At 71.7% G+C, this 113624-nt stretch carries 107 protein-coding genes (2 of these 107 cut by a window edge); 57 read left to right on the top strand and 50 right to left on the bottom strand.

The features are described 5' to 3' along the window. The 6 genes from J2S55_RS34570 to J2S55_RS34545 all read right to left on the bottom strand — a co-directional run. Positions 1 to 1321: the 5' portion of an ABC transporter substrate-binding protein gene (locus J2S55_RS34570; protein WP_306869579.1), read on the bottom strand. Its footprint begins 266 nt before the window's first position; only the first 1321 of its 1587 coding nucleotides appear in the window; its start codon is at positions 1319 to 1321; its stop codon lies off the left edge, out of view. 96 nt (positions 1322 to 1417) lie between these two features. Then, positions 1418 to 3001, bottom strand: coding sequence for a PucR family transcriptional regulator (locus J2S55_RS34565; protein WP_306869576.1), 1584 nt, complete (start codon positions 2999 to 3001; stop codon positions 1418 to 1420). A 29-nt stretch (positions 3002 to 3030) separates the two neighbouring features. Next, positions 3031 to 3891, bottom strand: coding sequence for a serine hydrolase (locus J2S55_RS34560; RefSeq protein WP_306875702.1), 861 nt, complete (start codon positions 3889 to 3891; stop codon positions 3031 to 3033). Between the two features lies 1 nt (position 3892). Then, positions 3893 to 5233, bottom strand: coding sequence for a serine hydrolase domain-containing protein (locus J2S55_RS34555; protein WP_306869574.1), 1341 nt, complete (start codon positions 5231 to 5233; stop codon positions 3893 to 3895). A gap of 9 nt (positions 5234 to 5242) precedes the next feature. Further along, positions 5243 to 6556 carry a serine hydrolase gene (locus J2S55_RS34550; RefSeq protein WP_306869572.1) on the bottom strand — a complete coding sequence of 438 codons (1314 nt, stop codon included), beginning with the start codon at positions 6554 to 6556 and terminating at the stop codon, positions 5243 to 5245. Continuing rightward, positions 6517 to 8490, bottom strand: coding sequence for a S9 family peptidase (locus tag J2S55_RS34545; RefSeq protein ID WP_306869570.1), 1974 nt, complete (start codon positions 8488 to 8490; stop codon positions 6517 to 6519). Before J2S55_RS34545 ends, J2S55_RS34550 begins: the two co-directional genes overlap by 40 nt. A gap of 262 nt (positions 8491 to 8752) precedes the next feature. On the opposite strand from J2S55_RS34545, the gene J2S55_RS34540 reads away from it, so the two are divergent. Beyond that, positions 8753 to 9136: a histone-like nucleoid-structuring protein Lsr2 gene (locus J2S55_RS34540; protein WP_306869568.1), complete on the top strand. Its 384-nt coding sequence runs from the start codon at positions 8753 to 8755 to the stop codon at positions 9134 to 9136. A gap of 198 nt (positions 9137 to 9334) precedes the next feature. Here the strand turns inward: J2S55_RS34540 and J2S55_RS34535 are convergent, their stop codons facing one another. The 6 genes from J2S55_RS34535 to J2S55_RS34510 are packed head-to-tail and all read right to left on the bottom strand — an operon-like array spanning position 9335 to position 15818. Further along, complete coding sequence (locus tag J2S55_RS34535; protein ID WP_306869567.1) at positions 9335 to 10909, bottom strand: M20/M25/M40 family metallo-hydrolase; 1575 nt, start codon at positions 10907 to 10909, stop codon at positions 9335 to 9337. After that, a complete protein-coding gene (locus J2S55_RS34530; protein ID WP_306869564.1) occupies positions 10906 to 12312 on the bottom strand; it encodes an MFS transporter in 1407 nt (468 codons plus the stop codon). The genes J2S55_RS34535 and J2S55_RS34530 overlap by 4 nt, the downstream gene beginning before the upstream one ends. Next, the gene (locus J2S55_RS34525) at positions 12309 to 13247 is read right to left on the bottom strand and encodes an ornithine cyclodeaminase family protein (RefSeq protein WP_306869562.1); all 939 of its coding nucleotides are present in this window, start codon (positions 13245 to 13247) and stop codon (positions 12309 to 12311) included. Before J2S55_RS34525 ends, J2S55_RS34530 begins: the two co-directional genes overlap by 4 nt. Further along, complete coding sequence (locus J2S55_RS34520) at positions 13244 to 13756, bottom strand: MaoC family dehydratase (protein WP_306869560.1); 513 nt, start codon at positions 13754 to 13756, stop codon at positions 13244 to 13246. Before J2S55_RS34520 ends, J2S55_RS34525 begins: the two co-directional genes overlap by 4 nt. Further along, on the bottom strand, positions 13753 to 14589 hold the full coding sequence (locus tag J2S55_RS34515; RefSeq protein ID WP_306869558.1) for an HpcH/HpaI aldolase/citrate lyase family protein: 837 nt from the start codon (positions 14587 to 14589) through the stop codon (positions 13753 to 13755). The genes J2S55_RS34520 and J2S55_RS34515 overlap by 4 nt, the downstream gene beginning before the upstream one ends. Next, entirely contained in the window at positions 14589 to 15818 is a 1230-nt protein-coding gene (locus tag J2S55_RS34510; RefSeq protein WP_306869556.1) for an aminotransferase class I/II-fold pyridoxal phosphate-dependent enzyme, read from the bottom strand. Before J2S55_RS34510 ends, J2S55_RS34515 begins: the two co-directional genes overlap by 1 nt. Positions 15819 to 16815: 997 nt before the next feature. Here J2S55_RS34510 and J2S55_RS34505 point away from each other — a divergent pair. Beyond that, a complete protein-coding gene (locus tag J2S55_RS34505; protein WP_306869555.1) occupies positions 16816 to 18138 on the top strand; it encodes a carotenoid oxygenase family protein in 1323 nt (440 codons plus the stop codon). 37 nt (positions 18139 to 18175) lie between these two features. On the opposite strand, the gene J2S55_RS34500 is transcribed toward J2S55_RS34505, so the two are convergent. Together J2S55_RS34500 and J2S55_RS34495 are read right to left on the bottom strand one after the other, a co-directional pair. Beyond that, the gene (locus J2S55_RS34500; protein WP_306869552.1) at positions 18176 to 18721 is read right to left on the bottom strand and encodes a ferritin-like domain-containing protein; all 546 of its coding nucleotides are present in this window, start codon (positions 18719 to 18721) and stop codon (positions 18176 to 18178) included. 31 nt (positions 18722 to 18752) lie between these two features. Beyond that, positions 18753 to 19043 (bottom strand): hypothetical protein, encoded by a 291-nt coding sequence (locus tag J2S55_RS34495; protein ID WP_306869547.1) that lies wholly within the window; start codon positions 19041 to 19043, stop codon positions 18753 to 18755. Positions 19044 to 19192: 149 nt separating this feature from the next. Between J2S55_RS34495 and J2S55_RS34490 the strand changes: the two genes are divergently transcribed. Then, the gene (locus J2S55_RS34490) at positions 19193 to 19540 is read left to right on the top strand and encodes a DoxX family protein (RefSeq protein ID WP_306869543.1); all 348 of its coding nucleotides are present in this window, start codon (positions 19193 to 19195) and stop codon (positions 19538 to 19540) included. A 223-nt stretch (positions 19541 to 19763) separates the two neighbouring features. On the opposite strand, the gene J2S55_RS34485 is transcribed toward J2S55_RS34490, so the two are convergent. Together J2S55_RS34485 and J2S55_RS34480 are read right to left on the bottom strand one after the other, a co-directional pair. Then, the gene (locus J2S55_RS34485; protein WP_306869540.1) at positions 19764 to 20282 is read right to left on the bottom strand and encodes a GNAT family N-acetyltransferase; all 519 of its coding nucleotides are present in this window, start codon (positions 20280 to 20282) and stop codon (positions 19764 to 19766) included. A 320-nt stretch (positions 20283 to 20602) separates the two neighbouring features. Beyond that, positions 20603 to 21463, bottom strand: coding sequence for an NAD(P)H-binding protein (locus J2S55_RS34480; protein WP_306869538.1), 861 nt, complete (start codon positions 21461 to 21463; stop codon positions 20603 to 20605). A 79-nt stretch (positions 21464 to 21542) separates the two neighbouring features. On the opposite strand from J2S55_RS34480, the gene J2S55_RS34475 reads away from it, so the two are divergent. Next, on the top strand, positions 21543 to 22154 hold the full coding sequence (locus J2S55_RS34475) for a TetR/AcrR family transcriptional regulator (RefSeq protein WP_306869536.1): 612 nt from the start codon (positions 21543 to 21545) through the stop codon (positions 22152 to 22154). Positions 22155 to 22319: 165 nt separating this feature from the next. On the opposite strand, the gene J2S55_RS34470 is transcribed toward J2S55_RS34475, so the two are convergent. The 3 genes from J2S55_RS34470 to J2S55_RS34460 all read right to left on the bottom strand — a co-directional run bounded on the left by J2S55_RS34470 (position 22320) and on the right by J2S55_RS34460 (position 24448). Beyond that, on the bottom strand, positions 22320 to 22847 hold the full coding sequence (locus J2S55_RS34470; RefSeq protein ID WP_306869533.1) for a GyrI-like domain-containing protein: 528 nt from the start codon (positions 22845 to 22847) through the stop codon (positions 22320 to 22322). Continuing rightward, the gene (locus J2S55_RS34465; RefSeq protein ID WP_306869531.1) at positions 22844 to 23695 is read right to left on the bottom strand and encodes a MerR family transcriptional regulator; all 852 of its coding nucleotides are present in this window, start codon (positions 23693 to 23695) and stop codon (positions 22844 to 22846) included. The genes J2S55_RS34470 and J2S55_RS34465 overlap by 4 nt, the downstream gene beginning before the upstream one ends. Before the next feature lie 126 nt (positions 23696 to 23821). After that, positions 23822 to 24448 (bottom strand): CGNR zinc finger domain-containing protein, encoded by a 627-nt coding sequence (locus tag J2S55_RS34460; protein ID WP_306869528.1) that lies wholly within the window; start codon positions 24446 to 24448, stop codon positions 23822 to 23824. A gap of 91 nt (positions 24449 to 24539) precedes the next feature. Here J2S55_RS34460 and J2S55_RS34455 point away from each other — a divergent pair, with 91 nt between their 5' ends. Together J2S55_RS34455 and J2S55_RS34450 are read left to right on the top strand one after the other, a co-directional pair. Next, the gene (locus J2S55_RS34455) at positions 24540 to 25349 is read left to right on the top strand and encodes an MBL fold metallo-hydrolase (protein ID WP_306869524.1); all 810 of its coding nucleotides are present in this window, start codon (positions 24540 to 24542) and stop codon (positions 25347 to 25349) included. A 160-nt stretch (positions 25350 to 25509) separates the two neighbouring features. Beyond that, entirely contained in the window at positions 25510 to 25929 is a 420-nt protein-coding gene (locus J2S55_RS34450) for a hypothetical protein (protein ID WP_306869520.1), read from the top strand. Here the strand turns inward: J2S55_RS34450 and J2S55_RS34445 are convergent. Next, positions 25898 to 26650, bottom strand: coding sequence for a DUF998 domain-containing protein (locus J2S55_RS34445; RefSeq protein ID WP_306869516.1), 753 nt, complete (start codon positions 26648 to 26650; stop codon positions 25898 to 25900). The two genes, J2S55_RS34450 and J2S55_RS34445, sit on opposite strands and share 32 nt — an antisense overlap. A gap of 416 nt (positions 26651 to 27066) precedes the next feature. Here J2S55_RS34445 and J2S55_RS34440 point away from each other — a divergent pair, with 416 nt between their 5' ends. The 3 genes from J2S55_RS34440 to J2S55_RS34430 all read left to right on the top strand — a co-directional run bounded on the left by J2S55_RS34440 (position 27067) and on the right by J2S55_RS34430 (position 29245). After that, on the top strand, positions 27067 to 28089 hold the full coding sequence (locus tag J2S55_RS34440) for a YihY/virulence factor BrkB family protein (protein ID WP_306869514.1): 1023 nt from the start codon (positions 27067 to 27069) through the stop codon (positions 28087 to 28089). A gap of 74 nt (positions 28090 to 28163) precedes the next feature. Then, on the top strand, positions 28164 to 28640 hold the full coding sequence (locus J2S55_RS34435) for a low molecular weight protein-tyrosine-phosphatase (RefSeq protein WP_306869511.1): 477 nt from the start codon (positions 28164 to 28166) through the stop codon (positions 28638 to 28640). 146 nt (positions 28641 to 28786) lie between these two features. Further along, a complete protein-coding gene (locus J2S55_RS34430) occupies positions 28787 to 29245 on the top strand; it encodes a hypothetical protein (RefSeq protein ID WP_306869509.1) in 459 nt (152 codons plus the stop codon). Positions 29246 to 29443: 198 nt separating this feature from the next. Here J2S55_RS34430 and J2S55_RS34425 read toward each other — a convergent pair whose 3' ends face one another. From J2S55_RS34425 to J2S55_RS34410, 4 genes are all read right to left on the bottom strand, one after another. Next, positions 29444 to 31732 (bottom strand): xanthine dehydrogenase family protein molybdopterin-binding subunit, encoded by a 2289-nt coding sequence (locus J2S55_RS34425; RefSeq protein ID WP_306869506.1) that lies wholly within the window; start codon positions 31730 to 31732, stop codon positions 29444 to 29446. Between the two features lie 76 nt (positions 31733 to 31808). Next, positions 31809 to 32291 carry an OsmC family protein gene (locus J2S55_RS34420; protein WP_306869504.1) on the bottom strand — a complete coding sequence of 161 codons (483 nt, stop codon included), beginning with the start codon at positions 32289 to 32291 and terminating at the stop codon, positions 31809 to 31811. 61 nt (positions 32292 to 32352) lie between these two features. After that, entirely contained in the window at positions 32353 to 32997 is a 645-nt protein-coding gene (locus tag J2S55_RS34415) for a GntR family transcriptional regulator (protein WP_306869501.1), read from the bottom strand. Positions 32998 to 33100: 103 nt separating this feature from the next. Then, positions 33101 to 34384 (bottom strand): acyl-CoA dehydrogenase family protein, encoded by a 1284-nt coding sequence (locus tag J2S55_RS34410; RefSeq protein ID WP_306869498.1) that lies wholly within the window; start codon positions 34382 to 34384, stop codon positions 33101 to 33103. Positions 34385 to 34474: 90 nt separating this feature from the next. Between J2S55_RS34410 and J2S55_RS34405 the strand changes: the two genes are divergently transcribed. The 7 genes from J2S55_RS34405 to J2S55_RS34375 all read left to right on the top strand — a co-directional run bounded on the left by J2S55_RS34405 (position 34475) and on the right by J2S55_RS34375 (position 41463). After that, on the top strand, positions 34475 to 35239 hold the full coding sequence (locus J2S55_RS34405; protein ID WP_306869496.1) for a TetR/AcrR family transcriptional regulator: 765 nt from the start codon (positions 34475 to 34477) through the stop codon (positions 35237 to 35239). A 459-nt stretch (positions 35240 to 35698) separates the two neighbouring features. After that, a complete protein-coding gene (locus J2S55_RS34400; RefSeq protein WP_306869494.1) occupies positions 35699 to 35983 on the top strand; it encodes a hypothetical protein in 285 nt (94 codons plus the stop codon). A gap of 402 nt (positions 35984 to 36385) precedes the next feature. Then, positions 36386 to 38374 (top strand): hypothetical protein, encoded by a 1989-nt coding sequence (locus J2S55_RS34395; protein ID WP_306869492.1) that lies wholly within the window; start codon positions 36386 to 36388, stop codon positions 38372 to 38374. Positions 38375 to 38977: 603 nt separating this feature from the next. Further along, on the top strand, positions 38978 to 39427 hold the full coding sequence (locus J2S55_RS34390) for a hypothetical protein (protein ID WP_306875923.1): 450 nt from the start codon (positions 38978 to 38980) through the stop codon (positions 39425 to 39427). Positions 39428 to 39624: 197 nt separating this feature from the next. After that, complete coding sequence (gene tsaD, locus J2S55_RS34385) at positions 39625 to 40653, top strand: tRNA (adenosine(37)-N6)-threonylcarbamoyltransferase complex transferase subunit TsaD (RefSeq protein ID WP_306869490.1); 1029 nt, start codon at positions 39625 to 39627, stop codon at positions 40651 to 40653. Between the two features lie 269 nt (positions 40654 to 40922). Next, a complete protein-coding gene (locus J2S55_RS34380; protein ID WP_306869487.1) occupies positions 40923 to 41153 on the top strand; it encodes a hypothetical protein in 231 nt (76 codons plus the stop codon). Between the two features lie 31 nt (positions 41154 to 41184). Beyond that, a complete protein-coding gene (locus J2S55_RS34375; protein WP_306875699.1) occupies positions 41185 to 41463 on the top strand; it encodes a type II toxin-antitoxin system PemK/MazF family toxin in 279 nt (92 codons plus the stop codon). Positions 41464 to 41548: 85 nt separating this feature from the next. Here J2S55_RS34375 and J2S55_RS48415 read toward each other — a convergent pair whose 3' ends face one another. Next, a complete protein-coding gene (locus J2S55_RS48415; RefSeq protein WP_370879804.1) occupies positions 41549 to 41647 on the bottom strand; it encodes a DUF397 domain-containing protein in 99 nt (32 codons plus the stop codon). 275 nt (positions 41648 to 41922) lie between these two features. Between J2S55_RS48415 and J2S55_RS34370 the strand changes: the two genes are divergently transcribed. Continuing rightward, positions 41923 to 42282, top strand: coding sequence for an avidin-fold protein (locus J2S55_RS34370; RefSeq protein WP_306869484.1), 360 nt, complete (start codon positions 41923 to 41925; stop codon positions 42280 to 42282). 98 nt (positions 42283 to 42380) lie between these two features. On the opposite strand, the gene J2S55_RS34365 is transcribed toward J2S55_RS34370, so the two are convergent. Continuing rightward, positions 42381 to 43025 (bottom strand): Lrp/AsnC family transcriptional regulator, encoded by a 645-nt coding sequence (locus tag J2S55_RS34365; RefSeq protein ID WP_306869482.1) that lies wholly within the window; start codon positions 43023 to 43025, stop codon positions 42381 to 42383. Positions 43026 to 43144: 119 nt separating this feature from the next. Between J2S55_RS34365 and J2S55_RS34360 the strand changes: the two genes are divergently transcribed. The 6 genes from J2S55_RS34360 to J2S55_RS34335 are packed head-to-tail and all read left to right on the top strand — an operon-like array spanning position 43145 to position 49315. Then, the gene (locus J2S55_RS34360; protein ID WP_306869481.1) at positions 43145 to 44749 is read left to right on the top strand and encodes an ABC transporter substrate-binding protein; all 1605 of its coding nucleotides are present in this window, start codon (positions 43145 to 43147) and stop codon (positions 44747 to 44749) included. Continuing rightward, positions 44730 to 45827, top strand: a complete 1098-nt coding sequence (locus J2S55_RS34355; protein ID WP_306869479.1) for an ABC transporter permease — start codon at positions 44730 to 44732, stop codon at positions 45825 to 45827. Before J2S55_RS34360 ends, J2S55_RS34355 begins: the two co-directional genes overlap by 20 nt. Then, positions 45824 to 46663 carry an ABC transporter permease gene (locus tag J2S55_RS34350; RefSeq protein ID WP_306869476.1) on the top strand — a complete coding sequence of 280 codons (840 nt, stop codon included), beginning with the start codon at positions 45824 to 45826 and terminating at the stop codon, positions 46661 to 46663. The genes J2S55_RS34355 and J2S55_RS34350 overlap by 4 nt, the downstream gene beginning before the upstream one ends. Next, complete coding sequence (locus J2S55_RS34345; protein ID WP_306869473.1) at positions 46660 to 47433, top strand: ABC transporter ATP-binding protein; 774 nt, start codon at positions 46660 to 46662, stop codon at positions 47431 to 47433. The genes J2S55_RS34350 and J2S55_RS34345 overlap by 4 nt, the downstream gene beginning before the upstream one ends. Continuing rightward, positions 47430 to 48344 carry an ABC transporter ATP-binding protein gene (locus J2S55_RS34340; protein WP_306869470.1) on the top strand — a complete coding sequence of 305 codons (915 nt, stop codon included), beginning with the start codon at positions 47430 to 47432 and terminating at the stop codon, positions 48342 to 48344. The genes J2S55_RS34345 and J2S55_RS34340 overlap by 4 nt, the downstream gene beginning before the upstream one ends. After that, complete coding sequence (locus tag J2S55_RS34335; protein WP_306869467.1) at positions 48320 to 49315, top strand: M24 family metallopeptidase; 996 nt, start codon at positions 48320 to 48322, stop codon at positions 49313 to 49315. The genes J2S55_RS34340 and J2S55_RS34335 overlap by 25 nt, the downstream gene beginning before the upstream one ends. Positions 49316 to 49374: 59 nt before the next feature. Here J2S55_RS34335 and J2S55_RS34330 read toward each other — a convergent pair whose 3' ends face one another. After that, the gene (locus J2S55_RS34330; RefSeq protein WP_306869465.1) at positions 49375 to 52386 is read right to left on the bottom strand and encodes an AfsR/SARP family transcriptional regulator; all 3012 of its coding nucleotides are present in this window, start codon (positions 52384 to 52386) and stop codon (positions 49375 to 49377) included. A 206-nt stretch (positions 52387 to 52592) separates the two neighbouring features. Here J2S55_RS34330 and J2S55_RS34325 point away from each other — a divergent pair, with 206 nt between their 5' ends. Next, positions 52593 to 53552 (top strand): M23 family metallopeptidase, encoded by a 960-nt coding sequence (locus J2S55_RS34325; protein ID WP_306869462.1) that lies wholly within the window; start codon positions 52593 to 52595, stop codon positions 53550 to 53552. Between the two features lie 74 nt (positions 53553 to 53626). Then, positions 53627 to 55063: an N-acetylmuramoyl-L-alanine amidase gene (locus tag J2S55_RS34320; protein ID WP_306869458.1), complete on the top strand. Its 1437-nt coding sequence runs from the start codon at positions 53627 to 53629 to the stop codon at positions 55061 to 55063. Positions 55064 to 55308: 245 nt separating this feature from the next. On the opposite strand, the gene J2S55_RS34315 is transcribed toward J2S55_RS34320, so the two are convergent. Further along, positions 55309 to 55959 carry a TetR/AcrR family transcriptional regulator gene (locus tag J2S55_RS34315; RefSeq protein WP_306869457.1) on the bottom strand — a complete coding sequence of 217 codons (651 nt, stop codon included), beginning with the start codon at positions 55957 to 55959 and terminating at the stop codon, positions 55309 to 55311. Between the two features lie 185 nt (positions 55960 to 56144). Between J2S55_RS34315 and J2S55_RS34310 the strand changes: the two genes are divergently transcribed. After that, entirely contained in the window at positions 56145 to 57605 is a 1461-nt protein-coding gene (locus tag J2S55_RS34310) for an alpha/beta fold hydrolase (protein WP_306869455.1), read from the top strand. A 233-nt stretch (positions 57606 to 57838) separates the two neighbouring features. Here the strand turns inward: J2S55_RS34310 and J2S55_RS34305 are convergent, their stop codons facing one another. The 6 genes from J2S55_RS34305 to J2S55_RS34280 all read right to left on the bottom strand — a co-directional run bounded on the left by J2S55_RS34305 (position 57839) and on the right by J2S55_RS34280 (position 66033). Further along, the gene (locus J2S55_RS34305; protein ID WP_306869453.1) at positions 57839 to 58246 is read right to left on the bottom strand and encodes a cupin domain-containing protein; all 408 of its coding nucleotides are present in this window, start codon (positions 58244 to 58246) and stop codon (positions 57839 to 57841) included. A gap of 16 nt (positions 58247 to 58262) precedes the next feature. Continuing rightward, the gene (locus J2S55_RS34300; RefSeq protein ID WP_306869450.1) at positions 58263 to 59084 is read right to left on the bottom strand and encodes a phosphoenolpyruvate hydrolase family protein; all 822 of its coding nucleotides are present in this window, start codon (positions 59082 to 59084) and stop codon (positions 58263 to 58265) included. Beyond that, positions 59081 to 60301: a Tm-1-like ATP-binding domain-containing protein gene (locus J2S55_RS34295; protein ID WP_306869448.1), complete on the bottom strand. Its 1221-nt coding sequence runs from the start codon at positions 60299 to 60301 to the stop codon at positions 59081 to 59083. Before J2S55_RS34295 ends, J2S55_RS34300 begins: the two co-directional genes overlap by 4 nt. A gap of 314 nt (positions 60302 to 60615) precedes the next feature. Then, complete coding sequence (locus J2S55_RS34290; RefSeq protein ID WP_306869446.1) at positions 60616 to 61521, bottom strand: SDR family oxidoreductase; 906 nt, start codon at positions 61519 to 61521, stop codon at positions 60616 to 60618. A 130-nt stretch (positions 61522 to 61651) separates the two neighbouring features. After that, positions 61652 to 62311 (bottom strand): ThuA domain-containing protein, encoded by a 660-nt coding sequence (locus J2S55_RS34285; protein ID WP_306869444.1) that lies wholly within the window; start codon positions 62309 to 62311, stop codon positions 61652 to 61654. 305 nt (positions 62312 to 62616) lie between these two features. After that, positions 62617 to 66033 (bottom strand): phosphodiester glycosidase family protein, encoded by a 3417-nt coding sequence (locus J2S55_RS34280; RefSeq protein ID WP_306869442.1) that lies wholly within the window; start codon positions 66031 to 66033, stop codon positions 62617 to 62619. A gap of 505 nt (positions 66034 to 66538) precedes the next feature. On the opposite strand from J2S55_RS34280, the gene J2S55_RS34275 reads away from it, so the two are divergent. Genes J2S55_RS34275 through J2S55_RS34265 form a run of 3 tightly spaced genes read left to right on the top strand, consistent with a single transcriptional unit; the run spans position 66539 to position 68036 of the window. Further along, on the top strand, positions 66539 to 66961 hold the full coding sequence (locus J2S55_RS34275) for an ArsR/SmtB family transcription factor (RefSeq protein ID WP_306869439.1): 423 nt from the start codon (positions 66539 to 66541) through the stop codon (positions 66959 to 66961). After that, positions 66958 to 67689 (top strand): cation efflux transmembrane domain-containing protein, encoded by a 732-nt coding sequence (locus J2S55_RS34270; protein WP_306869436.1) that lies wholly within the window; start codon positions 66958 to 66960, stop codon positions 67687 to 67689. Before J2S55_RS34275 ends, J2S55_RS34270 begins: the two co-directional genes overlap by 4 nt. Further along, the gene (locus J2S55_RS34265) at positions 67686 to 68036 is read left to right on the top strand and encodes a DUF3703 domain-containing protein (RefSeq protein WP_306869433.1); all 351 of its coding nucleotides are present in this window, start codon (positions 67686 to 67688) and stop codon (positions 68034 to 68036) included. Before J2S55_RS34270 ends, J2S55_RS34265 begins: the two co-directional genes overlap by 4 nt. Positions 68037 to 68549: 513 nt before the next feature. Here the strand turns inward: J2S55_RS34265 and prfH are convergent. The 3 genes from prfH to J2S55_RS34250 form a co-directional block, all read right to left on the bottom strand. Then, on the bottom strand, positions 68550 to 69209 hold the full coding sequence (gene prfH, locus J2S55_RS34260) for a peptide chain release factor H (RefSeq protein WP_306869430.1): 660 nt from the start codon (positions 69207 to 69209) through the stop codon (positions 68550 to 68552). After that, positions 69206 to 70396, bottom strand: a complete 1191-nt coding sequence (locus J2S55_RS34255; RefSeq protein ID WP_306869428.1) for an RNA ligase RtcB family protein — start codon at positions 70394 to 70396, stop codon at positions 69206 to 69208. The genes prfH and J2S55_RS34255 overlap by 4 nt, the downstream gene beginning before the upstream one ends. Positions 70397 to 71172: 776 nt before the next feature. Beyond that, positions 71173 to 71622 (bottom strand): hypothetical protein, encoded by a 450-nt coding sequence (locus J2S55_RS34250; protein ID WP_306869426.1) that lies wholly within the window; start codon positions 71620 to 71622, stop codon positions 71173 to 71175. A gap of 682 nt (positions 71623 to 72304) precedes the next feature. Here J2S55_RS34250 and J2S55_RS34245 point away from each other — a divergent pair. The 3 genes from J2S55_RS34245 to J2S55_RS34235 all read left to right on the top strand — a co-directional run bounded on the left by J2S55_RS34245 (position 72305) and on the right by J2S55_RS34235 (position 75207). Continuing rightward, complete coding sequence (locus J2S55_RS34245) at positions 72305 to 73120, top strand: hypothetical protein (protein WP_306869423.1); 816 nt, start codon at positions 72305 to 72307, stop codon at positions 73118 to 73120. 529 nt (positions 73121 to 73649) lie between these two features. Next, positions 73650 to 74702 carry a hypothetical protein gene (locus J2S55_RS34240; RefSeq protein WP_306869420.1) on the top strand — a complete coding sequence of 351 codons (1053 nt, stop codon included), beginning with the start codon at positions 73650 to 73652 and terminating at the stop codon, positions 74700 to 74702. Between the two features lie 76 nt (positions 74703 to 74778). Further along, the gene (locus J2S55_RS34235; RefSeq protein ID WP_306869418.1) at positions 74779 to 75207 is read left to right on the top strand and encodes a hypothetical protein; all 429 of its coding nucleotides are present in this window, start codon (positions 74779 to 74781) and stop codon (positions 75205 to 75207) included. A gap of 466 nt (positions 75208 to 75673) precedes the next feature. On the opposite strand, the gene J2S55_RS34230 is transcribed toward J2S55_RS34235, so the two are convergent. From J2S55_RS34230 to J2S55_RS34220, 3 genes are all read right to left on the bottom strand, one after another. Next, entirely contained in the window at positions 75674 to 76591 is a 918-nt protein-coding gene (locus J2S55_RS34230; protein ID WP_306869416.1) for a CHRD domain-containing protein, read from the bottom strand. A 469-nt stretch (positions 76592 to 77060) separates the two neighbouring features. Continuing rightward, positions 77061 to 77357: a helix-turn-helix domain-containing protein gene (locus J2S55_RS48655; protein WP_442480493.1), complete on the bottom strand. Its 297-nt coding sequence runs from the start codon at positions 77355 to 77357 to the stop codon at positions 77061 to 77063. Positions 77358 to 77866: 509 nt separating this feature from the next. Beyond that, entirely contained in the window at positions 77867 to 78703 is an 837-nt protein-coding gene (locus tag J2S55_RS34220) for an NmrA/HSCARG family protein (protein ID WP_306869414.1), read from the bottom strand. An 87-nt stretch (positions 78704 to 78790) separates the two neighbouring features. Here J2S55_RS34220 and J2S55_RS34215 point away from each other — a divergent pair, with 87 nt between their 5' ends. Next, positions 78791 to 79429, top strand: coding sequence for a TetR/AcrR family transcriptional regulator (locus tag J2S55_RS34215; protein WP_306869411.1), 639 nt, complete (start codon positions 78791 to 78793; stop codon positions 79427 to 79429). Between the two features lie 198 nt (positions 79430 to 79627). Here J2S55_RS34215 and J2S55_RS34210 read toward each other — a convergent pair whose 3' ends face one another. Beyond that, positions 79628 to 80242, bottom strand: a complete 615-nt coding sequence (locus J2S55_RS34210; protein ID WP_306869409.1) for a TetR/AcrR family transcriptional regulator — start codon at positions 80240 to 80242, stop codon at positions 79628 to 79630. A gap of 224 nt (positions 80243 to 80466) precedes the next feature. Here J2S55_RS34210 and J2S55_RS34205 point away from each other — a divergent pair, with 224 nt between their 5' ends. The 7 genes from J2S55_RS34205 (at position 80467) to J2S55_RS34175 (ending at position 87935) form a co-directional block, all read left to right on the top strand. Next, a complete protein-coding gene (locus tag J2S55_RS34205; protein WP_306869407.1) occupies positions 80467 to 80814 on the top strand; it encodes a nitroreductase family deazaflavin-dependent oxidoreductase in 348 nt (115 codons plus the stop codon). A gap of 451 nt (positions 80815 to 81265) precedes the next feature. Then, a complete protein-coding gene (locus J2S55_RS34200; protein ID WP_306869404.1) occupies positions 81266 to 81547 on the top strand; it encodes a metal-sensitive transcriptional regulator in 282 nt (93 codons plus the stop codon). 13 nt (positions 81548 to 81560) lie between these two features. Further along, positions 81561 to 81773: a heavy-metal-associated domain-containing protein gene (locus tag J2S55_RS34195; RefSeq protein ID WP_306869401.1), complete on the top strand. Its 213-nt coding sequence runs from the start codon at positions 81561 to 81563 to the stop codon at positions 81771 to 81773. Continuing rightward, complete coding sequence (locus J2S55_RS34190) at positions 81770 to 82774, top strand: DUF8832 domain-containing protein (protein ID WP_306869399.1); 1005 nt, start codon at positions 81770 to 81772, stop codon at positions 82772 to 82774. Before J2S55_RS34195 ends, J2S55_RS34190 begins: the two co-directional genes overlap by 4 nt. Before the next feature lie 37 nt (positions 82775 to 82811). Continuing rightward, the gene (locus J2S55_RS34185) at positions 82812 to 85049 is read left to right on the top strand and encodes a heavy metal translocating P-type ATPase (protein WP_306869398.1); all 2238 of its coding nucleotides are present in this window, start codon (positions 82812 to 82814) and stop codon (positions 85047 to 85049) included. A gap of 26 nt (positions 85050 to 85075) precedes the next feature. After that, a complete protein-coding gene (locus J2S55_RS34180) occupies positions 85076 to 86299 on the top strand; it encodes a serine hydrolase domain-containing protein (protein ID WP_306869397.1) in 1224 nt (407 codons plus the stop codon). Positions 86300 to 86639: 340 nt separating this feature from the next. Beyond that, a complete protein-coding gene (locus tag J2S55_RS34175) occupies positions 86640 to 87935 on the top strand; it encodes a helix-turn-helix domain-containing protein (RefSeq protein ID WP_306869396.1) in 1296 nt (431 codons plus the stop codon). A 181-nt stretch (positions 87936 to 88116) separates the two neighbouring features. Here J2S55_RS34175 and J2S55_RS34170 read toward each other — a convergent pair whose 3' ends face one another. Both J2S55_RS34170 and J2S55_RS34165 read right to left on the bottom strand, forming a co-directional pair. Then, on the bottom strand, positions 88117 to 89001 hold the full coding sequence (locus tag J2S55_RS34170; RefSeq protein WP_306869395.1) for a sigma-70 family RNA polymerase sigma factor: 885 nt from the start codon (positions 88999 to 89001) through the stop codon (positions 88117 to 88119). A 133-nt stretch (positions 89002 to 89134) separates the two neighbouring features. Further along, positions 89135 to 89767 (bottom strand): TetR/AcrR family transcriptional regulator, encoded by a 633-nt coding sequence (locus tag J2S55_RS34165; RefSeq protein ID WP_306869394.1) that lies wholly within the window; start codon positions 89765 to 89767, stop codon positions 89135 to 89137. 60 nt (positions 89768 to 89827) lie between these two features. On the opposite strand from J2S55_RS34165, the gene J2S55_RS34160 reads away from it, so the two are divergent. From J2S55_RS34160 to J2S55_RS34135, 6 genes are all read left to right on the top strand, one after another. After that, complete coding sequence (locus J2S55_RS34160) at positions 89828 to 90118, top strand: antibiotic biosynthesis monooxygenase (protein WP_306869393.1); 291 nt, start codon at positions 89828 to 89830, stop codon at positions 90116 to 90118. A gap of 55 nt (positions 90119 to 90173) precedes the next feature. Then, positions 90174 to 91088 carry an ABC transporter ATP-binding protein gene (locus J2S55_RS34155; protein WP_306869391.1) on the top strand — a complete coding sequence of 305 codons (915 nt, stop codon included), beginning with the start codon at positions 90174 to 90176 and terminating at the stop codon, positions 91086 to 91088. After that, entirely contained in the window at positions 91081 to 91848 is a 768-nt protein-coding gene (locus J2S55_RS34150) for an ABC transporter permease (protein WP_306869389.1), read from the top strand. The genes J2S55_RS34155 and J2S55_RS34150 overlap by 8 nt, the downstream gene beginning before the upstream one ends. Continuing rightward, a complete protein-coding gene (locus tag J2S55_RS34145; protein ID WP_306869388.1) occupies positions 91845 to 92642 on the top strand; it encodes an ABC transporter permease in 798 nt (265 codons plus the stop codon). Before J2S55_RS34150 ends, J2S55_RS34145 begins: the two co-directional genes overlap by 4 nt. A 35-nt stretch (positions 92643 to 92677) precedes the next feature. Further along, complete coding sequence (locus J2S55_RS34140) at positions 92678 to 93049, top strand: DoxX family protein (RefSeq protein ID WP_306869384.1); 372 nt, start codon at positions 92678 to 92680, stop codon at positions 93047 to 93049. A gap of 93 nt (positions 93050 to 93142) precedes the next feature. Then, entirely contained in the window at positions 93143 to 93613 is a 471-nt protein-coding gene (locus J2S55_RS34135) for an SAM-dependent methyltransferase (RefSeq protein WP_306869381.1), read from the top strand. A 118-nt stretch (positions 93614 to 93731) separates the two neighbouring features. Here the strand turns inward: J2S55_RS34135 and J2S55_RS34130 are convergent, their stop codons facing one another. Continuing rightward, complete coding sequence (locus J2S55_RS34130) at positions 93732 to 94745, bottom strand: ArsR/SmtB family transcription factor (RefSeq protein ID WP_306869379.1); 1014 nt, start codon at positions 94743 to 94745, stop codon at positions 93732 to 93734. Positions 94746 to 94791: 46 nt separating this feature from the next. Here J2S55_RS34130 and J2S55_RS34125 point away from each other — a divergent pair, with 46 nt between their 5' ends. Together J2S55_RS34125 and J2S55_RS34120 are read left to right on the top strand one after the other, a co-directional pair. Continuing rightward, complete coding sequence (locus J2S55_RS34125) at positions 94792 to 95700, top strand: aldo/keto reductase (protein ID WP_306869376.1); 909 nt, start codon at positions 94792 to 94794, stop codon at positions 95698 to 95700. Positions 95701 to 95833: 133 nt separating this feature from the next. Then, positions 95834 to 96421, top strand: a complete 588-nt coding sequence (locus tag J2S55_RS34120; protein ID WP_306869372.1) for a TetR/AcrR family transcriptional regulator — start codon at positions 95834 to 95836, stop codon at positions 96419 to 96421. Positions 96422 to 96623: 202 nt separating this feature from the next. Here the strand turns inward: J2S55_RS34120 and J2S55_RS34115 are convergent, their stop codons facing one another. Continuing rightward, positions 96624 to 96998, bottom strand: a complete 375-nt coding sequence (locus J2S55_RS34115; RefSeq protein WP_306869369.1) for a hypothetical protein — start codon at positions 96996 to 96998, stop codon at positions 96624 to 96626. Positions 96999 to 97194: 196 nt separating this feature from the next. Beyond that, positions 97195 to 97806, bottom strand: a complete 612-nt coding sequence (locus J2S55_RS34110) for a helix-turn-helix domain-containing protein (protein WP_306869367.1) — start codon at positions 97804 to 97806, stop codon at positions 97195 to 97197. Positions 97807 to 97885: 79 nt separating this feature from the next. Between J2S55_RS34110 and J2S55_RS34105 the strand changes: the two genes are divergently transcribed. The 8 genes from J2S55_RS34105 to nhaA all read left to right on the top strand — a co-directional run bounded on the left by J2S55_RS34105 (position 97886) and on the right by nhaA (position 110490). Continuing rightward, complete coding sequence (locus tag J2S55_RS34105; RefSeq protein WP_306869364.1) at positions 97886 to 98878, top strand: NAD(P)/FAD-dependent oxidoreductase; 993 nt, start codon at positions 97886 to 97888, stop codon at positions 98876 to 98878. Between the two features lie 89 nt (positions 98879 to 98967). Beyond that, positions 98968 to 99684 carry a hypothetical protein gene (locus J2S55_RS34100; protein ID WP_306869362.1) on the top strand — a complete coding sequence of 239 codons (717 nt, stop codon included), beginning with the start codon at positions 98968 to 98970 and terminating at the stop codon, positions 99682 to 99684. A gap of 209 nt (positions 99685 to 99893) precedes the next feature. Beyond that, complete coding sequence (locus J2S55_RS34095) at positions 99894 to 100340, top strand: MarR family winged helix-turn-helix transcriptional regulator (RefSeq protein ID WP_306869359.1); 447 nt, start codon at positions 99894 to 99896, stop codon at positions 100338 to 100340. A gap of 116 nt (positions 100341 to 100456) precedes the next feature. Beyond that, positions 100457 to 100948 carry a hypothetical protein gene (locus J2S55_RS34090; protein WP_306869356.1) on the top strand — a complete coding sequence of 164 codons (492 nt, stop codon included), beginning with the start codon at positions 100457 to 100459 and terminating at the stop codon, positions 100946 to 100948. Positions 100949 to 101592: 644 nt separating this feature from the next. Next, entirely contained in the window at positions 101593 to 102921 is a 1329-nt protein-coding gene (locus J2S55_RS34085) for a helix-turn-helix domain-containing protein (protein WP_306869353.1), read from the top strand. Between the two features lie 658 nt (positions 102922 to 103579). Then, a complete protein-coding gene (locus tag J2S55_RS34080) occupies positions 103580 to 105763 on the top strand; it encodes a M4 family metallopeptidase (RefSeq protein WP_306869350.1) in 2184 nt (727 codons plus the stop codon). Between the two features lie 441 nt (positions 105764 to 106204). Then, the gene (locus J2S55_RS34075) at positions 106205 to 109048 is read left to right on the top strand and encodes an AfsR/SARP family transcriptional regulator (protein ID WP_306869348.1); all 2844 of its coding nucleotides are present in this window, start codon (positions 106205 to 106207) and stop codon (positions 109046 to 109048) included. A 125-nt stretch (positions 109049 to 109173) separates the two neighbouring features. Next, a complete protein-coding gene (gene nhaA / locus J2S55_RS34070; protein ID WP_306869346.1) occupies positions 109174 to 110490 on the top strand; it encodes a Na+/H+ antiporter NhaA in 1317 nt (438 codons plus the stop codon). 90 nt (positions 110491 to 110580) lie between these two features. Here the strand turns inward: nhaA and J2S55_RS34065 are convergent, their stop codons facing one another. From J2S55_RS34065 to J2S55_RS34050, 4 genes are all read right to left on the bottom strand, one after another. Next, positions 110581 to 111003, bottom strand: coding sequence for a hypothetical protein (locus J2S55_RS34065; RefSeq protein WP_306869343.1), 423 nt, complete (start codon positions 111001 to 111003; stop codon positions 110581 to 110583). Between the two features lie 79 nt (positions 111004 to 111082). Next, on the bottom strand, positions 111083 to 111919 hold the full coding sequence (locus tag J2S55_RS34060) for an alpha/beta fold hydrolase (protein WP_306869341.1): 837 nt from the start codon (positions 111917 to 111919) through the stop codon (positions 111083 to 111085). Further along, on the bottom strand, positions 111886 to 112239 hold the full coding sequence (locus tag J2S55_RS34055; protein ID WP_306869339.1) for a hypothetical protein: 354 nt from the start codon (positions 112237 to 112239) through the stop codon (positions 111886 to 111888). Before J2S55_RS34055 ends, J2S55_RS34060 begins: the two co-directional genes overlap by 34 nt. Further along, entirely contained in the window at positions 112236 to 113351 is a 1116-nt protein-coding gene (locus J2S55_RS34050; RefSeq protein WP_306869337.1) for an RNA polymerase subunit sigma-70, read from the bottom strand. Before J2S55_RS34050 ends, J2S55_RS34055 begins: the two co-directional genes overlap by 4 nt. 224 nt (positions 113352 to 113575) lie before the next feature. Here J2S55_RS34050 and J2S55_RS34045 point away from each other — a divergent pair, with 224 nt between their 5' ends. Then, positions 113576 to 113624 carry the 5' portion of a TetR/AcrR family transcriptional regulator gene (locus tag J2S55_RS34045; RefSeq protein WP_306869335.1) on the top strand. Its footprint extends 500 nt past the window's final position, so 49 of the gene's 549 nt are visible here — the first part of the coding sequence; the start codon lies at positions 113576 to 113578; its stop codon lies off the right edge, out of view.

Below are 113624 nucleotides of genomic sequence, written 5' to 3'. Positions count from 1 at the left end.
AACCGACGAGCTGGCTGGGGAACGGGGCGCCGATGGGCAGCCAGATGACGTCCCAGTCCTGGGTGGCGTTGAGCGTCTCCGAGAGCTTGGCATCGATGATGCCGTTCAGCTTGACGTCGGCACCCGCCTTCTTCCACGCGGCGGCGAGGTATTCGGCCGCGGCCTCCACCCCCGTTCCTTTGGTGGTGGCGTAGACCAGCCGCAGGGTCAACTTCCGGCCGTCCTTGGCGCGGATGCCGTCGGCGCCGGTCTTCCAGCCGGCGGCGTCCAGCGCGGCGGCCGCCGCGGCCTCGTCGAAGGCCGGGACGTGGCCGGTGACGGTGTCGCCCTGGCACGGCCGTGGATCCATCACCAGCCCGGTGGCGGGGCGGCCGGTGCCGCCGGTGGCGATGCCGGCGAGTTCCTTGAGGTTGACCGCCTGGGTGAGGGCTTTACGCACCGCCGGGTCCTTGCCGGGGCGGTCGTCGCCCTGGTGGTAGAAGAACTGCCCGTTGCCCATGCCTTTGATGATCTTGGTGATCCCCGGCGTGGCCTCCAGCCGGGCGCGGTCGGCGCCGAGGACGACCGCGCCGTTGAGGCCGCCGGAGATCAGCAGGTTGGCGGCGGTCTGCTCGTTCGGCACGACCTTCATCACGATCTTGGCGGGCAGGCCGGGCTCTTTCGTGGTGGCGCCGTCCGGCCCCCAGACGTAGTCCTTACGGACCTGGAAGGTGTAGTGGTCGCTGGGCACCGCCTCGGTGAGCGTGTACGGCCCGGAACCCGAGGTGGCGCGGGCCACCACCGAGCGGTCCTTGACCCCCTTGCCGCAGACCACGAACAGCTGCGTGCTGCTCTCCAGGATGAAGCTGAACGGCTTCGGGGTCGAGAGCGTCACCGTTCCCGCCGCGTCGTCCGCCTCGGCCTTCATCCCCGTGGGGACCAGCACGCCGTTGACGGGCGACTTGGTGGCCGGATCGGTGATGTGGTCGACGTTGGCGGCCACGTCGGCGGGGGTGAGCTTGGAACCGTCGGAACAGGTGACGTCCTTGCGGAGGGTGAAGGTCACCGAGTCGGGTTTGACGTCCCACTTCTCGGCCAGTCCTGAAACGATCTTCCCGTCGGGCGTGATCTGGACCAGCGTGTCGTAGGCCAGCGACAGCACCGCGTTGGTGACCGAGAGTATGCCCATGGCCGGGTCGAGCACTCCGGGATCGGCACTGATGGCGAAGGTGAAGGTGCCGCCGGCGGCGGGTCCGCCCGACGGCGGGTCCGCCGCGCCGCCGCACGCGGTCGCGAACAGGCCGAGGGCGCCGAGCACGGCCGCCGCTCCTGTGTTTCTCATCGGGACTCCAGGAAGGTGGGGGTGATGCCCCACACTCGCCCTTTCCCGATGGTGCTGCTTCGTCCGCCGCTACGAAAAAGCGGAGACTCCATCGTTTCATCGCCCGAAGATCCGCATCTGGAGCATCACGGTCAGCCGCGCATCGGGGTCGGCCAGGTCGAGGCCGCTGATCTCGGCGAGCCGCTTCAACCGGTAGCGGAAGGTGTTGGCGTGCACGTGCACCCTGGCCGAGGCCGCGTTGACGTCGCCGAACGCGTCCAGATAGGCCCGCAGGGTGGCGACCAGCTCGCTGCCGTGCTCGGCGTCGTGGGCCATGAGCCGTTCGTAGGGCCCGGTGGGCGCCTGCTCCTCGGCCTTGGCCAGGTCCGACAGTTGCAACAGCAGCGCTTCGAAGTGCACGCCGGTGTAGCCGGCGACCGCGCCGGACACCTCGCGGGCGCGCAGTACCCGCAGCGCCCGGTCGGCGTCGGCCCGTGACCGGGCCACCTCGGTCAGGTTGCCCGCCAGGCGCCCCACGCCGATGTTGGCCGCGTGCCGGGGGCCGACCCGGACGAGGAAGCTCTCGGCGACGCGTACGGCCCGCGCCTCCTCGTCGCCACCGGCGTGCAACGGCAGTACGGCGTAGGCCACCGAGCCGACCAGCGCGGCGGCGGCTTTGGGATGGATGGCCCCGACGTGCAGGGCGAGCGCGTCACAGAACCGCTGCCGGTCGCTCTCCCGGTGCGCGGCGTCGGTGTGGGATCCACCGCTGAGCTGGGCGGCGAGCACGCACAGCCGCTCGCTGGCCACGCCGAGCCTTCCGGCGGCCTCGGCCGCGTCCTTGCCACCTGCCAGCACGGTGGAGAGCAGGTCCGCGCGGAGGCGCCGCCTGGTGTCCGCTCCGGCCCGCTGCCGGAGCAGCTGCAGCGCGACGATCTTGGCGGCGTCGGCGAGCGCGCGCTGCCGCTGGTCGCTCAGCGGCTCCCGCACGGCGGCCCAGATGGAGCCGAGGATCTCGTCACCGGACCGGACGGCCACCGCCGCCCGGTTGATGCTCTCTTCGCTCAGCTCGATGTAGATCGGCTCGCGGCTCTGGTAGAGCTTACGGAAGAATCCGCGCTCCTCCAGCATCCGCCGGTACCGTTCCGGCACCTGGCGGCCGAGCACGGTCTCCACCCTGCCCGGGTCGGCCTCGTCCTGACGCCCGGAGTAGGCCAGCACCCGCGATGACCGGTCCTCGATGGTGACCGGCGCGTCCAGCAGCGCGCACACGGCGTTGGCCAGCGCGAACAGATCGTCCGCCGGGGCCTCGCCCGGCTCGGCGAGGTCGCCCTCCGCCAGCAGGGAGCGCAACAGCGCGGCCACCTGGGCCCAGGAGGCGGCCCGGGTGAGGCCCAGCACCGCCACCCCGGTCTCCAGGACCTTCGCGCGGACGAGTTCGTCGACGTCCACCGGTTGCTTGACGACGACGCCCGCCGCCGGGCCGGCCGCGTCGAGCAGGGCGCAGATCTGCTCGGCGCGGTCGACCCCGACGGCGAGCAGGATGCCCCCCTCGGGGAGCAGCAGTTCGTCGAGGGGGTCGTAGATGTGGACCCCGGTGACCTCGACGTCGAGCTCCCCTGGGGAGGCGGCCACGTCCAGCACGGTGCTACCCAGATCCTCCAGAATCCGTCGCAGGCTGGCTCGTGGCCGATCAATCATCCGCTCACGATAACGGACATAGAGCGACATCACGCCCGTAGGTGATCGATGGCCATACGGGCGGCGCGGCCGATCGCCGCGTCGGCCTTGGGATCCCGGAAGCCGAGCGAGGTGGTCCGGAGGAAGACCGCGGCGGCGTAGCGCCGCCCGTCCGGGTATTCCACGACGCCTGCCTCGTTGCGGATGCCCCAGAGGGTCCCGGTCTTGCCGGAGACCTTCACCTCGTCGCCGAACGCCGAGGAGAGCCGGTGCGGCCAGATCTGGTTGCCCATGATCCTGCGCACCTCCGCGCAGGCCTCCGCGGGGCCGGCCTCGTCCCGCCAGATCAGGCTCAGCAGGGTCGTGGTCTCACGGGGCGTGCTCGAGGTCGTCCGCTCCGGATCGCGGACCGCCAGCGCCCGGATCCGCTCCTCGCTCACCCCGGCGAGCTCCTCCTCGTCGGAGAGCCCGGAGAGGCCGAGCTCGACCACGACGCTCCCGAGCAGCTCGGCGCAGCCGCCGATCAGGTGGGTGCGCTTCAGGCCGAGCTCGCGCAGGGTGGCGTGCAGGTTGTCCAGCCCGACCCGGCGCAGCAGCACGTCGGTCGCCGCGTTGTCGCTCATGGTCATCATGAAGTGGGCCAGGTCGCGCAGGGTGAGCGAGATGTCGTCGGCACAGCCGGAGGTGCCGATGCCGCCGTCCTTGTCGGCCGCGGTGACGGTCAGCCGCTCGGTGCGCTCCAGGGTCCCGGCCGCGGCCTGCCGGGCGTACTCCAGGACGATCGGAATCTTGAACACCGAGGCGAGCACGACCGGCTCGTCGGGGCCGAGGCCGATCTCGGCGTCGCCGTCGACGTCGCGGACGTGGATGAAGCCCTCCACGTCCGCGTCGTCGAACGCCTCCCGCAGCATGTCACGCACGGGGCAGGGCCCTTCCGTTGTGGATGTAGGCGGCGCGGCCGTCCTTCATCACGAAGGTGATCGTCTCGTGCCCGCCGCCCTTCGGCTCCGCCGTGACGAAGGAATGGTCGGAGTGGTGGACGAAGCGGGTGGTGGTGCGCGGGGTGCCCGACTTGGTCATGAACTCGCCAGGGATCAAGGTGACGTCCAGGCCGCCGTCCCCCTCGGTCACCTCGTAGGCGAGCATCGGCCCCTCGTACCTGCCGGTGTACGGCGTGAGGTCCACGGCCTGCGGCGTCTCGGCCGGGACCGGGAAGTCCGGGACCGTGAGCCCGGTGGCCTCGCGTATCACCGGCAGCGCCACGTCGACGAGCAGGCCGAGGAAGTCGCCACCGTTGGTGCTCATCGCGATCGCGAAGTCCGCTCCCGGCACGACCCGCCAGAACGTGCTCTGCCCGATCGTGCCACCGTCGTGACCGTAGACCTCGCCGCCCCAGTCGAACAACTCGAACCCCAGGCCCCAGCGGTCGGCGAGCAGCCCGGAGATCCCCGGCACGTCGGCCTGCCGGGTCCGCATGGCCGTGACCGACTCCTCCGAGAGCAGCCGGGTGCCGTCCTCCGTCAGGCCTCCGGCGACGAACATCCGACCGAAACGGACCAGCTCGCGCGGGGCCAGGCACATGGTCGAGCCCGCGGGGGCGTTGGAGCGCGGCATGCCCCACGTGTGGTGGACGGTGTTTTCGGGGCCGATGTGACCGGCCGCCGCCCGGAACAGGATGGCCTCCTCGGGCAGGAGGGCCGAGTGCGTGGCGCCGAGCGGGTCCAGCAGGCGCTCGCGCATCACCCGCTCCCACGTGGTGCCGCGCATCCGCGCGACCAGGGCGCCGAGCACGCAGTACCCGGCGTTGCAGTAGGAGAACAGGGCTCCCGGGGCGTGTACGTGACCCGCGCCGTGCAGAAATTCCACATACTTGTCCAGGCAGTCGTCGCCGCGCCCGGTGTCCTCGAACAGGTCGCCGTCGAAACCGCCGGTGTGCGTGAGCAGGTGCCTGACCGTGATGGCCTTCTCCGCGCCGTCGGCGACGGCGAACTCCGGCAGGTAGTCCCGGACCGGCCGGTCCAGCTCGACCAGTTTCTCGTCGACGAGCTGCATCACCAGCGCGGCGGTCCAGACCTTGGTGGTGGAGCCGACCTGGAAGACGCTGTCGACCGTCGTCTCCACGCCGGTGTTCCTGTTCACCACTCCGGTGGCGGCCTCGACGAGCTCGCCGTCCGCCCAGACCGCGATGGCGGCGCCGGGCACGCCGTGTTCGGCGGCCACCTCGTCGAGGCGCTTCTGCAGGTCAGTGATCATCGTGACTCCTCAGGAGATCTTGGGCGTGGCGCGCACGCCGAGGTGGACGTACGGCGAGCCGTCGGCGAGTTCGTAGAAGACGGCCGACAGCCACTGGGGCTCCCCTTCCGGGCGGCCGACGAAGGTGGTGTCGTCCACCGGGACGAGCTCGAACTCCATGGGCGGCATCTGATCGGCGAGGCCGCCGGTGGCCTCGCCGTACAGCCAGAGCCGGCCGTCGCGGACCGTCAGCGTCAGCCGGCTGCCCACCCGTTCGTAGACGCCGGCGTACCTGTCGACGTCGGTCTCGAACGGCTCGGCCGGCGGTCCCAGCACGGGCGGCACGGCCAGGCCCAGCAACTCGTCGAAGAGTTCGGTGGCCAGGGCGTGCTGGAAGGCGGCGGTGTGGCCGCCGTTGGCCAGCACGCACACCACCGTGCCCGAATCGGGGACGGCCCAGAGCATGGCCGCCTGGCCGATGGTGTTGCCGCCGTGGGAGATGATCCGGTGGCCCTGCCACTCGTCCAGGATCCAGCCGATCCCCCACTGCTTCCCGAGGGTGTACGGGTTGGGGATGTCCACCTGCGGCTCCCACATCGCCTGCGGGTCGGCGAGCAGCCCCGTGCCCAGATGGGCGCGGGCGAACTCGACGACGTCGGCGGGGCGGGCACAGATCAGCCCGGCCGGGCCGCAGGAGCGCATCAGGCCCCAGACGGGAGCGGGCGCCCCGTCCATGTGGCCCATGGCGCCGCGGAAGCGCAGGACGTCCTCCGGCAGGGTCCAGGTGTGGGTCAGGCCGAGCGGCTCGCTGATCTGCTCGCGCAGCGCGGCGTCCCACACCTTGCCGGTGAGGCGCTCGATGACGCGCCCGGCGATGATGAAGCCGGAGTTGCAGTACGACTGGGTGGCGCCGAGGGGGTGGTTCTGCGCGAGGTCCGCGCAGGCCTCGACATATTTCTCGACGCAGTCGTCACCCCGGCCGGTGTCGAGGAACAGGTCCCCGTCGATGCCGGAGGTGTGCGAGAGCAGGTGCCTGATCGTGACGGTCTTGGTCACCTCCGGGTCGGCGACCCGGAACTCCGGCAGGACCTCGCGGACCGGGGTGTCGAGCGTCAGCTTGCCCTGCTCGACGAGAAGCATGATCTGGGTGGCGGTCCACACCTTGCTGACCGAGCCGATCTGGAAGAGCGAGTCGGTGGTCACCTCCACCCCGGTGGCCACGTTGAGCACGCCCGCGGCGAACTCGTGGACCTCGCCCTCGTGCAGGAAGGCCAAGCTCGCACCGGGAACCTCGTATTCGGCGATCAGCTCGCCGAGGCGGACGTTCCATCGACCGGGATCCACTGCTCCAGCCACTTGATGACCCTTTCGTTGTAGTCCACCCGATGGGACGGGCGGCCGTTGAGAATGAACAGGTGGGAACCACCCGGGTAGCGGACCAGTTGGACCGGAACGCCCTGCTCGCGCAGGGCGGCGAACCACTGCTCGGCCTGGCCGACGGGGCAGCGGTCGTCGCTGTCACCGTGGAGGATCAGGGTCGGCGTGGTCACCTGGGCGACGTGGCTCATCGGTGACTGCTTCTCGACGTCGCCGCCGCATTCGTAGACCTTCAGGAGGTGCCCGGCGTCGGAGGTGCCCGCCATGCTGGCCAGGTCGCTGACGCATCCGCCGGGGATGGCCGCCTTGAAGCGGTCGGTCCGGGTCGGCAGCCAGCAGGACATGTAGCCGCCGTAGCTGTAGCCGGTCACCGCGAGCCGGTCGGGATCGGCGACGCCCTCAGCGACCAACGCGTCGATCGGGTTCAGGAAGTCGTCGGTGTCGGCGATCCCCCAGGCGCCGAGGGCTGCGGTGTAGAAGGCCTCGCCGTACCCGTCGCTGCCGCGCGGGTTGACGGTCAGCACGGTCCAGCCCCGGGCGGCGAGCGCCTGGTGGTAGAGGTGAACCCCGTCGAAGACCGGGGCCCACGCGTTGTGCGGGCCGCCGTGCGCGTCCAGCAGGAGCGGCCCGGGGCCGGTGAGACTCTCGTCCCGCAGCACGAACGCCTCGACCGGCGTCCCGTCGGGGGCGGTGAAGGTACGGCTTCGCGGGGTGAACAGCTCGACGTCGGCGAGCGCGTACGCCGACAGTTTCGTCACGGCCGGGACTCCCCCGGTCACACCGGCCGAGGCCCCGCCGGTTGTATCCGGCGCTATCACACCGGATACAACCGAAATATCCTCTGACGAGGTATCGGTTCGGTCTGCGGTGAAGTCCGCGAGATAAACCTCTCCCGCGCTGTACGGGGTCGCGGCGACATAGGCGATCCTGCTCCCGACGGCGCTGACTCCGGAGATCACCTGATCCCCGCCGATAATCTTCTCACCGGGAGCGCGGTAGAGGTGGGTGAAGCCTCCGTCGCGGGCGCAGAAGATCAGTTCGTCTCCCGCGAGCTGGGGCGCCGCACCGGGATAGCCCGGGGCGCCCGGCATGACATTGCGGTCGAGTCCGGCCCCGATCTCCACCGGCCCGTCCGCCTCGAGGCTGAACAGCCGGGTGTGCCCGACGGGCGCGCCGACGTATCCGGTGATCAGCAGCCGTTCACCCAGCCACCAGACCCCCGTGCAGATCACACCGGCGTCGGTGAGCCGCTCGGGCTCGCCGCCCGACGCGTCCACCGAGTAGGCCGCGCCGCTGACGACCAGGTCGCGGTCGGGTTCCATGCTCGTGGCGAAGGCCAGCCGCCGCCCGTCCGGCGACCAGGACGGCTCACCGGTGTGGAAGTCCCCAGAGGTGATCTGCCGAGTCTCCCCCGTCGCCACCTCCAGCACGAACAGGTGCGTGGTCAGGCCACGCAGCAGGCCCGCGCCGTCGGCCTTGTAGTCCAGGCGGTCGGCCACGACCGGGGCGTGCGGATCGAGGTCGCCGGACGGCGCGGCATAGGCGATCCTGCTGCCGTCGGGAGACCAGACCGCCGCGCCCGCGCCCAGCGACGCCGTGGTGAGGACGCGGGGCTCGCCGCCGTCCATCGGCAGCAGGTGGATCTGCGGCTTCCCGTCCACGGGGCGGAGAAAGGCCAGCTCACGACCTTCGGGCGACCAGCGCGGGCAGGAGTCGTGCGGGCCGCCCGTCAGACGCCGTGGCTCGGCTCCGGGGGCGGCGAGCCAGATTTCGGACCGGTTCTCGTCCGGCTCCCGGTCGGCGGTGGTCACCGTGTAGGCCACGGTGCTCCCGCCGGGGTGCAGCCGGGGGTCTCCCGGCACCGCGATGCGGTAGAGGTCGCTGAGAGAGAGGCGAGGCATGTCCGAACGTTAGACCTGGCCCATTACCGCTTCTTCGGTCTCCACGACGAACCCGGGCTCGATCCGTTGTGCCGTCGTCCAATCGCGGTCACGGAACGGGCCCGCCGAGCGGCCGGGACCGGCCGGCGCGGCGGCCCCGGATCGAGAGCCGGTGAAGCACCCTGCCTTGGCGAAAGGCGGATCAAGAACGTCAGCGTTCCGGTGGATCCTCAGTAGGATGCCACGGTCCAGACAGACGGAGTTTCACCGGAAAGGGCTGCAAGTGGCGCAGAAGGTAATACTGGTCGACGACCTCGACCACTCCGAGGGCGATGACGTGGTGCGGCGGGAGTTCCCGTTGCTGAACCGGACCTTCGCCATCGACCTGTCCGACGCCAATCAGCAGCGGCTCAGCGACGCCCTCACCTTCATCGAGAAGGTCCTGGAGAACGCCCGCGAGGTCAAGCAGGCCACGCGTTCGAGGAAGGCCGCCGACACCGGTCCCCGACTCCAGGGATACACCCACACCGACGTGCGTGAATGGGCGCGCGAGCAGGAGCTGGAGGTTCCCTCTCGAGGGAAGATCCCCGACGAGGTCGTGGAGCTGTTCGTCTCCGCCCATCCCGACGCGCGGCCGGCGGAGCAGGAGACGGCCCTCGACTCCTGAGCCGAGGAAACGCCCCAGGCCGTGCGCGGCTCAGGCCGCGCACGGCCTCCGGGTCCGCGCCGACCGGAGGTGCCGGAACGCCGGCGCCGTACCCGGCGCCCCGGCCCGGGGCCCGGGGCGGTCACCGTCGCGGCCCCGGACCATGCGTCGACGCTCCGCCTGCCGGCCTTGGGGAAGGCGGCACCGGGACGTCACCCGTCAGCCCGTCCGCATCCCGGCCAGCATCCGGTAGACCATGTCGGTGCCGGTGCGCAGCGCCGTCACCCTGACGCGCTCGTCGTCGCCGTGCATCCGGGTCACCGTGTCGCCGTCGACGGCGTAGGGATACAGCCCGTAGACCGGGATCCCCTTGTCACGCCAGGGGCCCGCGCTCGTGTTCGCCTCGAACTGCGACGGGACCACGCCGATGCCGGGATACGTCTCGCGCGCGGCCCGCTTCCACATGTCGTACACGTCGGTGGTGACGGGGGAGGTCGGCCGGGAGAGCGTCTTGCGCACCCGGGCGAGGATCTGCTCCTCCGTCTCGTCGGGGCGGCCGACCACCCGGACCGTCACCGACCACTCGGCCACCAGGCGGCGGATCTCGGCGACCACCCGGGCGGGGTCCTCGCCGTCGGGGACGAAACCCACGCGCACGTCGGCACGGGCCGTGGACGGCACGATGCTGGTGTAGTAACCGGCCTGCTGGCCGAGGAACGACAGCGTGGCCCGCAGCATCGGGGTGTGCACCCACGGGTAGTCGCTGAGCTCGATGACCCTGGCCCCCGCGGCGTCCCGCTCCTGCTGGGTCCCGGCCGCCAGCAGCCGGGTGATCGCCCTGGAGAACTCCTGGTCGCGGGTGCTGCGGGCGAGCACCGTGAAGTACTCCCTGACCAGGTCGCTCAGCCCGATCGCGGGCCGGTGGCGGGCCAGCCGGGCCAGGGCGCCGCCCAGCCGCCCGACGGCGGGCCCGTCGTCCGGGTGCGAGGAGTGCGTCGTGACACCGGTGGCGGTCAGCTCCAGGAGGAGGGAGACCCGGTCCCGGCAGGACAGCGACGCGAGCATGGGGGTCGTGCCGTCCGACTGGTTCAGCACCCAGCCGCCCTCCGTGACGGCCACTCCGGCGGTGACCTTGTCGTAGTGGTTGTCCACCAGCCACTGCGCGCCGTACGGCCCGCCCTCCTCGTCGCAGTCGGACAGGAAGATGATGTCCCGGTCGAACTCCGCGCCCTCCCGGACGTGCCGCAGGAGGGCGGCCATGAACGCGGCGGAGGCGCCCTTCATGTCCACGGCCCCGCGGCCGTAGAGCCAGCCGTCCTCGACGGCGCCGCCGTAGGGATCGCGGCTCCAGCGGCTCCGCTCCACCGTGACCACGTCGGAGTGGGCCATGAAGAGCAGCGGCGGGCGGTCTCCCCTGCCGGTGACCCTGGCGATGAGGTGCACGTTGTCGGCCTTGGGGGTCGGGACGAGCTCGGTCGGCACGCCCGCGGACCGCCACAGGCCCTCCAGCATGCGGGCGTGCGCCAGGGTCACGGCACCGCCGCCGGTGTCCGAGCCGCTGCGCCCGGCGTGCGAGGTGTCGAACTTGATCATCTCGGCGGCGAGGGCGACCGGGTCCGTGCCGCTCACCGTCACCCGGGCCGCCGGGGCGGGCGAGGGCGGCTCCACCGCCGCGTGCGCGCGGGCGGCGGTGGCGTCGGCGGTCCCTCCCACATACCCGCCGACGACGGCGCCACCGGCCTTCAGCATCGCCCGGCGGGAGATGCCCGACGCGGGTTGGCCTGCAGAACTCAAGAGATCTCCTCATGGACGGGGACCGGCCGGGACCGGATGGCGAACGGCACGGCGGCGGCGGCCAGGAACCCGGCCGCTGTGATCATGAAAGCCGCCTGGTAGGCGTGGAGCGTCGGGGACGCGGTGCCCGCGACCGTGTCACCGGCGAGCACCGCGCCGGTCACCGCGCTGCCGGCGGCGGCGCCGATGGTGCGCAGCACGGCGTTCGTGCCGTTGGCCACGGCGGTCTGCCCGGGCGGCACCGCGCTGTTGACGTAGACGGGGATGGCGGCGAAGGCCAGGCCGGTGCCGAGCCCGAACACGCCGCCGGCCAGGTAGAGGTCGACCGCCGAGCCGTGCCGGACGGTCAGGAAGGCCATCGCCGCCGCGCCGAGGAGGCCGCCGAGCACCAGCGGCGTCCGCGGGCCGCGCCGGGCGATCAGCGCGGCGGCGAGCGTGCCGGCGGCCAGGTTGCCGGCCGAGTTCGGCAGCAGCATCAGGCCCGCGATCAGCACGGTGGCCGAGAAGCCGAAGCCGTACTCCTGCGGCACCTGGGCGAAGGACGTCATCACGATGTAGGCGCCGTACATGCCGAAGCCGGTCAGCGTGGCGGCGAGGTTGGTGAGCGCGACCGTCGGCCGGGCCAGCATCCTCAGGTCGATCAGCGGGTGACGCGTCCTGCTCTCGACCCGGAGCCAGAGGGCGCAGACCACCGCGGCCACCGACAGCAGTCCGAGAACCCGGGTGCCGGTCCATCCCCAGCCGTTGCCCTGGCTGACCGCGACCAGCAGCGCGCACAGCCAGACAGCCAGGGTGACGGCCGCCAGCGGGCTCGTCCCGCCCCCCTCCCGGTCGGTCCCCCGGTCGGCCGGGACGGACAGCGCGACCGCCGCCGCCGCCAGCAGTCCGAGCACGAGCAGCAGCCAGAAGACCGCCCGGTAGTCCCACCACTCCATCAGCAGACCGGCGGCCACCACCCCGAGACCGCTGCCGATGCCCATGCTGGTGCTGACCATGGCCATCCCGCGGGCCGCCCGCTCCGGGGGGAGCTCGGCCCGGATGACGCCGAACGCCAGCGGCAGCACGCCCCCGCCGATCCCGTGCAGCGCCCGCGCCACCAGCAGCAGGGCGAAGGAGTGGGTCGAGACCGCCAGCACCGAGCCGGCGACCGTGCCCAGCAGCGACAGCAGCAGCAGGCGTCGGCGGCCGTGCAGGTCGCCGAGCCGGCCGAGGATCGGGGTGAGCACCGCGGCGGCCAGCAGGTTGGCGGTCATCACCCAGCTGACGTCGGAGGCGGACACGGCGAACTCGCCGGCCAGCGACGGCAGGATCGGCACCACCATGGTCTGCGCGATCGGCTGCACGGTCATGGCGCACAGCATCGCGGCCAGCAGGCCGCCGGAGCGGCGCGCGGTGAGGGTCACCGACGCGCACCGCCCAGCCGCTTCAGGATGTGCGCGGTGGTCTCCAGGTCCAGGAACCCGTGGCCCACCGAGCTGAAGACCGTCCGTGCCGCGCGCAGCTCGGGCCCCCGGCGCAGCGCCTCCTCCAGCTCCAGAGCCCGGTGGTGCCGGTGCCCGGCCTCGCGGACCGCGGTCGCGCGGTCCTCCACCAGCAGGACGCTGCTCTCCAGCAGTTCGGCGCTCACCTCCCGGGACTCGGGGGTGTGGGAGCCCATGCAGTTGACGTGCACCGGCGGCGGGAGGTCGAAGCCGGTCAGCAGCGGCTCGCTCGACGTCGTGGCGGTGCAGACGACGTCCTGGCCCTCGACGGCCTCGCGGAGCGAGGAGGTGACGGCCACCTCCACCGCGCCGCCGAGTGAGCGCCGCGCGCGGTCGGCGAACCGGCCGGCCCGGTCCGGGTCGCGGCCGTAGACCGTCACCCGGTCGAGGTCCCTGACCGCGGCGGCCCCGCGCACCTGCTGCAGGGCGAGCGCGCCCGTCCCGACCACGCCGAGGGTCCGGGCGTGCGGCGTCGCGCACAGGTCGGTGACCAGGCCGGTGATCGCCGCGCATTTGACGTCGGTCAGGGCGGCGCCGTCGAGAACGGCCAGCGCCTCGCCGGTGCTGATCGAGAACACCACCACCACCGCGTTGACGGTGGTCCTGCCCGGCGCCGCCCCGCCGCCCGCGTCGACCAGCGCGGCGACCTTGGTCACGAACAGGTCGTGCGGGTCGCTCATCGACGGCATGGCGCCGAAGACCGAGTAGGGGCTGTCGCGGACCTCCATGAACCTGGCCGGGGTGACGGAGTGGCGGCGCACGTCGTCGCGTAGCGAGCTCTCCATGTCCCCGATCAGTTCACGCAGGTCGGCGCCCGCCTCGATCTCGGCGCCGCCGACGACCCTGAGGGCCGTCATGCCGGGTCGATCCCGCCGCCCAGCGGGATCAGCGCCGACCGTGTGAAGACCACCACCAGGGTGCCGTCGTCCTTGAGGCCCTTCGTCTCGAAGGTCACGATGCCGGCGGTCGGCCGCGAGCGGGACGGCCTCATGGCGACGACCTCCGTCTCCGCGTAGAGCGTGTCCCCGACGAAGACGGGGTTGGGCAGCCGGATGCTCTCCCAGCCCAGGTTGGCGATCGCCTTGGCGCTGGTCCCGTTGGTGCTCATCCCGCCGACGATGGAGAGCGTCACCAGGCTCGACACCAGCGGCCGGCCGAACTCGGTGGTGCGCGCGTAGGCGTGGTCGATGTGCAGGGGGTGGTTGTTCAGCGCGAGCAGGGACTGCCAGACGTTGTCGGTCTCGGTGACGGTCCGTCCCGGACGGTGCTCGATGATGTCCCCGACCTCGAACTCGTCGTAGAACACGCCACGGTTCTCGCGGTAGCGGCGCCCGCCGAGGTGCTGGAACGCCTGGACGTCTTTCATTCATCCTCCACAAGCGCCAGAATGCTCCGCGCCTTCTTCAAGAACGGGGGTCCGACCATCAGGCTGCCGACGGTCAGGATGCCTGCGCTTTCGCGCTCGAACGTGGAGACCACCTCCTGCGCCCACTCCACGGCCTGGGCGGTGGGGCTGTAGATCTCGTTGATCACCGGGAGCTGGCGGGGATGGATCGCGATCTTCCCGCTGAATCCCATGTCGGCCGACCTGCGCGACTCCGCGCGCAGGAGCCCGAGGTCGTCGAGGTCGAAGGTGGGCGCGTCGACCGCGTCGATCCCGGCGCCCCGGGCGGCCGTCACCACCTGCGACCGGGCGAAGAGCATGGCCTCCCACTCCATGGAGGCGCCCATCTCGGCCGCGTAGTCGGCGAGCCCGAACGTCAGCGCCACCAACCGGTCGCTGCAGGTGGCGATGCTCATCGCGTCGGAGACGCCCTTGGGAGTCTCCACCAGGGCCCACAGCCGGCTCCTGCGGCCGGCCCGGCCGAGCACGCCGTCGACGTGCTCGATCTGGTGCGGCGACTCCACCTTCGGAACGACGATGATGTCCGGCTCGGTGGGGCTGTCGAGCACCGCGATCAGATCCTCCAGGCCGTCCCTGGTCTGAAGGCTGTTGATCCGCAGGCCCAGCGTGCCGGTCACCTCGGCGCGCTCGAGCCGCAGGAACTCGTTGCGCGCCCTTTCCTTGTCGGCCTGCGGGACCGCGTCCTCCAGGTCGATCAGGTTGATGTCGGCGCCGGCGGTCTGGCCCTTGACGAACCGGTCCATCCGCAGGGCCGAGGTGACCATCAGGCTTCTGCACAGGTATGTGGTGTTCATCAGATCACGTGCGGCAGCACGTCTTTGTCGAGGAGATCGCAGAACCGGGTGAGGTCCTCCCGGTCGATGTCCGCCCGGATCATGATCCGCAGTCCCTCCCTGCCCCGGGAGGTGATCGGGTAGTAGACCGGCGCCGAGTAGAAGCCCTCGCCGAACAGGCCGTTCGACAGTTGGACGGCGAGCGCGGTGTCGCCGACGGCGAGGGCCCGGACGGGCAGCTTGCTGCCCTGGAGCCCGGTGGGCACCCGTCCGTCGAAATAGCTGATGTTGTCCTGCAGCGAGCGCTGGAGCTCGCCCAGTTCGGGGCTGTCGTGGATGCCGACGCACGCCCGGAGGCTCCCGAGGTTGGCCACGCCCATGCTCTGCGACCAGCACATCGGCCCGGCGAAGATGTTGATGAGGCTTTTGACGTTCTGCCGGCCCAGCATGATGATGCCGCCGGCGCACCCGAAGCCCTTCTCCAGCGAGCCCGTGATGAGGGTCAACGGATTCAGCTCACCGAGCTGCGACTTCACATATCCCTCGCCCTTGTCGCCCCAGACGGAGATGGAGTGCGAGTCGTCGAACCACAGGAACAGCCCGTAGCGGTCCTGCAGGGCCAGCAGGTCGGCCAGGTTGGCCACGCCGCCCATCGAGTAGGCCCCGTCGGCGATGTAGGCCACCCTCGGATACTTCTTGCACATGTCCTCGATGAAGTTCATGTCGTTGTGCGGGCTGGTGAAGACGGGGCTCTCGTCGGCGCACACCGGTTTCATCACGTCCATGCAGAAGTGGCTGCGCTTGTCGAAGACCGTGACCCTCGGCTTGCCGTCGATGAGCACACCCGAGGAGACGAGCGGCAGGAGGGCGGCGGTGGCCACCGTGCAGGACAGCGCGACCAGGCACTGGGCGTCGAACAGCTGGGAGAACCCCTCCTGCACCTCGTTCATGAGGGCGGGCTGCATCCGGGTGGGCGTGATGCCCAGCCCGGTGATCCGCTCCTGCTCCAGGGCGTCGATCGCTCCCTGGATGACGGCGGGGTGCCGGTTCAGCCCGAGATAGGAGTAGGAGCTCATGTTGACGAACTCGCGCCCGTCCGAGACGTCGGCCAGGACTCCGTCCGTGCCGTTTCTCACGTAGAGGTCTATCAGCCCCTTGTCCTCGGCGGCCTGCCAGCTGGCCTGGCTGTGGGCGAGCATCTTCTGGGTGTTGCGGAACTTGCGGGGGCCGTACAGCTCTGTGTCACTCATCGTTGCCTTCCTGATCGAGCGGGTCCACCCCGGGGAGGACGGCCGGTCACCGGTAGGGGGCGCGCCGGCCGCTCCCGTACCGTCCCGGGAGGGACGGCGGGACGCGCGCGGGCCGCGCCAGGTCTGTCACGGAGCGCGCACGCGCGGGCTCACGGCCTCCGGCTGGATCCGGTGGCCGTGTCGGTCTCCGGGCCGTGACGGCCCGGGGCGGCGGCGGAGATCACCGCCGGCCGGGAGCGGCCGGCCGGTCCGGCGGGCGGGCGGAGCCGGCGCGCCCCTTCCGGCGCCGGGCCGGCCGGAGCGGCGCACCCGGCCGGCGGCCCGCCTGCGGCGCGCCTTCTTGACGGCGAGGGGACACATCCGGCGCGCGTGGCGGAACTCCCCCGCGCGCGGGGACGGCTCGCACGTGTTCGACCGGGAGCGCGCCGCCGGCCCCCCGGTCGCATGACGACAGTCTTGTTACGTCAATGGATCCCGACTCGGGCGGCGAGGGCGGAATTTCCCGGCCATCACACCGTCCGGCCGGATCGACTTCACCGATATCGCAGCCCTCCGACACGTCCCCGTCTGCGCGGACACAAAAATGAGCAGAGCGGTGTCAGGGAAATGCCAAAATGTCGACGGCGGACCGGCATAACGGTTAACGCCGCATTTCCATCCGTCCACCCCGAGGCTGTGACCAGTAATTACGTCACATCGAACAGAGCACCCCACAGCAGAACGGACAGTGAATTTCCCCATTTCTTTGCTGTCTACCTAAATAGAGGTATCAGCCTCGGACGATCGATGTCAACATCGTTCATTTATGTCTGGCGCCATTAAGTCAAAAACGGTCAACTGGCATGTCGAGGCCGAGTGCCGGAGGAGCCGCTGTCCGTGCCCGGCGGGCGGGCGCGAGGCCCGCGCCGTCAGGTCACGTCTTGCCCGGTCCTTGATGCGCGGGCGGTGGAGACCTCCCGGCACGGCGTGCCATCGTCGAGGAGGAGGGGGGCGATCCATGACTCCGCTGTACTTGCAGGGCTTCCTCGCGCCGGTGCCCGACGAGATCGACGCCTTCGACCTGCCGGTGAGCGGCGCCCTTCCCCCCGCGCTCACCGGCCGCTACTTCCGCAACGGTCCCAACCCGCTGCCCGGCCGCGATCCCGGCCACTGGTTCACCGGGCCAGGGATGGTGCACGGGGTACGGCTGCGCGACGGCCGTGCCGAGTGGTACCGCAACCGCTGGGTACGGACCCGCGAGCTCACCGAGGGCGCGCCCTTCGTCCGGGACGACCTCTCCGTCGACCTCACCGCGGTGCCCGCCAACACCCACGTCGTCCCGCACGGGGACAGGATCTTCGCGCTGGTCGAGAACGGCCTGCCGTACGAGCTCACCGCCGAGCTGGAGACGGTCGGCCCGTGTGACTTCGGCGGCCTGCTGACCACCGCCATGACCGCCCACCCCAAGCGCGACCCGCTCACCGGCGAGCTGCTCTTCTTCGGCTACGGCTTCACCCCGCCCTACCTCACCTACCACCGCCTGTCGGCGGAGGGGAAGCTCGTGGAGAGCCGGGAGGTCGCGGTGCCGGGCCCGACGATGATGCACGACTTCGCCATCACCGCCGGTCACGTCGTCTGGATGGACCTGCCCGTCGTCTTCGACCTGGGGCTCGCCGGGGGCGGGGGCGTACCGTACCGGTGGGACGACCGCTACGGAGCCCGCCTCGGGGTCATGCCGCGTGCCGGCGGCGCCGAGGTGACCTGGTACGACATCGAGCCGTGCTACGTCTTCCACACCGCCAACGCCCATGAGGACGGCTCCGGCCGCGTCGTGCTCGACGCCGTCCGCTACACCCCCGCCGAGTTCGCCGCCGTGTGGGACGACCTCGGCCGCAGTGCCCACCCGGCGGCCAGGGCGGCCGTGCGCGGGACGGCCCACCTGCACCGGTATGTGCTGGCCTCCGGCGAGGACGCCCGTGAGGAGCGGCTCGACGACCTCGGGGTGGAGTTCCCCACGCTGAACGACGGCCGGACCGGTAAGCGCAACCGCTACCTCTACGCGGTCTCCTCCGAGGCGATCGTCAAATACGACCTGCGGAGCGGGGCGAGCACCGTCCACAAGACGGGCCCGGACCGGATGGCCGGCGAGGCGGTCTACGTCCCGGCCGGGGACGCCCGGGGAGAGGACGAGGGCTGGCTGATCTCCATGGTCACCGGCGGGCCGGGCGTCGGGTCGGAGCTGGTGGTCCTCGACGCCGCCGACCTCACCCGCGTGGCCTCGGTACGGCTGCCGCGCCGGGTCCCGGCCGGTTTCCACGGCTCCTGGATCCCGGACGGCTGAGCCGGTGGGGCGCCGCGGCGCCCCATCCCGGGGCGGCTCAGCGCCTGGGCGCGTCGGGGAGCCTTTCCAGCAGCGCCTTGAGATCGTCGGCGTGCTCCTCCTCCTGGGCGAGGAGGTCTTCGAAGATCCGCCTGGTGGTCACGTCCCCGTCACCGAGCCACTGGACGATCTCGGTATAGGAGGCGATGGCGATCCGCTCGGCGACCAGGTCCTCTCTGATCATCTCTATCAGGTCGAGGCTGGCGTCGTACTCCGCGTGCGCGCGGGTGGACAGCGTGTCGGGGTTGAAGTCGGGCTCGCCGCCGAGCTGCACGATGCGCCGGGCGAGCCGGTCGGCGTGCTCCTGCTCCTCGGCCGCGTGTTCCAGGAACTCCGCGGCCACCGGCTCGGCGTAGAGGCCGCTGGCGGTGTAGTAGTGACGCTTGTAACGCAGGACGCAGACCAGCTCGGTGGCCAGCGCCTCGTTGCACACCTGGATCACCCGGGGCAGATCGGCGCCGTAGGCCGAGGTGATCGGCCCCTTGTCGATCTCCTGGCGGGCCCGGGCACGGATTTCCTTGATGTCGGTCAGAAATTCAGCCATGTCTCCTCCCCTACCCCGAATCCCCGATCCATCAAATCTCCGGTCCGTCGGCCCCGAGATCGAGGCAGGGGACGTACGGGGGCGGCGCGAAGTCCATCAGCGGCAGCCGGGGCAGGTCGGCGGCGGCGTTGTGTCCGGCCACCTTCCCCATGGGGATGGCGTGCCGGCAGCGCTGCAGGGCGTAGTGGTCCGGGTCGGCCCGGGCGGCGGCGTCGCCTGCGGCGAATACGTCCCCGAAGGCTCGCAGCCGCCGATCGACCATCAGGCGGCTCAGCCGGTCCCGGTCGCCGGGGACATGCGAGGCGAGCGGACCGGCCTGCACGCCCGCCGTCCACACGACCGCGTCGGCCGCTGAAGAATTTTCCGCCGTCCTGTCACACTCACGCGCCCCACGGGGTCGAGGCAGTGAGGACCTGAAACACACCCGGCCGGTGGATCCCCACCGGCACCCCCTGATGAGGAGCGTTCCTGATGTCCACCGCCTACGTCGTCGTCACTGTTCTGGCCGCCGCATGGGTGGGCTTCTCGGCTCTGTCCATCTTCATGCGGGCCAAGTGGGTCGTGGAGCCCCTGAGCGACTACGGCGTCCCCCGCTCGTGGTGGCCCTGGCTCGGCGCGGCCAAGGCCGCGGGGGCGGCGGGGCTGCTGGCCGGCCTCTCCGTCCCGGTCATCGGCGTCCTGGCCGGGATCGGTCTGGTGCTGTACTTCACCGGAGCCGTCATCACCGTGATCCGGGCACGCTCGTACTCGCACATCCCCTTCCCCCTGCTGTATCTGGTGCCGGTGGTCGCCGCCCTGGCACTGGGATACGCCGCCTGAGCACCCCCACCGTCTCGACGGCCGGGCACCCCACCGACGGGAGCCCGGCCATCGGGCTGACCGGCTGAGGTCGCCGGCCTGTTCTCACGGGACCGAGGCGACCTCGGAGAAGACAGCGATGGAGAGGGTGAGCAGCGGGATGTCAGGCGCTCTGGGGGGGCGGATCCGCCAGGGGAAGGGCCGGGGCCGGCAGCGGGACACCGCTGCCGGCCCCGTGGGGTCACTACTGAGCCGGAGCCGGTGCCGTGGCGCGGTATCGGGCCGTGTTCTCCTCGGCCTCAGTGCTCCAGCGCCGGAAGCCGGCCTTCTCCAGCACCCGGATAGAGGACGGGTTCGACAGCTCCACGGTGGCGTGGACCATGTGGACGCCCGGCGCGGTGAAGGCGAACTCGGTCAGCGCGCGGGTGGCCTCGGGGGCGTAGCCGCGCCCCCGCCGGGAGGCGACGATGCCGTACCCGATCTCGAGGGCGCCCTCGCCAGGCGGCCAGAACAGGCCGATCGAGCCGACGACCAGGCCGCCGGCCCGCTCGATGATCTGACGGTGCCCGTACTCCCCCAGCCATGCGGGGTTGTCGGCGAACAGTCCGACGATGACCTGATCGCCCTCGGCGGGGAAGTCCTCGGCCCAGTGGACCTGCCGGGCGCCGTCCAGGACGGCGGTGACCTCGCCGGGCGTCCACCGCCGCAGGACGAGGCGGTCGGTGACCAGATCGATGTCGGTCATCGGGAAGAAGGAAGACATGTGGAACTCCTGATCGTTGGAACGACCCGGACCGCGCTCAAGCTCGGTCGGACCGGAGGAAGGAACGCTGAAAACGGCTGCCGGCAGCCATATTCATCGACCTCCCTCACCACACGATGACCAGGCGTCTCTCACGCCGCCGCGATGCTAACAACCCCTCCGCACCCCGGGCAAACCACTTTCAGCCGGTCCCGCGGCCGCGGCGTGACCGGCGTGGCGGGGTGGATGCCGGCCCGAAGAGGCCCGGCCAGGGCTGACCGCGCGGCTGCCGGTCCTACCGGAAGGCGGCCCGGCCGGGGCCGACCGCGCCACTGCCGGTCCTACCGGAAGGCGGCGATGTGGCGCCGGGCCCAGTCGGCGAAGGTGCGGGGCGCGCGGCCGAGGACCTGCTCGACGTCCGGGCTGACGCGCTGCTCGGCAGGGACGGGCTCGCCGATGATGGCCAGGGTCGTCTCGGCCACGGGTCCGGGCATGAACCGCAGCATCTCCGCGCGGGCCTCGTCGCGGGTCTGCTCGACGAACCGGACCGGCTCACCGAGCGCGTCGCCGATCGCCTCGGCTCGTTGCCGCGGCGTGGTGAGAGCGGGCCCGGTCAGCTCGTAGACCCGGCCCGCGTGACCGTCCTCGCGCAGGGCCGCAGCGGCGACCTCGGCGATGTCGGCCGGGTCGATGAACGGCAGGCCGACGTCACCGAACGGCGCGGCGACGGTCCGCCGGGCGCGGACCGACTCGGCCCAGGCGTAGGCGTTGGAGTTGAAGCCACCGGGCCGCAGGATCGTCCAGTCCAGACCTGAGTGCCGGACGGCCTCCTCGATCGACCGTCCCGTGCTCCCGTGGGAGGAGGAGTCCGGGCGGGTCACGACTCCCTGGGAGGACAGCAGCACGATCCGTCCGACTCCGCCGGCTTTCGCCTCGCCGAGGATGTCACCGACGACGCCGCTCGGGTTCTCGGCGGCCGACGTGAAGTCGCCGGAGATCAGCAGGAAGAGCGCATCGGCTCCGTCGAGGGCGGGCCGCAGGCTCGCCGGGTCGGCCAGGTCGGCGGCGACGGCCGGCACTCCCCGCGGGACGTCGGCCCCGGTGATCTTCCGCGACACGGCCGTCACCGGCTCGTCCGCCTCGGCCAGCAGCCGCACCAGCGTCCGCCCGACGTTCCCGGTCGCTCCCGTTACCACGATCATGTCGTCTCCAAGTTAGTTAGCTGACTTACTTAGGTGGACGGTAGCACATCCCGACGGGCACGCGTCTACAGTTAGTGGGGTGACTGACTCAACGAAGTCCCGGGAGCGGGGGGCCGACAAGCGACGGCGGCTGACGGCCGCCGCCGCCCGGGTCCTGCACCAGCAGGGCGTGGAGCGCACCACCATCGCCGACATCGCCCACGCCGCCGACGTCCCGGTCGGAAACGTGTACTACTACTTCAAGACCAAGGACGAGCTGGTCCAGGCCGCCCTGGCCGAGCACTCCGGATACCTCGCGGAACTCACCGGCGAGCTCGACAGGCTCCCCGACCCGCTCGGACGCCTCAAGGCCCTGGTCGGCACGTGGGTCGGCCAGCGCGACGTCGCGGCCCGCTATGGCTGTCCCACCGGCACCCTGGCCGTCGAGCTCGACAAACGCGCGGAGGGGGACATGGACCTGGAAGCGGGCAGGCTCATCCGGTCGCTGCTGGACTGGGTGGAACGCCAATTCCGCGAGCTGGGACTGCCCGACCCCGGCGGCCTCGCGATCGCGCTCGTCGGCGCCTACCAGGGCATGTCACTGCTGGCCAATGCCCTGCGCGACCCGGAGATCATGACCCGCGAGGGGAACCGCCTCACCCGCTGGCTCGACGCCCTGCCCGACGGCGCCGCCGGGCACCCGAACCCCTGAGTCCCCGGCCTCCATCCCCCCTTGGCGAACGCGACCAGCGCCCCTGCCTCTGTGAGCTGCCCCCCTGCCACATGAAGTTGACGGCCGGGACAGGTCCTGGTCTGCGGCACGACGCCTTGGCCCCGAAGAACCCGCCCGCCGCGCCGTCAGCCGTTCAGGACCAGCTCATCCCCGCCCCCCCGCGGCGTGCCGTACCGGCTGACGCAGCACGGTCCTCGGCTCCGGGACGTCGAACGCGGTGAGGTAGATCTCGTGGTGCGGGCCGTTGGCGACCAGGCCGTGCTCGGCCATGTGCTCGTCGAGGAGCTTGAGCGAGCGCGCCTCCTCGCTGTAGGGCCCCTCGTGCAGCACCTCCACGCACTCACCCTCGGTGAAGGTGACCACCTGCACCCGGTCGACCGCCGCGCCGGAAGCACGGACCGCCTCACGCGCCCGCTCCAGCGCCCCCGCCTCCGGCACGGCGGGCAGCGGCAACAGTAGGTGCCAGCGCCACTGCTCACGCGGCACCGTCAGCGGCGGCTGGTCGCTCTCCACCCACCAGCGGCCCTCCATCGGAGGCATCGGCACGCCCATCGCGCCTGCGACGGCATACAGAGCCCCAATGGCGCCGGCATGCTCGGCCCCGCCGGGCTCACCCATCCCGGTGACGTTCAGGCAGGTGGTAGGCCCGTAATGAGCGGTGGCGACAGTCATGACTCCTCCAACAGAAGCATCAAGTGAGTGACCAGCTGGTCTGGCGAGGTGACGGCCGGGTCGGACACATACACCTCGCGGATCGGACCCACCGGCTGGTGACCGCGCTCGGCGCACCAGGTCAGCAGGGCATGGGCGGTCAGGTTGATCTGGTCATAGGGACCGACATGGGTGGCGGCCGCCAGCACACCCCCGGGCAGCAGCGCATCGCCGGGCGCGGCCGTGACCAGGGCCGCGCTGACCTCCACCGGATCGGTCACATCCAGCGGGAACAGACCGATCAACTGCGGCGGCCCGCTCGCCCCGCCCGCTGACCGGCCCACCGGCATCCTGGGCCCGCTCACCGGCCCGTCCGGCTCATCGGCCGTCTCGCCCGGCCGGTGAGCGGCCAGCAGCTCGGCGATGGCCTCGCTGGTGGCGCGGGCGATGTCGTCGGGGCCGGCGGCCAGGCGGCGCGTCAGCCGTACCCGCAACGGCTCCTGCCGCACCAGCCGGATCTGCGCCTGGGGCAGGCCGTCGGCCATGACCCTCCGCAAGATCGACAAGGTACGGCGGCGCCGCTCGAGCTCGGCCTGCAGATCCCGCTCCACCTGCCCCAGGGCACTCGCCGTCCCCGACAGCACCTCGGCGATGGCCGCCAACGGCACATCCAGCGACCGGAGCAGCCCGATCGTCAACGCCTGGCGGGCCTGGCCGGCCTGGTAGTAGCGGTAGCCGGTGTCCTGGTCGACGTAGGCGGGCTCCAGCAGGCCGAGCTCGGCGTAGTTGCGCAGCTGTTTGACGCTCAGCCGCGACAGCCGGGCGAAGGCCCCGATCGGCAGCAGGTCCTGCGGGTGTTGCTCGTGCATGGGATCCAGCATGGGCTCTTCCCCGAGGGGAGAGTCCAATCGCTACCCGACCCCCCAGCCGGGGCTTTGACGGCGTCCGGCAGCCTATGCCCGAAAAGTCCCCGCGCCGGCCCCGGACGGCCCGTGTCAGCCGTATTCCGGCGACATCCCCTTCGGCGCGTCCTGGGGTTGGGTGCGGCGGGCGTAGGCGCGGGCGGCGCGGGCGCGGTCGCCGCAGCGGGTGGAGCACCAGTGGCGGCGGCCGTGGCGCAGCAGGTAGCGGTTGCAGGGGGCGGAGCCGCAGGGGGTGAGCCGCTCAGCGTCGGGGCCGGTGAGGAGGTCGGCCGCGTTGGCGGCGAGACTCGCGAGAGCGTGGTCGAGGATCTCGCTGGTGGGGCACGGGGCCGCGCGGTAGGGGCCGTTCTTCTCGTCCCAGTACAGCAGGGCGGCCGTGGGGACCCTGCTCAGCGCGTCGTTGACCGCGGACAGGGCGGCGGGCAGGGCGGGAAGCCCCGCGACCCGGGAGGCGCACAACGACCTGAGGTGTTCGCGCAGCGAGCGCAGCTGCGCCGCGCACATCTCCCGCACCCCGGCGTCGGGCGGAGCGAGGTCGCGTTCCACGAGCCACCGCTGCGCCGCCGCGGGGACGCCGAGGAGGTCGACGAAGTGCCCTCCGGGCAGCGCGATGACGCTGTTGACGAAGTCGAGTGCGAGGTACTGCTCCGCCCCCGGCGCGGGCGGCAGCGCAGACTCGGCGCTCGCGGTGTCCCTCATGCCTCTCATGGTACGGCTTGCATTCATCCGTGATGAACAACTACGGTCACTTCACGGATAGATAAGACTTCATCCGTGAGGGAGTTCCTTCGTGTCTGCTACCGGCACCACCCATGAGCAGTTCCCCGTCCGCGTCTTCGGCGGCCCGACCGCTCTCTTCGACTACGGCGGGTTGAGGTTTCTCACCGACCCGACCTTCGACGCTCCCGGCGACTACTACGCTCCCGGTGACCACCAGAGGTCGGGCCCCCCGATCCTGACCAAGACCGCGCCCTCCTCGGCCGCGCCGGCCGACCTCGGCCGCGTCGACGTGGTCCTGCTCTCCCACGACGAGCACCCCGACAACCTCGACGACTCCGGCCGAGCCCTGCTCGCCGACGTCCCGCTCACCCTCACCACGCCAGGTGGCGGACACCGCCTGGGAGACGGGGCCAAGGGGCTGGCCGACTGGGAGTCGATCGAACTGGACCGCCCCGGCGGCGGCAGGATCACCGTGACGGGCGTGCCCGCCATTCACGGGCCCGGCGCACGCGAGGGGGTCGAACCGGTCACCGGTCAGGTCGTCGGATTCGTCCTGACCGGCGAAGGCCTGCCCACGGTCTACGTCAGCGGCGACAACGCCTCGCTCGACCTGGTCAAGGAGATCGCCGCGCGCTTCGGCCCGGTGGACACCGCCATCCTCTTCGCCGGGGCTCCCCGCTTCCCCGTCCTCTTCGACGGCGCGCTGATCGTCCTCGACAGCGCCCAGGCCGCCGAGGCCGCCAGGATCCTCGGCGCCCGCCGGGTGGTCCCCGTCCACTACGACAGCTGGGCCCACTTCACCGAGGGCCGCGACGAACTGGTGGCCGCCTTCACCGCCGCCGGACTGGCTGACCGCCTGGACCTGGGCGACCTGGGCTGACCCGGACAGGCCGGGCGCGGCGCCGCGTCCTGATCGTCCTGGTCACCGCCCAGGTCCTCAGCGGCGCCGGACTGACCGCCGGTGTAACCGTCGGCGCCCGGTCCGGCGCCGCCTCCGCGGACGGGTGCCGCCCACTCGAGGCAGGGCGCTCAGGCTGGTCATGGCGGCAGCCTTGGGGGCGGGCGCGCTGCCCACCTCGGCGGGGACCGCGCACGCCGCCGCCAATCCGTACACCCCTGAGGAGGTCTGCGGTCCGGGCTGCCATGTGATCGATTCCAGGAACTTGACGCACCTGAACGGCGACTCCGGCGGCAAGGTGTACCTGCTCTACAACAACTCCAACGGCTACAACTGCGCGGTCACGATCAAAAGTGTGTCCGTTGGGGTGGCCACCAAGACCGGCGTGAAGATGATCATCGGTAACACGCCCTACGAGCAGAACGGCACCTTCAAGTACTACGCGGGTCCCATCAGAGGTGCCGGCGCGGGCAAGTGCGTCTGGACGAACGGCTACACCTTCAAGAGCGGGGGCTACACCAGCTACGCCGTCAGTATTCCCGAGGGCCACTGCGGCGGCTGACACTGTGGGCCCGCCGGGCGCGGACGGCCAGCAGGGTGAGCCAGCCCAGACCGACGGTGACCGCGACGCGCTGGAAGAGCCCGCCGAGCTCGACCAGCCCGGCGGCCTGCTCGAACGCGACGGTGGCCAGGATGAACGCGCCCACGAAGGCGACGGCACTGGCGGCCGAGTAGATCGCCCATGCGCGCTCGCGGCGCGCGGCGGAGCGGAGGGCGAACACCACGCAGGCCGCGGCCAGCGCCGCGAAGCCGGGCAGCGCGATCAGGTCGTGGACGGCGGCGTGAGCGCTGCCGTACTCCACGAGCCTGTCCGGGGTCCCCGGCGGATAGCCGCTCACCGGGTCGGTGGTGAAGATCCCGGCGCCGATCAGCTGGACCGCCCACACGCCGATCAGCGCCGGCCCCCAGACCGAGCCCCGGGCCGGCCCCTCGGCGCCCCGGAGCACCCGCCGCAGGCCGGCGGCGAAGGCGAGCGTCAGCAGGCCCGTGACGATGAAGGCGGCGCTCTGGGTCCATCCGGAGTCTCCGAGCGCGAGCGAGCTGACCGGATGGCGCAGCGGGTCGTAGCCGGCGCGGGTCGCGCCCTCGACGAGGAACGCGGCGACGAACAGCGGGCCGGCGACCGCACCGCAGGCGAGCAGCCGTCTCGTCGTCGCATGGGCGTGATCCGGCCGTGACGGGCCGCCGGCGGGCGGCGGGGCGGCCAGTAGGGTGCCTCTCATGAATGTCAATCTAAGTTGACATGATGGCCCTGTCAACCAATGTTGACGGACGGACGGCGCGGCCCATGGATCCTCGGCTCCCACCACCGGAGGAGCCGGACGTCCGGGCGCACAGGCGCGGACGAGTCCCTTTCAACCGCGCACCAAGACAGACGGCGCTCGATGAGGGCGGAGACAGGGCGCCGCCCTCGGCTCGCACTGCGCCTGGGTCGCCGCCGAGGCCATCGCCGGAGGCGGGCCGTACGGGAGGAGTCCGCCCACTCCGTGGCCGCCGAGATGTGGAAGGTCGCCGGGCCGGGCGGTCTCCCGGAGGGCCAGTTAAAGGTCATTATCGGGCAATTGGTTCACAAAGCCGCTGGCCGGGTAGCCGGCTCCCCGATATGGGAACCGCGACGAAAGTGCCGCAGACACGGAGTATGAGCGGCGAGGAGCTCTCCGCCGACCACGCGTGGGTGACCCTGCGCAAGTACGGCCGATGGCACCTCATCCGTGACTCCTTCGCCAGGTTCAGGTACGGCGACGGGATGACCAACTCGCGTGCGCTGGCCCTGCAGGTGTGCCTGTCCATCATCCCCGGCGCCATCGCGCTGGTCGGGCTGAGCTCGGTGCTCAACCAGGAGCAGCTCGGCCAGGTGCTGGAGCTGACCCTGAGCCGGATCGCGCCCGGCGCCGGGGTGGAGGCGGTCAAGGACGTGCTCGCCGACAGCCACCGGCAGGCGGGCCACGCCGGGGGCGCCCTCGCCCTGTGGCTCGGCCTGGTCACCGCGCTGGTCTCGCTGACCAGCGCCATGGCCCAGGTGGAGCGCGGGGCCAACCGGATCTACGGCGTCGAGCGCGACCGCCCGTTCCACCGCAAGTACGGCAGGGCCCTGCTGATGGCCGTCTCCGCCGGCGCCTTCATGACGGTGGGCTTCGTGGTGATGGTCGGCGGCGGGGCGATCGGGCGAGCGCTCGCCCAGGTCTACGGCTGGGGCGAGGACATGCTGGCGGCGTTCACGCTGGTCCGCTGGCCGGTCGGATTCCTGCTGGCCCTGCTGTCCGCCTCGGTGCTGTTCCGTGCCGCCCCCCGGCGCAGGCAGCCGGGCCACACCTGGCTGGCCTTCGGCGCCCTGGTCGCCCTCGTCCTGTGGACGGCGTTCACCCTCCTGCTGGCCCTCTACATCGAGCGCAGCGGCACCTTCGGCGCCACCTACGGCCCGCTCACCGCCGTCATGGCGCTGCTGCTGTGGTCCTTCCTCAGCTCGACGGCGCTCTTTCTCGGGCTGGCCTTCGCCGCGCAGTTGGAGGCGTGCCGCGGCGGAAACCGGGAGCCGGTCGGGCCGGACCCCGGCCCCACCGCCGAGGAGGAGCGGGAACCGCTGGTGGGCGCCGTCGGCACGGCCGCCGCCGAGGCCGCACGGGGGCTGGCGCGGTGGTGGCGCCGGCCCCGGATCCGGTAGAGCCGGCCGGTCACGGGCGGCGTCGCGCGGGTCCGCCGTGCTCACGCGGTGCCCGGCGGCGGCATCCTGTGGGGATGAGTTATCGCATATGTGTCGTGTGCCTGGGAAACATCTGCCGGTCCCCGATGGCCGAGGTGGTGCTGAGGAAGACCCTGGCCGACCACGGGCTGGGCGATGTCGTCTCGGTCGACAGCGCGGGCACGGGCGGCTGGCATCAGGGCTCCCCGATGGACGAGCGGGCCGCGGCGATGCTGGCCGACAACGGCTATGACGGCTCCTCGCACAGTGCCAGGCAGTTCCTGGCCGGCTGGTTCGGTCAGGTGGACCTGGTGCTGGCGATGGACGCCGAGAACCTCCGGGCGCTGCGCCGCCTGGCGCCGGCCGGCTCGGACGTGCGGCTGTTCCGCTCCTTCGACCCGGCCGCGCCGCCGGGGGCCGAGGTGCCCGACCCCTACTACGGCGGCCGCGAGGGCTTCGCCGACGTGCTGGAGATGGTCCGGGCCGCGTCCGAGGGGCTGGCCGAGCACCTGTCACGGACGCTGCCGCGGTGAGGACGCGGGCGGCCTCCCCTGTCCGGGCGCCGTGGCCGCCGTCCCGTCCCGGTCCCCGCGCGAGGGCGCGGGATCTCCGCGCGGGCTGATGTCGGTGGCCGCCGCTACTGTCGGCGATCACTACCACCACCTTGAGGAGGGACCGCATGACCGGACCCGACGCGATCATGACCGAGATCGGCCGGGGCATCGAGCTCAACCAGAGCGGCAGGCGGGAAGAGGCCCGCCGGCTGTTCTCCGGCCTCTGGGAGGAGATCGGCGCCACCGGCGATCCGCTGCACCGCTGCGCGCTCGCCCACTCGATGGCCGACGCCCAGGACGACCCGCACGAGGAGCTGGTCTGGGACTTGCGGGCGCTGGAGGCGGCGGACCTGGTCACCGACGAACGGGCCCGGCAGGCGGGCGCCACCGGCCCCGTGGCCGGCTTCTACCCGTCCCTGCACCTCAACCTCGGGGAGGTCTACCGGAAGCTGGGCGACCTCGAACGCGCGCGGGACCACCTCGATCGCGGACGAGCCTCGGTGAGCGCCCTCGGCGACGACGGGTACGGACAGATGATCAAGGGGGGGCTGGACCGGTTGGCGGACCGGTTGCGGGCCGTCTGAGAGCCGAGCCTGGCCGGTCGGCCGCGCCCCTGCGGCGCCGGGCCGGCCGGGCCGGCGCCGCAGGGGCGTCCCGCCCGGCCCGCTCACCGGCCGGGGACGGCGGGTGAGCAGGGACCAGAGGACCCGCGGGGTCGTCGGGTGAGCGGGGTCGTCGAGTGAGCGGGGTCGTCGGGTGAGGAGGGAAGAGCGTCTGCGGGGTCAGCGGGCGAGCAGGGACCAGAGGACCTGCGGGGTCAGCGGGGTGGCGGTGATCCGGCCGGCGATCTCGGGCAGGGCCGCGGCCACCGCGTTGCCGACGGCCGCGGGCGGGCCGATCGTGCCCGCCTCGCCCGCGCCCTTCATGCCGCCGGGAGTGATGGGGGAAGGGGTCTCCAGCAGGACGATCCCGATCTCCGGGATCTCCCGGACCGTCGGCAGGAGATAGTCCGCCGACGGCTGCCCGTCCGGGGAGTAGACGACCTCCTCCGTCAGCGCCATCCCGATCCCCTGCGCGATCCCGCCCCTCAGCTGGCCTTCGACGATCGCCGGGTTGACCAGCACGCCGGAGTCGCCGACCACCCAGTAGCCCTCGACCTCGACGGCCCCGGTCTCCTCGTCGACCGCCACGGCCGCCGCGTGGGCGCCGTAGGCGTAGGTGTAGGCGCTGGGGTCGTGGGTGACCCGCTCCTCCAGGCCCGGTGACATCCCCGCGGGCAGGTCCCAGCCGCGCCAGGCGGAGGTGGCGATCTCCCGAAGGGTGCGGCGCGCGCCGGGGTCGCCCTTCACCTGTACGGCGCCGTCCGCGATCTCCAGGTCCTCCGGGGCCGCCTCCAGCTGGTGGGCGGCGATGGCCACGATCCTGTCGCGCAGCAGGCCGGCCGCCCGGTTCAGGGCCCCGCCGCCGACCACGAGGGAGCGGCTGGCGATCGAGCCGACGGAGGAGTACGGCGTGGCGGAGGTGTCGCCGAGCACCACGTGGACCCGCTCCAGCGGCACGCCCACCCCGTCGGCGGCGAGCTGGGCGAGGGTGGTCTCGATGCCCTGTCCCATGCCCACCACCCCGGCGTGCACGACGACCGAGGCGTCGAGGTCCATCCGCACGATCGCGGTCTCGAACCCGCCTGCGGCCTGGCCCGCCGCCTTCATCCCCATGGACGGTCCCAGGCCGGTCGCCTCCACGTGGCAGGAGAACCCCACACCGCGCCTGCGCCCGTCGTGTGACGGCCTGGCGCGCGCGATCTCGCGCAGCGTGCGCAGGGCGCGGGGGTAGTCGCCCGAGTCGTAGGACTGCCAGGTGCGGGTGGAGTAGGGCAGCTCCTCGGGGCCGATCATGTTGCGCAGCCGTATCTCGACGGGGTCGAGCCCCAGGCGCCGGGCCGCCTCGTCGATCAGCCGTTCCCTGGTCCAGGTCACCTCGGGCTGGCCGAACCCCCGGTAGGAGCCGGTCGGCGTGGTGGTGGTGACGGCGGCGCGCAGGCGCGCCCCGGCCCTGTCGAACCGGTAGGGCCCGGGCAGCATGATGGCCGACACGGCGAGGGGGGAGATGCCGACGTTCGACGGGTGGGCGCCCAGGTCCCCGAGGATGTCGCAGTGCAGCGCGACGAAGCGGCCGTCCGCCTCCAGCGCCAGCCGGCCCCGGTGCACGGCGTCGCGGGCGGGCAGGGTGGCGACGAGGTGGTCGCTGCGCGACTCGGTCCATGTCACGGGCCGGCCGAGGCGGATCGCGGCCAGGCAGACCAGCGCCTCGTCGGGATAGAGGTGCTCCTTGGCGCCGAACCCTCCGCCGACGTCGCAGCCGATGACACGCACCCGGTGGTGGGAGAGCCCGAGCGCCTCGGCCGCGTGGTCGCGCACGTGGTGGGGGGCCTGGGTGGCGGCCCAGACCGTCAGCGTCTCCTCGGCGTAGGCCGCCACGATCCCGCGCGGCTCGACCGGGCTGGGCGCCGCCCTGCCGAGCCGGAACGTCATGTCCACCACGTGGGCCGCGCCCGCGATCGCCTCCTCGCAGTCGGTGTCGCCGACCGCGAAGTCGGTGACCAGGTTGGTGCCCCAGTCGGGGTACAGCAGTGCGGCGCCGCCGTCGAGCGCCGCCTCCACCCCGATCACGGCGGGCAGCTCGCCGAACTCGAAGTCGACCAGCCCGGCCGCGTCATGGGCGGCCTCCGCGGTCCGCGCCACGACGACGGCGAGCGGCTGCCCGGCGTAGCGGATCGCCTCCTCCAGCGCCGGGTAGGAGATCTCACGCTGTCCCGGCGCCAGGGACACGCACGGCAGCCGGACCGCGGCCGCGTCCTCGGCGGTGATGACGTCCAGCACCCCGTCGGCCGCCAGGGCGGCCTTGACGGCACGTCGCGTGACCCGGCCGTGCGCTATGGGACTCCGGACGACCACCGCGTACGCCATGCCGGGAAGGCGGACGTCGCCGACGAACTTGCCCTGTCCGGTCAGCAGCCGGGAGTCCTCTCGGCGGGGGGCCCGGGTGCCGACATACGGATGACCATCGCTCATGGCCCTGATTGTGAGCGCCGTCAGGGCCCGCGCCAAGACCGCCGTGCCGTACGGCCTCAAGCCGGCCGGGCGCCGCTCACACCGGCAGGGGCTCGCTGACGACGACGGGCTCGTGCCGGACCGGGAAGTTGACGGAGTTGGCGATGAAGCACATCTCGTGGGCGCGTTCGTGCAGCGCCGCGGCGCGCTCGGCGTGCTCCGGGGCGGCGACGGTCACCCGGGGCCGCAGCACGACCTCCTCGAAACGGCCGCTGCCGTCGGGAGCCTCCGCCATGGTGCCGCTCGGGTGGTCGGTGTAGGCGGTGACCACGACGCCGGCGTTGGCGCACAGGCCGAGGTACCAGAGCATGTGGCACTGCGACAGCGAGACGACCAGGAGCTCCTCGGGATTCCACCGGTCCCGCTCGCCACGGAACGACGGGTCGGACGAGCCCGCGATCGGCGCCTTGCCGGTGGCGCCGATCTCGTGCGCCCGCCCGTAGGCGCGGTAGTCGCTGGTGCCCGTGCCGCCGTTGCCGGTCCACGTCACGTCCACCTCGTAGTGGTGAATCTTCGGCATCGCCTTCTCCTTCCCCGGCGGCCTTCCGCCGGCCATCTTGTCGTCGACCGTCGCACCGGCGCTATGACGCCGGGGACGTGCGGGTGCGGGCGGCGCCGGTGGCACGCGCGTGGTCGCCGGCGATCCGGCCGGCGAGCTCGCGCCGGCCGTCCCTGATCGCCGCCAGGAGCCGCCGGTGCTCGTCGGCCACCGCCTCCGGACGCTCCGGGGCGGTCAGGGTCGCCCGGGTGGAGACGATGATCTGGTCCCAGAGACGGTCGAGGGTCTCCAGCGCGATCGGGTTGCCGGCGAGCTCGGCCACCGTCCGGTGGAAGTCGCGGTTCAGCCCGATGGCGCGGTCGAGGTCTCCGGCGGCGGTGACCTGTTCGAGCCGGCGCGCGCTGTCCTCCAGCTCCGCCAGGGCCGCGGGCGGGATCCGCCCGTCCCGCTGCCGGTCGGCGGCCAGCTCGGCGGTGAGCGTCTCCAGGGCCGCCCGCACCGCGTAGGCGTGGTCCAGGGAGTCCGGCGACAGCCCGGTCACCACCACGCCCCGGCCCGTGCTCCGCACCAGGCCGTCGCTCTCCAGCCGGCGCAGCGCCTCGCGGACGGGTGTGCGGCTCACCTCCAGCGCCGCGCTCGCCGACAGCTCGGTGAGCCGCTCGCCCGGCGGGTAGTGCCCCGCCACGATCTGCTCGCGCAGCCGCCGGTAGACGGTGTCGCCGTGCATCGCTCCCCTTCCGCCGCTATGTATGCAATGTATACATAGCGGTTCGGCCCACCTTCAAGCCGGGGCGGGCCGGGGGCGGCGCCGGCCGCCGGAGCGCGGCCCGTCAGCCGTTCTCGGGCAGCCCGTACTTGGCCCGCGCCGCGGCGACCCTGTCGGGGAGGAACTCCGTCGGCCAGGGCCCCTCGGCCGGGGAGTAGCCGCGCAGCACGCGCCGGGAGATGGAGGCCAGGTGCACCTCGGTGGGGCCGTCCATGATGCCCATCAGCGGCGCGCTCTGCCAGAGCCTGGCCAGGGGCGTCTCGTTGGAGACGCCGAGCGCGCCGTGGATGTGCATCGCGCGATAGACGACGTCGTGGAAGACACGGGCGGCGGCGACCTTGCAGGCCGCGATCTGGGTGCGCGCCTCCCTGGTCGAGGACCGGTCGATCAGCCACGCGGTGTGCAGGACCATCAGCCGGAACTGCTGGATCTGGATGTAGGAGTCGGCGATCGCGGCCTGCACCAGCTGCTTGTCGGCCAGCAGCCCGTCGTGCGTCCGCCTGGACAGCACCCGCTCACACATCATGTCGAAGGCCTTCTTCACCGCCGCGACCGTGCGCATCGAGTGGTGGATGCGCCCGCCGCCCAGCCGGGCCTGGGAGACGGCGAAGGCGCCACCCTCCTCACCCAGCAGCGCCTCCGCCGGGACCCGGACGTCGTCGTAGCGGATGTGGGCGTGCGCGCCGTGGCCGGGCCGCTCGCCGATCGTGCCGATGTCGCGCAGGATCTCGACGCCCGGGGTGTCGGCCGGGACGAGGAACATCGACATCCGCCTGTAAGGATGGGCCTCGGGGTCGGTCACCGCCATCACGATCAGGAAGGTCGCCGAGGAGGCGTTGGAGGTGAAGTACTTCTCACCACTGATGACCCAGCCCCCGGAGGCGTCCCGTACGGCACGGCAGCGGAACAGGCGCGGGTCGGCGCCCGCGTGCGGCTCGGTCATCGAATAGGCCGAGAAGCACTCGCCGTCCAGCAGCGGCTGGAGGTAGCGCTCCTTCTGCTCGGCGGTGCCGTACATCGCGATGATCTCCGCGTTGCCGGTGTCGGGCGCCTGGCAGCCGAAGACGACCGGCGCCCAGCCGGACCGGCCGATGAGCTCGTTCATCAGAGCCAGCTTGAGCTGGCCGTATCCCTGGCCGCCCAGTTCGGGGCCCAGGTGGCAGGCCCACAGCCCCCGGTCCTTGACCTGCTGCTTGAGCGGCCCGACGATCTCGCGCAGCCTGTCGTCCATGTCCCGGTAGGCGTGCCCACCGAAGGCCAGGTCGAGCGGCTCGACCTCGTCACGGATGAAGGCGTCCATCCAGTCGAGCTTCTCCTGGAACTCCGGCTCGGTGGAGAAGTCCCACATGGCGCCTCCTCTGACAGGCCGTCCGAATAATGTTCTGTTCGGCGCGAACCTATAATGTGATCGCATTAACGGTCAACGGTGGGAAGCGCGATGACACGGCCGGCTGGGACCCGGGAGCGGTTGATCACCGCGGCGGAGGAGCTGTTCTCCACCCGGGGCATCGGGGCCGTCAGCCTGAACGAGATCGTCCGGACCTCGGGGGCGCGCAACGCGACCGCGCTGCAGTACCACTTCGGAGACCGGGCCGGGCTGCTCCGCGCCGTACTCGGCAAGCACGGCGGCGACGTGGACGCGCGACGGCACGCCATGCTCGACGACTACGAGAGAGGCGGCGGCCCCGGACAGCCGCGGACGCCCTCGCCCACCGACACCGGGACACCAGCCGCCGAGCCCACCGGCGCCGAGCCCACGGACCCGCGGACGCGCCCGCCCTCCGGCCCACCGGCGTATCCCCAGGTGCTCGCGCTGGCCGCCGCCCTCGTCCGCCCGCCGGCCGCCAAACTGGCCGACCCCGACGGCGGCCCGGCCTACCTGCGCATCATGGCCGAGCTCATCGGCCACCCGGGAGCCTCACTGGCCACGGCGGAGCAGGACGACCCCGCCGCCAGCATCCACCGCTGGCGGCGGCTGGCCGCGCCGCTGCTCCAGGAGGACGCGGTCCGGCTGCACCGGCGGCTGGTGGCCATCCGGTTCACCATGGTGGAGCTCGGCCGGCGGGCCCGCTCGGGGCCGCACCCCGACGACCGGCTGTTCGTCAGCCACCTCGTCGACCTGGTCGCCGCGCTGCTGCTCGCGCCGCTGTCGGAGGAGACCCTCCGGCTCGCCGCCGAGCGCGGCGCAGAGACCGCCGGCTGACCGGCGGCCGGGAGCGGACCGCCGGGAACTGGCTGCCGGGAACGGGTCATCGGGAGCAGCCGGAAGCGAAGCCATCGGGAGCGGGTCACCAGGAGCGGCCAGAAGCAGCCGGAAGCGGCCGGGAGCGGGTCACCGGGAGCGGCCGGGAACGGAGCGGCCGCGGCGACCTACCGGGACATTGCGATCCGGTCCCGGCGGCACCCCTTCGGGCCCCGGGCCTCCGGTCAGCGACGATAACCGTGTGTGACCGGACCCCCTCCTGCCGTGCCTGTCCGTCACCGGAGGGTAATCGGAGCCTCCCAAGGCTTTGGACGCACCTGGATGACCCCCGGAGCGCCCGCCGTCTACCGTGGAATTCCGGCTCTCCGCCGCATCGGTGCCGTGTGCGGCACCGGTCCGGCATTCCGCCAGCCCGGGCATCGCCCAGGGCGCAACTGATTAGACATGGGGTGAGCTGTCATGATCAAAGTCAGGAACGCTCTCGTATCCGGGGTGATAGGGGCCTCCGCGCTCATCGTGCCCGCGACGGTGCCGGCTCAGCCCGCCGGCGCCGACACCGTCCCCATGGCCTCCACCGTCTCCACGGCCTCCACCCTCGTCTCGGCGGCGAAGCCCTGCTCGAAGCACAAGAATCCGGCCAGGTGCTACGCCCGGCACGGCAGCGGCGGTGGCGGTGGCGGCGGCGGCGGCATCAGCGACGACAGCGTAACCCGCGGCGGCAGCGGCGGCGGCATCGACAACTGACACGACGGCGCCAGCGCCGGACAGGCCGCCCGGCACCGGGCCCCCACCGCCCGGTGCCGGAAGTCATGCCTGCGCCCGGCCACGGCCAGGACCGGCGGCCCACCACCCGGTGCCGGACAACCGCCGGTGACCGGCCTCCGGCCGTGACCGCCCGCGCGGCGCGGCCCGTCACGGTCCGAGGGCCGCGATCCCCCTGACACGGTGACGATCCGCCAGGACGGTGAGCTGCCCGGGAGCCGGCCCTCCGGAACCGCCGGCCGCCTCTCCGCACCGGAGCATGACCGCACGGCCGGTCCCCGGCCGGCCCGGCCCGGCCGCCGGCCGACCCCCCCGCCCCACCATTCGGGCACGGCTCTCCTCATTCGGCAGGCCGTACCCTCACATGGCTGGATAACGTGCCTCATGCCCCCGAACTCGAATCGTCTCTACCAAGCGGTCCTCCGCGACAAGACCGCCCCCATCTCCCTCCGGCTCCGCCGTACCTTCGGAGACTGGCTCGTGACGAAGGGACTCCCCGCGCCGGAGCAGGGCAGGCCCTCTCAGGAGTTCGAGGCGGACGGCGTCAGGGCCCGCATGGACCGCAAAGTCGACTGCGGCCGGTATGTCCTGGAGGAGACCGGCGGGAGAGGGCCGCTGCGCACGCAGGTCACCTACGCGGAGTCGGTGGCCGGGATGACCGGCTGGGTGGTCGTCCGGGTCGAGGGGGACGGCGAGAGCCACGACGGGCACGCCCCGGACTTCGTCCAGGCGTACCTGCGTACCGCGCGGATCACCGACGGAGCGGTGCACCTGACGGACACCGCGGACGCGGTCGACGAGGACGGCGTCCACCGGCTGGTCCACCTGCTCGCCGAGCGCGACCGCCGGGTCCCGGTGATCGTCGTGTCGGCCGACCCACAGGATCCGCAGGGCGTCCGGGCCAGGGCCGAGCACCTGGCCGGTGCGGTCGCCGGGGCCGGCGTGGTCGTGCGTCTCGCCGACCTACGCGCCCAGGACCGCTTCAACGGGACGATGGGCTCCGAGCTCGGCGTGTTCGGCGCGGGCATCCGCACCTACGTGGCGCCCTTCGATCCGGCCGCCGAGTGCTACCCCTACCGGCACCGTCCGATGGGCGGCCCGATGCTCCGCAGACAGGGCGGTCAGGCCCTCGAACTGGTGGCGGGCGGCGCCATCGGCGAGACCGCCCGCCGTCCCCTCCCCGACGACCTCCAGCGCGCCTACCAGGTGGTCTCCAGGATCCTGGCGGGCAAGGCGCAGCCCGGCGACATCGCCGCGGCGGTGGCGCCGAGACCGGCGCCGGCCGGCTCGGCCCGGGAGGAGTTGCGCCGCCGGATGATGGCGATGACCGTCCGTCCCGGACCCGTCGCCGCGACGGCCGTGCCCGTCGAGGAGCCCGCCGTGGCCGCCGGGGCCGCCGGGGCTGCCGCGGGGCCGGAGGACGCCGCGGCCGCCACGGAGCCGGAGGACGCCGGGACCGGACGGCCCGCCTCCGAGGTGGCCGAGCTCGCCCAGGCGGTCGCCGCCGTCGTGGTCAAGGAGCTGCGGGGAGAGCTCGACGCGGCGCTCGACCTCACGGTCTCGTCGGCGGGGAACGGGACGGACAACAGGGAGATCCTGCGCCAGATGCGCACCCTCGGCGCGCGTGTCGATGGACTGCGCGATCTCATCGCCGTACGGCCGGGCCGCGACCGCCCTCCGGCCGGACCGGAGGGCGGCAACGGCCGTACGGCGGGCGAGATCGACCGGCTCCGCGCCGAGCACGAGATCCTCCAGCAGGAATACGCCGAGGCCGTCGCGGGCGCCCGCAAACTCCAGGAGCGGGTCCACTGGCTGGAGGCCAGGCTGGCCGAGGCCGGCCAGCCCGCCTTCGGCCTGTCCGCCGACAGGCCCGCGTTCGAGCCGACGAGTCTCATGGACGCCCTGAACATGGCCCGGGAGACGCTTGCCCACGTGGAGATCGGCGACACCGACACGGAGGCGGCGAAACTCGACCTCGCCTACCCCACGCTCGCGCGGGTCTGGGCCTCCAAGACCTGGGACGCCCTACGGGCGCTGGACGCGTTCGCGCGGGCCAGGTCGTCGGGCGAGTTCGCCGGCGGGTTCTTCGACTGGTGCAGGAGCGCCGCCCGGCTCACGATCCCGGCGGGGATGGTCGCCATGAGCGAGTCCCGGACCGTGAACACCAACGGCAAATACAGCATGAGGCGGACCTTCGCCGTCCCTCTGGAGGTGCACCCCTCGGGCAAGGTGCTGATGGAGGCACACATCAAGATCCGCAAAGGCGGCTGTCCGGCGCCCCGGATCCACTTCCACGACGACTCGGGCGGCAGCACCGGCAAGATCTGGATCGGCCACGTGGGCGACCATCTCCCCAACCCCCACACCAACTGATCCGCGACCCGAATCATCCGCGCGGCCCGGGCGGATCACGATTGGGGCATGCAGCCACATATGCGCTGGTAGAGAGGGTTTCCTTGGTACCCAGCCCGGATACGCGGCCCGGCAAGGGTGACCCGGGGGATCACCGTCGCGTAGTCAGCATGGGCCGCCGTGGGTTCACCGGTCTTCCTGGAATCACGTGCGGGCTCCGCCGTGCGCCTGCGGACATGGGGCTGGTTCACGGACGGGAGGCGTGACGGCCACGGAGTACGGGACGGAGTACGGGGTCGGTCCGGAGGTCGGCAGGCTCCGGAAGGTGATCGTTCACCGTCCGGGGCTGAGCCCGAAGCGGCTGACACCCTCCGGAAAGACGATCTGCTCTACGACGTGCTGCGGGTCCGCCGGGCGCAGCCTGTACGGCCTCTGCAGCCCGGTCGCGGCCCTCGCGTCCTACGGCAGGTCAGGGTGTCGCAGGCGATCCGACAGACGCCCCGAAGATGGGGCAAGGTCCTCTCGGGAGCCGCGGAGTCTGCAATGCTGAGGGCGGAAAAAACGTACCCCCGCACATACGTCGGGACCAGTATCCGAATACGCCCGGCGGAGAGGACAGCCCCCGTGCCCATCGCCTTCCCATACGCCGACGATGCCGAGCGCGAGCACGCCGAGCGGCTCGCCGCGGCGCGCCAGCAGCTCGCCCACGAGGGGATGCTCCACCCGACGTGGGAGGAGCTGACCGAGCAGGAGCGCGCGGACGCCATGGTGGACGCGGTCTGGTACCTACGGGCTGGGCGTCGAGCCGGACTGTACGGCTTCGACTCGGCCCGGCCGGCCATCACGGTGCGCGACACCAACGGGCAGCCGATCCCCCGCGAAGGCTACGAGGCCTTCCTGCGCACCTGGATCGAGAAGAACGGGACCGGGGACCGGCTCGCGCTGCTGGACGACACGGAGAGGTTCGTCGTGGCCGCGCTGCTGGACGAGCTGTGCGGCGTCTACCCCAAGGAGCAGCTCGGGCAGCTCGCCCGGGAGGTGGCGGTGAAGCTGAACGACCGGCGCGGCGCCTGACCGGCCTGCCAGGAGCGCGGAGCCCGGCGTCCTCCGACCGCAGCCGTACCCGCCTTGACCGCGGGAACTCGCCCGGCTCGGTGGCCGAGCCGGTCCCGGTCCGTGACCGAGCCGGTCCCGGTCCGTGGCCGGACAACGCCGGCACGTCTTGTCGCCTATCATTCGTAGTTGCAAACTACTCGCGATAAGAGGGTGGCATGGCGGTCGTTCTGGGGATCGAGACCTCGTGCGATGAGACCGGTGTCGGAATCGTGGCCGACGGGAGGCTCATCGGCGCCGCGCTGGCCTCCTCGATGGACGAGCACGCGCGCTACGGCGGAGTGGTGCCGGAGATCGCCGCCCGGGCGCACCTGGAGTCGCTGGTCCCGTGCGTGGAGGCCGCGTTCCGGCAGGCCGGGATCGGCCCCGCGGAGCTGGACGCGGTCGCCGTCACCTCGGGACCCGGCCTGGCGACCGCGCTGCAGACCGGCCTGGCCGCCGCGAAGGCCTACGCGCTCGCCTGGGACCGGCCGCTGTACGGCGTGCACCACCTGGCCGGGCACGTGGCCGCCGACACCCTGGAGCACGGTCCGCTGCCCCGGCGGTCCGTCGCGCTGATCGTGTCGGGCGGCCACACCTCGCTGCTGCTCCTCGGCGACCTGGCACGCGATCCGATCGTCCACCTCGGCGACACCCGCGACGACGCCGCGGGAGAGGCGTTCGACAAGATCGCGCGGATTCTCGGGCTCGCCTACCCCGGCGGTCCCGCCGTCGACAGGGCCGCACGGGACGGAGATCCCCGGGCGATCGACTTCCCCCGCGCGATGCTCGGCGCCGGCTACGACTTCTCCTTCTCCGGGCTCAAGAGCGCCGTCGCCCGGCACGTGGAGCGGGACGGTCCTGGGTTCTCGGTGCCGGACGTCGCCGCCTCCTTCCAGGAGGCCGTGGTCGACGTCCTGACCCGCAAGGCCGTCGACGCCTGCCGGGCCCACGGCGTGGACACGCTGGTGATCGTCGGCGGGGTCGCCGCGAACCACAGGCTCCGGCGGGTCGCCGCCGAGCGGTGCGGCGCCGCGGGCGTCACGCTGCGGATCCCGTCCCCGCGGCTGTGCACCGACAACGGCGCGATGATCGCCGCCGTGGGGGGTCTCCTGGTCGCCGCGGGCGCCCCGCCCTCCCCCTTCGACCTGGCCGCCGACCCCTCGGCCCCGCTGACCCGGGCCTCCCTCACCCCGGACCGTCTCTGACCCCGTCCGTGCGGCCCCTTTCCGGCGCTGATTCATCGCGGCCGCAGGGGAGCTCTTCCACGATCACGCGACTGCAGGCCCCTCACTCACCAGCCGTTCAAGAAGGCGGCAGTAGGCACCGCCGACTCGATGGCGTCCTCGAAGACCTTCTCGTGACGCACGGGGGACATGATCACTTTCCTTTCCTCGAGATCTGATTACCCTGAGCATCGACATGATTGCGGAATTCGGTCGAAGCCCTGCGAGAGGCCTGGCCGTACAGTGAAGATATGGGCATGTTGACTGTTGATCTGGACGCCAAGGCCGAGAAGGCGCTGAACGAGCTGACCTCCGACGGCCGTTCCGCAACCGAGGCCGTCCGCGAAGCGCTCGTCATCGCTCAGCGTCTCCACCGCATGGAGCTGGCCCGAGTCGCAGCCGAGAGGCTGGCCAACGATCCCGCCGACAGGGCCGAAGCAGAAGCAATCATGAAGGACACGGAGCACCTGCGTGCGTGGTGACGTGTATCGGCTGCGCGCCCCTCGTGACGCGATGGCCCATGAGCAACGAGGCGAGCGTTTCGCCGTGATCCTCCAGTCAGACTTCCTGACCCATCTCTCCACCGTGCTCATCGCCCCGACCTCGGCCAGTGCGCCTCCCGCGCCTTTCCGCCCCGAAGTCGAACTTCTCGGCAAGCAGACACGCATCATGGTCGAGCAGACCACGGCTGTCGCCCCTCACCGCCTGGGCGACTTCGCGGGACGCCTGGATCCAGTCGAGATCGAAGAGATCGATGACGCCCTGCACACCGTCCTCGGCATGCTCCAGTAGCGAAGACACGGAGCCGGTGAGCCCCCTCCCTTCTGTCATGACCTCACAACAAGCCGAAATCACGACAGAAGGGAGGATGGCAGCCTCAATGGCGGCGATCGAACTCGTCGGCCTTCACGCCGTTGAGGAAGGCGTCCCACTCGGCCGGGGTGAAGAACAGCTTGGGACCATGTCCCGGACTCAGCGGCTTGCAGACCTCGGTGTGGGGCTTCCCCCGGTCGAGCGGCCGATGGACGGCGACGGCTCGAAGTGTCGGCGGAGTGGATGAATGTTCACCCTCATGGACCGATGATCCGTCACCGGCAGACGGGCGCGCTCGGCGCGAACGGGGAAGCCGGATCTCGCCGATCCCCTCCGGACGGACGCCCGGCTGGACGGATCATCGATCTTGCCCCTCCTGCGCGCCGGAATGTCCAGCCTCGGTTGCGGCCGGCCCACGGAACGGCACGATGCGGAGACGTGAACGACAACGACCTTCTCAACCTCAACGACCGCAGGTTCGTCATGGTCAGCTCGACGGCGAGCGCGGTGGACCCGGACGGGCCCACCGAGTTCGCCTACCGGGAGTCCGGCGGGATCATCTGGGGCGACTACACCGGCGACACCGTGGTCCACGGGCGCTTCGTCGGCACCAGGGACGGCGACCGCCTGGAGATCACCTACGTCCACCTGCTCAAGAACGGCGAGCGCGCCGGCGGGCAGAGCGCCAGCCGCGCCGAGCCCCTCCCCGACGGCCGGCTGCGCCTGGTCGAGGAGTTCCAGTTCGCCGGGGACGACACGACGCACGTGAGCGTGTGCACCGAGGTCCTGCCGTCCTGACCGCCTGACGGGGAGCGCGCACCCGGGGCCGCCCCGCTCCGGGACGCGCCCCCACCGGACCGCCTTCCGGCGCTGCCGCCGGGGGGCAGGCCCGCGTGTCAGACGTCCTGCTGGAGTTGGGCGCGGCCCTCGGCCGCGCCCACGAAGCGCATCTTGCCCAGGGGCACCTCTCCCCCGGGGGCCGCGGCGGGGTCGGCGGGACGGCGGGGGGAGCGGCCGGGACCGCGGTCGCTCGGCAGGACGTAGGGGCGCTTGAGCACCTCGTCCAGGATGAAGACGGTCTCGGTGGCCTTGACCGCGGGGATGTTGGCCAGCCGCTCGGTCACCATGGCGTGCACGGCGGCGACGTCGGCCATCCGGACCTGGATCATCGCGTCGTGCTGGCCCGTCGTGATCGCGCAGTACTCCACCTCGGGCATCGCCGCGAGCTGGGCGCGGAACTGGCGCCACATCTGCTGCCGGACGGTCACGAAGATCAACGCGGTGATGCCGAGACCTGTGCGGACGTGGTCGATCTCCGCCGTGAACCGCTTGATCGCGCCGTCGGCGCGCAGCGCCTCGAAGCGCGTGTAGGCGTTGGCCCGGGAGATGCCGACCCGCTCGGCGAGAGCAGCCACGGAGATCCTGCCGTTCTCGCGCAGCACCTCAAGGATCTTCAGGTGTGTCGCGTCGAGCTCCAGGCCGATGCCGATCCGTCCAGGTTGACCGCCTTCCTGGGCCGCGTTCCTTGATATTTCGGTCATCTCCATACCCCTTATGCCAGATTCGTCTCAGCTTAACCCCATGAGCTGGACTTTTTGCCGGACAATCCTGGACGATCGGCGACCAAACGTCTACACGGCCCATTTTCGGAGGACACAGAATGGCGACCCGTTCACGGCGCCCCGGAGCGAAGGCAGCCCTGCTGCCGGTGCTGCTCACCGGCGCCCTCGCCCTTGCCGCCTGCTCCAGCGGCGGCTCGTCCACGACGTCCCAGAGCGGTGGCGGCACCGCCGCCGCCAAGACGCTCGTGATCGACACCTCCTTCGACCTCAAGACGGCCGACCCCGGGCGCACCTACGAGCCGACCGGCCTGATCATCGGTAAGGCGGCCTACGAGACCCTCCTCACCTTCGAGGGCTCCGACGTCACCAAGCCGGTGCCCGCCCTCGCCGAGTCGTTCGAACTGTCCGACGACGGCAAGGAGCTGACCCTCAAGCTCCGCCAGGGCGCCACCTTCGCCGACGGCTCGCCGGTCACCGCCGACGACGTCGTCTTCTCGCTGAACCGCGTGCGCGACATGAAGGGCACCCCGTCGTTCCTGCTCGACGGGGTGGAGGTGGCCAAGACCGGCGCGGACACGATCACGCTGACGTCGAAGAGCGCCAACCCCGCGCTGCCGTACATCCTGCCCAACCCCGCGCTGGGCATCCTCAACTCCAAGGTGGCCAAGGAGCACGGCGCCACCACGGACGCCGGCGACAAGGCCGAGCAGTACCTCAACTCCGCCTCGGCGGGCTCGGGTCCCTACACGATCGAGTCGTTCAACGTCAGCACCCAGGTCGTGCTCAAGGCGAACGCCAAGTACTGGGGCCCGGACAAGCCCGTCTACGACAAGGTCGTGCTCCGCAACGTCGAGGCCGCGACCCAGAAGCTCAACATCTCGCGTGGCGACAGCCAGGTCGCGCTGAACCTCTCCGGGGACCAGGTCGCCGGGATCACCGGTGACCTGACGGTCAAGAAGACGGCCTCGGCCAACGTGATCTTCCTGCTCGCCAACCAGAACCCCGCGGTCAGCAAGGTCACCTCCAACCCCAAGTTCGCCGAGGCCGTGCGGAAGGGCGTCGACTACGCGGGTCTGCTGGAGCTGGCCGGCGAGGGCTCGGTGCAGGCTCCCGGGGTGATCCCCTCGATGCTGCTGGGCGCGCTCCCGCCGGAGCAGGCGGCCAAGCGCGACATCGAGGGCGCCAAGGCGGCTCTCAAGGAGAGCGGCGTGGCCGACCCGACGGTCAAGCTGGAGTACCCCAGCGAGCTGACCGTCAACGGCCTGTCCTTCCAGCCGCTCGCCGAGCGGGTCCAGGCCAACCTCAAGGAGGTCGGCATCACCGTGGAGCTGGCGCCCGCGCCGATCACCACGGCCCTGGACAACTACCGCAACGGCAAGGAGGAGCTGGGCCTGTGGTACTGGGGTCCGGACTACCCCGACCCCAGCGACTACCTGTCCTTCCTACCGGGCAAGCTCGTGGGCCTGCGGGCCGGCTGGAAGGCCGGCGCCGACAAGGAGCTGGAGGCGGCCGGCGAGAAGGCGGCCACCACGATCGGCGACGAGGCCCGGAAGCAGGCCTACGTCGACGTGCAGACCAAGCTCAACGCCTCGGGCCCGTTCGTCCCGCTCATCCAGCCGAGCCAGAACATCGTGACGGCCAAGTCCGTCACCGGCCTGGAGTTCCACCCGGTGTGGACTGTCGATGTCGCCGACCTCAAGTAACGAGGACCTGAAGGAGGGTACGGCCCGGCGCAAGCCGCCGGGCCGTACCGGCCGCCGGAGTCCGCTGGTCCGCTTCCTGGCCCGCCGGGTGCTCACGGCGCTCCTGCTGGCGGTGGGCATCACGCTCGTCACCTTCGTCCTGACCAACATGGTCCCCGGCGACCCCGTCTCGGCCAACCTCGGCCAGCGGGCCCTGGGCGACCCGGCGATCGTCGCGCAGTGGCGGGCCGAGCACGGCCTGGACAAGCCGCTCCCCCAGCAGTACCTGCTGCACCTTCAGGGGGTCCTCCAGGGCGACCTCGGGACGAGCCAGCAGAGCCACCGCCCGGTCCTCGACGACCTGGCGGAGTCCGTGCCGGCCACGCTCGAACTGGCCGGCGCCGCGATCCTGATCTCCCTCGTGGCGGGTGTGGCCTTCGGCGTGATCGCGGCGCTGCGCCGGGACCGGCTCTCCGACCACGTGCTCCGGGTCATCAGCCTGATCGGCATCTCCGTGCCGACCTTCTGGCTGGCGCTGACGGCGTTCTACGTCTTCTTCTACCGGCTGCAGGTCACTCCGGGCAGCGGCCGGATCGATCCGGGCATGAGCCCGCCCCCGCAGGTCACCGGGCTGTACACGGTCGACTCCGCGCTGGCGGGGCAGTGGGACGTGTTCTCCTCGGCGGTCGGCCACCTCATCACCCCCGCGCTGGTGCTGGCCCTCTACACGATCGGCCTGCTGACCCGGTTCACCCGGTCGGCGGTGCTGGAGGTGCTGGGCCAGGACTACGTGCGCGCCGCGCGGGCCAAGGGCCTGCCGCCCCGGGTGATCCTGTTCCGCTACGTGCTGCGCTCGGCGCTGGTGCCGATCATCACGGTCGCGGGCCTGGCCTTCGGCAGCCTGCTGTCGGGAACCGTGCTCGTCGAGGCGATCTTCGCCTGGCCGGGCGTGGGCCAGTACGCCTACAAGAGCGCGACCACCCTCGACCTGCCCGCCGTGATGGGCGTCGGCCTGGTGGTGGGCGGGGTCTACCTCGTCATCAACCTGATCGTCGACGTGCTGTACGGCGTCATCGACCCCAGAGTGAGACTCCAGTGAAACTCCCCCAAGCATGGCGGCAGCCGCTGGCGATCGTCGGCGGGGTGATCGCGCTCGCCTGGATCGTGATCGCGCTGGCCGCCCCGCTGCTGGCGCCGCACGATCCGCTCGCCCAGGACCTGCCGCGGCTGGCCCCGCCCGGCCCGGGCCACTGGTTCGGCACCGACCAGCTCGGCCGCGACATCCTGAGCAGGGTGATGTACGGCGCGCGCCTGTCGATCCCGCTGACGCTGCTGCTGGTCGTGCTCTCGGTGCTGGTCGGCGGCCTGCTGGGCGCCTGCGCCGGATATTTCGGCAAGTGGGTCGACGAGACGATCATGCGGCTCGCCGACCTCGTCTTCGCCTTCCCCACCGTGATCCTGGCCATGGTCGTCGCCGCCGCGCTCGGCGCGAGCCTCACCAACGCCGTGCTCGCCGTACTCGTCGTCGCCTGGCCGGCCTACGCCCGCGTGACCCGCGGCCTGGTGCTGGGCGTGCGCGAGCGCGAGTTCGTGCTGAGCGGGCGACTGCTCGGCTTCTCCGCCTGGCGCTCGCTCCGGGTGGACGTGCTGCCGAACGTCACCGGGCCGATCCTGGTGCTGGCCACCCTCGACATCGGCACCGCGCTGCTGCTGCTGTCCGGCCTGTCCTTCCTCGGGCTCGGCGCCAAGCCCCCGTCCCCCGAGTGGGGCGCGATGGTCGCCTCCGGCGTGGAGGTCTTCGACAGCTGGTGGGTGGCGACCTTCCCCGGTCTGGCCATCCTGACCGTCGTGCTGGCCTTCAACTTCCTGGGCGACACGCTGCGCGACGCCCTCGACCCGCGGACGGCCCGCGCCATCAAGGAGCGTGCGCTGTGACCCTTCTGGCCATCTCCGACCTGAAGGTCTCCATCGGCGGCAGGGAGATCCTGCGCGGCGTCGACCTCGACCTGCGGGCCGGCCGTGTGCACGGTCTGGCCGGCGAGAGCGGCTCGGGCAAGACGATGACGGGCCTGGCCGTGCTGGGGCTGCTCCCGCACGGCGCCCGCACCACCGGCCGGATCGCCCTGGGAGAGCGCGACCTGCTCACGATGGCGCCCAAGGAGCTGAACACGGTGCGCGGCGGTGAGGTCGCCATGGTCTTCCAGGACCCGGCGACCAGCCTGCACCCGATGCTCTCGGTCGGCCGCCAGCTCACCGAGCACATGCGCCACCACCTGGGGCTCGACCGGAAACAGGCGCGGGCCAGGGCCGTCGAGCTGCTGGGCCAGGTGCGCATCCCCGGGCCCGAGGCGGCGATCGACCGCTACCCGCACCAGTTCTCCGGCGGCATGCGCCAGCGCATCGCGATCGCGATCGCCCTGGCCTGCTCGCCGAAGGTGCTCATCGCCGACGAGCCCACGACCGCTCTCGACGTGACCGTCCAGGCCGGCGTGCTGCGACTGCTGCGCGGCCTCTGCGACGACCTGGGCCTGGCCGTACTGCTCGTCACCCACGACCTCGGCGTGATGTCGGCGGTCGCCGACGAGGTGAGCGTGATGAAGGAAGGCCTGGTCGTGGAGACCGGACCGCGCGGCCAGGTGCTGCGCGAGCCGCGCCACCCCTACACCCGTGCCCTGCTGGAGTCGTTGCCCGGGGAGACCTCATGACACTGCTGATCGTGGACGACCTCGTCGTCGAGCATCGCACCCCGGGCCGCCCCCTGGTACGGGCGGTGGCCGGGGCCAGTCTGACCGTCGCGGCGGGCGAGGTCGTCGGGCTCGTCGGCGAGTCCGGATGCGGCAAGTCGACGCTGGCCCGCGCGGTGTGCGGGCTCAACCGGGCCGCCGCCGGGTCGATCACCTTCGAGGGGCGGCCGGTGACCCCGCTCGGCCTGCGCCGCAGGGACCGGGCACTGGCCGGGATCCAGATGGTGTTCCAGGATCCCTACGCCTCGCTGAACCCCCGGCGCCGGGTGGGCGCGCAGATCGCCGACGGGCTGCGTACGGCGGGCGACACCGTGACCGCCCCCGCCGACCTGCTGGAGCGGGTCGGGCTGCCCCGGGAGTTCGCCGCCCGCCACCCGCACGAGTTCTCCGGCGGCCAGCGGCAGCGGATCGCGATCGCCAGGGCGCTCGCCGCCCGGCCGAACCTGCTGATCGGCGACGAGCCGATCTCCGCGCTCGACGCCTCGGCACAGGCCCAGGTGGCCACGCTGATGCGGGACCTCGCGGTCTCCTCGGGCGCCGGCCTGCTGTTCATCAGCCACGACCTGTCGGTGGTACGGCTGATCGCCGACCGGATCGCGGTGATGTACCTCGGGAAGATCGTGGAGATGGGGCGGACCGCCGAGGTGTGGGCCGAGCCCCGTCATCCGTACACCAAGGCGCTGCTGGGCGCGATCCCCGCGCCCGACGGCGCCGGGGTGCTCCCGGCGGAGCTGTCCGGGGACGTGCCGGATCCGGCCGACCCGCCCCGCGGCTGCCGGTTCCACCCGCGCTGCCCGGTGGCGATGGACGTCTGCCGGGAGCGCGAGCCCGACTTCGGTCCCGTCGCGTGCTGGCTGCACGGGCCTGCATGATCGACGAGGTGCGCCGCAGGATGGTCGAGGAGGGGGTCGACGCCCTGGTGCTGCGCCCCTCTCCCGACTTCCGCTACCTGGGGGGCCAGGGCGAGGGGTATCTCGTCCTGGACCTCCACGGCCCGCCGGCGGCGGCGGCCGGACCGCTGGAGGCCGCGGCACTCATCCCCGCCTCCGCCCGCCGCGTCGGGGTGGACTCCGAGATGCGGGCCTGGGAGCTGTTCTCGCTACGGGTGGAGGCCGAGCTCGTGCTGGCCTCGGCCGTGCTCGCCCCGCTCCGGCTGCACCGGGGGACCGCGGAGGTCGCGGCGACGGAACGCGCCGCCTCCGCGGCGGACGCCGTCCTGCTCATGGCCCGCGAGCTGGCCTGGTTCGGCACCACCGAGCGCGCGATGGCGCGGCGGCTGTGGGCCATGATGGTCGAGACCGGGTGCGAGGAGGTGCTGTCGGTGCTCGTGGCGGCCGGCGAGCACAGCGCCGTCCCCCGGCACGTGCCGTGCGACCGCGTGATCAACCCGGGCGACGCGCTCCTGGTCTCGGTGTGCGGCAGATGGGGCGGCCACTGCTCGGAGGTGGCCCGCGTCTTCGCGGTGGCCGAGCCGCCGGAGGACTTCGAGGCGATGTACTCGGTCGTCCTGGCCGCGCAGCGCGCCGCCCTCGACTCGCTGCGGCCCGGCGTGCCGGCGGCGGAGGCCGGGCGGGCCGCCCGGGAGGTGATCGAGGGCAGCGGCTACGGCCACTACGCCGCGGAGCGGCCCGGCCGGGGCGTCGGCCTCGGCCACGACGAGGGCCCCTGGCTCGTCCCGGGCGACACGACGGTGCTCGCCGCCGGGATGACGGTCTGCGTCGAACCGGCGATCTACCTGCCCGAGCTGTTCGGCGCGCGGGTGGCCGACGTCGCGGTGTGCGCCCCCTCGGGGGCGCGCCGGCTCAGCGGCAGCTCGCAGGCCCTGCACGTCATCGACCACTGAGCCGGGCGGCCGGCGGGGGCGGGCGGCGGGCGGGCGCTCCGGATGATCAGTGAAGGGGGTCACCACTCCACGGCGTTCCCGTCAAGTACGAGCCCGAGCGGCGACCGCACCACGTCCGGGCTCCGCCACCCATCGCCGGGGAGGGCCGCGGGACCGGCACTCCCGGCGAGGTCGGCGCCGCCCCGCAGCTCGCGCCGGAGCTCCAGGGCGTGATGCAGGTAGTTCTGTGCCAGCCGGGTACGGCCCGCCGACCGGTGCAGCTCGCCGAGTGTCTGGACCGTGGCCGCCTCCCCGCTCCGGTCGCCGAGCCGCTGGAAGATCAGCAGCGACCGCTCCAGCTTGTCGGAGGCGTGCGACCGGTCGCCGCGGACGACCTGGAGCCCGCCCAGGTTCTGCATCGCGTAGGCCCCGCAGTGGAGATCACCGAGACCTTCGAAGATGTCCAGCGCGCGTCCCTGGAAGCGCATCGCCCGATCGGGCTCGGCCACCAGGGCGTGGAAGCGTCCGAGCTGCATGGACACGCAGCCCTCCCGGTGGGGGTCGCCGAGCCGCCGGGCCAGCCCCAGCGCCTCGCCCAGCCATCTGGACGCCTGGTGCAGGTTGCCGGAGGCCAGGCAGACCCGCCCGATCGCCTGCCGCGCGTAGGCCTCGCCGCTCTGATCGCCCATGGCCAGGAACATGGCCAGAGCCTGCCGGAAGTAGGTCAGCGCCCTGAGATGCTCGCCGCAGAACTGGTTGACCGCCCCGAGCCCGCAGATCGAGGTCGCCTCGCCCCGGGCGTCCCCCAGCTCGTGGAAGATCGTGAGGGCTCTGCGGAACATCTCCGTCGCCTCGGCGTAGCGGTCCTGGTAGAGGCACACCTGGGCGAGGCCGCGGAGCATGGCCGCCTCGCCGTGACGGTCCTGTGCCAGGCGCGCGGCCTCAAGGGCGACCCGGTGGGTGGACTGCCACTCCTCGAAGTGGCAGCGCAGGTCGTAGTAGGGGACGAGGGCCGCGGCGAGCCCCCACGCCGACTCGGCCAGCCCCGCGTCGGCGGCCAGGCGCACCGCCCCCACGAGCGTGTCGTGCTCGGCGTCCAGCCACGACAGCGGGTCGGCGGTCAGGCGCCCGAGGGTGTCGGCGGGCAGGTTCCAGCGGGTGGCCCCGGCCGCGGACAGGCTGAAGAGCGTGGTCGGCAGCCGCGCCGTGGCGCTCTCGGCGGTGGCCATCCAGGCCCCGAGCACCCTGATGAGGGCGTTCCGCTCCAGGAGGCCGCCGGCCTTCTCCCTGGCGTTGCAGCGGACCAGGTCGTGCAGCCGGTAGCGCGGCTGGCCGATCGGGTCGGTGCCGACCAGCCGGAGCAGGTTCACATCGACCAGGACGTCCGTCACGTCGTCGGCCCGGTGCCGGTCCAGCGCGGCGTCGACCACCCAGCCGGGCAGGGACTGCGGGCCCAGCAGGCCCAGCGCCCGCAGGGCCAGGGCCGCGTCGTCGGGCAGCAGCCGGTAGCTCCGGTCGAGGCTGACCCGCACCTCCAGGTCGCCGGCCCGCAGCTCGCCGAGCCGGTTCGACTCGTCGTCCAGCCGCCGCCCCAGCACCTCCAGCGACCAGCCGGGCCGCCCCGCCAGCCGCGCTCCGGCGATCCTGACGGCGAGCGGCAGGTATCCGCAGGAGCGGAGGATCGCCACGGCGGCCTCCCGCTCCCTCTCCAGCCGCTCCGGGCCCACGATCCTGCCCAGGAACTCCTCCGCCTCGCCGGGCGGCAGGACGTCCAGTTCGAGCCGGAGGGCGCCGGGCAGCTCCGTGATCCGCCGCCGGCTCGTCACGAGCACCGCGCAGCCGCTGCCGGGCAGCAGCGGCCGCACCTGGGCGGCGCCGGCGGCGTCGTCGAGGACGACGAGCATCGGGCGTCCGGCCAGCAGGGACCGGTACAGGGCGGAGCGTTCGCGCACGGTGGCCGGCAGGCCGGCCTCGCCGACCCCCAGCGCCCGCAACGCCTCGGCCAGCAGCTCACCCGGGTCGGCCGGGACCGGCTCGGTCCCGCCGAGGTCCAGGTAGAGCTGCCCGCCCGGATATCCGGCCCGTACGGCGTGCGCGCAGTGCACCGCCAGTGCCGACTTGCCCACGCCCGGCGCCCCCATCACCACGACGATCAGGGGCGGCCCGTCCGGCGGGCGCTCCACGGGGGACAGCGCCCGGGTGAGGACGGCGACGGCCTCGGCCCGGCCGGTGAAGTCCGGCACGTCCGGGGGGAGCTGGTGGGGGGTGGAGACGGCCGCCGCGACGGGCGGTGGGGGGTGCGGCACGGCCGCGACGGCGGGCGGGAGGGCGGGCCCGGCCACGGCGGGCGGGGGCTCGCCCGCCAGGACAGCCGCGTGCGCCCGGCGCAGGTCCGCGCCGGGTTCGATCCCGAGCTCGGCGACCAGCTGCCGCCGGACCGTGGTGTAGGCGTGCAGGGCCTCGGCCTGCCGTCCGCTCCAGTGCAGGGCGAGCATCAGCCGCTGCCAGAGGTCCTCCCGGAAGGGATGCTCCTTCAGCAGCCCGCGCAGCTCGCCGATCGCGTCAGTGTACTCGCCCCGGGCCATCCTCAGGGCGATCAGCTCTTCGGCGGCGGCGAGCCGTACCTCCGCCAGCGCCTGCAGCCGCCCGTCCCAGAGCGGGCTGGCCGGCAGGTCGGCCAGCGGGGTGCCGTGCCACAGCGCGAGCGCCCGGCGGAGCCGGTCGAAGGACTCCTCCGTACGGCCGGCCGCGCGCGCCCCGGCGATCAGGTCCTCGAACAGCAGCGCGTCGAGCTGGCCGGTCGACAGCTCGATCACGTAGCCGGGCGGCCGGGCCTGGATCCGGGCACCGGCCGCCTCCAGCACGCCGCGCAGCGAGCTCACGTAGGTGCGGATGTTGGCGTGGGCGGAGCGCGGCCGGTGCCGGGGCCACAGCACCTCGGCGAGCAGGTCCGCGCCGACCACACGGTTGGCGTCGAGCAACAGCGATGCCAGCAGGATTCGGGGTTTCGTGCCGGCGATGCGGAGGGAGCGTCCCGAGGTCCGGACGTCCAAACCACCGAGCACGCTGAATGTGGGCTGATCAACCACCATGACCGCACTTACTCCTCGTATGGAGGCGCTGCAACCATTCATCGGGTTGTGTGCTATGAGCCGGATAGGCCTTTATACAGATTTTGGATGATTTTTGTACCGGCAATCCAGACCCTGGACCCCAGCAAGAGCCTTTCGAGAGATCCAACAGACAGTGCACGGTGCCGGTCAAGGCTTCGCCCCCGGGACCTGTGGAAAGGATCCGCATGAGACTCAGAGGGGTGCTCACGGTGGGGTTCGCCCTGCTGCTCAGCCTCGCGGGCGGCGCCGTCATGGCTCCGGGCGCCGGTGCGGGGGTGCTGGGGGACCCTGTGCCGAACAGCAGCGAGACCGATCCCGCCCCGGACGACGGGGCGACCCTCCTGGCGACGAACTTCCAGCTGCCCTTCCCCTGCGGGCAGAGCTGGACGGGTAACTCCAGCGCGAGCAGCGCGCACCAGTCGTGGGAGATCGACTTCAACCGGGGTAGCACCGCCGACGCCGACCTGGGAGACCCCGTCGTCGCGGCCGCGGCCGGCACGGTGGTCATCTCGGCCCACCAGGGGTCGACCAACGGATACGGGAACCTCGTCAAGATCGACCACGGTGGCGGCTGGTCCACCTACTACGCGCACCTGAACGTGCGCTCGGTGAGCGCGGGCGTCCAGGTCTCCCAGGGCCAGCAGATCGGCACCGTCGGCAACACCAGCAAGCCCGGCAACTACATCTCACCCCACCTGCACTACGAGGTCCGGATGGGCAGCAGCTACCCGTCCAACATCCAGAAGGCCGTCTTCAACGGGACCACGTTCGGCTACCCGGTCCAGACCGTGACCTCCAACAACTGCGGCGGCAGCACCAACCCGCACACCCCGCAGTCGGTCTGCGGCAGCGGCTACGACGTGGTCGACTCCGCCGCCCTGGGCACGGCCGGCACCGTCTACCTGCTCTACAACAACACCAACGGCTACAACTGCGTGACCACCATCAAGCGCTCGTCGATCGGCACGGCGACGGCCACCAGCGCCTATCTGGAGGTCCAGGGCAGCAGCCGGATCACCGACTCCGGCAACTTCGCCTACTACGCCGGTCCGGTGCGCGCCTCCGGTGCCGGCAAGTGCGTCAAATGGGGCGGCAAGGCCGGCGCCTCCAGCTACGACAGCCCCTTCGAACACTGCGGCAGCTGATGCCCGGGGCCGCCTCCGCCCGCACCGGCCGGGGGCGGCCCCTTCAGCGGATCCCCACTCCCTGAGGAGAATCTGTGCAGGCCCGACTCCGCCGTTCAGCCGTGCTGCTGGCCGGTTCGCTCATCCCCCTCTCGCTCCTGGTGGGCCGGCCCGCGAGCGCCGCTCCGGCCGATCCCATGACCGACGCCTTCGCCCGCGCGGCCGCGACCTACGAGATCCCCCGCGACCTGCTCGTCACCCTCGGATACGCCGAGACCCACCTCGACGGACACCACGGCGAGCCCAGCGCCAGCGGCGGCTACGGAGTGATGCATCTGGTCAGCAACCCCACCGCCCACACCCTGGAGCGCGCGGCCGCACTGACCGCACAACCGCTCTCGGCGCTGAAGAGCGACGACGCGGCCAACATCACCGGCGGCGCCGCGGTGCTACGCGCCTACGCCGACGAGCTCGGACTGGACGCCGCCGCCCGCAAGGACGCCGGCAAGTGGTACACGGCGGTGGCCCGGTACGGCAACGCCTCCTCCCCCGAGGTGGCCCGGCTGTACGCCGACACCGTCTACGAGCTGCTCGCCGCCGGCGTGCGCGCCACCACCCCCGGCGGCCAGGCGCTGACCGTGACCGCGCAGGCGGTACAGCCCGACCGCGGCGACTACGCCAAGGCCCCGGACCTGGACAGGACCTTCGCGGCCGCGGCCGTCGACTACCCCTCGGCGCACTGGGTCCCGGCCAGCTCCAGCAACTACGCCGTCTCCAACCGGCCGGCGAGCGACCCGATCGACCGCATCGTCATCCACGTGACCCAGGGCTCCTACGCCGGCACGATCTCCTGGTTCCAGAATCCCGCCGCCCAGGTCTCGGCGCACTACGTCGTCCGCTCCTCCGACGGCGACATCACCCAGATGGTCCGTGAGAAGGACCGCGCCTGGCACGCCCGTGACTACAACAGCCGGTCGGTCGGCATCGAGCACGAGGGCTACGTCGACAACGCCTCCTGGTTCACCGACACGATGTACCGCGCCTCTGCGGCGCTGACCCGCAGCATCGCCGACCGGTACGGCATCCCCAAGGACCGCACCCACATCGTCGGGCACGTCGAGGTCCCGGGCAACGACCACACCGACCCCGGCCCGTACTGGGACTGGACCAAGTACATGCAGTACGTCGGCGGCAGCGGCGGCGGCACCAACCCGCACACTCCCGAGTCGGTCTGCGGCAGCGGCTACACGGTGATCGACTCCGCCGCCCTGGGCACGGCCGGCACCGTCTACCTGCTCTACAACAGCGCCAACGGCTACAACTGCGTCGCCACCGTGAAGAAGACCTCCCTCGGCACGGCGACGGCCACCAGCGCCTACCTGGAGGTCCAGGGCAGCAGCCGGATCACCGACTCCGGCAACTTCGCCTACTACGCCGGCCCGGTGCGCGCCGCCGCGGCCGACAAGTGCGTCAAGTGGGGCGGCAAGGCCGGCGCCTCCAGCTACGACAGCCCCTTCGAGCACTGCGGGTAGCCGGCCGGGCACGCCTCGGACGGCTCACCGTCCGCAGGTGATCGATGACGGGGGCGCGGCCGCGAGGCGGGGGCCGCGGCGGCCGCCCCCGTCCGCCGGGCCGGCATCCGGGCCGGCGGACGCGCACCCCCGTCGGGGATGATCAGCAGGTCGGCACGTCCGGCGATCGGGCCGGGAGCGTGCCGGCCTCGCCGCGTATCGGCCTCACCGCGTGCCGACCTCACCGCGTGCCGGCCTCCCGCCGTCTACTGCTCCGGTGGGGTGGCCCGGCGCACCAGGATCCCGGCCCGGGCCGCGTGCGCGGCCATCGCGGCCACCCGGTCGGCGAGGGCGGAGTCGATCGGCTCCGCGGTGACGAGCATCCGGTAGTAGAACGGGGCGGCCACCATCCGGATCACCTCCTCCGCGTCGGTGTCGGCGGGCACCTCCCCACGGTCGATGGCCCGCCGGACCAGGAGCGAGGTCTCCCGGATCCGGGAGGCCACGACCGCCGACAGGGTTTCGCGGGCGGCCGGGTCGCGGACCGCGGCCGCCACCATGACGTCGAGCCAGACGCGCTGGGCCACGTGCGCGTAGATCGTCAGGAAGGCCCCGGCCAGAGCCCGCAGGTCGGTCTCGAGATCCCCCGAATCGGGGAAGGACTCCCCCCCGTTGGGCACGCCCGCGTCGTCGGCGAACCGGTGCGCCAGATCCTGGATCACCCCCTCCAGGTTGGTCCACCGCCGGTAGACGGTGGAGGTCGCCACCCCCGCCCGCATCGCGATCTTCTCCATGCTCGTCTCGGCGTAGCCGTGCTCGACCAGTTCGGCCAGCGTGGCGTCCAGTACGGCGGCGCGGTTGCGCGCCGTACGGCCGCCCGGCCGCCGCTTGGACTCCAAATGCGAACCGTCTTGCATTAAGTCCCCTCCTCCTGCCATCATCCAGATTAACGCAAACTTGTTCGCATTAGCCGGAAGATTCGAGCGCGGCGTGGCGGCGGCTTCCGGCATGGAGCATGCGACTAACGCTACTTTCACAACTTGACCCATTAGATCCTTGCCCGCTATAACTAATGCATCATCACGGCATGGAGGCATGTGAAATGAACACCCCTCGTGTGGCACACCGGTATGTGGACGTCGACGGAGTCCGTGTCTTCTACCGGCAGACCGGCCCGGCGGACGCGCCCGCGCTCCTCCTCCTGCACGGCTTCCCCTCGGCCTCGCACCAGTTCCGGCGGCTGATGGACGCCCTCGGCGACCGGTACCGGCTGATCGCCCCCGACTACCCGGGTTTCGGGCTCACCGAGGCCCCGGAGGACTTCACCTACTCCTTCGACCGGCTGGCCGACGTCGTCGAGGGCTTCGTGACGGCGCTGGGGCTGGACAGGTTCGTGATGTACACCTTCGACTTCGGCGGCCCCGTCGGTTTCCGGCTGGCCACCAGGCACCCCGAGTGGATCGCCGGGCTGATCGTCCAGAACGCCAACCTCTACGAGGAGGGCCTGTCGGACCTCGCCCGGGGCATGATCGCCAACCGGCCCGGCGTCGAGGGGGCCGAGGCCAACGTCAGGCAGATCCTCGAACTGCCGGTCACCCGGGGCCAGTACGAGGGCGGCACCACCGACGTCGAGCTCGTCGCCCCCGACGGCTGGATCCTCGACCAGCACTTCCTGGACCTTCCGGGCCGGAAGGAGGCCCAGGTCGACCTGGCCCTCGACTACCACTCCAACGTGGCCCGCTACCCCGAGTGGCAGCAGTGGCTGCGCGACCACCGGCCGCCCACTCTCATCGTGTGGGGCCGGGGCGACGCCTTCTTCCCGGAGGCCGGCGCCCGCGCCTACCTCCGGGACCTGCCGGAGGCGGAGCTCCACCTCTTCGACACCGGTCACTTCGCCCTCGAGGAGAACCTCCCCGAGATCGCCCCCCTCATCGCCGACTTCGTCGACGGCCTCCGGAAGGACGCTCCCATGAAGATCGCAGTCATCGGTGCCGCCGGAAACCTCGCCGGCGCCGTCGCCCGGGAGGCCGCCGCCCGGGGTCACCTGATCACCGCGCTGGGCAGGGACACCATGGACGTCACCGACCCCGCCTCGGTCAAGGACGCGGTCGCCGGGCATGACGCCGTGGTGGCCGGGATCAAGGGCCCGGACCGGCTGGTGCCCCGGGGCGCCCAGGCGCTGCTCGAAGGGCTCCCGCTCGCCGGGGTGAACCGCCTGATGTTCATCGGCGGCGGCGGGAGCCTGGAGTACGCCCCCGGGCAGCGCTACGTGGACTCCCCGAACTTCCCGCCGGAGTATCTGGAGACCGCCCGCGACCAGACCGAGGCGCTGGAGATCCTCCGCGGGGCGGAGACCCCGGTCGAGTGGTCCTACGTCAGCCCGCCGCCGATGCACCTGGTACCGGGCGAGAAGACCGGCGTCTACCGGGCCGAGGCCGGCGACACCCCCATCACCGACGAGAACGGGGAGAGCCGCATCTCCGTCGGCGACTACGCCTGCGCGATCGTCGACGCCCTGGAGAAGGGCTCCTTCGTCCGCGAGCGCTTCACCACCGCCTACTGACCGGCGGCGCGCTCGGGGCCCGCGGCCCCTCGCGCGGGCACCGGCGCGAGATGGGATCACCGGCCGTCACGGGCTGCGGACGCGCCGGCCCGGCATCGATCCCGGCGGACCGGCCCTGCCCGGCCCGCCGGGGATCGACATGTGTCAGCCCGCGCCCACGCGGGGGATCGAGATGTGTCAGCCCGCGCCCGCGCGCCCGTCGCGCGAGGCGGCGGCGGGAAGCGGGGCGGCCGTCAGGCCTGGCGCCACCGCGCCACGCTGCCGGCCCCGTGCACGCGCAGGTCCGGCGCGGCCTCCAGCGCCTTCTCCTCGCCGCCGGGGGTGTAGGTGACGATGAGGCGCAGCGGACGCCAGGTCGCGTTGAAGGTCGAGTGGTAGGCGCCGGCCGGGATGTGCACGGTGTCGCCCTCCTTGATCGGGAACGGCTCGCCGTCGTCGACCATCTGCACGGCCTCGCCGGAGATCACGTAGATGATCTCCTCGGCGTCGGGGTGGTTGTGCCGGGCGTGCCCCTGGCCGGGGTTGATTATCACCTCGCCGAACGTGCCGGTCGCCCCCTGGACGGTCGACGGGGTGACGAACCACTTGATCGCCCCCCAGTCGAAGGCCATCGTGGGAACCGCGTCGGGACTCACATGCATGCGATCTCCTGAGATCTCAGAACTTCATCGACTTGAAGGCCCTGACCTGCTCGGTGACGGCGCGCTCGGTCGGCAGCCGCTCGACCGACGACGCGCCGAAGAAGCCCACGACCCCCTCGGTGCGCGACAGCACGCAGGCCGCGTCCTCGGGCTCGGCGATCGGCCCGCCGTGGCAGAGCACGAGAATGTCGGGCCGGACGGCCACCGCGGCGTCGCGCATCGCCTGGACCCGCTCCACGGCCTCGTCCAGGCTCAGGGCGGTCCCCGCGCCGATGCTGCCCTTGGTGGTCAGCCCGACATGCGGGACCAGGACGTCGGCGCCCGCCTCGGCCATGGCGCGCGCCTGGTCCTCGTCGAAGACGTAGGGCGCGCTCAGCAGGTCGCGCTCGCGCGCCAGCCGGACCATCTCGACCTCCAGGTCGTAGCCCATGCCGGTCTCCTCCAGGTTCTGGCGGAAGACCCCGTCGTACAGGCCCACGGTCGGGAAGTTCTGCACGCCGGCGAAGCCCATGGCGGCAAGCTGGTCGAGGAACCTGGGCATCAGCCGGAACGGGTCGGTGCCGCACACCCCGGCCAGGACCGGGGTGTCCCGGACGACGGGGAGCACCTCCGCCGCCATCTCGACGACGATCTGGTTGGCGTCGCCGTAGGGCAGCAGCCCGGCCAGCGAGCCGCGGCCCGCCATCCGGTAACGGCCGGAGTTGTAGATGATGATCATGTCGACGCCGCCGGCCTCGGCGCACTTGGCCGACAGGCCGGTGCCCGCGCCCGCCCCGATGACCGGGCGGCCCTCGGCGACGGTCCGGCGGAGTCGGGCGAGGATGTCTCCGCGGTTCACCGCGTCCCTCCCGAAGTGATCATCTGGTGTAGCCGGTCGGCCGCCGCGCGGCCGAACCCGGGGTCGTTGACGTGCAGGTCGAGCTCCTCTGTTTCGACGGCCGTGCCGCGCAGGCCGTCCGTCAGGGCCTCGAAGCAGGCCTCGTCCGCCTTGGGGTCGTGGAAGGCGCCGCCCGGGGCGTCGAGGGCGGAGACCCCGCCGCGCGGGAGGAACAGCGTCACCGGGCCGGTGGCGCCGCGCAGCTTCCCGGCCACCCGGCGGCCGAGCTCGCCCATCTCCTCGGCGGTGGTCCGCATCAGCGTCACGGTCGGGTTGTGCACGTAGAGCGTGCGCCCCTCGAAGCGCTCGGGCACCGTGTCCCGGGGGCCGAAGTTGACCATGTCCAGCGCGCCGGGGGCGACCACCTGGGGCACGCCCGCCGCACCGGCCGCGGTCAGCCGCTCCGGACCGGCCGACAGCACGCCGCCGACCAGGTCGTCGGCCAGCTCGGTGGTGGTGAGGTCGAGCACGCCCGCCAGCAGCCCGCTCGCGGCGAGCCCTTCCAGCGCCCGCCCGCCGGACCCGGTCGCGTGGAAGACGAGCACCTCGTAGCCGAGCTCCTCCAGGCGCTCCCGGGCCGCGTCCACCGCGGGCGTGGTCACGCCGAACATGGACGCGGCGACGAGCGGGCGGTCGTCGCCGCCGGCCGGGACCTCGGCGCTCGCCATGCCGGCCACGGCGGCGGCCGCGTTACCGAGGACGCGCCTGGAGAGCCGGTTGACGCCGGCGATGTCGACGACGCTGTACATCAGTGTCACGTCCTTGGCGCCCACGTAGGGGGCCACGTCACCGGAGGCCATGGTCGACACGATGACCTTCGGCAGGCCGATCGGCAGATCGCGTACGGCCCGGGCCGCGATCGAGGATCCGCCGCTGCCGCCGACCGCGAGCACGCCGTCGAGCCGGCCCTCGCCGTACAGCTCGGCCAGGATCGCCGCGGCGCCCTCGCCCATCGCGGCGACGGCGGCGCCCCGGTCCCCCGCCGCGCGCAGCGCCCCGGCCTCGGCCCCGGCGGCCCGGGCCACCCGGTCGTTGCCGATGTCGGCGGTCACCTGCGCCCGGCCGACCCCGGCGTCGACCAGGACGACCTCGCAGCCGAGCCCGCGCAGGCGCTCACGGAGCCAGGCGTACTCCTGTCCCTTCGTGTCCAGCGTCCCTACCAGGCAGATCGTCGGCATCTCACGCCACGCCCCTCCGTCCGCAGACCTTCCCCGCCGCCGGTCGCTCCCGGGGCCGGGCACGCCGGCCCCGGTAGACGGTCCCCGCCGGCCGGAGGCCCGTACCGGGCCTGGCGTTGACATGCCCCGCCGGCGGGCGCCGCACTCTCCGGCGCCGGCCTCCCTCCCCCAACCCTCCCCCGGCGCCGGGATCACGGCCCGACGCCCCTGCAGCCCGGAAGCCCGGAAGCCCGGAAGCCCGGAAGCCCGGAAGCCCGGAAGCCCGGAAGCCCGGAAGCCCGGAAGCCATGCGACCCGGAGTCCCGGCGGCCGGGTCAGTCTTGCCGCCCCGGGATCCGGCCGTTCTGCAGGGCGTTGGGCACCGCCCTGGCGACCAGGTCCGGGATCACCGCGCCCAGCTCGGCCGGCTCCCAGCGGGCGCCCTTGTCCACCTCCGGGCCCGCGTGCCAGCCCTCGGCCACGCTGATCACGCCGCCCCGCACGTTGAAGACCCGGCCGGTGATCCCCCGGGCCTCCGCGCAGGCCAGCCAGACCGCCAGCGGCGCCACGTCCTCGGGACGGAGCTCGTCGAAGCGGCCGCCGGCGCTCAGGTTCTCCGTCATGCGGGTCAGGGCGGTAGGGGCCAGCGCGTTGACGGTCACGCCGTAGCGGGCCAGTTCCTGGGCGGCGATGACCGTCAGCGACGCGATGCCCGCCTTGGCGGCCCCGTAGTTGCTCTGCCCTGGATTGCCGTAGATGCCGGACGAGGAGGTGGTGTTGATGATCCGCGCGTCGACCGGGACGCCCGCCTTGGACCGCTCGCGCCAGAAGGTCGCGGCGTGGCGCATCGGCGCGAAGGTGCCGCGCAGGTGGACCCGGACGACGGAGTCCCACTCCTCGATCGTCATGTTGACCAGCATCCGGTCCCGCAGGATGCCGGCGTTGTTGACCAGGACGTGCAGGTCGCCGTAGTGGTCGACGGCCGCCCGCACCAGCCGGCCCGCGCCCTCGAAGTCGGAGATGTCCTCGCCGTTGACGATCGCCTCACCGCCCATCGTGCGGATCTCCTCGACGACCTGTCCGGCCGGCCCGGCCGACGAGCCCGTGCCGTCCACCTCCGCGCCCAGATCGTTGACCACCACCCGGGCCCCGTGGCGCGCGAACTCCAGCGCGTGCCCGCGTCCGATCCCCCGGGCGGCCCCGGTGACGATCACCACCCGCCCCGCCACGATCCCGCTCATCCGGCCTCCCGGTCCCAGAACCCAGCTCCAGGGAGCGTCTCGGAGACCCCGGCCGATGTCAACGACGCGGGCCCGCCGGGTGACGGCGCGGCGGGTCAGCCGTCCGGCGGGTTCCGGCGGGCGGCCTCCCTCACCCCGCGCGGCCTGCCCAGAGCAGACCGCGCAGGGTGAGGGCGCGCACGGTGGGATGTGTCAGATCGGCGAGGTTGTGGCCGATCGCGGAGAAGAAGACCCGGCCCGCGCCCCAGCGGCGGGTCCACACCACGGGCATGGGGACGGGCACGGCGTGCGGGCCGCCGCCGGAGGGGACCAGCGTGGTGGTGGCGAGGACGTCGTTGAGGGAGTCGGTGAGCATCCAGTACTGCTCGGTGCGGACGGTGAAGCCGTCCAGCCCGGCGACGATCGGGTGGTCGGCGCGGGCCGGGTCGATGACGACGTCGTATTCGAGGAAATGCTCGGGGTGGGACAAGAAGAGGCCACCGACCATCCGGTGGTAGTCACGGTCGTCGAAGGCGGCCACCACTCCCCCGTGCCACCCCGCGAACCCGGTGCCCGCCTCGACGGCCGCCAGCAGCCCGGCGGACTGCCGCCCGCTGAGCGTGCCGCCCGTCCAGCACTGCACGATGAGATCGGTGGCGGCCAGCAGGTCGGCGTCGGCGTAGACGTCGAGGTCGCCGGCGACGGTGACCTCGAAACCCGCCTCGGCGAGCCCGGGGATGAACAGGCCGGTCGCCTCGTCGGGGACGTGCCCCTCCCAGCCTCCCCGGACGACGAGCGCGTGTCTGGTCATGCCCTGCTCCCCGGCTGATCCCGGACCCGGTGCGGCTCCGCCACGTGTGGGGTCCGTCTTGGTCGATCTGGCCGCTGCCATCCCAGCGCCACCGCCGGGTCCGCGTCAACCGGGCGACACGGCCAGGCCCCGGCACGGGGCGGTCGGCGGCGTCCTCGGACGTGGGCCTGACGGGCCCGTGTCCACGGACGGGACGGGCCCCGTGCCGCACGGTCAGGGCCGTGCGGCACGGGGCCGGTCGCCGGTCGCCGGTCGCGCCGGCCCGTCAGGCCGGCTCGGACGCGGTCAGGCCGGCTCGGGCACGGTCAGGCCGCGGCCCGCGCCGACAGCGTGACCGTCGCCTGCCGGGTGACGCCGTTCACCGTGACCGCGACGACGACCTGGCCGGAGCGGAGCGCTGTCAGCGTCCCCGTGGCGGGGTCGAGCACCGCGATGTGGCGCGCCTTCGCGCCCGCCCGGGTGCCGACGTGCAGGTTGGGCGAGCCCGACCAGTCCACCGAGACGGGGTAGGCGGCGGGCACCGTGCGGGTGCCCTGCGTCAGCGTCGCCGAGACCTGCCCGGGCTTGCCGGCCTCCACCGACGTGGGCGCCGTGAGGGTCAGCCCATCGACGTGCGGGCGGACCTGCGTGCCGATCCAGGCCGGCGCGTCGGCGAACCAGTTGCGCCGGACGTGTGCCGCCTCCTTCTCGGTCACCGGGTCGACCCCCCACAGGGACCAGCCGGTGAAGCCGCCGTCGTCGGCCGCCGTGGCCGGGTTCTTGCCGGAGTTGCCGTTGATGAAGTACGGCACGGCGTCGACCCGCGAGGCGTGGAAGGTCCCGACGTGAGCGCCGATGTAGGCGGCACCCTTGCCGGTGGTGCGCTGGAAGTCCGCGAGCCAGCCCTCGACCAGCGCGGCCTCCTTGCGGTCGCCGAGCTGGCTGCCCTTGCCGGGCGTCGGGTCGCGCGGCGGCACGTGGAACAGCACCGCGACCGAGCCGATCGACGGGTCCTTCTCCGCCGCGTCGAGACGCTCGCGCAACATGGCCACCTGCTCGAACCCGCCCCCGCGCAGGTTCAGCCGCGAGGTGTCGAGGGTCACGAAACGGGTCCCCTTGTGGTCGAAGCCACCGTAGGTGTCGCCGAAGACCGACCTGAAGTTGTCGATCTTGCCGCCCATCACCTCGTGGTTGCCGGGCACGTAGTGGACGGGCAGTTCGCCGTGGAGCTCCTCGTCCAGGATCCGCTTGGCGAGCGCGAAGTCCTCCGGCGACGCCTCGTCGACGAGGTCGCCGTTGATGAGCAGGAAGTCGGGCCTGGCCGCCTTGATCTCCCGCAGCGTACGGCGGGCGTTGGCGACGATGTCGCTGTCGGGGTCGCGTGCCACGAACTGCGCGTCGGACATGACCGCGAAGCGCCACGGCGCCGCCGCGACCTCGCTCCCCGGACGGATCACCGGGTCGGCCGTCTTCGGGGCCGCCGGCACCGCCACCGTCGGCGGCACCTTGGCGACGAGCCCGTCGATCGTGATCTCACTGCTGTACTTCTGGTCGGCCCTGGTCTCGGCGACGTAGAACCGGCGGAGTTTCAGCGGGTAGTTCACCCCCGGCGGCACCGCGAACTCGACGAACTTCCAGCCCGTCCACGTGAGGTAGGGGCCGCGGAGGATCTGCGACTGCCCCTGGGCGTCGTAGAACTCCAGGCTCGGCCACTCCCCCTTGCCCGCGGAGTTGATCCACAGTCCGAACGCCTGCGGCTGGCCCGGCACGGTGATCTGCTGGGGCGGGCTCGCGTAGGCCGCGCGCGTCGCCGTCGACTGCGTGAAGTCGTAGGCGAGCTTGAGGCCGCCGCCGCTCTGGCCCGGCGCCGCCGACAGCGAGCCCGTCGCGCGGGCCGCGGCGAACGTCCACGACCCCGCGTCCTCGAAGTCGGCGGCCGGGACGTCCTCGTACCCGACGGTCACCGGCACCGCCGTGCTGGACCCGCCGGCCCGCACGGTCACCAGGCCGGAGCCGGTCGCCCGCTTCGCCTTCACCGTGAAGAAGCCGTGCTCGGAGGCGGCGACGTCGAGCAGTTCCCTGTCGTAGTCGAGCCGCACGTCCGAGGGGTCGACGGGGGCGGAGTTGCCGTTGCGGTCGTAGCCGACCACTCCGAACGTGCCCGAGGCGTCGGCGCCCGCCAGGCCGACCCGGTCGGTCGTCGTGCCGAGGCGGGCGAGGGGCTGCAGGACGGTGAGGGCGATCTCGCCCTCCGCACCGCCGCGGGAGGCGGTGACGGTCGTCCGGCCGGGCACGAGGGCGCGGAAGGTGCCGTCGCGGCCGACGAGCCCGTGGACCGCCTGGCCCGACCGCCACGACGGGGTGCCCGCCGCGGGGCCGTACGTCTCGTCGTAGCCGGCCGCCGTGAGCTTGCGGGTGAGGCCGGGGAAGACGCGGTCGGGACGGCCGCCGCTGACCGGGCCGGCGCCCGGCGCCCTGGTCGGGTCGCTGGCCGTCTCCACCCAGAAGCCCTTGAGCTTGCCGCTGCCGGCGGGCGCGTAGAGCGCGAGGCCGTTGGGGACGTGCCGCTCGCCGCCGTCGGAGGGGCTGTTCTCCACCTGCACGCCGGCGGAGCCGGGCTCCCGGGCGAGCATCGTCGAGGAGCCGCCGCCGTCGAGGTTCAGCGCGTTGTGCGCGCCGAGCTCCGCCATCATCGCCCCGAGCTCGGTGAGCGTGACGCCCCTGCTGTCGGCCTGCCGGCCGTCGACCGTCAGCATGTACATCTTGCGGCCGTCGGCGGAGAAACCGACGGCGGTACGCGGATGGGCTGCGTTGTCGGCCGAGGTCTGGGCGACACCGTCCTTGACGAGGATCTGGCTGCCGCCGACGGCCGCCTTGACCGCTCCGCCCTGGGAGGGCTTCGGCTGATACTTGACCTCGACGCGGTCGCCGGGCTTCAGCGCGGCGAGCGCCGTCGCTCCGGCGTCCCGGCCGAGCAGGACGGCCGTGCCCGCCGGGATCGGGCCGCTGCCCGCGGAGGTGCGCACCTCGGTGACGACGCCGCCCTCCAGCACGACCTCGGTGACCGCGGCCGCGCCCTCGACCGCGCGGCCGCGGCCGTAGGAGCCCCACAGCGGGGTGAACAGCCCGACGCCGTTGCCTTGGATGAGCTGGTTGAACTGGGTCAGCGTGATCGGGGCGCCGCCGGCGGGCGTCGCGGTGCCGTCGAAGTTCATCTGCAGCACCCGCCCGACCCCGTCGGGGGTGACGGTGACGGCGTTGTTGTGGCCCGCCATCGGGGACTGGACGAGCTCCCCGTTGTGGATGCCGATGCCCTGCGCCGCGCCGGAGTTGTTGATGTCGAAGAAGTCGCCGTTGACGGCGGCGACGGCCCGGGACCGCTCCGCGGGTCCGGACAGCGGTTCGGTCTTCGACACCTCGCCCGAGTACACGTAGTCGGCGCTCGCGCCGGCCGTGAGGTCCGCGGCGATCGCGTCGGCGCGGAGCCAGCCCGCGCTGTCGTAGCGGTCGAAGGAGGTGAGGGTGATCCCCGGCGCGACCGGCCGGGTCTTCTTGGCCGTCTCCAGCTGCCGCGCCCCGGGGGCGACGAGCAGCGTGGACGGGGCCTGGTCGGACGACGCCTGCGGCGCGTCCTCGACGAGGGCCTGCTGTGGCCGCGCGGGTGAGGGCGACGGCGACGGATCGGCCTGGGCGGGGCCCGCCGCGCTGAAGGCGAGCAGGGGGGCGAGCAGGGCCGTGGCCACTATGCGGGGGTGGTGACTTGGGGGCACCCCCGAACTCAACCGCGCAATGGTTACAAGTTTCAAGACTTCGAGGTGACCTAAAAGAAAATTTCAGGCGCCGGCGTCCCAAGGCGCGGGGCGCGGGGCGCGGAGGCGTCCGCACCCGCCGGCGCCATCGCGGCCGGAAGCCGGCCGAGCATCACGCCCTGACCAGCGCGACCGGAAGGGGCCTTCGACGCCTCCCGCCCGACCGAGCACCGCCGCCTGGCCGCCACCGCCTGCGATCGGCCCCTGAGGGGGCGGCCGGAGTACGCCAGGACATCGCGGGCCGGGGCGACGTACCGGACAAGAGATCGTTCTGGCAGCGGGGACGGGATCCGGCGGCGCGGATGAGGCGCCCCCTCTCGGGCGCGCCCTGCTGACCGCCACGCGGCAGCGCCTGGATCGTCAGGAGGTGACCGTAGCGGGCAGATACCCGAGCATCGCCCCTTGCGCCTATATGACTAAATCGGGCTATCATCGCCAAATGGCGATTAATTCTGACGGGGGCCGGTGTGTCAGCGCCGACATCGCCGCCGGCATCTCCCCTGCGGCCGCGCTGTTTCACTCCCTGGCCGATGAGACCCGGCTGCGCATCGTGCAGCGCCTGGCGCGCGGCGAGGCCCGCGTGGTGGACCTGACCACCCAGCTCGGCCTGGCCCAGTCCACGGTGTCCAAGCACCTGGCCTGCCTGCGCGGCTGCGACCTGGTCGACTACCGCGCCGAAGGCCGGCAGTCGTTCTACTTCCTGACCCGGCCCGAGCTGATGGACCTGCTGGCCTCCGCCGAGCAGCTGCTGGCCGCCACCGGCCACGCGGTCACGCTGTGCCCCATCTCCGGTGGGGACGCCGACGACCCGGAGGCAGCGGCGGCCGCCGAGCTGGTGGCCGGAGGGGAGCCGCTGTCATGAGCGCCCTGAATCTGCCCGGCATCGGCCCGGCTCCTGACCCGGCCCGGCGCGCCGTGCTGCGGCACCGGATCCGGCTGCTGGTGGCGGCGACCATCACCTACAACGTGATCGAGGCGGTGGTGGCCGTCACCGCCGGCACCCTCGCCTCCTCCGCCGCGCTGATCGGGTTCGGCCTGGACTCCATCGTCGAGGTCGCCTCGGCCGCCGCGGTCGCCTGGCAGTTCTCCGCCGCCGACCACGAGAAGCGGGAGAAGACGGCGCTGCGGATCATCGCCATCTCGTTCTTCGCGCTGGCCGCGTACGTGAGCTTCGACGCGGTCCGGGCGCTGCTCGGCGCCGGGGAGGCCGCCCCCTCCACCCCCGGGCTGATCCTGGCCTCGGCATCGCTGCTGATCATGCCGTTCCTGTCGGCGGCGCAGCGGCGCGCCGGCCGCGAGCTCGGCTCCGCCAGCGCGGTGGCCGACTCCAAGCAGACCCTGCTGTGCACCTACCTGTCGGCGGTCCTGCTGGTGGGGCTGGCGCTCAACAGCGCCTTCGGCTGGTCCTGGGCCGACCCGATCGCCGCACTGGTCATCGCCGCCGTCGCGGTGAAGGAAGGCCGCGAAGCCTGGCGCGGGGACGCCTGCTGCGCCGTACCCGCCGCCGTGCCCACCCCGTCCGCCGGCGCCGTTGAGTCCGATGGTTGCGCCGACGGCTGCTGCTCACCTGGCAAGGAGGCCTCTCGATGATCGGCCGCCCGATGCCCGCCCGCGTACGGGCCGCCTACCGCGCCGAGATGCGCGCCGCCCGCACCGCCTCCGACGGCCAGGCCCGGTGGCGGCACCTGGAACGGGCGCACATCATCTCCCAGCCCTGGCCCTGGCCCCACACCGCCAACCACATCGCCATGTTCGCCCTCGCCGTCCGCCGGCGCGACCGGCGCGAAGCGTTCGGCCAGGTGGTGCGCATCGTCGTCGCCGCGCCGGGCTCCGCGCTCGGCCGCTACCCCGAAGGCAACACCGGCCGCGCCCGCGTCGGCCTCACCCAGCCCATGCCGATACCCGCCGACCTGGCCGAACTCCTGCAGTCCGCCTGATCTCGGCCCACAGATCAGGGGCCCGGCGCCTCGTCCTCGGCTGCCGTGAGAGTGCTCGCGCGCAAGCTTGAGGAAGAACGACGCGCTCGGCACCGTGAGGTTGCGGAACTGCGCGGGGCAATAGAGCGTCTCCGCGCCCTGAGGGGCTTGAGCCGGGCGACGGTCAGGACCGTCCTGTGCCCAACCAGCGGGTGAGGAACCGCTCAAAGGTCAGCAGATCTGATCCGCCATGGTGACCGACCTGCGGTGATCCCTTAGAAGGCGTTCTGAGCTGGACTTCCGGCGTTAACTGGTTCTCATCGTTCCGTAGTGCTTCTTGTGCCCATGGGCCCTGCGCTCCAGACTTAGGAGCCTCCACGGTCGCGTCCACCCCCGGCGAGCTTCCTTGGGCTGCTCACGGCCCGGGCTACCGCGATCGTGCCGGTGGTCCTTACCGTGCGTGCTTTGCTCTGACGATTCTCCTACCGTCGGGTGCGATTCTCCTTCCGCGGTAGGGCATGGCCGGGTGGACTGTCACGGTCGTCGACGCGGCTGTTCCTGCGGAGCCAGGTCCTGCTTCGGCATTTCCGGACGTTCGACACGGATGGGGTTGCCGCGTACGAGCTCATCGTGGACGCGCCAGCGGGCGGTGGTGACGGCACGCCCCGCCGTCTCGTCGCCGTCCTCGATACGCTGTCGCAGCAGCCGCATGGCGATGCGGCGGTTGAGGCTGAAGTGCCGCTCGGTGTCGACCACGACGACGATCCCCGAGGGCCGGTGGGTCGCCCGTACCGCCGTGCTGGCCTTGTTTCGATGTTGACCGCCGGGACCGCCGGTACGGCAGGCGACGATGTCGACGTCCGCCTCCGCGAACGTCGTGCGCGGGGTGTCGACCTGGCACGGTTGGGCGATGACGTACCAGTTCTTCCGGCCCGCGCCGGCCCGGTACGGGCTGGGGGCCTGCCAGCACAGGGTCCCGGTCCACGAGGCGGCGAACGCCTCGGCACCGGCTCCCGATATCTGGATCAGGACCGATCGGTAGGTATCGGGCCGGTCACCGGGAACGGTCTGGGCCCGACGGGTTTCCAGGTTCTGCCGGGCGGCGTCGGCTTCCAGGCGGCGCAGCAGCCGGGCCAGCGCCCAGGCGCACTCCTGCGGGCCACGCCCGGCCGACAGGAGCAGGTGGACGCTCACCGCCGGCCTCGCTTGCGGCGCTGGTCCCGCTGGGGTGCGGATCCGAGATCGGCTGTCTTGTAGGTGACCAGAGGGACCGTGGTGGCCACAGGCGTGGCCAGGTCATGCTCGACGAGGTCGGCGATCACCTGCTCGATGCGCTTGTAGGCCGTCGGCGCCTCCTCGAAGAGCAGCTGACGGTCTCCGCACACCACCAGCGAGCCCACCGGCGTGCGGCGCAGCTCCTCGACCGTGTGCTTGGCCCGGCCCCGGCGCAGGGCATCCGCACGCGACATCTTGCGGCCCGCGCCGTGCGCGACGGAATGGTTGGCGTCCGGCCCGGCATGGGCGGCCACGAGATAGGAGGGGGTGCCTCGCGTACCGGCGATGAGCACGTCGCGGCCGTCACCCGGCGCCGCCCCCTTGCGATGCAGGTAGACCCCGTCGCGGACCTCGACCAGGTTGTGGCACTGGTCGACGAGCGGCTCGGCGGGCTCGGCCCCCAGGGCATGGGCGACCCGGGCGGCCATCAACCGCCGGTTGAGCGATCCCCAGCGCACGGCGTCGTCATGCATCGCCAGGTAGGCGCCGGGATCAGGGGCGGGGCCCGCGCCGTGGACCGCGGTGTGCGCCCGCAGGATCCGTTCGCCCAGCCCCCGGGAACCGCTGTGGACGATGAGGACCAGGTCGCCGTCGGCGAGTCCGAGACGGCTCGCGTGGCCCGCCTCGAAGACGGTCCCGATCCGCGCCAGCTCGACGAAATGATTGCCCCGGCCGACCGTCCCGAGGCCCTCGACGTGACCGGCGGGGATATCGCCCTTCACAACGGCCCAGGCCGGGTCGTCGGCATCCTGCTCGGGATCCAGCGCGCGATCGAGGTCGGGGAAGCGGGCGGCGAGCTTCTCGGGTACGGCGCGCTTGAGCTTCATGGGGAACACGGCGATGCCGCACCCGATGTCGGAGCCCACCAGGAAGGGGTACAGCACGGTCGACGCCATGGCGGCGCCGATGGGGGCGCCCTTGCCGGGGTGCAGGTCCGGCATGCCGGCGACGTGCATCATGCCATCGAGGGCGGCCACCTGGTGGCACTGCGCGAGGGCGTCGGACTCGATCCAGCTCGTGGGGGAGGCGAACACGGTGACGGTGGCCGGACCCATGGCCGTGGTGGACGGCAGCGGGGACTCCTGCCGGGAGTGTTGCTGAGACAAAAAGGTTCTCTTCCCTTAAAGGGGTATGGGCTGACAGCGTTGCGGGGCGCGTCGGCGCCGTGGCATCTCGGAGTGGCGGGGTGCTGTCCGTCAGAGCGTCATGGACACCACGTTCCCTGAGCCCCACCACGCGAGGCAAGCGGTTTTCGGTCGTACGGGCCTGTATGCCTGCACGCACTGCCATCTCATGACATGTGCGTTGCTGTGGTCGACACGCTGGAGAACACGGCGGATGCGCGCACCCTCATGCCGTGACCTCATGGTCAGATCGCGCCGGCGAAAGGCGTCGACTCGTACCGCTAATGGCTGAGTTGCTGGTGACGACCTGGCGGAACATCTCCAAGATCGTCCCATGCTTGTCCCGTGACCTTTGACCTACGGCTGCACATGACGGCAATCGGCTACATGTGATCGTTTAAAAGGGAGCGGGCTGAGCCCCAGGTCAAGAGCTAAGCCCCTCGCGGTACGCCCATGAGCCGGACAACCTCCGACGGAGCCGGCAGAGATTCGCACCGCGGCCGGACTCGGAACCGTACGACTTCACGATCTTCGACACACCTGCGTCAGCCTGCTGCTCGACCTGGGCGTGCCTCCGCACATCGTCCGGAGATCGTCGGCCACTCCGACATCGAGGTAACCATGACGGTCTATGCCCCCGCCTCCCTCGGCGACAAGCGCGCAGCCCCAGGCAGGCCCGGGGACGCTCTCGGCTGATAGAGATCTTGATCGAAACGCCTCGGGCCTGATGCTCCGAGGCGCCCCGTTCTCCCGCTCGGTCAATCCCCGGTAACCCCCCAGAACGCGATCTCGCTCGGTCGCCGCCGCTCGTCATACAAGGCGGTGTAACAAGCGTGGCCACGCTCCTCAATCACGCTGTCCACCTCATCATGCGCTCTCTCGAAGTCGACACGCGTCGGCTTCGATGTGCCGAACAATCTGGTTGTCTCCTCCGGGGTAAGCGGCCTGGCTGCGCAGACCTCAGGCTCTTCGCCCTCGCCCAGGACCTCGAAGACGTCCAGCACCGAATGAGTGAACGAATGCTGCACACCCTCGTCCTGCCATAACTCCTCCACCGTGGAAGGCCGAGGCCGCTGAGGAGATCCCCAGCGTCCGTCGTAAAGCCAGAAGTAGTCGCCTTCCTGAAAGGCACGTTCGTGAGCCGCCGCAAGCGCAACCGAAACGTCCTGTTGATACGGCGTGAAGTAGGCCCACGCTGAACCGCCCACGACTCTTCTCCTCAGCCGACGGCGCACCTGCACTGAAGTACGAGAGACGCTACCGGTTGATGCCGACAAAGAGATCAGTCACACAGTGCCCAGGGGCGCGTTGTCGCCAGCGTTGTCGTCAAACAGAACCAAGAAAGCCCCGGCCATGATCGCCTCGGGCGTTTTCGCTGCTTTTATGAGGTGGTCAGGGGCGGGGGCGGACCGCCGACCTTCCGCTTTTCAGGCGGAGCGATCGTCCTCGTCGGGCTGCGGATGCCGTGGTCAGAGGGTGGTGGGCGGCGGCCGGGGTGAGTCCGTATGCGGGGACGTTGCTGTCAGCGCTGCTGTCACTCACTGGCATGCACAGTCTCGGCCTTCTGATCCATAGCCGGTTCGAGATCGCTTGCTGGCGTCCACAGGTGTCAGAAGCACCTGCTGAGCGGCTTCAGATTGATCGACTTTCAGGGGCGTGCACCGATGTCCAGGGATGTCGTTAGCAACAGCGTTAGCAGATTCATCGGGCTGGTGACCCATTCGTGGCGGCACGTCAGCAAGAGCCACCCTTTCCTGAATGCTCCATTGCCGTCCGCCGAACCGGTCGGCTTGCCTTCTTCACGATCCGGTGATCGAAAAGAGACCTCGGGCCGGGAAAATCAGCAGCGCCTTCCCGGCACGGTGGGGGAATCGAGAGAGGACAGCTCGGATGAGGCGATGGATCGCCACGATGGCCGTCGCGGTGACCGCGTCCGTCGCGGTCACCGGGCTCGGCACCGCTGTGGACGCTCAGACGACCCCGGCCGGCCCGGTCGACGCGCTCAGGCGTCAGCTCGTCGAGAACCGGGGCGTGACCATGGCGGAGGTCACCACCTGGTGGAGAGAAGGGGAGAAAAACAGTTTCAGGCAGAAGACCCGCGCCGAGTTCGGCAAGGGCAGGGTGACGGCCACCGATGTCAGAGACGTCGCCGGATCCAACGTCCCCGAGCCTCCCGCACGGTTCCTCACGTTCAAGGGTCGGACGTACTGCCAGGGCTGGATCTGTCCCGCTCCCGAGGGGAAAACCTGGGTCCTGTTCTACGAGGACGAGGAGACCCGTCCCTTCCTGACCGCCGGTGGGATCGATCTCGGTGATCCGGCCGCGTTGCAGGCGGTGCTGGCCACGACCGAGGCCAAACGCCCGGGAGGCGTCTACGACGGCACCCGCACCACGATCCACCAGGGGACGATCACCTACGCCCAGCTCTACAAGGCGTCTCCCGGGTTCCGCGACGAGTACGGCAGAAAGCCGCCCACCGGGAGAGACGCGAAGGTCAAGATCTCGTGGCGGCTCTGGCTCGGCAAGGATCAGCTGGTACGCAGGGTCCAGGCCTCTTGGAACGAGTGGGTCGCCAACGGCGCCAATGTCCGGGATTTCCATGTCGTTGACGCTCGCCTTACCGGTTGGGGCGCCGAGATCGACATCCCCGCCCCTTCCGCCGACGAGACAGCGGGGCGGGACGACTGGAGGGATTCCCCCAAATAGCGCTCTCTCCTGAACCTGGCTGTCGAGGGGTGAAGTACCACTCCGGTGACCGACCCTCCGTGAAGCTTCATGAGCCGGCTCGGCAGCGGTGACCGCCTCATGCACGGCAAGGTCTCGGTTGCCGGCCTCAGAGGGTGCTCTCTCCTTGGCTGAACTTCGGCACGTATACGGCACGACCAACCCGAGTCAACAGACGACAGCCGGACGCCGGCGACTGATTCGAAACACGAAGAAGCCCAGGCCATCGACTGATGACCTGGGCTTCTTCGTGTGGCGCGGCCGAGAGAACTCGAACCTTCTGATCCGTAGGGAAGAGCAGACGCCTCGTCAACGGCATCTCGCCCTGCTCAGATGGTGATTGCGGGTCGGTGAGAATGATCCTGTAAGGCGGTGTCGCTGTATCGGCTGCTGTACGGCACTCCTCATCCCTCGTGAGATACGGCGCGGCCTTTCGCTGAATCGGCGTCGAGCGACTCTCGGGATTGGCTCTGAGCCAAGATGATCCAAGCACCGTGACGTGGGAGGGCGCATGATCGTGTTCACGTGTGCGGGCTGTGATGCCTCGCTGACCTTATCCGTGTCGCAGGTCGCGCTCCCCGCTCACGCCCATCAGAAGTACGGCCACGAACTACTTCCCGTGCTCATGGAGCCCGGGACCTACGCGGTGGACCCGGAACCCTCCGGGCCGCCGTGGCGGCGGTGGGAGGAGATCGGCGCGGAGGAGGCAGAGGCCCGCGGCGTGTACGCGCCGACCTATGCCCTGTCGTACGGGCCACCGGGAGCGGTCGCGGTCGCGCTGGGCGACGTCCGCAGGACCGTTCTGATTCCGGAGCGGTGCGACGGCCTCTGCTGCGGTCTGGACAGCAGAAACGGTCCCAACCTGGCGTGCGCGCAGTGCGGGCGTGCCGTGGCCACCCTCATCGACGACTGCTCGTACTGGCAGGTGGTGTGGCTGGACCCGCGCGCCGTACGTCTCTTCGACGTCGATGCGCCCGCCCGCCGAGTGCTCAGCTGGGAGGAACTACGGGAACAGCCGGGGAGACCGCCGGTTGAGCCGATCGGGGTGTGGAGCCCGGTGTGGGAGGCAGCGGTCTCGGTGGCGCTGGCCCACCTGCTGGCCGCGTCGGGCGGTGCACGGGTCGTGGTTCCCGATGGCCCTGTCGCCGATGCGTTCCGTCCGGTGCTCGATGCCCTGCTCCCGGCTGAGCCGCCGACGAGGAGCCTGGCCCTGGCCGGGCCGGGCCTGCCCGCCACCGTCACGGACATCGCTCTGGTTCCGCAGCACCCGCAAACTGGGGAGACATGGTCGTCCGGCACGGAGGCGGCGGTGCCGCTGGCTGCCGATGTATGGATGTACATGGCCTTCAGCCGCAATCGGCGGCTCCGTCCCGCGTCGGGCGGGCTACCCGACGGCGTCTACCGCGATGACCCTCCACCGCCGCTGCCGTCCAGCCCGTTCCGGCTCGACCGGCAGGTGTTCCTCCATGCGCTGGCACGACTGCCGGAGGTTCGTCAGCCATGGCTGCGCGCGGTTTACGACGACGTGCAGGACCATCGATCCAACCTCCCGTTCTGGTGGTGAATGGATACCACTGCCGGCGCTGCTGTCACCGCTTGGGGCCTGCTGAGGTCGTTCTCGTCTGTAGGACCATGTCCTCATGTCAGTGACCGAGTTCGCCGGCGTGACCGGGGACAGAGATCGTGGCGTCACCCCCGAATCAGGGCTGTACGAGTTCCGGACCGAGAAGAACGCTCATGTCTACCTCCACGACACCGACTTCAAGTGTCTGACCTATCAGCCCGGCAGGCCGCCGGTGTTGTGGCTGGAGTTCCTCCACGATCCGCGGTGGACTCCGTCCGAGCTGTCCGAGACCCCTGTCGTGGTCTTCCGGTTCGAGGATGTTCACCTCGTCGAGTGGCGTGAGGACCGGGAAGGTCATACCTGCGTGACCGCCCAGCCGGCCGCTCCCGCTGGTCAAGTCGAACACTTCGATTGGGACGGTGCCGACCTGTTCACATTGGGCACCTTCACACTGCGTCTGGTCTTTCAAGCCCGACGAGCAGAGGTGACCGTACGCGCGAAGTAGCAGGAGGTCCCGCACCCCATCTTCTTAGCCTCGAACCCTTTCATCGCGAGTGAACGGCGCGTCCCAGGTCGGCGGGCTCATGTCCTGGTCAAGCGGTAGGTGGGGTGCGGTCGTGCAAGGCGGTTTGCTGTACGGGGCTGCTGTACGGCACTCCTCGTGGACTACGGCGCGGTCCCTCGGTCAGCGCGCTCGCTGTACAGGATCTCCATCGCCTGGGGCACGTCCGTGATGACGTGATCCGCCTCGTACTCGTGGCCGGGCCACGTCCCCCGGCCGATCCACGTCGTACGGAGACCGGCTGTCTCCACCAACGTCGGTGACGATACGGCCCCGACCGTCCATCAACGGGCCCGGCGCAGATGGACACGGATGCCGCGCGGTCGTCACCACGATCACCCCGAACGGCATCGGCCGCCCCTCTCCATCGACCTCCTTCAGCGCCGGCCCCGCGTCAGCAAACCACCGGCTAACCGATGAAGACGTAGTCGGCCTGGTAGGGCACCTCCGTTGTCGGGGTGGCCTGCGGGTCGCAGGTGCCCGCGGGTGCGGTGCCGCCGACGGTGTTGAGCCGCATTATCTCGACGACATCCTCCAGCCGTCCCTGATCCTCCCCCGTCTGTGTGGCCCGCAGGTCAAGCTCGGGGATGTTGCCGGCCCCGTTGGGCGTCCTGAGCACGACGCTGCCGGTGACCGCGCTGCCGTCCGGCGCGACCCACTGCGGCGGCCCCGCGACCGGCTGCACGAACGAGTGCCGGATGTTGCCCCTGAGCAGCGCGGAGACATCGTGCTGTGTGAAGGCGAACGTGCCGTCGGCCTGCCTGGTGCAGGCGTAGATCTGCACGCCCTTGACAACGGGGGCGACATCGACGACCGGACGGTTTCCGTCGATTGGCTGGCTTATCTTGTGCAGCTGGCCTCGCACGGCGCCGCCGCGGAACTCATTGGTGTGGAGGTTGGTATAGAAGGAAGCCGGGTCGGAGACGAGCGCGGCCAGTAGCGCGCGGTCCTTGACCTTCACCGAGCCCTTCGCCGTGTGGCCGTACCGCTCCGACGTGAACAGTGGAATCTTCACGTCTCCGTTGGTCCCCGCTCCGCCCGCGTGGATGTGGGCCGCGGTCGGCCGGGAGATGCCCTCCCACCGCAGGATGTACGTGACGGTCGAACCCTTGACCTTGAGCACCCCGACCGCCCGCCCGTCCGGATCGCCCACGGCACCGCCGGTACCGGGTATCTCGTTGCGCCCCAGCAGGCTCGACACCAGATACACCCCCTCACCACCGGGCGAGGTGCCGGCAGGAGGCGCCGCGGAGGCGGGCGCACCCATGGCTGTGACCGAGGCGGCCGCCAGCACGACACTGGCGAAGATCACACTTTTGCTCGACATCGAACCACCTTTGAAATCTGGAGATCGTCTTCCCCTCATGATGAGGTCTCCGATTGTCCGTAAGGCATCCCTCGGCCTTCTTTTCTTTTCTCCAAAGCGAAACGGGATATCCGCTTGAAAGAAGAAGGTGACTTATGCACCCATAAAAAGCAGATCCTTCATCTTCAAGTCATTACATTGCGTTCCATTCCGTTCCGCCCGGGTGGTCACCTTCCAGCTGGGCCGAACAACGGGGCAATCCCAGCAGGCAGAGCGGCAATGCCGGACGGGCCGCTGCGGATCCGGAGGCGTCGCCGTTCCTCTGACGCAGCAGGTTCTCGACATCATCCGGCCCGATGCATCAGCCGGCTGCGTCGTCCAGGCTTGGCGCACACCAGCCCGGCCAGGCAGATGCGACCGCATCCCTTGCCGGTCACGGGCACGATCGGGGTACGGCCGCGCGGTGCCCAAGTGCGGGCCTTGGCCGGCCTCATCTTCCCAGCACAGCCAGGCCCCAGGTCGAGCGCCGCCCTTCTATGGCCGGCCACTGCTCGACGATCCACTGCTCGATCACCCCCTCATCGCGCTCGACCGCCCGATGCAGGGGCACCTGCGGGCTCCAGCCGATCCGGTGCAGCAGATACGACACCCCGCGCGGGGTGTCGCGGATGTGAAACAGCTCGGCGATCAGATCGGCGACCCCGCCGGCGTACAGCGCTGGTCCTCGATGAAGCCGTGCGCGTCCGGGCCCCGCTTCTGAATGCCGCGGACTTCTGTCCGGCTGCAATCAGATCCGGCGGCACAAGAGGCATAATCTCGCCCGAAGGCTGGGTCGGGAACGATGACGTAGGATCAATCGAGGACTTTACCCCCAAGGACGCGATGCAACGTGATCACGCCTTGGCGCGACCATTTCCGCCCTGGCCGCAACGATGGCCGTTATCTTAGATCGCGGGTAAATTAACACTTCAAAGGAAGAACCCCTCCAACATTTGTGCGTCGATTCGGTGGAACGCGTCTCGGCTGCCGTGCGAGTGCTCGCGCGCAAGTTTGAGGAAGAACGACGCGCTCGGCACCGTGAGGTTGCGGAGCTGCGCGGGGCATCGGAAGTGGTTCAAGGGGAGAACGTGGAGCTGCGCCGCCGCCTTGGGCGATACGAGCCGGCCTGATCGTGCTCTGTCGGCGTACAGGTGAGTGTACGGAGAGACGTACGCGCAGATACAGGCGGATACAGAGGGTGGCGTAGCAACCGGACAGAGCGTCTCCGCGCCCTGAGGGGCTTGAGCCGGGTGACGGTCAGGGTCGGCCCGTGCCCAACCGCCGGGTGAGGAACTGCTCAAACGTCAGCAGTTCCGGGTGCTGTCGGCGCAGGGTCGCGATGTCGGCCTGGTATCCCTCTTCGGCGAACCACTCGAACATGCGCTCATCGATCGGCAGCGCCTCGAACCTGGTCGGGGTGCCGGTGACGCGCTCGTAGATCTGGGCGACCTCGGGGAAGGTGAGCTCGTCGCCGGCGAGTTCGATCTGCCTGCCGATGAGCTGCCCGGGGTTGTCGAAGGCGTCCGCGGCGAAGATTCCGATGTCGTCGCCGGCGATGAACTGCATCGGCCTGTCCGGCTTGACCGGCAGGGACAGGAGCCGCTCGCCTTCGGCGTCGGCGTAGTGCAGCAGGTTGTTCATGAAGAACACGGGCCGCAGGATGGTGGCGGGCACGCCGAGGGCCAGGATGTGCCGCTCGATCTCGGCCTTGCTCTCGAAGTGGTCGATGCCGGTGTGGCGTTCGGCGCCGCCGACGGAGCTGTAGACCAGGTGGGCGATGCCGCTGTCACGGGCGATGTCGGCCACGGTCTTGCCCTGGCGGACCTCGGCGGCGAGGGTCTCGGGCTCATAGGCCAGCGCCTGGACGCTGAACACGCCGTACACGCCACGCATCGCCTCCCGCAGGGAGCGGGGGTCGTCGAGATCGCCCTGGACCAGTTCGGCACCCTGGTCGCGCAGCACTTGAGCCGCGGGTTTACTCGCATCACGCACCAGCGCGCGGACAGTCCAGCCGCGGGCCAGCAGTTGGCGGGCAGTGGCTCCGCCCTGATTACCGGTCGCGCCGGTGACGAGAACAACACGGGAAGCAGACATGGTGGGACAACCGCCTATTACTCGGAGCGTTTTGCTCCGAGTAATGTAACTCGGAGCGGAGCGCTCCGCAATTGGTATCCTGGATCCATGTCCGACCCCGTGACGCCGCGCAGGCGAGGCCCGCAGGCCTTGGCAGCCCGCAACGACCAGGCACTGATCGAGGCCGCCCGCCACGTGTTCACCACTCAGGGGTTCGACGCGCCCGTCGCGGCCGTCGCCGAGCGCGCGGGTGTGGGCATGGGCAGCCTGTACCGCCGTTACCGCACCAAGGAAGAACTCCTCCAACGTCTGTGCGTCGATTCGATGGAACGCGTCTCGGCTGCCGCTCAGGACGGCCTGGCCCATGAGGACCCCTGGCAAGGACTGACCCACTACATCCAGCAGTGCGTGGCCTTCGGCTTCGGCGTCCTGGCCCCGCTGGCCGGTGCCATCGACGTCACACCCGAGATGCGGCAGGCCAACCAGCGAGCCCAGTGCCTGGCCGACGGACTCATCGCCCGCGCTCACCGCGCCGGCGTGCTTCGCACGGACGTGTCCACCATGGACATCTCCCTGCTCATCGGCCAGTTCAGCCGCACAGTCCCAGCCCCGCCAGGGCAGGGTGAGGAAGAGATCCGCTCCCGGCTGCTGGCCATCGCCCTGGACGGCTTGAAAGCCCACAACACCGGCACGCTGCCCGGCGGGCCGCCCAGCGTGCAGCGCTACCAGGCCCTATGGGACACCTGATGAGCAACAGCCGGCGGCGCCCGGGTCCGCGGCGGGGAGAGAGCCCGGCTCGGTGCTCCGGGAACAAGATCGAGCTGCCGGATGGCGGCTGGGGCCACAGCCGGGAGGAGGACGCCGGATCTGGGCATGCCGCCGGTCCCCGTTGCGAGCGCTTCCGGGGAGAGGCAAGGTGAGTCTCACGTGGCGGCGTCGAGGGCGCTACCTCCGGCGGGCTTCGAGCGCATCCAGAATCAGGTCCAGGCCGTAGCCGAACTCGCTCGTGTGGTCGTAGCCCGGCCGCAGAGCGTGGTCGACGATCATCTCCGTAAGGTACGGCAACTCGTCCGCCGGCAGGTGCGCGAGAATACCGCCGGCCACTTCCTCGACATCGTCCGGCGTCGTCAGCGGCAAGTTCGCCTCCTGGAGGACGAACCCGCCGATGTAGCTGTCGATGAGCGAGACAGCGTGCGCGGCCATCGGCAGCGTGAACCCCGCCTCCCGGAGAACACCGAGGACGGCGTCGTGGTGGCGTAGCGTCGCCGGCCCCGGGTTGCGACGGGAGTCCATGAGGCCGAGAGCCCAGCTGTGCTGCGACAGAACCGCGCGCGCAGAGGAAGCGCGCGCACGGATCGCGTCGCGCCAATCGTCGCACCCGAAGCCGGGTAGCTTGATCGCCGCGAACACCATGTCGACCACGCCGTCGAGGATCGCGTCCTTGTTCGGTACGTGGTGGTAGAGAGACATCGCCTCCACACCCAGTTCCTGCGCCACCCGTCGCATCGTGATCGCCTCCACGCCACCGCGATCCGCGACCCGGATGGCGGCTTCCAGCACGAGAGCCCTGCTGAGCGGTTGCGGTGGTGGTGACACGACGGCTCCGAAGTGTGGGCGGATTGACAACCTTACAAGCGTAAGACAGCCTTACGAGCGTAAGCCGCCTTACTGGTGTAAGCCCTCCCGGGCCGGCATCGGCTGGGGCGCGACGGACGTCCGACCTACGACACGCCCCACCGGGGCGAGAGGAGATCCCGATGCCGATGCCGAGATGGTGGGGGCACGTGAACAAGAGGGTGTTCAACCCTCGCGCGATCGCGGGCGGGACGTGGCCGGTGCTGATGCACGTCGGTCGCGTTTCTGGCGTGACGTACCGCACGCCGCTCGATGCGCATCCTGTCGACGGCGGCTACCTGTTCGTCCTGGTGTATGGATCGCGCTCGGACTGGGTGCAGAACGTCCTGGCAGCCGACGGTGCGCGGCTCCGGGTCGACGGGAGGGAGGTGGAACTCGCCGCCCCACGCCTCGTCGGGAGAGAAGAGGCGTTTCAGGCCCTCCCCGATGAGGTGGCACGCCCGCCGAGGCTGCTCCGCATCACCGAGTTCCTCCGTATGGACCTGGTCACAGACTGACACGCACGGACCTGGCCGCAGACTGACGCGCATGAACCTGGCCGCAGACTGACGCGCACGGACCCGGCCGCAGGCTGACGTGCGCGGACCCGGCCGCAGGCTGATGATCGACGTCCGGCGCGGAGCCTCGGCCACCGCTACGGACAGCTCGCCGAGGACGGCATCGGCGCCCAGCGGCATGTCGCCGCCGACACCATGGACGGGCGGGTCGGAGCGGGGTGGCCGTCCGCCCCGGCCGCCCCTGCGGCCGCGGCCGGCTTGCCGGCCGACGCGTTCGGGGACGGCGGCGGCGATGCCGATCCCTCACGGCCACTTCACCACTGATGACGCCACCCCGAGTGGAGGGCCGTTTCCGCGCGCCGCGCACGCCCAGACATTCCGGACAGGATCAGGAAATACCATAGGGGGGTATGGTGTTATAGTGAGCAGTACCGAGCGAGAGGACGGGGCGATGGCTGGACACACCGGCACCAAGAACGATCACCTCCGGCGGCTGCGCCGGATCGAGGGGCAGGCCAGGGGCCTGCAGCGGATGGTCGAGGACGACAAGTACTGCATCGACATCCTCACCCAGGTGTCGGCCGCCACCAGCGCCCTCCAGTCCTTCGCCCTGTCCCTGCTCGAAGGGCACCTGGCTCACTGCGTCGCCGAGGCCACCGTCAAGGGCGGCCCCGAGGCGCAGGCCAAGATCAAAGAAGCTTCCGACGCCATCGCACGGCTTGTCCGTTCCTGAAGGAGTTATCGATATGGCCACCACCACCTACACCGTCACGGGCATGACCTGCGGCCACTGCGTCAGCTCGGTCAAGGAAGAGGTCAGCGAAGTCACGGGAGTGACAGGCGTCGAGGTTGACCTGGCCACCGGCCTGCTGACGGTCCAGAGCGACGCCCCCGTCGAAGCCGGCCGGATCGCCGCCGCCGTCGAGGCGGCCGGATACGGAGTGGCGGATCAGCCGTGAACACCCCGACCAAGCTCGGCGCCTACGCCCTGGGTCTTGCCGTCGTCTTCGGCGGGGCCCTGGGGGTGGGCAGCGCGGTCGGCGAGGTCGGCGCCTCACCCCAGGCCACCAGCCACAGCGAGGCCCCGGGTCACACCCGGAGCAGTCAACCAGCAAGCACGCACACCGGCGGAACGCACACCGCGAGCGCCAAGCCAGAAGAGACAGCGTCCGAAAATACCCCTGGGGGGCTCCAAGTGTCAGAGAACGGCTACACCCTCAACCCGATCACCAGCACGATCAAGCCCGGCGTGCCCACCGATTTCCAGTTCACCGTGACGGGCCCGGACGGCAGCACCGTGACCGACTACCAGGTGCAGCACGACAAGAAGCTCCACTTCATCGTGGTGTCCAGGGATCTCGGCACCTTCCAGCACCTGCACCCGGTAGAGGCCGGTGGCGGCGTGTGGTCGGTGAAGCTGACGCTGCCCGAGGCGGGCGCCTACCGTGCCTTCGCCGACTTCGCCCCCACCGGCGGCAGCGCCTTGACGCTGGGCGCGGACCTGCTCGTGGCAGGCGAATACACGCCCAGGCCGCTTCCCGCCGCCAGCCGTACGGCAGACGTCGACGGCTACACCGTCACCCTTGACGGCGACCTGGTCCCCGGCCAGGCGAGCAAGCTCACCCTCACGGTGAGCAAGGACGGCAAGCCGGTCACCGACCTGCAGCCCTACCTCGGCGCCTACGGCCACCTCGTCGCTCTGCGCGGCAGCGACCTGGCCTACCTCCACGTGCACCCCGACGGCGAGCCCGGCGACGGCAGGACCCAGCCAGGGCCGGAGATCGTCTTCTACGCCGAGGTGCCCAGCCGGGGCGACTACCGTCTCTTCCTGGACTTCCAGCACGGAGGCAAGGTCCGCACCGCCGACTTCACACTCGGCACCGGGCAGGCGGCGACCCCCGCCGCGGAGCCCACGCCGAGCGCCGCGGAGTCCGGCGGGCACGGCGGCCACAAGCACTGATCCGCAGGACGCCGAGAAAGCCGAGAAAGGAGAGGCGATGTCCCCCCTCACCGACGACAAGCCCCAAAGCGCCGTCGAACTATCGATCGGTGGCATGACCTGCGCGTCCTGCGCCAACAGGATCGAGCGCAAGCTGAACAAGCTCGAGGGCGTGACCGCGACGGTCAACTACGCGACGGAGAAGGCGAAGGTCACCTTTCCTGAAGGAGTGGACCCGCAGGAGCTGATCGCCACCGTGGAGTCGGCGGGCTACACCGCCGAGCTGCCCAGGCCGCCACAGGCGGAGGCCGAGCCGCAGGAGCCCGAGGACGGACTCGGGCCGCTGCGCAACCGGCTGATCACCTCGTTGGTCCTGGCGGTGCCGGTGATCGCGATGGCGATGATCCCACCGCTGCAGTTCACCAACTGGCAGTGGCTGTCGCTGACGCTGGCCGCGCCGGTCGTGGTCTATGCGGGCTGGCCGTTCCACAAGGCCGCGTGGACGAATCTGCGTCACGGCGCGGCGACCATGGACACGCTGGTCTCCCTGGGCACGTTGGCCGCTCTGGGGTGGTCGCTGTGGGCGCTGTTCTTTGGTACGGCGGGCACGCCCGGAATGACCCACCCGTTCGAGTTCACGATCGCGAGGACCGACGGCTCGGGCAACATCTACCTTGAGGCCGCGGCCGGCGTGACCGCGTTCATCCTGGCCGGACGTTACTTCGAGGCCCGCTCCAAGCGCCGGGCGGGAGCCGCCCTACGGGCGTTGCTGGAGCTGGGCGCCAAGGAAGTCGCGGTGCTCCGCGGCGGCACCGAGGTCCGCATCCCCACCGACCAGCTCGCCGTAGGCGACCGGTTCGTGGTACGGCCGGGCGAGAAGATCGCCACCGACGGCGTGGTGGCGGAGGGCACCTCGGCCGTCGACGCCTCCATGCTGACCGGCGAGTCGATCCCGGTGGAGGTACGGCCGGGCGACGCTGTGACCGGCGCCACCGTGAACGCGGGCGGCCGCCTGGTCGTCCGCGCCACGCGGATCGGCTCCGACACCCAGCTCGCCCAGATGGCCAAGCTCGTGGAAGACGCGCAGACCGGCAAGGCCCAGGTGCAGCGCCTGGCCGACCGCGTCTCCGGCATCTTCGTCCCCATCGTCATCGCGCTGGCTCTCGGCACCCTGGGCTTCTGGCTGGGAACCGGCGACGGCGTGGGAGCGGCCTTCACCGCGGCGGTAGCCGTACTGATCATCGCCTGCCCGTGCGCGCTCGGCCTGGCCACCCCCACCGCCCTGCTGGTGGGCACCGGCAGGGGAGCCCAGCTCGGCATCCTGATCAAGGGCCCCGAGGTGTTGGAGTCCACCCGCAAGGTGGACACCGTGGTGCTGGACAAGACCGGCACCGTCACCGAGGGCAAGATGACGCTGGTCGAGACGTATGTGGCCGACGGCGAGGACACCGACGAGGTGCTGCGCCTGGCCGGCGCCCTGGAGCACGCCTCCGAGCACCCCATCGCGCAGGCCATCGCCCGGGGCGCGGCCGAGCGGGTCGGCGCCCTGCCCGCTCCCGAGGACTTCGCCAACATCGAAGGGCTCGGGGTGCAGGGCATCGTCGACGGGCACGCCGTCCTCGTCGGCAGGCCCAAGCTGCTCGCCGAATGGTCCCAGCACCTGCCCGTCGACCTCGAGCGCGCCCTGGAGGCGGCTCAGGCCGCCGGCCGTACGGCTGTGGCGGTCGGCTGGGACGGCAAGGCTCGCGCGGTCCTGGTGGTGTCCGACGTGGTCAAGCCCACCTCCGCCGAGGCCATCCGGCAGCTCCGTGCGCTGGGCCTGACCCCGGTGCTGCTCACCGGCGACAACGAGGCCGTCGCCAGGAGCGTGGCCACCGAGGTCGGCATCGACGAGGTGATCGCCGAGGTGCTGCCCAAGGACAAGGTGGACGTCGTCAAGAAGCTGCAGTCCGAGGGCAGGACAGTGGCCATGGTCGGCGACGGTGTGAACGACGCGGCCGCGCTCGCCCAGGCCGACCTCGGCCTCGCCATGGGCACCGGCACCGACGCCGCGATCGAAGCCTCCGATCTCACCCTGGTCAGAGGCGACCTCCGGGTCGCCGCGGACGCGATCCGGCTGTCGCGCCGGACGCTGCGCACCATCAAGGGCAACCTGTTCTGGGCCTTCGCCTACAACGTGGCCGCGCTGCCGCTGGCCGCGATGGGGCTGCTCAACCCGATGATCGCCGGAGCCGCGATGGCGTTCTCCAGCGTCTTCGTGGTCAGCAACAGCCTCAGGCTGCGCAGCTTCAAATAGCGGAACCACCGAGGTGGCCGGGGCCGATGACGGCTCCGGCCACCTCGGCATGTGTTCAGTCGGATCAGCGCGGCGAGGCCGAGCGCTTCAGGTCCGCCGTGACGTTCGGTGTCGTCGCCCCCGCGCAGGCCGCCACCGCCGAGCCCGCCACCCGCCTGGACCGTGCCGCCCTGCGCGAGGCGATCACCACGCGCCCGGGTGACGGCATCGCCGGCGTCGTGGCCGAGGTGCACAGGGACGGGCAGCGGTGGCGGGGCACGGCCGGGGACCTCGTCACCGGTAAGCGCATCAGCCGCGACGCTCATTTCCAGATCGGCAGCATCAGCAAGGCCATGGAGGCGGTGATCCTGCTCCAACTGTCCGCCGAGGGCCGGGTCGACCTGGACCAGAGCGTCCAGCACTACCTGCCCGGGCTGCTGCCGGAGGAACGGTTCAAGGAGCCGATCAGCGTACGGCAGCTGCTCAATCACACCAGCGGCCTGCCCCAGGACTTCGAGGGCGCCCCGGCCACCTCCCCGGACGAGGAGATCGAGCGCCGCCTCGACTACCTCACCTTCGACGAGGTGATCCAGCAGACGCTCCACCCCGAGGGCAGGCCGGCTCCCGGCCCGCGCTTCCGCCCCGGCAGCCGGCAGGAGTACAACTCCTTCGGCTACCGCGTCGCCGGCAAGCTCATCGAAGACATCACCGGGCACTCGTACCAGCACGAGGTGACCGTCCGCATCCTGAAGCCGCTCAAGATGCGGCAGAGCAGGGCCGCCGTGCCGGGCCGCAGCACGCCCGTGCCCCGGCCGTACCTGCCCGGCTACCTGCCCAGGAGCAATGGCGAGCTGGTCGATGTCAACGTGCAGGGCGGGCTGCCCGCCAGCATGACCTCCACCACGGGCGACCTGGACCGCTTCATCTCCGGCCTGTTCGACGGCCGGCTGCTGCGCCCGGCACAGGCCGCGGAGCTGTTCGCCGTGCCCAAGGGCGCCGACGGCAAGGCGCTGCCGTACGCCGACGACTCCGTCTGCAACACCGGCCCCGGCAAGGGCACGGTCTGCTTCAGCGTCGGTCTGATGTCCGTGCCGCTGCCCGACGGCTCGCTCCTGTGGGGCAAGATGGGCTCCGAGCCGGGTTACCGCAGCGGTGTCTTCGCCTCCCGTGACCTCGCCCGGCGCGCGGTCTACTCGATGGGCACCTCCTCCCCCGCCAACGGCGCCCTGGCGGTGGCCCAGCGCCTGTCCCTCGCCGCCTTCGGCAACTGAAAGGCCGGACCGATGGGCGGGCCGGCTTCCTCGCCACCGGCCCGGCCGCCCACCCCGCCCGTCCGACCGGGTGGGCGGGTGGGCAGCCGGGTGGGCGGCCCCGTGGTGCGCCGGCCCGGAAAACTCACCGACGACTCAGCAACTCGCCGATGGGGTGCTCATACGACCCTCCGACACCGCGTGTTGATCAGTAAAGTGGGCTGTAAGGGTCATACCATTTCCTACAGTGGCGAATGATGCCGTAGTGGGATGCGAGGAGCACCTGAGGGCTCGTTGAGCACGCGGGAGTCCGGTCGCAAGCTCCGCTGCCCATCGAACTGTTTGTGTGCGAGGGATAAACGTGTCTACTGCTACAGCCTCAGTTGGACAGCGCATCAAGACCGCCCGCCGCCAGCGCGGCATCTCCCAGGCGGAACTTGCCCACCCCGAACTGTCGGACAGCTACGTCTCACTCATCGAGAGCGGCAAGCGGACCGCGACGCCCGCGGTCCTGGAACTGCTGGCCGAGAAACTCGAATGCTCCCTGTCATACCTGCTCAGCGGCGTGACAGCCGAGCAGCAGGAGGAGCTCGAACACAACCTGAGGCACGCCCGGCAGGCGCTGGACAGCGGCAGCGCGGCCGAGGCGCGCACCCGCTACGCCGCGCTGCTGGCCGACGACACGCTGGCCAGCTTCCCCCACATGCGCCAGGCCGCCGAACTCGGCCTGGCCGACGCGCTGCAGAGCTGCGGCGACCTCGACGAGGCCGTCGTGCTGCTGACCCGGGTACGGCAGCGCGACGCGGCGCAGATGCCCGTCGAACTGTATGCGAGCATCACCTGCGCGCTGGCCGGCTGCCAGCGCCGGCGGGGCGACCTGACGGCGGCCGTGCAGGTGGCCGAGCAGCTCCTGGCCGGCGTGCGGCGGCCGGTCTGGAGCGAGGAGCTCATCCGGCTGGGCGCCGAGCTGCTCATCGCCTACGCCGAACGCGGCGATCTGCTGCGGGGCCGCCAGTTCCGCGGCGAGCTGCTGGCGGCCGCCGACCGCCTCGGCACCGCCGCGGCGCTCACCGTGGCGCACCAGGCGGCCGCGGTCCTGGCGGTGGAGACCGGACGCGGCGACGAGGCGCTGGCCCATGTCGAGCGGGCCATCGCCGCCCAGGCCGAGCTCGGCGACGCCGACCGGCTGGAGCGGCTGCACGGCGCCTACGCCCGGATCGCGCTCGGCGTGCAGCCCGCGGAGGCGGAGAAGTGGTACCGGCGGCTGGCCGGGGCGCACGCCGAGCTGACCGCCAGATCCGCCACCGCGGCGGAGGCGGCCGACTGCACGGCGAACCTGATCCGCGCCGAGCTGCTGCTGGGCTCCGCCGAAGGGGCCAAGGAGCACCTGACGGCGCTGCTGGAGCAGATCGAGGGCCTGCCGCGCAATCTCCAGGCCGACGTCCACCTGCTGGCCGGGCAGGCGATGGCCGACCTGGGACGGCGGCGCGAGGCGGTGCACGAGCTGGCCGCGGTGGCCGCCTGGCTGGAGGAGGCGCCGGCCACCCGGCCGACCGCGCGGGCCTGGCTCACCGTCGCCCAGACGCTGCAGGCGCTCGGCGAGCCCGCCCACAGCGTCGCGGCCTACCAGCGGGCGCTGGCCTGCATCGGGCTGTGACCGCGGCCGGCTGACCGTGGCCGGGGCGGAGCGTGCCGTCGGCGTCGCCACCGGGGTTCACGGCGCGGCTGCGGGCTCTCGGCCGGACGGAGCGACCGGACGGAGCGACCGGACGGAGCGACCGGGCGCCCGGACACGGCGGTGGATCGGCGTGGTCCGCCGCCGTATCCGGCGGAGGGTGTCAGGCGTCGAGAACCGCGAGGTCGAGCCGGCTGAGGCGATCCGGCTCCGCGATCACGTCGATCTCGGTGACCGCGCCCTCGACGATCGTGAAGCTGAGCACCAGGCGCAGCCGGCCGCCGGGGGCCATCGCGAGTCCGACCGCCCCGTCGATCGCCACCGGCCCGGTGAACCAGGCCCGTTCCATGGCGGCCATCGCGCCCTTGGCCACGGGGTGGGCGCCGCGGACCACGACGGGTTCGAGCGCGGGGATGACCATCTTGTCGGCCCGGAGCACCACGTCGGGGTGGAGCAGGGCGACCAGCGCCTCGAAGTCCCCGCCGCGGGTGGCGGCCAGGAAGGCGTCGACGACCCGACGCCGGCGGGTCAGGTCGGCGCCGGGCGCCGGGGCGGCCCCTTTGACCCGGCGGCGGGCGCGGCTCGCGAGCTGCCTGGTCGCCTCCGGCGACCGCTCGAGCATCGGGGCGATCTCGTCGAAGGGCACGGCGAACATGTCGTGCAGCACGAAGGCGAGCCGCTCGGCCGGCGTCAGCGTGTCGAGCACCACCAGCAGCGCCACCCCGACCGAGTCGGCCATCAACGCCTCCCGCTCGGGATCGTCCCCGGACTCGGGACCGAGGGCCGGGTCGGACACCCGCGCGTCGATAGGCTCCTCGCGCCGATGCTCGCGCGAGCGCAGCATGTTCAGGCACACGCGCGCCACCACCGTGGTCAGCCAGGCGCCGAGGTTCTCCACGCCGCCGATGTCGGCGCGGCTGAGTCTCAACCAGGCTTCCTGCACGGCGTCATCGGCCTCGCTGAGCGAGCCGAGCATCCGGTAGGCCACCGCTCGCAGCTGGGGCCGGTGCTCCTCGAAACGCTCTGTCAGCCATTCGCTTCCGTCCACCGTGTCACATTCCTTCGTCGCCGGGGTTCATCGCAGTAGATGTGCAGAACACCAGCCGAAGGTATCGGGAGCCCGGCTCCCGGACCGGACGAGGTGCCGGGGAGGCCACGGGCGGCGCCGGCCGTCGGCGGTCCTAGCCCGAGCAGAGCTGGGCGCGCAGGGTCTCGCCCGCCCAGCGCTCCCAGCGCTCACGCGGCCAGCCGCGCTCCCGCACGAACAGCAGGTACAGCTCGGGGCTGAGCAGGCCGTACAGCAGATCGGCGGCCTCCTCCACCGACATCTCCGCCCGTGCGCCCGGCTTGCCGACCAGTGCCTCGGCCGCCCCTCGCTGGACGACGTAACGCGGATCGACGTCGTGCGGCCACAGGGCGGCGACCTCGGGGTCGCTCGCGGAGGCGCCCTCCAGCACCCTGCCGATCGGCGCGACCCGTTCCAGGACCGATGTCGTGCCGGCGACGTAGGCGCGCAGCATGTCCTGCGCGGTGTCGGCGGCCAGCGCCGCGGCGTACCACGGCCGGTCCATCGTGGCCACCGGCTCGTCGTCACCCGCGATCGTGACATCGACCAGCTCCTTCAGCAGGGCGCGCTTGTTGCCGAAGACGAAGTAGATCGTCTGCACCGCGACTCCGGCCTTGTCGGCGACGTCCTGGAGATTCGTCGCGCCGTATCCGTCCCGCACGAACAGCTCCATTGCCGCCGCGAGGATGCGCCGTCGCGTCTCCTTCGCCTTCTGCGCCCGCTTGTTCGTCCGCTTGACATCACTCATGGCTAGAGTCTATCTCTAGATTCAATTGCTAGAAGTCAACTCTAGAGAGAAGGTCCAATCATGTCGGTCATCAGCGTCACCCGATTCCAGGCCGATCCCGCCGACGCCGAGCAGGTCCGGGCCCGGCACGCCGCTCTGGTCTCCGCGACCAGGGCCACGCTGTCCGGCCTCACCGAGGCGCGCCTCGGCCGGCTCGGCGACGAGACGTGGGTCGGCGTCTGGCGCTGGGATTCGGCCGCCAGCCTGCGGGCGGCCCGCCAGGCACTGCCCGGCACCGCCGCGGCCGTCGCGGCGTTCGCGGTGGCCCGCGAGGTCACCGCGGAGGACATCGAGGTTCTCGACGAGCTCTGACCGCCCGCCCCGGCCCCGGAACCCGGGGCCGGGGTCCCCGAATCGAGGAGATGACATGATCGAGATCGACGCGTTGACGAAGGTGTACGGCTCGGCGCAGGTCCGGGCGGTCGACGAGGTGTCCCTGCGCATCGGCGCCGGATCGGTGTTCGGCTTCCTGGGGCCCAACGGCGCGGGCAAGACCACCACCATCAAGATGCTGGCCGGCCTGCTGACCCCCACCTCGGGCCGGGTCCGGCTGGGCGGCTTCGACGTGGCCCGGCAGCGCTCGGCCGCGATGGCGCAGTTCGGCGCCCTGCTGGAAGGCTCGCGCAACGTCTACTGGAGCCTGTCGGCCTGGCAGAACCTGATGTACTTCGGCAGGCTCAAAGGGCTGCGCAAGCACCGGGTCGCCGAGCGCGCCCAGAACCTGCTGACCGACCTCGGCCTGTGGGAACGGCGCCACGACAAGGTCGGCGGCTTCTCGCGCGGCATGCAGCAGAAGGTCGCCATCGCCACCGCCCTGATCGCCGACCCGCCGATCGTGCTGCTGGACGAGCCGACGCTCGGCCTCGACGTCGAGGCCACCCGCACCGTCAAGAACTGGATCGCCGAGCAGGCCCGCGAGCTCGGCACCACCGTCCTGCTCACCACGCACCAGCTCGACGTGGCCCAGGAGCTGTGCGACCGGGTGGCCGTCATGCGCCAGGGACGGCTGGTGGCCGACCTGCCCACCCGTGACCTGCTGGACGGCTTCCGCGAACGGGATCGGTACGAGATCCGCGTCGAGGGCGAGGCGCCGCCGGGGTTCGACGGCGTCACACGCGAGGGCGTCACCACGATCAGCGTACGGGTGAGCGACCCGCGCGAGGTGTACGGCGTGGTCGAGCGGCTGCGCGCCCAAGGGGCCGTCCTGGAATCGCTGACCCAGGTGCGGCCCGACCTGGAGGATGTGTTCCTCGCGCTGGTGAGCGAGCCGTCCCATGCTTGACGTCCTGCGCGCCGAGATCGGCAAGGGCCTGCGGGTGCAGCTCGCCCACCCGGCAGGTCATGTGATCACGCTGCTGATCAGCACCATGATGTACCTCGGCCTGCAGTTCGTCCTGGGCCAGGGCGAGCTCCGCCAGGACCTGCTGCCGCAGACCCTGGTCGCGATCGGCGGCTACTGGTTCCTGCAGTACGCCGCCCTGGTGATGGTGGCCGACCTCATCGAGGAGAAACGCGCCGGCACCTTCGCCCAGGCCCAGATGACCACGGCGCCGCCGTGGCTGCCGATGCTCGGCCGGCTGATCACCGCCTCGGTGTTCGGGCTGGCGGTGGCCGCCGTCGCCTCCCTCGTCCCGATGCTGGTGGCCGGGATCTCGATCCCGCTGCGCTGGACGGCGCTGGTGCCCGTCCTGCTCCTGGGGGTCGATGTGCTGGCCTTCACCTTCCTGCTGGCCGCCCTCGCCCTGGTCTCCCCGATGATCGGCGCCCTGCAGTCGCTGTTCGCCTCGCTGGTGCTGCTGCTCAACGGCTCGTTCCTGCCGCTGGCCCTCTATCCCGACTGGCTGGCCGCGGTGGCCAGGCTCCTGCCCACCACGCTGGGCATCGAGGCGACCACCCAGACGCTGTTCGAGGGCCGGACCCTGGCCGAGGTCTGGAGCGGCGGCACCCTGCCCTGGCTGATCGCCCACACCCTCGTGCTCACCGCCGTCAGCGGCCTGCTGTTCGTCCGCAACCACCGCCGAGCCCTGCAGGAGTCCTCGTGACCTTCGCCCGCGGATTCGCCGCAGAGGTCCGCAAGGGCCTGCTCAACCTCGCCGCCGGATGGCGCGAAACCCTCATCCAGATGATCACGTTTCCGCTGTTCTACCTGCTCATCGTGCTGTTCATGGGACGCGGGCAGCTCCGTGCCGAGCTGCTGCTACCGGTGCTGCTCGGCATGATGGCGCTGACCTTCATCCATGAGCAGGTCAACCGGGTGTTCTGGAGCTATCTGGGCGACATCCAGTCCGGCGTGCTGGAACAGACCTACCTGACCCCGCTGCCCTCGGCCGCGAGCATCCTCGGCCGCCAGGTCGCCGCCGTGATCTCGGCCCTGCCCACCGCGCTGGCCGTCCTGGCCACCGGCGCCACCGCCATCATCCTCCAGGGCGGGCGGGTGCCCTTCGACGCGCAGGTGATCGTGCCGCTGGCCGCCATCGCGGTGGGCACCTGCGGGCTGGCTCTCATCCTGTGCGGGCTGACTCTGGTGTTCAAGCGCATCGAGATCGTCACGCAACTGTCCGTGGCCGTCTACGCCATCGCCGGCGGCACCCTGGTCCCCCTGGCCGCCATGCCCGACCCCGTCGCCCTCCTCAGCCGGCTGGTGGTCCCCATCGCGCCCGGCATCGAGGCCATGCGCGACATCCTGCTCGGCGGGCATTCCCTCGCCGCCCTCCCGACCGGCTTGGGCCTCGGCTGGCTGCTGGTCCAGCCGCTGCTCATCACGGCCGTCGGGGTGGTCCTGTTCAACCGGCTCGAACACCTCGCCCGACACCGCGGCACCCTCGGCCGCTACTAGGCCGGGGACCTGAACGGAGAAGGAGAACAACCGACGTGAACGCGTTCCTGTGGGTACTGCAGGCCGTCCTGGCCGCCGTCTTCGGCCTGACCGGGATCATGCACGCCACTCAGCCCAAGGAGAGATTGCGCCCCATGGCGCCCTGGGTGGACGACTTCACCCTCACCCGGATCCGTCTGATCGGCGCGGCTGAACTTCTCGGCGCCCTCGGACTGCTCCTGCCCGCCCTCGCCGGCATCGCCTCGATCCTCACTCCGGTGGCCGCCACCGGCCTGGCCATCACCATGCTCGGCGCCGTCGCCACCCACGCCCGCCGCAAGGAGCCGGCGGCCATCGCCGTCAACGTGGTGCTGCTCGTGCCGGCCGCGGTCATCGCCTGGGGACGCTTCGGCCCCTACGCCTTCTGACCACCTGAACATTCCGAGGGCCGTCCCCGCGGGCGGAAGGCGCGTCGGCGCCGGACGGCCCGCCGGGGAGAGCCCAGAACCGGGAGATCACCAATGACAACGGAGAGCGTGCCCCTGCGCCCCGTCGGCCACCTCGTGGGCGGTCGCGGCGAGATGTACGAAGACGACTGGCACGACGTGCGATCCGTGATCCGGCTGGACGGCGAGTCCTTCACCGCCTCGGCGGTGCTCGGCCTGGAGCACTTCTCCCATCTGGAGGTCGTGTTCCTCTTCGACCGGATCGCCCCGGCCGCGGTGCACAGCGAGCCCCGTCCCCCAAGAGGGAATCCGCAGGCGGCGCCGGTGGGGATCTTCGCCCACCGCGGGCCGTACCGCCCCAACCGCCTCGGCGTCTCCCGGTGCCGGCTGCTCGCCGTGGACGGCCTGGACCTGCACGTCGCCGACCTGGACGCGCTGTCGGGCTCACCGATCCTGGATGTGAAGCCCTACCTGGCCGAGTTCGCCCCCCGGACGCCGGTCACCCAGCCGGCCTGGGCCACCGAGCTCATGAGCCGCTATTACTGAGGCTCCCTCGGACCGCTTGCCGTAGGACTCCTCTCCGGACCCGGGGCCTTCGCGGGACGTCCCCGGAGGTCGCCGGGATGGAGCCGGCCCCCGAGCCGGCCGCCGGCGGCACCCAGGACTACGGGGACGCGGCGGCGAGGATGGATTCGCCGGCCGAGGTGCGGGCGTACAGGACCGAACGGCCGGCCCGGTGGGCGCTGACCAGGCCCGCGTCGCGCAGCGCGGTGAGGTACTGGGACACCCCGGCCGGGGAGAGACCGGTCCGCTGGGCCAGCTCGGTGGTGGAGGCCGGGGCGTCCAGTTCGGCCAGCAGCAGGGTGCGCGAGCGGCCGAGCACGGCGGCGAGGGCGCCGGTGCCGGTGGTGGGCCGGGGTTCCCACAACGAGCCGATGCCGCGCGCCGGATAGGCGAGTTGCGGTGGGTCCGGCAGGGTCACCCGGGTGAGCGGGCCCGGTCCGGTGAAGGCCGAGGGGATCAGCAGCAGCCCTGCGCCCGACGTCTTCCGGGACAGGGTCCGCTGTCGGCGGAGGAGCCGTAGCGTGTCGTCGTCCCAGCTCACCGAGGCGTGCAGATCGTTGAAGAGGTGGCCCGCGCCGTGCTCGGCGACCTGCCGGGCCCGGTGGAAGAGGTCGGCGTCGAGCACGGCCCGGATCCGCGCCCAGTAGGGGGCGAGCGCCAGCTCCCAGTAGGTCTCGATCTCTTCCGCGATCCGGGGCAGGTGGGCCTGCGGCTCGGCGTACAGGCTCCGCGAGCGGGGAACGAGCCGCCCCTGCTCGCGCCTCAGGCGGTCGAGGTCCTGGCGTACTTGGTCGACGGGAGCGGCCTGGATCCCGGCCAGCTCCTCCGCCAGCGTGGGGGCCGGCCCGGCGGGGGCCGGGTTGAGGAAGTCGGGGACGTAGCCCGAGGGCAGGATCAGCCCCGCGAGCCAGCCCCGGTCCAGTCCGGCCGCCGTCACCCGTGGCCGTACCTGTTCGAGCCAGAGGCGGTGCACGGGATGCGCGGAGCCGGAGCGCAGCAGCCGGAAGCTGGTCCCGACCTCCCACATCGGTGAGACGGCGAACCGCATCTGCGCCAGATCGCTCGCCGAGAAGGCCAGCTCCGCCAGGAGGACCACTCCCCAGAATTCAGACATGCGTTAATCAATGGCGGCCACCCTACAGCGTGGAGACCATTCGGGCATGACTTCAGAGACGATCACCGCGGCGGCGTCAGGCACCTGGAAGCTCGGCGACCTGGCGGTCAACCGGCTCGGTTTCGGCGCGATGCGTCTGACGCAGCTCGGCGGGGCGTTCGCGGCAGACGCGGTCGCGAGCGACCGTGGCCGGGCGATCAGCGTGCTGCGCCGCGCGGTCGAGCTCGGTGTGAACCACATCGACACCGCCGCGTTCTACTTCTCACCGCTGCGCTCCGCCAACGAGCTGATCAATCAGGCGCTGGCCCCCTACCCGGATGATCTCGTCATCACCACCAAGGTCGGACCGGGCCGGAGTCCGTCGGGTGAGTGGCTGCCCCATGCCACCCCCGAGCAACTGCGCGGCCAGGTCGAGGAGAACCTGCGCCAGCTCGGCCGTGACCACCTCGACGTGGTGAACCTGCGCATCCTCGGAACCGGTTCGATCGCCGAGCGTTTCGGCGCACTGGCCCAGCTCCGCGACGCCGGGCTCATCCGCCACCTGGGCATCTCCAACGTCCGCCCCGAACACCTCGCCGAGGCCCAGGCCATCGCGCCGGTGGTCTGCGTGCAGAACCGGTACGGCATCGGCGTGGCGCCCGAGCAGGACGGGTTCCTGCGCACCTGCGGCGAGCATGGTGTCGCGTTCGTACCGTTCTACTCGATCGCCGGCACCGGGGGCGAGAGGGGCGCGAGCGGTGCCGACGGCGACGAGGTGCTCGCCGTCGCGCGCGCGCACGGCGCGAGCCCGGCGCAGGTCCGGCTGGCGTGGACGCTGCACCGCGGACCCCATGTGCTGGCCATCCCCGGTACCGGCGACCCGGATCACCTGGTCGCGAACGTGGCCGCCGGCGCACTGCGCCTCTCCGAGGACGCACTGGCCACCCTGGACTCCCTCCACCGGGGCGGAGCGTGAGAATCCGGCCACCGCTGCCCGCCCGGCGTCTCGTCCGTGGGGAGCGTCAGCCGCCGGTGCAGGCGGCGAGGCGCGGAGCGACCTCCTGTGTTGGTCAACATAGAATAAGATTGCCAGCACAGAGGGAGGTGGCGTGACAACACGACGAGAACAGACCAGTCACGAGAGCCGCGAACTGATCCTCACGGCGGCGGCGGAGCTGTTCGCGGAGAAGGGCTACCGGCAGACCACGTTCGCCGACGTGGCCGAGCGGTCACAGATCAGCAGGGGCTCGATCCCGTGGCACTTCGGCAGCAAGGAGGGCCTGCTGCTGGCCGTGCTCGAACGCTCGGTGGACCTGATCCGCAGCGGGTTCCCCGAGGACCCCGGGGCGGGGGCGGCGAGCTTCGACCACCTGCGGCAGGGCGCCGACGCGCTCATGCGGCTGCCCACCTCGAAGCTCTTCGTCACGCTCCTGGTGGAGGCGCTGGAGCCCGGCTCGCCGATCCACGGCCGCTACGTCGAGATCCACAACACGTTGCGCGAGCACTGCAGGAGGTGGCTGGAGCGCCTCCCGCTGCCCCCGGGCACCTCCGCCGAGACGCTGGCCGTCACCATGGTGGGCGCGGTGATAGGCATCCACCAGCAGTGGCTCCTCGCACCCGACCGCATTGACCCGATGGAGGCGGTCGCCCCCCTGTGGCTGCTGGTGACCGGCGCGCCGCCGCGGCCGTCCCCGTAGCCGGCCGAGCGCCCGTTCGAGTGCCGCCGCCTCCGCACCGCCGCGACCGCGCCGCTCCTCCCCCGCCCGCCCGGTTTTCACCCTCCTGATCCCGGCGCGCACGCCGAGGCGTTCCTCGACGAGGCCGAGGCCCCGGCCCGGGCCCGGCCCGGCAGCGAGCGGACCGGGCCCGGGCCCTCTCCCCCAAGGCGCGGCGGGGCCGTCAGTATCCGATGATCGTGGATCGGCGTACGGGGGTGGCACTCATCCGCACCAGCCCCGCGGCGAGGGCTTTCTGACACAGCGCGCCCAACTGGACGATCGTGGGGGGATAGCCGGTGTGATTCATGCGCGCCGCGACCAGATCGGGCCGGATCACGGCCGAGTCCACCACGCCCTGCCCGTATCCGAGGAGGAAGGCGCGCAGGTGACCAGGTGTCCCGGGCAGCCCGTCACGCCGCAACGTCGCCTCGATGTCGTCCATCTCCTGGGCGATGGCCTGCGACAGCGCGGGCTCGGCTGCGGCCTTGGCGAGAATCTCCCGCCCGTAGTGGTGGTAGAGATGCTCAAGCGACGGGCCGGTCAGACTCCGGGTCATCCAGCGTGCTTTATGCCGTCGCATCGCCTGCGCCAGACGCAGTATCGCAACTGTCATGTCTACGTAGACGCCGGCCGCGGCCCCGATGACGGCCCGACACCTCAATCGTTATCACACAGCGTTGGCCACCTTCGACGCGGAGACCGACGGGACGGCCGCGGTCCGTGACGCCCCGGCCCTGCCGTGACTCCCCCTCTCAGGCTCGGTTGCCGTCGCCGACCGGATGTTTCGTCGTGGGATGGGCGCGCAGGTGGGCGCGTTCGCCCTGCTTGCCGAACAGGCTGAGGAACTCGACCGGTTCGGCACCGGTGGTGCCGAACCAGTGAGGTACGCGGGTGTCGAACTCGGCCGCTTCGCCGGGTGAGAGCACCAGATCGTGTTCACCGAGGACGAGCCGTAGCCGTCCGTTGAGGACGTAGAGCCATTCGTAGCCCTCGTGGGTCTGCAGCTCGGGTTCCCTGCGGCGGCTGTCGGCCGAGATCACGAGCTTGTACGCCTGGATGCCGCCGGCCCGGCGGGTCAGGGGCAGCATGGTCATGCCGTTCCGGGCGATCGGGCGCAGGTGGATGCGTGGATCTCCGGTGGGTGGGGCGTCGACGAGTTCGTCGAGCGTGACGCCGTGGGCTCTGGCCAGGGGGAGCAGCAGTTCGAGGGTCGGCCGGCGGGCGCCGGACTCCAGCCGGGACAGGGTGCTCACCGAGATGCCGGTCGCCGCCGAAAGGTCGGCCAGCGTGGTTTCGCGCTGCTGGCGCAGCGCGCGTAGCCGGGGTCCGACCGCGGTGAGCGCCTGGTCGAGGTCGTGGTCCATGCCACCAGTTTGCCAGATCGGCAATAGATTTTGCGAAAACGGCCGATGGGCCCGCATCCTCGTCGTGGAGGTGGTCACGGTGACCGATCAGCTGAGGAACAGCTATGACGTGATGGTGTTCGGCGGAGGTGCTGCGGGGTTGAGCGGGGCGCTGACGCTGGCTCGGGCACGGCGGTCGGTGGTGGTGATCGACGCGGGCGCCCCGCGCAACGCCCCGGCGGCCGGCGTGCACGGGCTGCTGGCCCGGGAGGGGATCCGGCCGGCCGAGTTGCTGGAGCGCGGCCGGGCCGAGGTCCGCCACTACGGCGGTCACCTGGTGGCCGGGGAGGTCGCCACGGCGGGCCGGGAGGCCGAGGGGTTCACCGCGGCGCTGGCCGACGGCCGGACGGTCCGTGCGCGCCGACTGCTGGTGGCCACCGGGCTGGCCGACGAACTGCCGGACATACCTGGATTGCGGGCCCGATGGGGCCGGGACGTGCTGCACTGCCCGTACTGCCACGGTTGGGAGGTCCGTGACCAGGCCATCGGCGTGCTGGCGGGCGGGCCGATGGCGGTGCACCGGGCGTTGCTGTTCCGGCAGTGGAGCGCCGATGTCACGTTCTTCTCCCACACCATGCCGCCGCCGACCGACGAGGAGGCGGAGCAACTGGCCGCCCGCGGCATCAGCGTGGTGGAGGGCGAGGTGGCGTCCCTGGAGATCGTCGAGGACCGCCTGGCGGGGGTGCGGCTGAGCGACGGCACGGTGGTCAGCCGCGAGGCGCTGGCGGTCTCGCCGCGGATGGCGGCGCGCGCCGGCTTCCTGGCGGCGCTCGGACTACGGCCGGCGGAACACCCGTCGGGGGCCGGTGAGCACATCCCCTCCGACGCGACCGGCCGTACCGAGGTGCCCGGGGTGTGGGTCGCGGGCAACGTCACCGATCTGCTCGCCCAGGTCGGTGCCGCCGCGGCGGCGGGCGCTGCCGCGGCGGCCCAGATCAACGCCGACCTGGTCGCCGAGGACACCCGGCAGGCGGTCGACGCCTACCGGGCCCGTTCTCGGCCGAGTCCGGAACGCGGGTCGGCGGACTGGTGACGGGCGAGCGCCGCCACGGCCGGTGAACCAAGGAGGCCGGCCGCGGAGCACGATCACTCCGTTCAAGGTGGGGCGCCGATAATGGGGCGGTGTCCAGTTGGGAAGCGGCCAAGCGGCGGATGTACGACGTGTTCGGGCACGTCCCGAGACCCGAGCACGCGGACGGCTGTTCACACTGCGTCGCGCCGGGTGAGGATCGGCCCCTCCTGGCAGGACCGGTCGGGTCGATCGAGGCCGCGGCGCTGGCCCGCTACGCCGCCAAGGCCCTCAACACCTGGGGCGGTGTCGCCGAGTTCCGCTACTTTCTGCCGCGCCTGCTCGAATGCGCGGCCGCGGACGACTTCGGCTATCCCGATCCCGAGATCGTCTTCGGCAAGCTCGCCTCCGCCGACTGGCGGGTCTGGCCGGAGGAGGAGCGCGACGCCGTAGCGGGGTTCCTGGGCGAGTGGTGGCACGAGACGCTGCGCCGTCATCCCGTCCGCCCCTCGATCGACACGGTGGTGTGCGCCCTGGCCGCCACCGGCATGGATCTCGCGCCCTGCCTGGAGATCTGGAGCAGGCTCGACACCGACGCCGCGATCAACCACCTGCACGACTTCGTGCTGACCGGACTGTCGGGCAAGCGCCTGACCAACGCCTTCTGGGACCGCCACAGCCCCGCCTACCAGCAGACTCTCACCTGGCTCACCGGCGGGCCGGCCGCTGCCGCCGTCGAGGCCGCCTTCGCCGCGCAGACGCGGGAGCCCCTGCTCGAACTGCTCGCCGAGATCCACCCGGCCCTGCTCCCGCCGCATGGGGATGGCTGAACATCCCCATGGAGGTTTTCGAGGGCCCGGAGATGACCGTTCTCCGGGGGTGAAGCGGCCCTGCGCCCGGCCCGGCAGGAGGATCCCGGCACAGGTGAGCGGGCAGCCCCTCCCCCGCCCCGGCGAGGGGCCGGTTCCACGGCGGGAGAGGCCGGGGTGAGCGTGGCGCGCGGCGGCCCGACCCGGGGGAACTGCGGGAGACTGGGCAGGTGACAATCGAGAACGCCCGTCCAGGTCCGCCGGAGACCAGCCCTTCCATCGTGCTGCTCACGCTGGCGCACCGGATCGAGTCCGAGCTCGGCGCCGCCCTCGCACCGCTCGGGTTGACGGTCAGCAGGTTCGGCCTGCTCGGGCACATCTCCGGCGTGCCCGGCGCATCGTTCAGCGATCTGGCGCGGATGTCCGGGATCACCGTCCAGAGCGTCCATACGGCGGTGAAGGCGCTGTCCGGCGCCGGGCTCGTCCGTGACAACACCGCCCGCGCCGGGTCCGCCTCGACCATCGAGATCACGCCGGAGGGCGCGCGTCTGATGCGGGAGGCGATGAAGGCCGTGGCCGGAGTCGACGAGCGGCTGTTCGGCCCGGACGCCGACCCGATCCAGCGCCAGGTCGCCGACGCCGTACACGCCGCGTTCGAGGGTCGCCCCCGGCTCTGACCTGACGGGCGGGACGCCCCGGACGGCGAGGGCGCCACGCCTCCTCTCGCAACCTTCAGGCACACTGAAGCATCTGTTAAGCTTCAGCATGCCTGAAGGTTGCGAGAGGAGAACCTGTGGAAGGTCTGCTGCTGTCCGTGCACGTACTCGCCGGCATCGTGTTCGTCGGAGGCTCGGCCGTCGCGACGAGCCTGTTCCCCCGCTACGCCCCGGTCACCACGGAGGCCGCGACGGGCCCGGCCACCGCGGGAGCACCCGTCGACCCCCAGCCGCCGGCCTCGGGAGACCGCAACCGGGCCGTCGCCGTCGCACTGCACCGCATCACCCGCGGCTATGGCCTCTTCGGCATCGCCGTACCCGTCGCGGGAATCACTCTGGCCCTCGTCCAGGGCCGGATGGGCGAGATCTGGATCACCGTCTCCATGGTCCTCACCGCCGGCGCGGGCGGGCTGCTCGCCCTGCACATCTGTCCGCGCCAGCGCGACGCCCTCGCCGACCCCGACGACGGCAGGCGGCTGCGCACCCTGAGCATGCTCGCCGGAATCTACAACCTGCTGTGGGCGACCGTCGTGGTCCTCATGATCGTCCGCCCGGGAGCGTACACGTGAGCGTCATCCCGGCACGTGAACCGGACAGCCCGCGTCGCGCCCGGAAACGGCCGGGCGACGCCTCGGCTCCGGCGCGTCCTCGACGGCCCGCGGCAGGCGGACTCCCGCGACGCCGCCGTCCCGGGCGGATCTCCGGCGCGCCCGCCGGTGGCGACGACGAGCGCGTCACCGCCGACCCGGCCGCCGGCGTGCCCGGCGGGTGCCGGCGGCGGACGCCGCGGAGCGACCGCGGACCGGTCCCGCCGGGTTGTCGTTGTCTAGAAGCCGGCGTCTACTCGTAGCAGCACAGACCGCCGCCGTTGAAGGACGAGGGCGGCGCGAGCGTGATCGACGGCTGCCCGGCCGGTCGGAGGCCCTCCGATCCACGATCGGCTGTGGCCGCGCCCGTCGCCCCGAGGGCAGCGGTCAACGCAGCAGCCGTGACGGCGATTCCGGCCAGTACACGCCTTCTCACAGATACCTCCATGACACCTTATGGAACTTCGAGAGGATTGTCTCCTGTGCCGCCGGTATGACACAACGCCCGAATACGAATACCGGTTCGGCTTTGGTGCAGAGAGAGCCCGCGACGTTAAGATGCGCTGTTGAGATGATCCACATCAGGGATGGATTCACATCCTGTGGCGGCATCCAGGGAGTGCGACGTGAGCGGCACGGACGTAGGCGGGCGCCTGCAGGCGCTGCGCAAGCAACGCGGCATGACCATAGCGCAGGTCGCGGAGCCGGGACTGCGCGAAGAGGACGTGGCGGCGATCGAAGGCGGCATGCGGGACGCGAGCGCGCCGGAGATACGGGCTCTGGCCGACCGGCTCGGCTGCTCAGCCGCCGAGCTCGGACACGGCATCACCGACCGGTACGTGACGGCTCTGCACACCCGGGTGGCCCAGGCGGAGGCGGCCCTGCGCCAGGGCGAGATCGAGACGGCCGGCGAGGAGCTCGCCCGGCTGATCGCCGAACCGGCGCTCCGCTACCTGCCCGACACACGCAGACGCGTCGGCTACGGCTACGCCCTGGCGCTGGAGGCCGCCGACAACCGGCCCGCCGCGATCGAGCAGCTGACGGTCATGCTGCAGGAGGCGTGCTCCGACCACGCCGAGACGACGGCCGCGCTGGCCGGCCTGGAGGCGCAGCTGCGCGAGCAGCGCATCTCGATCGCCCTGGCCCTGTGCCGGTGCCACCGGGAGGTCGGCGAGCTGCAGGCCGCCGTACGGGTCGGCGAGGAGGCCCTGGAGCGGGAGACGCTGTCGGGGTGGACCGACCGGCTGGTGGAGCTCGCCTCGACCCTGCTGGCCGCCTACGTCGAGCGCGGCGACCGGGAGCGGATGGCGCACTTCTCCACCGAGCTGCTGGACGAGGCCGACCGGATCGGATCGCCTCGCGCGATCGTGGCGGCTTCGTGGAACAGCGCGGTGGTGGCGCGCATCCTCGGCGACCCGCTGGAGGCCGACATGCTGAGCAACCGCGCCCTCCGCGTGCAGGGGGAACTGGACGACGGGCTGGCGATGGGCCGGCTGCGGATGTGCATGGCCCAGTACGACCTGCGGCACGGGCCGCAGGACGTCGAGCGGGTCGGCCGGATGCTCACCGACGCCCACGCCGAGCTGGTGGCGGCCGCGGCGCATCCGAGCGACGTCATCTCCTGCCTGCTCGCGCTGGCACGCCTCGACCTGCTGCGCGAGGAGCCGCAGGCGGCCCTGGAGCGCGCACTGGCGACGGTGGAGCAGGCGGCGGGCATGGTGGGGCCGGTGGCGGTGGAGGCACACGAGCTGCTGGCGGAGGTCTACCGGGCGCTGGGCCGCCTGGAGGAGGCGGCGCTCGCCCAGACCGCGGCCGCGCAGGCGCTGGAGAGGATGACGGCGCTGTGGCGGGCTTCGGCGGCCTGGATGGTCGTCGCCGACCTCCACGGCGACGCGGGCGAGGTCGACCAGGGACGGGCGGCGCTGGAGCAGGCGCTGATGTGCGCGGCACTGTAGACGGAGCAAGCGCTGATGTGCGCGGCGCTGTGGACACCCGCTGCGCTGGAGCGGGCGCCGACGTGCGCGGCGCTGTGGACACCCGCTGCGCTGGAGCGGGCGCCGATGTGCGCGGCGCTGTGGACACCCCGGGTCGCCCCTCCTGACGGGACGGGCCGCCGGGCCGCTCCGCGTGCCCTGACGGTACGGGCCGCCGGGTCACTCCGCGTGCTGCGCCGCCCGGCCGGCCGGGCGGCCCGACCGCTCCGCGTGGCGCGACGTCCGAGCGGCCCCCAGGACCCGGCGGCGGGCGTGGCATGCCCCCGGGCCGGGGCGGGTCCGCGACCGGCCGCCGGGGCGGGTCCGGAACCGGCCACCGGGGCGGCCTCCTTCCCGGAGAGGCCGCCGCCGTACTGAACAGGCACTGTGCGATAAATCTGTAATTCGCTGCCAAACTGTGAAATTCACATTATTGACCAGATTATTGACGACTCAGCCTGGAAGGCGTCAAATGCCTCTCAGTCCCACCATTACCAGCGAGCCTCTCCGCCCGGCCGTTCACCATCGCAGCGCGCGGCATGCGTGAACGTGCTGACGAGTCTCGCGTCCAGGCAATTCGACGGACCACGACCACCCCACAGAAGAAATCGTGGCCGTCGCTCAGCAGAAGGAGCATTGCGTGAAGCGCACTGTTGCGTTTGCGCTGGTGGCCACGGCGACAAGCATGGCCGTGGCACTGTCCCCCGCATCGGCCGGAGCCACCGGACTGACCGTCCGCGCCCCGTCGATCGCCCCTCCCGACTCCCCCGCACAGGCCGCCGACCGCCTGGTCCAGGCCGAGCCCGCCCTCCTCCAGTCCTCGGCCAAGGACCGTTTCCAGCGCCGTGACGCCATCCCGGGCAAGGGAGGGCTCACCTACGTCTCCTACACCCGCACCTACTCCGGCCTGCCCGTCTACGGCGGTGACTTCGTCGTCGTCACCAACGCCAGTGGCGGCGTGCTGAGCACGTCGATCGCCCAGACCGAGACGCTGAACGTCGACACCACCCCGAAGGTGGCGGCGGACAAGGCCGCGGAGATCGCCAAGGGCCAGATCAGCGACGCCGCCGAGGTCTCCACGCCGAAGCTGTCGGTGATGGCCCAGGGGGCCGGGCGGCTGGCCTACGAGGTCGTCGTGAGCGGCGCGGACAAGGGCCGCGAGAGCAAGATGCACGTCTTCGTCGACGCGCTGACCGGCGAGGTCGCCGAGAAGTCGGACGAGGTCATGGCCGGTCAGGGATCGAGCTACTACAACGGCCCGGTCACCATCGGCACCACGTCCGGCACGCCGTACTCCATGACCGACCCGGTCCGTACGGGCGTCCGCTGCGGCGGCCAGAACGGCAGCGCCTACACCGGCCCCGACGACAACTGGGGCAACGGCTCGGGCACCGACCTGGAGACCGCCTGCGTGGACGCCCTCCACGCGGCGGGCAAGGAATGGGACATGCTGAGCGCCTGGCTCGGCCGCAGCGGGTTCAACGGCACCGGCGGCGGCTTCCCCGCCAGGGTCGGCCTCTCCGACGTCAACGCCTACTGGAACGGCAGCTACACCAACTTCGGCCGCTCGCAGGACAGCCAGCGCCAGGCGACCCCGATGGACGTGGTGGCCCACGAGTACGGCCACGCCATCTTCCAGACCACGCCCGGCGGCTCGACCGGCAGCAACGAGAAGGGCGGGCTCAACGAGTCCACCGGTGACATCTTCGGCGCGCTGACCGAGTACTACGCCAACGAGCCGGCCCAGTACGACCCGCCGGACTTCAGCGTGGGCGAGGAGGTCAACCTGGTCGGCAGCGGACCGATCCGCTACATGCACAAGCCGTCGCAGATCTCCGGCCACCCCGACTGCTACTCCGCCTCGGTGCCGAACATGGAGGTGCACGCGGGAGCGGGCGTCCAGAACCACTGGTTCTACCTGCTCGCCCAGGGCACGAACCCGACCGACGGCCAGCCGGTCAGCCCGACCTGCAACGGCTCCACCCTCACCGGGATCGGCATCCAGAAGGCCGGCCAGATCTTCATGGGCGCGCTGAACCGCAAGACCTCGACCTGGACCCACTCGCTCGTCCGCAAGGCCTCGCTGGAGGCGGCGATCCAGCTGTTCCCCGGCTCCTGCACCGAGTTCAACGCGACCAAGGCGGCCTGGACCGCGGTCAGCGTCCCGGCCGCGACGAACGAGCCCACCGCGTGCTCGACGGGCCCCGACTTCTCTCTGACGCTCAACCCGGCGTCCGCGACCGTGCAGCCCGGCCAGCAGGCGACCACGACGGTCGGCACGCAGACGACCTCGGGCACCGCGCAGAGCGTGACGTTCTCGGCCTCCGGCCTGCCCTCGGGCGCGACCGCCGCCTTCGTCCCGCCGTCGGTGACCTCCGGCGCCTCCTCCACCCTGACGGTCTCGGTCCCGGCGGGCACCGCCTCCGGCACCTACAACGTGATCGTCACAGGTGACGGGACCAGCGTGGACAGGACGGCCACGTTCACCCTGAACGTCGGCGGCAGCGGTCCGTGCGCCGGCAGGCAGCACACCTACACCGGCACCCTCTCCTCGGGTGCCAGCGTCTACCAGCCGAGCACCTCCGGCTTCCAGACCACCACGTCGGGAACGCACACGGCCTGCCTGGACGGCCCGAACGGCACCGACTTCGACCTGTACCTGCAGAAGCGCAACAGCTTGGGCACCTGGACCACCGTGGCCAGCGGCACCTCGGCCAACCCGGATGAGTCCTTCACCTACAGCGGCACCGCCGGCTTCTACCGCTACCGCGTCCACGCCTACAGCGGCAGCGGCACCTACACCCTGGGCTACGACGCCCCGTAACGCGAAAGGACCACCGCTCCACAGGCCCCGGCTCCGCACCTCGGAGCCGGGGCCGCCCCGTGTCCGCCCCCGTACCCACCCCTCGCCCCGGGCGGGGCCGGGGGCACCGGAGGGTGCAGGCCGGCCGATGATCGGGCGGGCCGGCATGAGCCCACAACGCCATTAATCCATATGTGAGGAAAATAGATCCCGAAATGTAATAAGGCCATGATTCAACAGCATTTACTAAATGCAAGTCGCGCTGCCGGACGGCGGTTGACAGATCCATTCCGGCGACCGTCCCGGCCGCCGCACGAGACCATTCGGAGCCCCGCCCCGGCCGGCCGGGGACCGGCGGCGGCGCCGGGTGCGCGACCCGGACGGTCGGGCCGGGCGATAGCGTGATCCGGCCGGCTCCACCACGACCGGCGAGACCCCCGGTTCCGCGTCACAGGTGATGGTGTGAGATTTCGTGTACTCGGTCCGCTGACCGCGCTCTCCGACGGCCGGGAGGTGCCGCTCGGAGGCAACAAGCTCCGCGTGGCACTGGCCGGACTGCTGCTGCGCCCCGGGGAGACCGTCCCCGTCTCGCGGCTGGCCGCGTGGCTGTGGGAGGGCGGGCCGGAGGACCCCGACCGGGCGAAGGCCACCATCCACACCTACGTCAACAGGCTGCGGCACCAGCTCGGGCGGGACGTCATCCGCACCGTCCAGGACGGCTACCGGGCCGAGGTCGACGCCGGCTCGCTGGATCTGCTCCGCTTCCGCGAGCTGGCCGGCTCCGGACGGCGGGCCTCCGCCGCCGGTGACCTGGGCACGGCCTCGCGCGTGCTGTCGGAGGCCATCGCGCTGTGGCGGGGTCCGGTGCTGTCCAACGTGGACTCCGCGTCCCTCCTGCGGGACGAGGCCGAGCCGCTGACCGAGGAGCTGCTGCGCGTCCAGGAGCAGTGGCTGGACGTCGGCCTGCAGACCGGCCTGCACGCGGAGCTGGTGGTCACGCTGCGGGAGCTGACCCGCGCGCACCCGCTGCGGGAGCCGTTCTGGGAGCGTCTGATGCTCTCCCTCCACCGCAGCGGACGCCACGCCGAGGCCCTGCAGGCCTACCACGCGCTGAGCACGATGCTGGCCGAGGAGCTGGGCATCGACCCGGGCCCCTCGCTGCGCGCCACCTACCAGGCGATCCTGACCGACGACCCGTCCGTCGGCCCGCCCGAGGCGGTGCGGGCGGATCCGCGCGAGGAGGCGTCGTCCGGCCCGGTCCCCCGGCAGCTCCGCCCGGACATGCCGGGATTCGCCGGACGCCGGGGCGAGCTGGCGGAGCTCGACCTGCTGCTGGACGACTCCTCGTCCCCGGCCCGGAGCGGCCCCAAGATCGTTTCACTGCAGGGCACCGCCGGATCCGGCAAGACCGCCCTGGCCATCCACTGGGCGCACCGGATCCGTGACCGCTTCCCCGACGGCCAGCTCTACCTCGACCTGCACGGCTACGGCCCGGAGCCGCCCCTCGATCCGGCGGCGGCGCTGGAGACGCTGCTGCGCGCCCTGGGCACCCCGGCCGGCCGGATACCCGCCGGGCTGGAGGAGCGCTCGGCCCTGTTCCGGACGCTGCTGGCCGGCCGGCGCATCCTCGTGCTGCTCGACAACGCCGGCAGCAGCGAGCAGATCCGCCCGCTGATGCCCGGTTCCGGCGGCATGGCCGTCGTCACCAGCCGCAACCAGTTACGCGGCCTCGTCGTCGAGTACGGCGCGCGGCGCGTCGTGCTGGACCAGATGCCCTCGGGGGAGGCGGTCGAGCTGCTGGCGGAGGTCCTCGGCCGGGACCGTGTCGCCTCGGCGCCGGAGGCCGTCGCCGAGATCGTGGAACGGTGCGCCCGCCTGCCGCTGGCGCTGCGCATCTTCGCCGAGCGCGCGGCGCGCTTCCCAGGCGTCCCGCTCGGCAGGCTCGTCGCCGACCTGCGCGACGAGCGGACCCGGCTGACGGCGCTCGACACCGGCGACGGGGACCACACCGACCTGAGGATGGTCTTCTCCTGGACCTACGGCGCCCTGGACCCTGATTCCGCGCGGCTGTTCCGACTGCTCGGCCTGCATCCGGGGCCGGAGGTCAGCACGGGGGCGGCCGCCGCCCTGACCGGCGGCGACCTGGCCGGCGTCACGCGGCTGCTCGACCGGCTCACCGCCGACCACCTGCTCAGGTCCCGCTTCCCGGGGCGCTACGACTTCCACGACCTGCTGCGCAGCTACGCCGCGGAACGGGCCCACGAGGGAGGGCGAGAGGACCGGGACGCCGCGCTCGGCCGCGTCATGGACTGGTACCTGCACGCGGCCCGCAACGCCGCCGAGCACCTGCCGCCGGTGGGGCGGGCGTTCTCGGCCGGTCCCGTGCCGGACGGCCTCGCGCTGCCGGAGTTCGACGGCCCCGAGGAGGCCGTCGGCTGGTACGAGGAGGAGCTGCCCAACCTCATGGCGGCGGCCCACTACGCGGCGTCGCGGGGATGGCACGGGCCCGCCTGGCGCATCCCCCGGATGCTGGCGTCGTTCTTCGACTTCCACGTGCCGGGCACGGCATGGGCCGCCGTGTACCGCACCGCGGTGGAGGCGAGCAGGGCCGCGGGCGAGCCGTACGAGGAGGGATCCGCCCTCAACCATCTGGGCTGGGTCAACGCCCGGCTCGGCCGCCTCGGCGAGGCCGTCGGCCACTACGACGAGGCACTGGCGGTGGCCCGCCGCATCGGGGATCGGGATCTGGAGGGGGACGTGCTGGTCAACCTCGGCGCCGCCTACTTCCGGCTCGGCCGGCTGGAGGAGTCGACCGGCTGCTACGGGCAGGCGCTCGCCATCGCGCGCGACAGCGGCGACCGGCACCTGGAGGCCGAGGCGCTCAACGACGTCGCGCACAACGACAACGAGCTGGGCCGCCACGCCGAGGCGCTGGCCGGCGCGCACACGGCGCTCGGCATCTACACCGGCCTCGACGACCGCTACCGCCGGGGCGAGGCGCTGCGCGCCCTCGGCGCCGCCCACGCCGGGCTGGGGCGCCCCGGCGAGGCCGCGGGCCTGTTCCTCGACGCGCTGGAGCTGATGCGGGAGTTCGAGGACCGCCGCGGTGAGGCCGACGTCCTGAGCCGGCTGGGCGACGCCCTGCACGGCTCGGGTGACCTCGGCGGCGCCCAGGAGCGCTGGCGGGAGGCCGCCGAGATCCTCACCGAGCTCGACGACGAGCGGGCCGATGCCCTACGGCGGCGCCTGGCGGAGACCGGCCCCCGTTCCCCGGTCCCGGCCGGAACCGAGGAGGGGCGGCGCTGACGCTCCGTCGGGTCCGCCCGGGCGGACCCGACGGCCGGGAACGCCGGGCTCGCCGATAGGGTGGGTGGTGGTGTGCCGGGAAGTCTGGTCGGCGACGGTTGACCCGACCCCGGAAGGAAGCGCCCGTGACCGCCAACCCGCCTCGCCTGTTCAGCCGCGGCTCGTGGCCCGAGGCCCGCCGCATCGCCGACATCCTCCGCAAGGAGACCATCGGCGGGGCTCTGCTGCTGGCCGGGGCGGTGCTGGCGATGGTCTGGGCGAACTCGCCGTGGTCGGGCTCCTACGAGGCGCTGCGCGCGGTGCGGGTCGGGCCCGCGGCGCTGCATCTGGATCTGGACCTGGCGGCCTGGGCCGCCGACGGCCTTCTGGCGATCTTCTTCTTCGTCGCCGGGCTGGAGCTCAAACGCGAGTTCGTCGCCGGTGACCTGCGCGATGTGCGCCGGGCCGCGGTACCGGTCGCGGCCGCCCTCGGCGGCGTGATCGTCCCCGCCGTGCTGTACCTGGCGGTCGTCCTCGGCGCCGGCGGGGGCGGGGCGAAGGGGTGGGCCATCCCCACCGCCACCGACATCGCGTTCGCGCTGGCCGTGCTCGCGGTCATCGGCCGGTATCTGCCGTCGGCGCTGCGCACGTTCCTGCTCACCTTGGCCGTGGTCGACGACCTGCTGGCCATCGCGATCATCGCCGTGTTCTACACCGCGCACCTGTCCCCGCTGCCGCTGCTGGGCGCGCTGGTGCCGCTGGCGGCCTTCACCTGGCTGGTCCAGCGGCGGGTGCGCTCGTGGTGGCTGCTGCTGCCGCTGGCCGCCGCCGTCTGGGCGCTGGTGCACGCCTCCGGGGTGCACGCCACCGTCGCCGGTGTGCTGCTGGGCTTCGCCGTACCGGTCGCCCGCAGCGAGCAGGCCGGCGGCCCGCAGGCCGGTCCCGGCCTGGCCGAGCACTTCGAGCACCGCTTCCGGCCGATCTCGGCCGGGGTGGCCGTCCCGGTCTTCGCCTTCCTGTCGGCCGGCGTCGCCCTGGGCGGCCCGAGCGGGCCGGCCACCGCGCTGGCCGACCCGGTCGCGATCGGCGTCGTCGCGGGGCTCATCGTCGGCAAACCCATCGGGATCATGGCCGCCACCTGGCTGGTGGCCCGCTTCACCCGTGCCGACCTGGACGAGAACCTGGCCTGGGTCGATGTCGCCGGACTGGCGGTCCTGGGGGGCATCGGGTTCACCGTGTCCCTGCTCGTCGGGGAGCTGGCCTTCGGAGCCGGCACCGGCCGCGGCGAGCACGTCAAGGTGGCGGTCCTGACCGGCTCCCTGCTCGCGGCGCTGGCCGCGACGGTGATCCTCCGCGTGCGCAACCGCGCCTACCGGCGCATCCACGAGATCGAGACCGCCGATCGCGACCACGACAGCATCCCCGACGTCTACCAGGACGACCAGCCCGTCAACGACCGCTGAACCCGGACCCGGCGGCGTCCCCGTTCGACGGCCCGGCCGTCACCAGCGTGACCACCGGAGCCCGGGACGGGCCGCTCGCTCCGGGCGCGTTCATCGGATGCGGCGCTGTTCGGCGTGGTAGCCGCCGCCGGGCCAGATCCAGTCCCCGGACAGGGTGTCGCCGTCGGAGCTGAACACCGCGCGGTAGTAGGCGGGCGAGCCTTTCTCCCCGCCCCAGATGGTGAGCGTGTCGCCGTCGATCTCGTAGACGTAGTCGAGAGTCTCGCCCTGGCTGCCGTAGAACCGGGACTTGATGTCCTTGCTCGGTTCCTCGGCGCCGAACAGCCTCTCCCGGCCGATGATCTCGATGCCGACGATGTGCTGGCCGGCCTGCCGGATGTCGACTTCCTGCTTGAGGAAGTGACCGCCTGCCAGCCAGGAGTAGGTGACCTGGCCGGTCGCCTCGCCGCTCACCTCCCAGGTGCCGGCGAGCCGGTCGAGCGCGGCCATCGCGGTGTCCTGCTTGTTCGACATGAGTGTCTCCTGTCCGCTTCGATGTTGTCGGATCTGCTTGTATGACGGCACAGCGCCCGGAAAGGGATCGGTGCCCGGCTCAGCCGTACAGGAATTCCACGAGCGCGGGCGCGAGCTTTCCGGGGGCCATGACCACCGCGCCGTGGTTGAGGCCGGGCAGGGTACGGTGTTCGGCGCCGGGCAGGATGTCGGCCAGCGCCCGTGCGGCACTGTGGAATCCGGCCGGGCTCCTGCCGCCGGTCAGCACCAGGGCCGGCGCTTCCGCGGCCGCCCATCGGCCGGCCTCCAGCGGCCTGCCCCGCTGGGTCTCGCCCATCACCGCGGCGTCGTAGGGCAGCGTGTGCGCCAGCGCCTTGAGGCTCGACCACACACCCGGCATCAGCCGCATCATGGTCACCATGAACGCGGGCATGCCCTGTGCCTCGGTCATGAAGTATTTGACCGCGTCACCGCGCCGGCCGGCGGCCAGCAGCGCGTCGAGATGCCGGGCGTAGTCCTCGGGCGGGCCGGAGCCGTCGTCGCCGATCACGAACGGCGGCTCGTAGAGCACCAGTTTCTCGATGTCGAGCCCGGCCGCCGCGGCACGCAGCGCCAGCACCGCCCCCGATGAGCTCCCGAACACCGACGCCGCCCCCCCGACCTCGTCGATCAGGGCCGCGATGTCCTCGACCTCGCGTTCGACCGCGTACCCGGCGGCGTCGCCGCTGGCGCCCCGGCCCCGCCGGTCGTAGTTGATCACGGTGAAGTGCTGGGCGAGCAGGCCGGCGAGCTTACGGGCGTCGGAGCGGTCGGCCAGTGCCGAGGACACGAGGATGACCGCGGGCCCGGCGCCGAGCCGCTCGAACGCGATCTCGGTTCCGTCCTTGGAGAGGAGCGACGCGTTCACCGCGACCGTCTTTTCCCCGGTGGTAGACATGGTTGCTGCTCCGTTTCAGGCGTTGTGCCGTGTTCTTGGCTGTATGACGGCGCCTCGGCGGAGAAGGAATCGGTCCGGTCCCGGCTTATCGCGATCAGTGTGACCAGCCCTGGCCCCGGATTGCGCAGCGCGCGCAGCGGAAGACCGGCCAGGCACAGCACCGCGCCGTGGCCGAAGCGCCGGCGGGCGCCGCTGACCGTTTCGAGCTCGACCCCCGCACCCTGCACCCGGACGAGCGCGTCGCGCCAGGCGGCCGCGTCGTAGTCGCGGACCTCACCGCAGGCCAGGACCACTTCGCGGCGCCGGAATCCCGCGCTCACGGCAGGGCCGGGGGCAGGCCGAACGCCGCGAAGTAGCGCGGTTCGAACGACGTGATCGCGGTGATCCGGCCGCCGTCGATCCGCAGCACGTCCAGCACCTGGCCGTGGAACCGTCCGGCCGGGTCCCTGATCTCGCCCGCCGTGGGGCGTTCGACGTAGTGCGCCACCGCGGGCTGCAGATTCGCGCCGGTGACGACGCTGCGCCAGCGCCCGTGAAACCATTCCGAACCGGCGTCGAAGACCTGTCCGCTGAAGGCCAGCAGCGCGCTCCGCCCGACCAGCCACGCCGGCTGCGGCGGCATCGTCATCTGCACGTCCTCGGCGAGCATCCCGGCGAGCGCGCCCAGATCGGCCCGCTCATGCGCCTGGACGTAGCGCCGCAACAGCGCGCGCTCGTCCGCGCTCGGCTCGGCCGGCGGCGCCCAGTCCTCGCGCCGCTGCGGCAGGTGCTGCTTCAGCGTCGCCCGCGCCCGCTGCAACGCGCTCTTCACCGACGCCAGGCTGGTGCCCAGCAGCGCGGCCGTCTCGGCGGCCGGCCAGCCCAGCACGTCCCTGGTGATCAACACGGCCCGCTGCCGGGCGGGCAGGTGCTGGATCGCCACCAGGAAGGCGAGCTCGATCGTCTCGCGCGCGACCGCCGCCGACTCCGGCCCCTGGGCACTGTCGGCGGCCGGCTCCAGCAGCCGGTCCGGGACCGGCTGCAACCACGGCACGTAAGCGGGCGGCCGCACCGGCGCGCCCGGATCGACCAGCGGCGGAACCTGGTAGGGGGCCGCCCGCCGCCTGTTCCGGTCGATCACGTCCAGGCACGCGTTCGTCGCGATCTTGTACAGCCAGGCCCGGAACGTCGACCGCCCCTCGTAGGTCTCCCGGCGGCGCCACGCCCGCAGGAACGTCTCCTGAACGATGTCCTCAGCCTCGTCGTAGGAGCCGAGCATCCGGTAGCAGTGCACCCGCAGCTCCCGGCGGACGGACTCGGCGAGCGCTCCGAACGCCCCCTCGTCACCGGCCACCGCGGCGCCCACCACAGCCGCTTCCTCGTCGCCGGCCACCGCGGCGCCCACCACAGCCGCCTCCTCCGCCAGACCGCCACTGCCTCGGTCCTCCACCACGGCTACCTCCGCCCACGCCGACACGTGTCCATGACCATAAGACGGCCACCGCCGCCAGAAGGGATCGGACCGGAACGCGGATCGTACCGGGCGCCGGCGCCGAGCCGTCCCGTGCGGCCGGTGACACTCGCCGGCCGCCCGGCCGGCCTCGGCTGTGAGGAAGGCCACACCTCACTCCTGTCCGATCGGTCAGGACTGACCGATCGGACAGTTATTGTGAGGACATGCCACGTCCCGCTTCCGCCCTGCGCGGCCACATCCTGGAGTCGGCGT

The sequence above is a fragment of the Streptosporangium brasiliense genome (assembly GCF_030811595.1).
Lineage (GTDB): Bacteria > Actinomycetota > Actinomycetes > Streptosporangiales > Streptosporangiaceae > Streptosporangium > Streptosporangium brasiliense.
Note: the sequence above shows the minus strand (reverse complement) of the source record. Positions and strands in the feature narration are given on the sequence as shown.

Bases quoted from the DNA above. Each gene is read 5' to 3' on its own strand.
- J2S55_RS34565 (WP_306869576.1), bottom strand. From the start codon at position 3,001: ATGATTGATCGGCCACGAGCCAGCCTGCGACGGATTCTGGAGGATCTG.
- J2S55_RS34560 (WP_306875702.1), bottom strand. From the start codon at position 3,891: ATGCTGCGGGAGGCGTTCGACGACGCGGACGTGGAGGGCTTCATCCAC.
- J2S55_RS34555 (WP_306869574.1), bottom strand. From the start codon at position 5,233: ATGATCACTGACCTGCAGAAGCGCCTCGACGAGGTGGCCGCCGAACAC.
- J2S55_RS34545 (WP_306869570.1), bottom strand. From the start codon at position 8,490: ATGCCTCGCCTCTCTCTCAGCGACCTCTACCGCATCGCGGTGCCGGGA.
- J2S55_RS34525 (WP_306869562.1), bottom strand. From the start codon at position 13,247: ATGACGGCCCTCAGGGTCGTCGGCGGCGCCGAGATCGAGGCGGGCGCC.
- J2S55_RS34520 (WP_306869560.1), bottom strand. From the start codon at position 13,756: ATGAAAGACGTCCAGGCGTTCCAGCACCTCGGCGGGCGCCGCTACCGC.
- J2S55_RS34515 (WP_306869558.1), bottom strand. From the start codon at position 14,589: ATGAACACCACATACCTGTGCAGAAGCCTGATGGTCACCTCGGCCCTG.
- J2S55_RS34510 (WP_306869556.1), bottom strand. From the start codon at position 15,818: ATGAGTGACACAGAGCTGTACGGCCCCCGCAAGTTCCGCAACACCCAG.
- J2S55_RS34505 (WP_306869555.1), top strand. From the start codon at position 16,816: ATGACTCCGCTGTACTTGCAGGGCTTCCTCGCGCCGGTGCCCGACGAG.
- J2S55_RS34500 (WP_306869552.1), bottom strand. From the start codon at position 18,721: ATGGCTGAATTTCTGACCGACATCAAGGAAATCCGTGCCCGGGCCCGC.
- J2S55_RS34490 (WP_306869543.1), top strand. From the start codon at position 19,193: ATGTCCACCGCCTACGTCGTCGTCACTGTTCTGGCCGCCGCATGGGTG.
- J2S55_RS34485 (WP_306869540.1), bottom strand. From the start codon at position 20,282: ATGTCTTCCTTCTTCCCGATGACCGACATCGATCTGGTCACCGACCGC.
- J2S55_RS34480 (WP_306869538.1), bottom strand. From the start codon at position 21,463: ATGATCGTGGTAACGGGAGCGACCGGGAACGTCGGGCGGACGCTGGTG.
- J2S55_RS34470 (WP_306869533.1), bottom strand. From the start codon at position 22,847: ATGACTGTCGCCACCGCTCATTACGGGCCTACCACCTGCCTGAACGTC.
- J2S55_RS34465 (WP_306869531.1), bottom strand. From the start codon at position 23,695: ATGCACGAGCAACACCCGCAGGACCTGCTGCCGATCGGGGCCTTCGCC.
- J2S55_RS34460 (WP_306869528.1), bottom strand. From the start codon at position 24,448: ATGAGGGACACCGCGAGCGCCGAGTCTGCGCTGCCGCCCGCGCCGGGG.
- J2S55_RS34450 (WP_306869520.1), top strand. From the start codon at position 25,510: ATGGCGGCAGCCTTGGGGGCGGGCGCGCTGCCCACCTCGGCGGGGACC.
- J2S55_RS34445 (WP_306869516.1), bottom strand. From the start codon at position 26,650: ATGAGAGGCACCCTACTGGCCGCCCCGCCGCCCGCCGGCGGCCCGTCA.
- J2S55_RS34440 (WP_306869514.1), top strand. From the start codon at position 27,067: ATGAGCGGCGAGGAGCTCTCCGCCGACCACGCGTGGGTGACCCTGCGC.
- J2S55_RS34435 (WP_306869511.1), top strand. From the start codon at position 28,164: ATGAGTTATCGCATATGTGTCGTGTGCCTGGGAAACATCTGCCGGTCC.
- J2S55_RS34430 (WP_306869509.1), top strand. From the start codon at position 28,787: ATGACCGGACCCGACGCGATCATGACCGAGATCGGCCGGGGCATCGAG.
- J2S55_RS34425 (WP_306869506.1), bottom strand. From the start codon at position 31,732: ATGAGCGATGGTCATCCGTATGTCGGCACCCGGGCCCCCCGCCGAGAG.
- J2S55_RS34420 (WP_306869504.1), bottom strand. From the start codon at position 32,291: ATGCCGAAGATTCACCACTACGAGGTGGACGTGACGTGGACCGGCAAC.
- J2S55_RS34415 (WP_306869501.1), bottom strand. From the start codon at position 32,997: ATGCACGGCGACACCGTCTACCGGCGGCTGCGCGAGCAGATCGTGGCG.
- J2S55_RS34410 (WP_306869498.1), bottom strand. From the start codon at position 34,384: ATGTGGGACTTCTCCACCGAGCCGGAGTTCCAGGAGAAGCTCGACTGG.
- J2S55_RS34405 (WP_306869496.1), top strand. From the start codon at position 34,475: ATGACACGGCCGGCTGGGACCCGGGAGCGGTTGATCACCGCGGCGGAG.
- J2S55_RS34400 (WP_306869494.1), top strand. From the start codon at position 35,699: ATGATCAAAGTCAGGAACGCTCTCGTATCCGGGGTGATAGGGGCCTCC.
- J2S55_RS34395 (WP_306869492.1), top strand. From the start codon at position 36,386: ATGCCCCCGAACTCGAATCGTCTCTACCAAGCGGTCCTCCGCGACAAG.
- tsaD (WP_306869490.1), top strand. From the start codon at position 39,625: ATGGCGGTCGTTCTGGGGATCGAGACCTCGTGCGATGAGACCGGTGTC.
- J2S55_RS34380 (WP_306869487.1), top strand. From the start codon at position 40,923: ATGGGCATGTTGACTGTTGATCTGGACGCCAAGGCCGAGAAGGCGCTG.
- J2S55_RS34375 (WP_306875699.1), top strand. From the start codon at position 41,185: ATGGCCCATGAGCAACGAGGCGAGCGTTTCGCCGTGATCCTCCAGTCA.
- J2S55_RS34365 (WP_306869482.1), bottom strand. From the start codon at position 43,025: ATGACCGAAATATCAAGGAACGCGGCCCAGGAAGGCGGTCAACCTGGA.
- J2S55_RS34360 (WP_306869481.1), top strand. From the start codon at position 43,145: ATGGCGACCCGTTCACGGCGCCCCGGAGCGAAGGCAGCCCTGCTGCCG.
- J2S55_RS34355 (WP_306869479.1), top strand. From the start codon at position 44,730: ATGTCGCCGACCTCAAGTAACGAGGACCTGAAGGAGGGTACGGCCCGG.
- J2S55_RS34340 (WP_306869470.1), top strand. From the start codon at position 47,430: ATGACACTGCTGATCGTGGACGACCTCGTCGTCGAGCATCGCACCCCG.
- J2S55_RS34330 (WP_306869465.1), bottom strand. From the start codon at position 52,386: ATGGTGGTTGATCAGCCCACATTCAGCGTGCTCGGTGGTTTGGACGTC.
- J2S55_RS34325 (WP_306869462.1), top strand. From the start codon at position 52,593: ATGAGACTCAGAGGGGTGCTCACGGTGGGGTTCGCCCTGCTGCTCAGC.
- J2S55_RS34315 (WP_306869457.1), bottom strand. From the start codon at position 55,959: ATGCAAGACGGTTCGCATTTGGAGTCCAAGCGGCGGCCGGGCGGCCGT.
- J2S55_RS34310 (WP_306869455.1), top strand. From the start codon at position 56,145: ATGAACACCCCTCGTGTGGCACACCGGTATGTGGACGTCGACGGAGTC.
- J2S55_RS34305 (WP_306869453.1), bottom strand. From the start codon at position 58,246: ATGCATGTGAGTCCCGACGCGGTTCCCACGATGGCCTTCGACTGGGGG.
- J2S55_RS34295 (WP_306869448.1), bottom strand. From the start codon at position 60,301: ATGCCGACGATCTGCCTGGTAGGGACGCTGGACACGAAGGGACAGGAG.
- J2S55_RS34290 (WP_306869446.1), bottom strand. From the start codon at position 61,521: ATGAGCGGGATCGTGGCGGGGCGGGTGGTGATCGTCACCGGGGCCGCC.
- J2S55_RS34285 (WP_306869444.1), bottom strand. From the start codon at position 62,311: ATGACCAGACACGCGCTCGTCGTCCGGGGAGGCTGGGAGGGGCACGTC.
- J2S55_RS34275 (WP_306869439.1), top strand. From the start codon at position 66,539: ATGGCGATTAATTCTGACGGGGGCCGGTGTGTCAGCGCCGACATCGCC.
- J2S55_RS34270 (WP_306869436.1), top strand. From the start codon at position 66,958: ATGAGCGCCCTGAATCTGCCCGGCATCGGCCCGGCTCCTGACCCGGCC.
- J2S55_RS34265 (WP_306869433.1), top strand. From the start codon at position 67,686: ATGATCGGCCGCCCGATGCCCGCCCGCGTACGGGCCGCCTACCGCGCC.
- J2S55_RS34245 (WP_306869423.1), top strand. From the start codon at position 72,305: ATGAGGCGATGGATCGCCACGATGGCCGTCGCGGTGACCGCGTCCGTC.
- J2S55_RS34240 (WP_306869420.1), top strand. From the start codon at position 73,650: ATGATCGTGTTCACGTGTGCGGGCTGTGATGCCTCGCTGACCTTATCC.
- J2S55_RS34235 (WP_306869418.1), top strand. From the start codon at position 74,779: ATGTCAGTGACCGAGTTCGCCGGCGTGACCGGGGACAGAGATCGTGGC.
- J2S55_RS34230 (WP_306869416.1), bottom strand. From the start codon at position 76,591: ATGTCGAGCAAAAGTGTGATCTTCGCCAGTGTCGTGCTGGCGGCCGCC.
- J2S55_RS34220 (WP_306869414.1), bottom strand. From the start codon at position 78,703: ATGTCTGCTTCCCGTGTTGTTCTCGTCACCGGCGCGACCGGTAATCAG.
- J2S55_RS34215 (WP_306869411.1), top strand. From the start codon at position 78,791: ATGTCCGACCCCGTGACGCCGCGCAGGCGAGGCCCGCAGGCCTTGGCA.
- J2S55_RS34200 (WP_306869404.1), top strand. From the start codon at position 81,266: ATGGCTGGACACACCGGCACCAAGAACGATCACCTCCGGCGGCTGCGC.
- J2S55_RS34195 (WP_306869401.1), top strand. From the start codon at position 81,561: ATGGCCACCACCACCTACACCGTCACGGGCATGACCTGCGGCCACTGC.
- J2S55_RS34185 (WP_306869398.1), top strand. From the start codon at position 82,812: ATGTCCCCCCTCACCGACGACAAGCCCCAAAGCGCCGTCGAACTATCG.
- J2S55_RS34180 (WP_306869397.1), top strand. From the start codon at position 85,076: ATGACGGCTCCGGCCACCTCGGCATGTGTTCAGTCGGATCAGCGCGGC.
- J2S55_RS34165 (WP_306869394.1), bottom strand. From the start codon at position 89,767: ATGAGTGATGTCAAGCGGACGAACAAGCGGGCGCAGAAGGCGAAGGAG.
- J2S55_RS34160 (WP_306869393.1), top strand. From the start codon at position 89,828: ATGTCGGTCATCAGCGTCACCCGATTCCAGGCCGATCCCGCCGACGCC.
- J2S55_RS34155 (WP_306869391.1), top strand. From the start codon at position 90,174: ATGATCGAGATCGACGCGTTGACGAAGGTGTACGGCTCGGCGCAGGTC.
- J2S55_RS34150 (WP_306869389.1), top strand. From the start codon at position 91,081: ATGCTTGACGTCCTGCGCGCCGAGATCGGCAAGGGCCTGCGGGTGCAG.
- J2S55_RS34135 (WP_306869381.1), top strand. From the start codon at position 93,143: ATGACAACGGAGAGCGTGCCCCTGCGCCCCGTCGGCCACCTCGTGGGC.
- J2S55_RS34130 (WP_306869379.1), bottom strand. From the start codon at position 94,745: ATGTCTGAATTCTGGGGAGTGGTCCTCCTGGCGGAGCTGGCCTTCTCG.
- J2S55_RS34125 (WP_306869376.1), top strand. From the start codon at position 94,792: ATGACTTCAGAGACGATCACCGCGGCGGCGTCAGGCACCTGGAAGCTC.
- J2S55_RS34115 (WP_306869369.1), bottom strand. From the start codon at position 96,998: ATGACCCGGAGTCTGACCGGCCCGTCGCTTGAGCATCTCTACCACCAC.
- J2S55_RS34110 (WP_306869367.1), bottom strand. From the start codon at position 97,806: ATGGACCACGACCTCGACCAGGCGCTCACCGCGGTCGGACCCCGGCTA.
- J2S55_RS34065 (WP_306869343.1), bottom strand. From the start codon at position 111,003: ATGTCGAACAAGCAGGACACCGCGATGGCCGCGCTCGACCGGCTCGCC.
- J2S55_RS34060 (WP_306869341.1), bottom strand. From the start codon at position 111,919: ATGTCTACCACCGGGGAAAAGACGGTCGCGGTGAACGCGTCGCTCCTC.